Source organism: Pantoea graminicola (assembly GCF_048452665.1).
In the GTDB taxonomy this organism is placed as follows: Bacteria; Pseudomonadota; Gammaproteobacteria; order Enterobacterales; family Enterobacteriaceae; genus Pantoea.
Window position 1 is genome coordinate 680695 of the sequence record NZ_JBLWSJ010000001.1, and the last position, 115343, is coordinate 796037.

A 115343-nucleotide genomic window follows, 5' to 3' on the forward strand; every position below is an offset into this window, starting at 1 on the left:
CGCTCGGCACCCTCAGCACGCAGCACAGTGAAGACGACAGCTGGAACAGCAGCAACTACCGTCGCCTGTCACAGCAGAGCGACGCCGGGACACGCATCACCGCCGGTGGTGCGCTGGAACTGAGTGCCGGACAGGACATCCGCGCCACCGCTGCGGACGTCACGGCGGGCGGTGCACTGACCGCCCGTGCCGGACGCGATATCGTACTCAGCGCGGGCAACAGCCGCACCGATCTCACCGAACACAGTAAACAGACCAGCAAAGGACTGCTGTCGGGCAGCAGCCTGGAGACCCACGACGAGCTGCACAGCAGCGAGGCGCTCGGCACCACCCTGAGCGGCGACAGCGTCCGGCTTCAGGCGGGCCGCGACATTGGCGTGACCGGCAGCAACGTCGCCGGTACGCAGGATGTGGCGCTGACGGCGGGCCGCGATCTCAGCATCACGACTGCGACAGAAACGAATAATGAAGTGCATCAGCGCGAGGAGAAAAAATCGGGCCTGATGGGCACCGGCGGCATCGGTTTCACCGTGGGTCAGGCCATGCAGAAGAGCAGCACCGACGCCAGCGGCACGCTTAACCGGGGCAGCACGGTGGGCAGCAGCGACGGCAGCGTGACCCTCAGCGCCGGTAATCAGCTTACCGTGCACGGCAGCGACGTGATCGCCGGTCAGGATCTCTCCCTGAGCGGCAGCGACGTGACCGTCAGCGCAGCCGAAAACAGCCACACCGCGCTGACGAAGACCGAGCAGAAACAGAGCGGCCTGACGCTGGCGCTGTCCGGGACGGTGGGTGCGGCGCTGAACACGGCGGTGCAGACCGCCCGCACCGCCGATGAGAGCGATGATGGCCGGCTGAAGGCGCTGCAGGGCACCAAAGCGGCGCTGACGGCGGCGCAGGCCGCGCAGGCTTATCAGATGGACGGCGCGCAGACCGGTGCGGCGAACGCCAGAAACACTGCTTCGGGCTTCAAACCGGGTGATAAAGGTTATGACGAAGGCTCCACCAGCTCGGTCGGGATCAGCCTCTCGTACGGCAGCCAGTCGTCGAAAAGCGAGACCCGCTCCGAAAGCCGCGAGGCGCAGGGCAGTACGCTGGGTGCGGGCGGTAACCTGAACATCACCGCCACCGGCGCGCAGCCGGGCAGCGCGGGCGATATCCTCGTGCAGGGCAGTCAGCTGCAGGCGGGCGGCGACCTCGGGCTGACGGCGAAAAACGACATCAGCCTGCTCTCTGCGCAGAACAGCGAGCGCACCGACAGCACCAACAGCAGCAGGGGCGGCAGCGCCGGCATCGGGCTGACTGCCGGATCGGGCGGCTACGGCATCAGCGTGTCGGCCAGCGTCAACGCGGGTAAAGGCCGCGCAAACGGCAACGGGCTGACCCACACAGAGACCACACTCACGGCGGGCAACGGGCTGAGCCTGAACGCCGGGCGCGACACCACGCTTACGGGCGCTCAGGTGCGCGGCGAGAGCGTGAAGGTCGGCACCGGCCGCAACCTGACGCTGACCTCGGAGCAGGACAGCGACCGCTACGACAGCAAGCAGCAGAACGCCAGCGCGGGCGGCAGCTTTACCTTCGGCTCGATGACCGGGTCGGCGAACGTGAACGTGAGCCGGGATAAGATGCACAGCAACTGGCAGAGCGTGGCGGAGCAGACCGGGATTTTTGCCGGTCAGGGCGGCTTTGACGTGACCGCCGGTGAGCACACGCAGCTGAACGGTGCGGTTATCGCGAGTACGGCAGATGCCAGCCTGAACAGGCTCGACACCGGCACGCTGGGGTTCAGCGACATTGAGAACCACGCGGACTACAGAACCGAGCACCAGAGCGCGGGGATGAGCACCGGCGGCAGCATCGGCAGCCAGTTCGGGGGCAACATGGCGAACGGCCTGCTGGCGGGGCTGAACGGCAGCGGGAGCGCCTCGTCGGTGACGAAGGCGGCGGTGAGCGACGGCACGATTGTTATCCGTGATAAGGCGAAGCAGACGCAGGACGTGTCGGCGCTGAGCCGCGACGCAGAGGGGGCGAATCCGGGGCTGGATAAAATCTTCGATAAGGAGAAAGAGCAGCGGCGGATGGAGACGGCGCAGCTGCTGGCGGAAATCGGCAGCCAGGCGGGCGACATCGCGCGGACGCAGGGTGAGATAGCGGCGACAAAGGCCGCTACTGAGAAGATGAAAAACATCTCGCCGGACCAGAGGAAGGACGCCGAAGCGCAGTGGCGGAAGGCGAATCCGGGTCATGAACCCACCACGGCCGACATCACGGGTCAGGTGTACCAGACGCTGTACAACCGGGCGATGCCGGACAGCGGAATGGGAACCGGCGGGGCAGTACAGCAGGGTATCAGCGCGGCGACGGCGGCGATACAGGGGCTGGCGGGCGGGCTTGCCGGAGACAGTGGAGCTTCAGCTGTTGCAGGGGCTCAGGCAGGAAAAAATACTTCTGAGAACAACGACATGTTCAATCTACCGTCAGGGTTGAACAGTTATGGTAGTGCAGCCTCAACGCTTGGGACGTCAATGGAAGGTGCAGGAGCGACACCGAAAGAGATCAACGCGGCAATGAGTAAAAATGTTAAAGGTGATATGCCTGAAGGGGCAAATATAACCAAAGTTATCGTAAACGGTTATAAAGATGGTGTGTTGATTGCGGGTGCGTGGTATTTAGGCCCGGCGGCGTCGATAGGTAAGGTCGTGGGTGGTGCAGTAATCGCAGAAATAGCGAACGGGACATATCAGTGGTTTGATATAAACAGTGTCAAGAACCAGAGCTTGCCTGAAAACCAGCAAAAAACCTGGGATTACTGGGGCAGTGCTTCTGCGGCAGTAACGGGGGGATTGGCTCCGGGGCGCGGGGTATGGCAGAACGTGGGTATAGCCGCAGGTGGTACAATATTCACAGATGGAGCAGATGCGGTTGCCGTTAGTGGCTCAGTAGTCGGAGCTGCAGCCGGTGGCTTTTTTGGAAAATATGCTCCTATTGGAGTAGACAAAGTAATTGGTGGGAATAATATCCCTGACTTTATATATGATGTGATCGGATCTGGCGGCTCTGAAGTTATCAATGGTTTTACTAAAGAAGCATTAAAAACGCCGGTAGATAGCCAGGGTAAACAAGGGGCTGAGAAAAATGAAAAGTTACATTAAACTATTAATTTACTCATGTATTTTTTGCTGTGTTGTCTACTTTATTTTAACCGGAGGGGTGGCATTATTTATATACCTGACAAAGAATTATTTTTTCTACCCACTGGAAAAAATAAAAAGAACATTTTTTTTTGGTACAATATCAGGAGTAACCATAACAGTCGCTGCTTTTGTATTTAATAAAATTGGTGAGCATAAAACCCGTAAATCTCCCCCATCCAATCCTGATTGATCCTGATAAAATCCTGACCGGTATCACACTGAGTCGGGATTTTTACTTTATAACTAGTTTGTTACCTTAAGGCGGCTGCCACTCAATTATCCCTTCCGGGATCTCCAGTGGTCGCTTCTGCAACGTGGCAAGAATATAGTCCTGTATTAGGCCCACATTCAGTTCCAGTAGGTGATATTATCGGGGCTGAAGGAGGAGAATTTATTAGCAATGCTGTTAAGGATAGAGTTAATGAGAAGAAAAAATAAGCCGACAGTAGGCTTACTAATTTTAAGCATTTCATACATGGTTTTTTGCTGTTTGATCTTTTTCTCTCTGGCTCAGGTAATGGTAGAACTCATAATGACCGATAAGGTAAGTTTTGAGCGATCAGATATTGAGCATGTTGTGGTCGTAAGTGTTATTGCAGGAACAGCAGCGGCTCTTAGATCATGGATCTTCGCTAAAATAGATGAGCGAAAAGCCAGAAAATCCCACCTATCAGATTCAGAATAAACAAAAAAACTGGTCGAATTTGGTAATGCTTCCAATTAGTAGAACATATACTTTTCGATGAATGAGCCGATGACTTTTTCGTGGATTTCGATGGAGCGTGAGAAGCAAATCGTTTTGCGGGCCAGACGCTTAATCCGGGTGCGGAGTGCCAGGTTGTTACGCTCAATGCGTTGCGTAAAAATCTTGCCCGTCAGGTGCTTCTCCTTCGGGACTTCTCTGGCATAGCTTCCCCAGTTGTCACTGGTTATCATACCAATGCTGAACGGTGTTAACAGAGCCAATAGCTCCCTGCAGGTCTCATTTGTACGCGGACCGAAGGTGTAGGCCAGTACGCCGCCTGTTTTGGTGTTGTAAGCGTACCATAGCCAGTGTTGTAGGGCTTTACTGCCAACAAAGGCCCACTGCTCATCGAGTTCACAGATAAGCGCTACGTCGGCATGAGCGACCGGAGAAGAGGTAATCCGGCGGGGTGTCAGTTTTTTAAAGCCCGAATGACTGTGTTGATACCGATTTTTAGTGTTCTGGCGGTATCTCGGATACCTGACCCGTTATGAGTCATATCAATGATTTGCTCTTTGACTCCCGGTTTTCTGGCTTCATAGCGATAAGAAAGCTGGAATACACGGTGACAACACTGGCAGCGGAATCTCTCACGTTTAGTCGGGCTGAGTCCATGTCGGTAAACTTCATCTGAATTACAGCGGGGGCAGTGGACTGTTACGGTAGCCATGAAAACACCTCAAATAACGGCAGGATATCATAAGATCCAACCATTCAGAGGCATTACCAAAAAGTACTGGAACGCCGTATTACTTCTGGCTTTGCCATTCTGGGTATCCCTCTCACAGGGAATAAAAGAATAGGTATGCCAGCCTCATCTGATAATAATGGTGCTTTCATCAATGAGTTCACCCTGAAACCGGGACAAATGATTCGGGTCATCCACTACTGGACTGAGACTGGGTACTATCAGAACACTCAAAAATCTGCCACTGCTGAATTTATTCCTCAGGCCAACCATGACTACGAAATTGTGGTCAGAGGCTCTGAGTATGCAGGCGATAGCGTGTCCATCAAAAATCTCACCCCGGATGGCGCCGTAGTGGGCTGGGGCGACGTGAAGGAATGCCCGTCAAAGAGTATTTTCGATTAGTTTCCTCTTCCTTCATTCCTGAAGCCTGGTTGCTTCAGGAATGAATCTTCACTTTTACGGCATAGTCAGTAACCTGGTTATACAGGTAGCGATGGAAATGCGGTTGCCAGAACAGGCAGTCAGCTTCTTTATAGCACTTAAAAAAGATTTATAATATTGATTTTATTGGTTAAATTTCTGGCTTAAATCGATAACAGTAAAAACTTTCTGCACCTCAGAACTCTCCTAAAAACTGGTCCTGAAAGCAAAGTGACCAATTTCTTCCATTTATCTGATGTTGCAATTTCGGTCCATCTGTAAAACTTCATCCCAACAAACACGGCGCGTCGCGCACGCCGGTTAGACCTCCGTCAACGAGGATGCTTTACGGCAGGAATGCGCGGTAACACTTTTCAGGAGGAACTTCCTGTGAATAAATCAATGTTAGCGGGTATCGGTATTGGTGTGGCAGCAGCGCTGGGTGTTGCCGCCGTGGCAGGCATGAACGTGTTTGATCGCGGCCCGCAATACGCTCAGGTACTTTCTGCAACGCCTATCAAAGAGAGCATCAGGCAGCCACGCCAGGAGTGCCGTAATGTCACCCTGACGCATCGCCGGGCCGTACAGGACGAAAACCGTCTTGCCGGATCGGTGTTAGGTGCAGTGGCAGGGGGTGTGCTGGGTCACCAGTTTGGTGGCGGTCGCGGCAGGGATGTGGCGACGGTAGCGGGTGCGGTAGCGGGCGGTTATGCCGGTAATCAGGTCCAGGCCGGACTGCAGGATCGGGATACCTACACCACCACCGAACAGCGCTGCAAAACAGTTTATGATAAACAAGAGAAAAAACTGGGATATGACGTGACCTATAAAATAGGCGACCAGCAGGGCAAAATCCGTATGGAGAACGATCCCGGCACGCGTATTCCACTGGATCGCAACGGTCAGCTGATTCTTAACGGCGACCAGGCGTAATTGGGCAAAGCTTTGCCGCCTTCGCGGCCACACAGCACGACGTAATGAAAAAGGCGCATCTTCCGGATGCGCCTTTTTCATGGTGTTCCGCCCGCCCGGCGCTCAGTACCAGGCGGGCAGGGTGTCAGACCTGATGCTCAGCCAGTTGTGAAACAAAGCCCTGCACCCACTCCATCCGCAGCTTTCTTTCTGACAGTTCACGGGTGAAACGCAGTCGCGTCGGGCCATCCAGCTTCCACTGCTGCGGTTCCTTCTGCAGCAGGCCGATCAGCCAGGCCGGATCCACCTTGTTCTGCGGCGCAAAATCGAAATAACCGCCTTTGTCGCTGGCTTCGATCTTACGCAGCCCCACGGTTTGCGCCTGCAGGCGGATAATTGCCACATCCAGCAGGTTGCGCGCCGCGTCCGGCAGCAGGCCGAAGCGGTCGATCATCTCGACCTTCAGCTCCTGCAGCTCCTCTTCACTCTCCGCGCTGGCGATGCGTTTGTAGAGTGACAGGCGGGTGCTGACATCCGGGATAAAGCTCTCCGGCAGCAGCGCAGGCATGCGCAGCTCTACCTCGGTCTGATTGCTGGTGAGATCTTCCAGCGACGGCTCGCGTCCCGCTTTCAGCGCCTCAACCGCATTCTCCAGCAGCTCCATATAGAGCGTGAAGCCCAGCGTCTCCATCTGGCCGCTCTGCTCATCACCCAGCAGCTCGCCCGCGCCGCGAATCTCCAGGTCATGGGTCGCCAGCGCAAACCCGGCCCCCAGATCTTCCAGCGAGGCGATCGCCTCCAGACGTTTATGCGCATCGGCGGTCATCGCCTTCGGATGCGGCGTTAACAGCCAGGCATAGGCCTGATGATGCGAACGCCCGACGCGCCCGCGCAGCTGGTGCAGCTGAGCCAGACCAAAGTGGTCGGCGCGTTCGATGATGATGGTGTTGGCGGTCGGAATGTCGATCCCGGTTTCGATAATGGTGGTACAGACCAGCACGTTGAAACGCTGATGATGGAAATCGTTCATCACCCGCTCCAGCTCACGCTCACGCATCTGGCCGTGACCGATCGCCACCCGCGCTTCCGGCACCAGCTCGCTCAGGCGCTGCGCCGCTTTCTCAATATTTTCAACGTCGTTATAGAGGTAGTAAACCTGACCGCCACGCAGCACTTCACGCAGGATCGCCTCACGGATCACCAGGTCATCATATTCCCGGACAAAGGTTTTCACCGCCAAACGACGGGCAGGCGGCGTGGCGATAATGGAGAGATCGCGCATGCCGCTCATCGCCATATTCAGGGTACGCGGAATCGGCGTGGCGGTGAGCGTCAGAATATCCACATCGGCCCGCATTGCCTTAATCCGCTCTTTATGGCGGACCCCAAAACGGTGCTCCTCATCGACAATCAGCAGACCGAGATCGTGCCATTTCAGGTCACTCATCAGCAGCTTGTGGGTGCCGATCAGGATGTCGATCTTGCCCTCGCTGGCCTGTTCCAGCACCTGCGCCTGCTCTTTGGCGGTGCGGAAACGGGACAGCATCTCAATGCGAACCGGCCAGTTGGCAAAGCGATCGCGGAAGTTATCGTAATGCTGCTGAGCCAGCAGGGTGGTTGGCACCAGCACGGCCACCTGTTTATGGTTTTCGATCGCCAGAAATGCCGCGCGCATCGCCACTTCGGTTTTACCGAAACCGACGTCGCCGCATACCAGACGGTCCATCGCCAGCGGCTGGCACATATCGCTCAGTACCGCATTGATCGCCTGCGCCTGGTCTGGAGTCGTCTCAAACGGGAAACTTTCACAGAACAGCTGATACTGCTCACGGTCGTGCTTAAAGGCAAAGCCCGCTTTGGCGGCGCGCTGGGCGTAGATATCCAGCAGCTCAGCCGCGACATCGCGCACTTTCTCCGCCGCTTTCTGCCGTGCGCGTGACCAGGCGTCGCTGCCCAGCTTGTGCAGGGGCGCGTTATCGTCAGCCCCGCCCGCATAGCGGCTGATCAGGTGCAGCGAGGAAACCGGCACATAAAGTTTGGCGTCATTGGCGTAAGAGAGCATCAGGTATTCCGCCTCAATGCCGCCCGCCTCCAGCGTGGTCAGGCCGATGTAGCGTCCTACGCCGTGCTCCAGGTGCACCACCGGCTGGCCGGGGTGCAGTTCCGCCAGGTTGCGGATCAGAATGTCCGGATTGATGGTATGGCGGGTATCCTGACGGCGACGGCTGACACGCTCGCCCAGCAGATCGCTCTCGCAAATCAGCGCCCGGTTGCCCTGGGTGTCAATAAAACCGCGTTCGCTGGCCCCGATCATCAGCGTGAAACGATCGTCGCCGTTTTCATCAAAGCGATGCACTGGCTGAGGACGCAGCTTGATCCGTGCCAGCAGCTCCTGCAGGCTCTCACGGCGGCCTTCGCTCTCTACCGAGAAGACGACGGCGCCGCTGAAGGTTTCGATAAACTGACGCAGATGATCGAGCGGCGCTTTGGCCTGCGCCTGAATGGCCAGATCCGGCAGCGGGGTGTAGCCGAGGTTGGTATTGGCCGCCTTCGCCGGCAGCACCTCGCTGGTCATCTGAATGCGCGGCCAGGCTTTCAGCTCGCCCATTAACGCATCCGGGCGCAGCCACAGGGTCACCGGCTCCAGCAGCGGGCGCATCGGGTCGACGCGGCGATTCTCATAGCGCGCTTCGGCATCCTGCCAGAAGCGGCTGGCACTGCCTTCGAGATCGCCACAGTTCACAATCAGGGTGTTGTCGGGCAGGTAGCTGAACAGGCTGGGCAACGGCTGCTCGAAAAAGAGCGGCTGCCAGTATTCGATGCCTGCGGGCAGCGTGCCTTTACTGACCTGCTGATAGACATGCTCCGATTCGCGGCGCACATCGAACATTTCACGCCAGCGGCTGCGGAACAGCTCGATGGCCGCTTTGTCGCTGGGAAACTCATGCGCGGGCAGCAGGTTGATTTCGGCGACCGCCTCCAGCGTGCGCTGGGTGTCAACGTCAAACAGGCGCAGGCTGTCGATCTCATCATCAAAGAAGTCGATACGGTAGGGCTGATCGCTGCCCATCGGGAAGAGGTCGAGCAGGGCGCCGCGGGTGGCATATTCCCCGTGCTCCATCACCTGATCCACATGGCGATAGCCCGCCTGCTCCAGCTGGTCGCGCAGCCGATCGCGTGACAGTTTCTGCCCCTGCTTCATAACCAGCGCATGGCCATGCAGGAAACTGTGCGGGCAGACGCGCTGCATCAGCGTATTAACCGGCATGATCAGCATACCGTGCTGCATCACGGGCAGCTGGTAGAGGGTCGACAGACGGGCCGAGATAATATCCTGATGCGGAGAAAAACTGTCATACGGCAGCGTTTCCCAGTCGGCGAGGTAGGCTACCGGCAGATCAGTAAACTGGCGGATCTCATCCAGCAGTCGCAGCGCAGTCTGGGTATCGGGGGTAATCATCAGGACCGGACCGGCGTGGCGTTCGGTAATGCTGGCACACTCTACCGCATGTGCAGCGCCTGTGAGCTGGCCGAGCTGGCGGAGATCGCCGGATTTAACGGGCAGGGTATAACGAGTCTGTTCGGACATGGGATCTCGGGGTTGCTCCATTTTTCCAGGACGTAATCATTCCATATTATGTCAGGGGGATCACCTTTGCGGCACAATTTTCCTGCCGCACCGCGCTGAAGCCGGGCGTTCAGCCCTTACCGGGTGTCGGCGGTAACGAAGCGGATAAGAAGAGGATAGACGCAGACTGGAAAGGAAACAGAGAAAACCACCGTCGCCAGGCAGCGACGGGGTTAAACAGGCAGATTATTTTATGGATTGCTGTGTGTAATGCATGCGTGGCCGGTCGATATTGGCCCAGGATAACTCCTGCTCGGGATGATAGCTGAGATTGCCGTCGTCCCACTTTACGTAATACCCGACGGGGGCGTCCTGCAACTCAAAGACGTTGATGACCTCGCCTCTGATCTCGCCGGACTGATGTTTTACGATGCTGCCTCTGGAAAATGTCGACATGATCGTACCCCTCCCCATCCCGGTGATCGCTCACCCTTTTACGCTGTAACTGAGTGTAGTCTAGCCGCAGGGGCGGAGAATAATCCGCCAATAAGCGACGGCTTTATCGGCTATTCCGCTGCTTTGAAGTTGAAGGTGACGCATTCTGATGCAACTTTGCTGCCGACTCAGAGGGTTAGAGGTTTCATAAAGCCAGCCGCTCCTTTATCATCCCACTACCTATTTTCAGGCAACGGCTTACTGAATTCCATGTATCAACCTGTCGCGCTATTTATCGGTCTGCGTTACATGCGCGGACGAGCATCGGATCGCTTCGGTCGCTTTGTCTCCTGGCTCTCAACGATTGGCATTACGCTCGGCGTGCTGGCGATGGTGACCGTCCTCTCAGTGATGAACGGTTTTGAGCGTGAACTCGAAGGCAACATTCTTGGCCTGATGCCTCAGGCGCTGATCACCAGCGACAAAGGCAGCCTCAATCCGCAGCAGCAACCCGCCGCCTCGCTGAATCTGCAGGGCGTCAGCCGCACTGCACCGTTGACGACCGCCAGCGTGGTGCTGCAAAGTCCGCACAGCGTCGCCGTGGGCGTGATGCTGGGAATTAATCCTGATGAAAAAGATCCGCTGACGCCATTCCTGGTAAACACCCGGCAGAGCGTGCTGCAGCCCGGACAGTACAACGTGATCCTCGGCGAACAGCTCGCGTCGCAGCTGGGCGTAAAACGGGGCGATCAGCTGCGTCTGATGGTGCCGTCGGTCAGCCAGTTTACGCCGATGGGGCGCGTGCCGAGCCAGCGTCTGTTTACCGTGGCGGGCACCTACGCGGCGAACAGCGAAGTCGATGGTTATCAGATCCTGGTCAATCTTCAGGATGCGTCACGCGTGATGCGCTATCCGGCCGGAAACATCACCGGCTGGCGTCTCTGGCTCGACAAGCCGCTGTCGGTGGACAGCCTGAGTCAGCAGAGCCTGCCTGCGGGGCTGGTCTGGAAAGACTGGCGTGAGCGCAAAGGCGATCTCTTCCAGGCGGTGCGCATGGAGAAAAATATGATGGGCCTGCTGCTGAGCCTGATCATCGCGGTGGCGGCGTTTAACATCATCACGTCGCTGGGTCTGCTGATCATGGAGAAGCAGGGCGAAGTGGCGATCCTGCAGACGCAGGGCCTGACGCGCCGGCAGATTGTCGCTGTCTTTATGGTGCAGGGCGCCAGCGCCGGGATTATCGGCACGCTGCTCGGCGCACTGCTGGGCGTGCTGCTGGCCAGCCAGCTCAACAACCTGATGCCGGTGATTGGCCTGTTCCTCGATGGCGCCGCGCTGCCGGTGGATATTAACCTGTGGCAGGTGATTACCATCGCCCTCAGCGCGATGATCGTTGCGCTGTTGTCTACGCTCTATCCTTCGTGGCGCGCTGCCGCCGTTCAACCTGCTGAGGCTTTACGTTATGAGTAACTCTCCTTTGTTGCAGTGCCGCGACCTGTGCAAACGCTATCAGGAAGGCAGCGTGCAGACCGATGTGCTGCGCAATGTGGCTTTCAGCCTCCAGCCCGGCGAACTGACGGCGATCGTCGGCAGCTCCGGCTCCGGTAAAAGTACGCTGCTGCATCTGCTCGGCGGCCTGGATGCGCCGACCTCGGGCGATGTGGTGTTTGATGGTCAGTCACTGAATGCCATGTCCTCCTCGGCCAAAGCGGAGCTGCGCAACCGCGAGCTGGGCTTTATCTATCAGTTCCACCATCTGCTGCCGGACTTCAGCGCGCTGGAGAACGTGGCGATGCCGCTGCTGATTGGCAAAATTGCGAAAGCGGAAGCGCAGGCGCGGGCGCGGGAGATGCTGGCTGCGGTCGGGCTGGATCATCGCGCCGCCCACCGGCCGTCTGAACTGTCGGGCGGAGAGCGTCAGCGTGTCGCGATTGCCCGCGCGCTGGTGAATCGTCCGCGGCTGGTGATGGCGGATGAGCCTACCGGTAACCTGGATGCGCGCAACGCCGATGCCATCTTTGAACTGCTGGGCGAACTGAACGTCCGTCAGGGCACCGCGTTTCTGGTGGTGACCCACGATCTGATGCTGGCAAAACGGATGACGCGTCAGATGGAGATGCGTGACGGCCAGTTAAGCGACCAGCTCACTCTGGCAGGAGCGGTGTAATGGGTTCATCGTTATCCCTGTTGCTGGGCCTGCGCTTCAGCCGCGGGCGCCGCCGTGGCGGCATGGTGTCGCTGATTTCGGTCATCTCCACCGTGGGTATCGCGCTGGGCGTGGCGGTGCTGATTATCGGCCTGAGCGCCATGAATGGGTTTGAGCGCGAGCTGAACAACCGTATTCTGGCGGTCGTGCCGCACGGTGAAATAGAGGCGGTCAACCAGCCGTTCCGCCAGTGGCAATCCCTGATCGCACCGATAGAGAAGGTGCCCGGTATTGCGGCGGCCGCGCCCTATGTGAACTTCACCGGCCTGATTGAGAGCGGCGCCCGGCTGGAGGCGCTGCAGGTGAAGGGCGTCGATCCGGCTCAGGAGCCGCGCCTCAGCGCGCTGCCGCAGTTCGTGGCCGCTAACGCCTGGTCCTCTTTTGCCGCGGGTAAGCAGCAGATCATCCTTGGCGGTGGCATTGCGAAATCGCTGAATGTGAAGCAGGGCGACTGGATCACCATCATGATCCCCAACAACGATGGCGACAACAAACTGCTGCAGCCCAAACGCATCCGGTTGCAGGTCAGCGGCATCCTGCAACTCAGCGGTATGCTCGATCACAGCCTGGCGCTGGTACCGCTGGCGGACGCGCAGCACTATCTGGAGATGGGTGACAGCGTTTCCGGCATCGCCCTGAAAATGAGCGATCCGTTCCAGGCTGTTAAGCTGGTGCGGGATGCCGGGGAAGCGACCCGCTCTTACGTCTATATAAAGAGCTGGATTGGCACCTACGGCTACATGTACCGGGATATTCAGATGATCCGCGCCATCATGTATCTGGCGATGGTGCTGGTGATCGGCGTGGCCTGCTTTAACATCGTCTCTACGCTGGTCATGGCGGTGAAGGATAAGAGCAGTGACATCGCGGTGCTGCGCACGCTCGGCGCGAAAGACCGGCTGATCCGCGCCATCTTCATCTGGTACGGTCTGCTGGCGGGGCTGCTGGGCAGCGTCAGCGGTGTGATCGCGGGCGTGCTGGTGGCGCTGAATCTGACCTCGCTGGTGCGCGGGCTGGAGTCGTTGACCGGCCATCATCTGCTGGCAGGCGATATCTACTTTATCGATTTCCTGCCGTCGGAACTGCACTGGATTGATGTGTTCTCAGTACTGATCACCGCGATTCTGCTGAGTCTGTTAGCGAGCTGGTATCCGGCGAGGCGCGCCAGCCGCATCGACCCGGCTCGGGTATTAAGCGGTCAGTAATAAAAGGCGGCGCGAGTGATTTCGCGCCGTCTCTGTTTTAAGACCTTTGCTGTAGGGCCAGGCCCGCAGCAACCGTTACTATCGGGTGAAGTTACCCGGAAACTGTTTATAGCGGCTCGCCGCAGCCGCTACGCCAGGAGATTTTATGCGTACACCACGTCGCCGCCTGCGACTTGCCCGCCTGAAGAAAACCCGGAGAAAGGTGCATCAGCGCTTCCGTCAGCGCATTTTTGAGCGCGATCGTCAGGCCGAACTGGCCGCCCATCCTCTGCCGCATGTGGTCGTGCTGACCGGCGCGGGCATCTCTGCGGAGTCCGGCATCCGGACCTTCCGCGCCGCTGACGGCCTGTGGGAAGAGCATCACGTTGAAGATGTGGCGACACCCGAGGGCTTTCAGCGCGATCCGGCGCTGGTGCAGCGCTTCTACAACGCGCGCCGCCAGCAGCTTCAGCAGCCAGAGATCCAGCCCAACGCGGCGCATGTGGCCCTGGCGGAGCTGGAGCAGGTGTTAGGCGACAATTTCCTGCTGGTGACGCAGAACATCGATAACCTGCATGAACGGGCCGGCAACAGCCGGGTGCTGCATATGCACGGCGAGCTGTTAAAAGTGCGCTGCGTCTCCAGCGGTCAGGTGATCGAATGGACCGGGGATATTACCCCGGACGACCGCTGCACCTGCTGCCAGTTCCCCTCGGCGCTGCGGCCGCATGTGGTGTGGTTCGGTGAGATGCCGCTGGGTATGGAGGAGATTTATCAGGCGCTGGAGCAGGCCGATTACTTTATTGCGATTGGCACCTCAGGCCACGTCTACCCGGCGGCGGGATTCGTGCATGAGGCTAAACTCAAGGGCGCGCATACGGTTGAACTCAATCTTGAACCGAGCCAGGTCGGCAACGAGTTTGCCGAACGGCACTATGGCCTGGCGAGCGAAGTCGTCCCGGAGTTTGTTCACAAACTGCTGCGTGGTTGCTTCCGGTAAGCGGGGCGGGTGAGTGACGCTGACCCGGCGCAGAGCGTCTGTGCCGGATCGTAAAACCGCCCCTGAGACGCCACAACGCGGAGCTGAGCTGGGGCACGCGGCGCTTTTGCTCCGCGCCCCCTCTCAGCCTGCTGCTTTAGCGCCCGGCTTTCAGCTGCTGGAACAGCGTTTCGTACTGAACGCTGGCCTCACCCACGTCATCCTGCCATTCACCCTTTTTAATCACGTCGGCGGGGGGATAGAGCGAAGGATCGTTCGCCACGGTCGGTGGCAGCAGGGCTTTGGCGGCCAGGTTCGGCGTGGGATAACCGATGGTTTCCGCGACTCTGGCGGCGACGTCCGGGCGCAGCAGGAAGTTGATCAGCTTCAGCGCGCCGGCTCTGTTTTTCGCATTGGCCGGGATTGCCAGGTTATCCATCCAGAAGATGCCGCCCTCTTCAGGCCAGACTACCGCTAACGGCGTGCCCGCCTGACGCGCGACATAAGCCGACCCATTCCAGAGCATCCCCAGATTCACCTCACCTTCCATATAAGGATTCCCCGGATTATCGGAGTTGAAAGCCAGCACGTTGGGCATCAGTTTTTTCAGCTCCAGATACGCCGCTTTGATCTGCGCCGGGTCGCGGGTATTGCCGGAGTAGCCCAGCTTGCGCAGCGCCATCTGGAACACCTCGCGCGCATCGTCGGTCAGCAGCAGGCTCTGCTTATATTCCGGCTTCCAGAGGTCGGCCCAGCGGGTCACCTTGCTGGCATCGATCTCATCGGTGTTCACGCCGATCGCCGTGGCGCCCCAGATATAGGGGATCGAGTAGTCATTGTTGGGATCGAACGGCTTATTCAGCAGATCGGGATCGAGGTTACTGAAGTTACTGAGCTGGCTTTTATCGATCTTCTGCAGCATCCCTTCATTACGCATCTTTGCCACGAAATAGGTCGAGGGCACCACCAGATCGTATGCGCCATCCTTCCAGGTTTTCAGCTTGGCGTACATGCTCTCGTTGGATTCATAGGTGGAGTAGATCACCTTAATCCCGGTCTCTTTGGTGAACTGCTCCAGCAGCCCCGGCGGCACATACTCCGTCCAGTTATAGAAGTAGAGCGTGTTGCTGTCGTCGGCCTGAGCCACATTCATGCCCAGCAGCAGCGCACCTGCCGCCAGCCAGTGAGATCGCTTTTTCATCCTCTTTCCTCTTATCGATTTCTGTCGCGCAGTAACCACTGGCTGGCCGCAACCAGCAGCAACGACAGCAGCAGTAAAATGGTGGCCAGCGCATTCACCTCGGGTGAGACGCCAACCTTTACCATGGAGTAGATCTTCAGCGGTAAGATCTCAAACGTCGGGCCGGAGACGAACGACGAGACCACCACATCATCCATTGACAGGGTGAAGCTCAGCAGCCAGCCCGCCGCGACAGCGGGCATCGCCAGCGGCAGGAGGATCCTGCGCAGGATGGTCGTTTCGCTGGCACCGAGATCTTTGGCCGCCTCCAGCATCCGCACATCAAATCCTTTCAGTCGCGAGTAGACCGTAATCACCACAAACGGCAGGCAGAAATTGATATGGGAGATCAGCAGCGACCAGAAGCCCAGCGAAATGCCCAGCAGCATAAACAGCACCAGCAGGGAGATGGCCATCACAATGTCGGGCGACATCATCACCACAAACAGCATGCCGCTGACAAACGGCTTGCCGCGGAAACGGTAGCGATAGAGCGCCACGGCGGTCAGCGCACCGATCAGCGTGGCGCAGCTGGCAGAGAGCACGCCCATGATCAACGAATGCTGCGCCGCCTGAAGCAGGCTGTCGTTGTTCAGTAGCAGGCTGTACCACGTCGTCGTGAAACCCTGCCAGTTGATACCAAACCGGGACGCGTTAAACGAATTGGCGATCAGAATCATGATCGGTATGTAGAACCAGGCGTAAATCAGCGCCATAAAAGAGCCGCGTAACAGGCGAGCCATCATCCTAAATCCATCCTGTTATTCAGCAGTCGTGCGACGCGCCAGTAGATCAGCAGCAGCAACCCCATTATCAAAGTCATGACGACGCTGGTGGCAGCCCCCAGTGGCCAGTCCCGGATATTCAGGAACTGGCTCTTGATAATATTGCCAATCAGCAGGTTCCTGGCGCCGCCCATCAGGTCGGCAACATAGAACAGCCCCATCGCCGGGATAAACACCAGCAGGCAGCCCGCGATAATGCCGGGCATGGTCAGCGGCAGAATCACCCGGAAAAAGGTCTGCAGCTTACCGGCACCCAGGTCGCGCGCCGCTTCCAGCAGCGGCTTATCCAGCTTCTCCAGGCTGGAGTAGAGTGGCAGCACCATAAACGGCAGCAGGATATAGATCAGACCGAGGATCACCGCTTCCGGGGTATAGATGAGGCGAAACGGCTTGTCGATCACCCCCAGCGACAGCAGGCCATCGTTCAGCCAGCCACGGGTGCTGAGAAAGATTTTCAGGCCATAGATACGGATCAGCGAGTTGGTCCAGAACGGCACAATCAACAGGAACAGCATCAGCGGACGCAGGCGCGGCGGCAGTTTCGTCAGACACCAGGCGAAGGGATAGCCCAGCAGCAGGCAGCCGAGTGTGGCGATCAGCGCCATATTCAGAGAGTGCAGCAGCACCTCTGCATAGAGCGGATCGAGCAGGCGACCATAGTTGCTGAGCGTCGGCGTCGTGCTGACAAAACGGGCTTCATCACGCGTCAGAAAGCTGGTGATGAAGATCATCAGATCAGGGATAAAGACGAAGAGCGTCAGCCAGCCGACAATCAGCGCGATAACGCACTTCTGAAAACCATTACGCATCAGCTTCATAGGGCAGCACCACCTCCCAGCCTGGCACCCAGTTCACCACCATCTTCTGATTCAGCGAGTGGTCGAAGTCTGGATCGTCTTCATTAAAGAATTCGCTGACCGTAATCAGCTTGCCATTCTCCAGCGCGACCACGGACTCCAGCGTCATGCCTTTATAGTTTCGTTCGCGTACATAGCCAATCAGGCCATCTGCCGGGCGCTCATCATGGATCTCATCGACCCGCAGATCTTCCGGTCGCAGCATCACATGGAGCCGGTCACCGGCACTCACCGGGAAGGGACAGTGGATCTGGCATTCGCGCCCCTCGACCCGCGCACGCACCGCAGGCGCGTCATCGGCGGCGATAACTTCTGCATCAAACAGATTAATTTCGCCGATGAAGCGGGCGACAAACAGATTTTCAGGCTCTTCGTAGACTTCGCGTGGCGTACCATCCTGTACTACCTTGCCGTCACGCATCACCACGATACGGTCGGACATGGTCAGCGCCTCTTCCTGATCGTGCGTGACAAAGATGAAGGTGATGCCGAGCTTACGCTGCAGCGCCTTCAGCTCATTCTGCATCTGACGGCGCAGCTTGTAGTCCAGCGCCGAGAGTGACTCATCCAGCAGCAGCACTTTGGGCCGGTTGACCACGGCGCGGGCGATCGCCACCCGCTGCTGCTGGCCGCCAGAGAGCTGATGCGGACGCCGATCGGCGAAGCTCTCCAGCTGCACCATCGCCAGCGCCTCGTTAACCCGTTCGTTAATCTGCGCTGCCGGCGTTTTCTGCATCCGCAGGCCAAACGCCACGTTCTCAAACACCGTCATATGCGGAAACAGCGCATAGCTCTGAAACACGGTATTGACGTGACGATGCTCGGCGGGCGTGCTGGTAATCTCCTGGTCGTCGAGCAAAATCCGGCCACGGTCGGCATCTTCCAGACCGGCGATCAGGCGCAGGATCGTCGTTTTGCCGCAGCCCGACGGGCCGAGCAGGGTGATGAACTCACCGTGATGAATGGTCAGGTTAAAATCATCAATGATGGTTTTACCGTCGAAAGCTTTACTGATGCCAGAAAGCGTAACCAGCGCCTGCTGTGCGCGTGTTTGCGTCATTTTAGTCTCAGTCTGTTAGAGGTCGGACAGTTTCAGCGTAGCCGCATCATGCGGCCAGCCAGCAAAGAGGGCGGATGATACCTGAAAAATGCGGTAATGCCATGATTTGGCCGCCCGATCGGCGCTAATGGGGGCCGTTACAGGAAATAGTGCGGGATTGGCCGCAACATTCACCGGTGTGTCGCTTTTTTCAGGCTTATTGCTTTCCCAAAGGTTCCCGACCGCGCTAACCTGTCTGCGAATGATTTTACGCAACATTGCGTTCGGCGGGTCTGTGAATAATAGCGGACGGCACTTTTAAAGGATGGGATATGGAACAGTTACTTGAGCGCTTTTTGAGTTATGTGGCAGTTGAGACCCAGGCTAAGCCGCAGGCGCGCCAGGTGCCCAGCAGTGAAGGGCAGTGGACGCTGGCGCGTCAGCTGCAGGAGGAGCTGCTGGCGCTGGGCTTTGTCGATGTCACCTTAAGCGATCACTGCTGCGTCATGGGCACGCTGCCCGCCAACGTTGACTGGCCGACGCCGGTCATCGGTTTCATCTCCCACATGGATACCTCTCCCGATTTTACGGCGAAGCATGTGAATCCGCAGATCATCGAGAATTATCGCGGCGGCGATATTGCGCTGGGTAACGGCAATGAGATTCTGTCGCCGGTGATGTTCCCGGTGCTGCACAAGCTGATCGGCCACACGCTGATCACCACCGATGGTAAAACCCTGCTGGGCGCGGACGATAAAGCGGGTATTGCCGAGATCATGACGGCGATGGCGGAACTGGCCGCCAGCGACAGGCCGCACGGCGCTATTCGCGTGGCCTTTACGCCCGATGAGGAGATTGGCCGCGGCACCTCGCACTTTGACGTAGAAGCTTTTGCCGCAGACTGGGCCTACACCATCGACGGCAGCGATCTGGGCGAGTTCGAGTATGAAAACTTCAACGCCGCCTCGGCCACCGTGAAAATCGTCGGCAACAATGTGCATCCTGGTTCGGCTAAAGGGGTGATGGTGAATGCGCTGGATCTGGCTAACCAGTTCCACGCGGCGGTTCCGGCCAGCGAAAAACCGCAGTTCACCGACGGCTATCAGGGTTTCTATCATCTGCATCAGATCAAGGGCACGGTCGAACACGCCGAAATGCTCTACATCATCCGTGATTTTGAGACTGAACGTTTTGAGCAGCGTAAAGCAACGCTGCTGCAGATTGCTGCGGAGATTAACAGGAGCCTGCATGCGGACTGCTCAGTGACGGTCGACATCACCAACAGCTACCGTAATATGCGTGAAAAGGTTGAGCCGTTCCCGCACATCATCGAGCTGGCGTTGCAGGCGATGCGCGACTGCGGCATTGAGCCGGTAGTGAAGCCGATCCGCGGCGGAACCGATGGGTCGGCACTTTCATGGAAAGGCCTGCCGTGCCCGAACATCTTTACCGGTGGCTACAACTACCATGGTAAACATGAGTTTGCCTCACTGAATATCATGGCGAAATCGGTCGAGGTGATTGTGCGCCTGTCAGAGCTGGCGGCACAGAAGAAGGATTAAAAAAGCGCTCTGTCACCGTGACAGAGCGCCTGATTCAGCCGCCGCGCAGGGATGCGCCGCGCGGCTTATTCGTCGCCGAAGTACCAGTAACCAGCATTCACCAGACCAGCGATCTGCGCCAGCACAGCCGGATCGTCCAGCGCATCACCCAGATCGTCCAGCGTGATGCGACTGTGATGGGCCAGAACCGCCATCACCTCAGGACGCGAACACTCAACCTGCTCGCCGTTCACATAGACCGCCTCGCCAATCGTCAGCACTCGCAGGCCACCTAACCGGCTCAGGGCGTCACCCTGCTGCAGCGCATCGTAGATCTCGTCAGGCTGATAAGGTGGTTCCGGCGGCGCGACATCCAGTTCATGGCGTGACTGTGAAATAAATTCGCCGAACCAGCGTTCGAAATGTTCAGGCTGATTGACCACATCCAGCATCAGCTGACGCACCCCTTCAATTTCCTGCGGCAGGATCTGCGACGGGCAGTCACGCGCGGGTACGTCCGGATCGCTGAAGCGCAGGCTGCCCAGTTCATTGGCCAGCGCGTAGTCGGCGAATCCGCTGATCAGCTCGCGGCCGCTGGGGGCGCGGAAGCCGACAGAGTAGTTCAGCGCGTTCTCCAGCGAGTAGCCTTCATGCGGGAATCCTGGCGGAATATAGAGAATATCGCCCGGCTCCATCTCTTCATCGATGATGGCGTCAAAGGGTTCGACCTGCAGCAGATCCGGGTGCGGGCAGTGCTGCTTCAGCGGCACCTTTTCCCCGACGCGCCAGCGACGGCGGCCCATCCCCTGAATAATAAAGACATCATACTGATCGAAATGGGGGCCGACACCGCCGCCAGGCACGGCAAATGAGACCATCAGGTCGTCAACGCGCCAGTCGGGCAGGAAACGGAAAGGACGCATCAGCGCCGCCGAAGGCTCATGCCAGTGGTTAACCGCCTGAACCAGCAGCGACCAGTTGTTCTCGCCCAGGTGATCGTAGCTCTCAAACGGGCCGTGGCTGACCTGCCATTTACCGTCCTGATGGCTGACCAGGCGGCTGTCCACCTCGTTTTCCATCGCCAGTCCGGCCAGTTCATCCGGGGAAAGAGGATCCACAAAGTTTTTAAAACCACGCTTCAGCACTACCGAGCGTTTCTGCCAGTAGCGCTGAATAAAATCGGGCCAGTTAAGATCGAGCTGATAGTCCATACAAGGGTTCCGCTTAGGGCTGCAAATGCCAGCAAGTATAACAGCCCCGGACGGTTTCTACTCGCGGCGATGTTCGACTTCCTGGCGCTTAAAGATCACTTCCATCCGCGCGCCACCCAGCGCGCTGCTGGAGGCGATGACGTTACCCTCATACTGTTCGAGAATATCGCGCACCACCGCCAGGCCTAATCCCTGGCCGGGTCGCAGGGTGTCCACCCGCTGGCCACGGACAAACACCAGATCGCGCTTGCTTTCAGGGATGCCGGGGCCATCATCGTCGATGTAGAGATGCAGCACGTTTTCACTCTGGAACGCGCTGACCTCGATAAACTCCAGGCAATATTTGCAGGCGTTGTCGAGCACGTTGCCCAGCACTTCCATAAAGTCGTTCTGATCGCCCACGAAGGTCAGTTCCGGGGAGATATCGAGCGTAATCGCCACGCCTTTGCGCTGATAGACTTTGTTCAGGGCGGAACAGAGGCTGTCGAGCAGGCCGGAAACGGAGTGCAGGTCGCGCTGCAGCGGGTTGTGATCGGCCTGCATACTGGCGCGATGCAGATAGTAACCAACCTGCTGCGAGATGCGGCTGATCTGCTCCAGCATCACCGGCTCTGCCTGTTCCACCGTCAGCTCTTTCCCGTTGCGCAGCGACCGCAGGGTACTCTGCAACACGGCCAGCGGCGTTTTCAGGCTGTGGGTCAGGTCAGACAGGGTAGTGCGATAACGGGTGTAGCGCTGCCGCTCATTCGTCAGCAGCAGATTGAGGTTACGCACCAGGCTGCGCAGCTCCTGTGGCGGATTGTCCGCCAGGTTTTCGCGCTGGCTGGTCTCCAGTTCACGCACCTGCTGGGTCAGGGTGCCGATAGGCCGCAGGCTCCAGTGCGCCGCCAGCCACAGCAGCGGCACTATCAGGATCAGGTTCGCCGCCAGCACATAGCTGAACCACGACCAGACGACGTCCGAGTGCTGGAGCTCCTGTGGGATCGAGTCCACCACGACGATGGTGAGCGCAGGCAGATTGGTGGTGGCATCGTAACGGTTCACAGCAACCGAGTGCGTGAAGGTGTCGTTGCTGTCTGTATCCCAGTCATTAAGCCGCTGCTGCGCGTTCAGGTTATTACCCATCGCCATCATACTGGTATGGTTGCTGGTATCAATTTCGTAGAAGTCAGGCTTCAGCAACCACTCCCGGCGGATCTTTTTGCGGATATCCGGCACGTCGCGCTGCTGCCACAGCAGCTTGCCGTGCTCATCGTAGATAAACACCAGTGTCGGGAAGTTAAGCGTCATCCGTTCCGGCTGGGCGATGGTAAGCTTGTTGTCATGCCATTGCGCCAGCGTAAAGAACAGGTTGCTCTCGCCCCGCATCACACGATAGGTATTTTTGTCGAAACTCACCACATAGCCAATGACCGCGACCATGCCATAAGAGAGGGAGAGGAACAGAACGATAGCTGCGGAGGCCAGCAGAAAGCGGGCCCGCAGCGAAATCGGGCGATAGCGATTAAACCAGGACATGGTCAGAGATCAAAGCGGTAACCCTGGCCACGCACGGTGGCGATCACGTCGGTCGGGTGCAGCGCCAGGATCTTTTTGCGCAGACGGCCCATCAGCACGTCGATGGTGTGGCTCTCACGCAGTTCTGCATCCGGATAGAGCTGCAGCATCAGCGAATCTTTGCTGACAACTTTTCCTGCATTACGGATCAGCGTCTCGACAATGGTGTACTCAAAGGCGGTGAGTTTCACCGGCTCCTCATTAACCGTCAGTTCGCGACGGGAGAGATCCACCTGGAAGGGCGGCATATCAATGATCTGCGAGGCGTGCCCGCTGTTGCGGCGCATCAGTGCCTGCAGACGTGCGGCCACTTCTTCAATGTGGAACGGCTTGGTCACATAGTCATCCGCACCGGCTTCCAGCGCCTCGACTTTTGCCTGCCAGCCTTCACGGGCGGTCAGCACCAGGATCGGCTGACGCACGGCATCACTGCGCCAGCGGCGAATCAGCGACATGCCATCTTCATCCGGCAGCCCGAGGTCTACCAGCGCGATATCCGGCAGATGTTCCCGCAGAAAATAGTCGGCTTCTTTGGCGTCTTCGGCGGCATCGACCTGATGGCCCATGTCACGTAACTGGACGGCGAGATGATGGCGCAGCAGGGCATTGTCTTCAACAACCAGAACACGCATAGAAATTCCTTACACTCTGTTTGAGTCAACCTGCAGAAAGTATACGCGAAATGTATTAAACAAGATGTTAACGCAGACCGGAGAGAACCGGTCTGCGGCGGGCATTATTTCAGATCGTCAACCATCCGGATAGCACGGCCAAGATAGTTTGCCGGCGTCATCTGCTTCAGACGCACTTTCTCCTCTTCCGGCAGCGCCAGGCTGTCGATAAAGGCCTGCATACCGGCGGCATCCACGCGCTTGCCGCGCGTCAGCTCTTTCAGCTTTTCATACGGCTTTTCGATGCCGTAACGGCGCATTACGGTCTGGATCGGCTCAGCCAGGACTTCCCAGTTGTGATCCAGCTCGTCCAGCAGACGGTCGCGGTTCACCTCCAGCTTGGAGATGCCCTTCAGCGTGGCCTGATAGGCGATCAGTGCATAACCCACGCCCACGCCGAGGTTACGCAGCACGGTGGAGTCGGTCAGGTCACGCTGCCAGCGGGAAACCGGCAGTTTGCTGGCCAGGTGCTGCAGCACGGCGTTCGCCAGGCCCAGGTTGCCTTCGGAGTTTTCGAAGTCGATCGGGTTGACCTTGTGTGGCATGGTCGAGGAGCCAATCTCACCGGCGATGGTTTTCTGTTTGAAGTGGTTCAGTGCCACGTAGCCCCAGATATCACGATCGAAATCGATCAGGATGGTGTTGAAACGGGCGATGCAGTCAAACAGCTCGGCGATGTAGTCGTGCGGCTCGATCTGGGTGGTGTAGGGGTTCCAGGTCACGCCCAGCGAGGTGACAAATTCTTCGCTCAGCGTGTGCCAGTCCACTTCAGGATAGGCGGCAATGTGGGCGTTGTAGTTGCCGACCGCGCCGTTGATTTTACCCAGCACTTCGACCTGGTTCAGCTGACGCAGCTGACGCTCCATGCGGTAAGCGACGTTCGCCATCTCTTTACCCATGGTGGAAGGGGTCGCGGGCTGGCCGTGGGTACGGGAGAGCAGCGGAATATCGCGGTATTCGCTGGCCAGCCCTTTCACGGCACCAATCAGCTGCTGCCAGTAAGGCAGGATCACGTCACGGCGCGCCGTTTCCAGCATCAGCGCATGCGACAGGTTGTTGATATCTTCGGAGGTGCAGGCAAAGTGGATGAATTCCGAGACGGCGTGCAGGGCAGGGAAATCGGCGACTTTCTCTTTCAGGAAATACTCTACCGCCTTCACATCGTGGTTGGTGGTGCGCTCAATGGTTTTGATACGCGCGGCATCGTCTTCTGAGAAACCGGCGACAATCGCATCAAGGAAAGCGTTTGCGTCAGCGTCAAATGCAGGAACTTCCTTGATCTCTGCGGTCGCGGCCAGTTTTTGTAACCAGCGAACTTCAACCTCAACGCGGAATTTCAGCAAACCAAATTCGCTGAAAATCGCACGCAGCGGGCTGACTTTATCGCCGTAACGACCATCGACAGGTGAGACGGCGGTCAGAGAGGATAATTCCATCAGTGCAACTCCTGAATCATTTAGCAGTGTTTTGCCGCACCGACTTAGTAAGTCAGTGGCAGCCGGGATAAGAGGGTTTTCGCTTCACGCAGCAAACGCTGACGCGAGAACATCAGTTGCAGTCGGCCACCACCGACCTGCTGCCACAGTACCGCAGCACGGATACCGGCTAACAGGGTGGCGCGGACCTTGCTCTGAACCTGGGTATTCTGCAGAACCGCCGGAGAGCCGGTCACCTGGATACGCGGGCCCAGCGGGCTGATCACATCCACGTAGATGGCCGCCATCGCGCTGAGAATGGTATCCGACTCCAGTTCATAGTGGGCAAGCTGACGATCCAGCTGGCTGATACGCTGCGCCAGCGTGTTCATGGCGGACTGGCTGCCGCTGAGCTTGCGCTCCAGTACCATCATGCTCAGTGTGTAACGGGTCAGTTCAGCACCGGCACCCTGGCGACTGGTGCTGTTCAGCATCGCCATCAGGGTTTCGAGTCCGAGGCGCAGGTTAGCTTCACTGTTGCCAAACACCGCCAGCGTGGAGCCAGGATTGAGATCCAGCACGCTGCGCAGCGAGACGGTCAGCGCCTCCGGCTGGCAGTGTCCCTGCTGAGCCAGCTGCTGCACCAGATGCGCGGACTGACAGATCCCCGCCAGCGCCAGCGTGATGTCCCGATAATTTTTCGCCACGGTTACTCCTGTTTACGCGTCATCAATGCGGGCCAGGCCCGCTTACTCTGTCACAAGCGGCAGGCGCTGTTCGATAATACCGCCACCCAGGCAGATGTCGCCAAGATAAAATACTGCAGACTGGCCCGGCGTGACGGCGGCTACCGGCTCGTCGAAACGCACTTCAATCCGATCATCGCCCTGCGGAATAATCTCACAGGGAATGTCGGTCTGACGATAGCGGGTTTTCACGGTGCAGCGAAGCGGGGCGGTGATCGGCATACGATCGACCCAGTGCAGCTGCTGCGCAATCAGACCAACCGACATCAGGCGCGGATGATCGCCACCCTGGGCGACAATCAGGCGGTTTCGCGCTACATCCTTATCGACCACATACCACGGGTCATCTTTGCTCTCTTTCAGGCCGCCAATGCCCAGACCTTTACGCTGCCCCAGCGTATGGTACATCAGCCCCTGATGCTCGCCGACGATCTGGCCGTCGGTCGTTTCGATTTCGCCAGGCTGCGCCGGAAGATAGCGCGCCAGGAAGTCGCGGAACTTGCGCTCGCCGATAAAGCAGATGCCGGTCGAGTCTTTCTTCTTCGCGGTGATCAGATCCAGCTGCTCCGCGATGCGGCGCACTTCCGGTTTTTCCAGCTCACCCACCGGGAACAGGCTCTGGGCGATCTGCTGGTGGCTCAGCGTGTAGAGGAAGTAGCTCTGATCTTTGTTGCCATCCAGCCCGCGTAACAGCTGGCTCTGGCCCGCTACATCCTTGCGACGCACGTAGTGACCGGTCGCGATGAAATCGGCACCGAGATCTTCTGCGGCGAACTCCAGGAACGCTTTGAATTTGATCTCTTTGTTACAGAGAATATCGGGGTTAGGCGTGCGACCCGCCTTATACTCTTCGAGGAAGTGCTCAAAGACGTTATCCCAGTATTCCGCCGCAAAGTTAACCTTGTGCAGCTTAATCCCGAGCTTGTCACAGACCGCTTGCGCATCCGCCAGATCGTCCGCGGCGGTACAATACTCCTCGCCATCGTCCTCCTCCCAGTTCTTCATGAACAGGCCTTCAACCTGATAACCCTGCTGCTGCAGTAACCAGGCGGAAACGGAAGAATCGACGCCGCCGGACATACCGACGATCACTTTTTTCTGGCTGTTGTCAGACATGACACGCTCGCATTACGATAAAAAAACAGGCGGCGCATTCTATCATGCTGAAGTCAGGCGCGCACCCTCATGAAACGGCCACTGGAACGGGCTGACCAGATGTAACGGATAACGGATGCCCTGTTGCCACAGGCGCACGCTCTCCGCCACCAGCGGCGAACGCAGGTTAGAGGCAGTGAGAATCTGCGCTGGCGGCAGCCACCAGCAGCAATCGATGTCACTGTCATGCGGCTGAGCAGGCGCCTTTTCCGCCAGATCGACACCAAACAGAAAACGCACAAAAGGTGTACTGTCCGGGGCGATCCACTGATGGATCCCGATGAAATAGTGCATCTGCGCGGCGATGCCGGTCTCTTCATAGAGTTCGCGCGCGGCGGCCTCCTGCACCGTTTCATCGGCTTCGAGATGCCCGGCAGGCTGGTTCCAGGTGGCGCGACCGTTAATCGTCTCCTCCACCACCAGCAGTTCACCCTCAGCCTGAACCAGGCAGGCGACAGTAACATGAGGTTTAAACATCCTTTCTCCGCGTTTGTTAACCTGAGGTTATAAAAAAAGGGTTTTCAGCGCGGGCTGTCGCTGATGTCACGCCACGCGCCCGGTGCCAGATCGTCGAGCGTATAACTCCCCATGGCATAGCGGATCAACCGTAGCGTGGGAAAGCCAATATGGGCGGTCATCCGGCGAACCTGACGATTCCGGCCCTCATAAAGCGTGACCTTCAGCCACTGGGTCGGGATGCTTTTGCGCTCGCGAATCGGCGGCTGACGCGGCCAGATCCACGCCGGTTCGGCCACTTTTTCGATGCCAGCGGGAAGCGTCGGGCCATCTTTCAGATTAACCCCATCCCGCAGCGGCTGCAGATCCGCCTCATGTGGCTCGCCCTCTACCTGCACATAATAGACCTTACCCGTGCGTTTACCGGGCTGGGTCAGCGCGGCCTGCAGGGCGCCGTCATTGGTCAGGACCATCAATCCTTCGCTGTCGCGGTCGAGGCGACCGGCGGCATAGACCTCTGCGACGCTGACAAAATCCTTCAGCGTGCGGCGGCCCGCTTCATCGGTAAACTGCGGCAGAACGTCGAAGGGTTTGTTAAACAGAATGACACGGCGCGGGGCTGCGGGACGGGCAGGGGCACGCCGCGTATCACGCGTCGGGCGGCTGAATCGTTTATCCTGGTGAATTCGTTGAGAAGTTTTTCGCATGGGCTTTGCAGTCAGAAACATTCGGCGCATTATAACGTGAAATTGCGGTGATTGGCGTGGCGTAAATATTCAAGTAGTATTGACCCGCATCTTACAAATCATTAACAAACGCCCAGGAGAGGTTAATGGAAAGCAAAGTAGTTGTTCCGGCGGAAGGTCAAAAAATCACCCTGAATCAGGGCAAGCTGACAGTGCCACACAATCCGATCATTCCTTACATCGAGGGTGACGGTATCGGTGTTGACGTTTCCCCGGTAATGCTGAAAGTGGTCGACGCGGCGGTGAAGAAAGCCTACAACGGCGAGCGTAAGATCTCCTGGATGGAGATTTACACCGGTGAGAAATCAGTAGAACTCTACGGCCAGGACGTCTGGCTGCCACAGGAAACGCTGGATTTAATCAAAGAATATCGCGTGGCGATCAAAGGCCCACTGACGACCCCGGTCGGCGGCGGTATTCGTTCACTGAACGTGGCCCTGCGTCAGGAGCTTGACCTCTACGTCTGCCTGCGTCCGGTACGTTACTACAAAGGCACGCCAAGCCCGGTAAAACGTCCTGAAGAGACCGACATGGTGATCTTCCGTGAGAACTCCGAAGATATCTATGCGGGTATCGAGTGGAAAGCGGGCTCTGCTGAAGCGGACAAAGTGATCAAGTTCCTGCGCGAAGAGATGGGCGTTAAGAAAATCCGCTTCCCTGAGCAGTGTGGTATCGGCGTTAAGCCCTGCTCAGAAGAGGGCACCAAGCGTCTGGTGCGCGCAGCAGTGGAATACACCATCACCAACGATCGTGATTCACTGACGCTGGTTCATAAAGGCAACATCATGAAGTTCACCGAAGGCTCTTTCAAAGACTGGGGATACCAGTTAGTGAAAGAAGAGTTCGGCGGCGAACTGATCGACGGCGGCCCGTGGATGAAGTTCAAAAACCCGAACACCGGCAAAGAGATCATCGTTAAAGATGTGATCGCGGATGCGTTCCTGCAGCAGATCCTGCTGCGTCCGGCTGAATATGACGTTATCGCCTGTATGAACCTGAACGGTGACTACATCTCTGACGCCCTGGCTGCGCAGGTTGGCGGTATCGGTATCGCACCAGGCGCAAACATCGGTGATGAATGTGCGCTGTTCGAAGCAACCCACGGCACCGCACCGAAGTATGCCGGTCAGGATAAAGTGAACCCAGGTTCCGTGATCCTCTCCGCAGAGATGATGCTGCGTCATCTGGAGTGGTTCGAAGCGGCTGACCTGATTGTTAAAGGTGTTGAAGGCGCTATCGCTAACAAGACTGTGACTTACGATTTCGAACGCCTGATGGATGGCGCTAAACTGCTGAAATGTTCAGAGTTTGGTGACGCGATCATCGAAAATATGTAATAGTGTGTGCTAAGTCCACTCCGATTTGCTTCAAAGGGATCGGAGTGGGCTCCTTTCAGTTAAATCCTTTTGCAAAACTCCCCGAAAAAGAGCGTTTTAACCTGTCACCTGCAATCAACCTTTTTCCCTGTCGTCATTACAGGATTCGCCTGCGTCTGTTTTTTGATGACCTGACAGGTGCTGTGAATCCACGCTTACAGACGCTATAGCCGTCAGACAAAAATCTCTCTTTTCTTAACTGGCGCGACTGCCTGTCCAATAACACGCGCTGTTCTATTAATACGCCAGCCGCAGCGAGCCTGGGCAGGCTGTGACGGATCATGCCATTTTTGCTGTCTCGATCGGGCTGGCAGAGTTGGGACTGGCTCCCTGAATAGGTCGTTGTCTTTTAATTTGCGTATACCCATCGGCAGAGTCTGCAGAACAATCAGTTCACGCCGTAATGCCACTGGACACCATTAAGAACGTTCTGCGACTCATTCATAAGCACCATGAGCAGGAGGCTATCAGGCACTGGGTGATAGAGCAGCATGATGTCCCGCAGAGTGTCTTCAGGAGCTGATTTGTTTCACCAGTACGCGATCAGCCTTGCGCCTTAGCAGGTCATGCACTGCTGAGAAATCAATCACGCTGGCAGCCGACTATCTCTGACACTGCTGAGGAGAACGCACTTACACAAACAGGTAGGGACAATATCGTTGACCAGCTCTTATCGTAATCTTAAAAAGAAAAAATCGTATAAAAGCATCCCAATCCATTTTGATGTTTGGTGAAGCATTATGGATGCAATGCCGGAAGGGCCTGAAAATCCATCTCAGACTGTCTCATCCTGTGAATCAGGTAAATTCACCGTCACTCCCTTAATCAGAATCAGGTCTGGTTATCTAAAGTAACCGTTAACCCAGAGCCTGGCTGGATGAAGTGTATAAGCCACATGTCTTGTGATTTTTAGCATCAAAGATCAGAAATATTGCGGGTGTGGTCAGTTTAGGTCCTCAATGAGTAAAACACATCGCAAAAAAAAAGCCCCCGGATAAGGGGCCACCTTTAGTGACAAAGGAAAAGAAATGCCAGGATCAAGGATCGACAGTGATTATGTTCAAGGGTTTTATAATTTCAACCCATTCAACGGAATTAAAAAAAGTACGTAAAATGCGAAAAGCGGGCAGGTGAGAAAAAGTCTCTATTAATCAAAGCTTTTAAAGTTGTATTAAAAATGCTTTATTTATTTAAGTTTTAGTGCAATCGCACTATAAGCAAAAAACATCAGAGACTGCTATTTCCTTTTGTGTTAAATATTTTGTGATAAAGAAATTTTACATAGCGGAGCTTTCCATTTTATATGATTGGCTACAGGTGAAGGCAGACTCTCGCCATCGTTTCCAGAGGTCGCTTGCAGACTAAACGGGTATGGTTACTGTGAGAAGGCACGCTATATATCTGGTCTTTATCAGATGCACGCTGACATTTAAAGCATGTATCCTTTAACTCTTTGATATCGATGCAATAGAGTGGAGTAGTAACCTTGGGTGCGTCTGTTCTTCGGCATAAATCATCTGCGCCATCAGCACGGATTACACTCACAACTGGTGTGGAATAGGAAGCGTAAGCGCTGTTTATACTTACAAAGAATAATGCAGGCAGCATTAAATCTGATTTTTTAAATCGAAAAAAAATCGACATCTGTTATGCCCCCTTTATGCATGAGCGGTGGAATTTTTGAAAAAAGCGGCGATTTAAATCTGCACTGGCAGTCACTTGATATAATTTATATCAAGTGATAGAATTTTCAAATAACGTTCTTTTACGAACATAAGTCAATGATAATAAGGGATTTTATGGCAAGCGAGGAAGGTGGGGTTGTCAGGTATCGTCCCGAAAGGTCATATGCCGGAAGCAAGAAAACCCGAAAAGAGATTCTTAACGCTGCGACCGATGTATTTGGCGAGATGGGATTTGATGGTGCTACAACACGCATCATAGCGTCAAGAGCAGGTGTTACGACGCCCGTTCTTCAATATTATTTCGGCAGCAAGGAGGGAATATTCAATGAATGCACACAGGAGATAGTCGATTTTTGTCTGAACCGATACGATCCTATCATTGCCGACATTGAGCAGGCTGTTCTGGTGAATGATAAAGAGTCTGCTCATGATTCAGTTTGTGCACTGATGGAAAAAATTGTTGAAACTATTTTTTCTGAAATCAGTAGTCCTGGGACTGCTAATTTAATAACGAAGATCCAAACTACAAACACTCCGGACAGATCTCGTAAAATATTTTCTGTGCTGGAAAGTAAACTCCATAGCGCCGTGTTTCTGACAATAAGGTTACTTTCAGATCCTTCTGTAACCTATGAAGAAATAGCCTTGAGGACACACTATACATTGGGGCTTGCATTGCCATTCCAGTTCATGAGAAACGCTTTTCTGCCATTTGGGCAATACTATACGGCTGATGATGAAAAGCTAATAGTGTTAAAGGTTTCTGTTAGAACACATTGCAGTACTCTTTTAAATAGCTATAAATCTTAACTGCTTTCAATATAAATAAAATACCTCATAGGATATCTGATGGCTAGTGTCAGGATCATCGCTCAGGCTGCAGGTGTTTCTCCTGCTACGGTATCTAACTTTATTAATAATCGACCAGAAAAAATGCGAACAGAAACCTGGGTCAGAATAAAATCTGTAATCGAGGAAATGGGTTGCTCTCATCTTATTCCTCAGCAAAAATTTAAACAGAGTAAAAATATCATTGCGCTACTGCTGCCGTCAGCTGCCAGTGAAAGATATACGTTAATAATAAAAAGCTTAGAACAGGCCGCAGCTAAATTTGATTGCAGCGTCATATCAGGGAGTGGCTATGAGGAGTCAGTTCGAGAAACATTATTCATTGATGATATGCTTAAAATTGGCGTAACAATGCTCGTTGTGGTTAAAAGCAATGTTTTCAAAACACACTTTATAAAGGCTTCAGAGCGCGGTATGAAAGTGATTAGTTACGACAGCTATAATCCTAATCGCCTGTTAAGCGAGAATAAGTTTTTTGACCGCTTTAGCATGGACAATTATGAAGCTGCGAGGCTTGCAACCAAAACCTTAATCGAACGCAATCACAAAGATATCATTATGGTCACCGAAGACTATATCAATGAGGAGCTTAGTCAAAAAATACATGGGTTCTACTCTATGCAGGATGCAAGGGGTTCTAAAAGAAGCGATATAGTGAGATCGATTAAAGGCTCTTTGAACCATATTGAGTTAGATCAGTTTCAGGTTGGCAGGAATCTGGCTAATGTCCTTGTGAGAGAAAACGTTTTTCCGGATGGCATTGTTGCCACAAATGATATCTTAGCGTATGGAATTCTTTACCAGTTATATACTATCGGCTATATATTAAGGAAAAAGCTAGCCGTGATTGCTCTTGACAGTAGCGCTAATAATTATTTTCCTGAGAAGTTCTTGAGCACTGTATCACCACCGATAAAAAAAATAAGCGAGGACATCATTCTGAGATTAATTGGTGTAAACGAGCTGGATGATTTGAAAAAAGACTTTATTTATGCTCCGGTTTGCAACCTGAGCAGATCGCTTGGCATCAAAAAGGGCCAGTTTATTTTTTGAGTTGATGGCTTTTCTTCCACTGAACGGGTGGGATACCAAACTGATTTTTAAAAGAACGAGTAAAGGTTTGTTGACTATCCCACTTGTATAGCAAGGCAATATCCAACGTGCTCATATCAGAATTTCTCAGCTTAATCGCAGCTTCATCAAGCCTTCTTTTACGAATGTAACCTCCCAGAGAGACGCCATAATACTCTGTGAAACTCCGTTGTAAATACCATTTACTGTAACCCGCCTTTCTTGCAATTTCATCAATGCTAATTTTTTTTTCAAGGTTGCCATCGATCCATTCCAGCAAAGCTAAAAAAAAATTCTCATTATGCTTAAGGTACATAGGTTTATCCTGGTGTGAAATGTTATCGGTTGATAGGATTTGTCAGATAAAAGTATAGTAGCGACTGCTTTTTTTCAACTTCAAACGCAGGTGAACGTCTGAAATTTCTGCCTGTGTGATTTCCCGCAAAAAAATAACCTGCTGTTTACTAAACAGCAGGTCATAAGGATTATTTATAATAAGCGGCCTGTATCTGACTGGAGAATCAGGCATTGATTCCCGAAAAAGAGAAATGATGCAGTGTGCTGAAAAATAAAAGATTATATCCAAAAAGGGCGCTCATCTCTGTCATCAGGTTTACAGCATCCTGTTGATGTGCATTGTCGAGAGCGAATTCCCACAACATGGGCAAGCCAGAAAAATTAGAAAAAACAAATATTGTGTATATTCCAGCCAGCATTAATCCCCATGATGAAGTTTTCATATAATTGTGAAGGCTTCGAACAAGGTGCTGTCTGTTTTTTACCAGGAAGGGAACTGTGATGATTATTATTAGCGTGTCCAGCCACACCCAGATGTCGCTATCGCTAATCATTGGGTTTATTCTTTTGACAAAAAGGCAAAGAAATAAAGAAGAAAATAAAAGATATAAGCTCTGCATTTGCGTCTTTTTTCTGGCGTTCAAGCTATAGATGAAAAGTATAACTCCAGTTATGAATGTCTGAAGGAGTTTTGTCAGGCAAAATGAAGATATTACGTCATTCATCCAGAAAACATCAATACAGGTTGCGCCTATTGAGATAAGCGTAAGTTGCAAGAAGATATAGTATAAGGCAGTTCTTCTGATCATGGTCACAACCATTATTAATGCTCTCCATTTTTTTTATAGAGATTAGTTTATGCTGATTTATTTTTTTTGCTATTTATGCCCTTCAGGTTTACCGTGCGGGTTTGCGTCTGTCAGTCACGGCGTTCCTGAACCTGGCGTGCGGAAAGTCTCTTTAGTCTGACTGAGTCTAAAAATGCTTGCGATAAATCATTACTGAAAAATGGGGAGGTTTCTGGAATAACTGCCGACAAAGTTCATTCGAACGATGACTATAAACAGATTTCTGATAGTTAAACTCTGATGATTTGCTTTCATAGATTACCCACTATTGAGTATTGCATATGCAGTTGAAAGATGGCTGGATATGGATGCAAATACTTAATAATTCTTTCTGTTACAGGCTGATTTTTTTCTGCAGATTATTTAGCTGAAATTGCATAGACTCTTTTTGAATTATTGTAATGGAAAGGATTGTGAGCAAATGCAGGCGCTACTGATAGGGTGATTCTGTTGATTAGCCGATTATGAGGCAGGACGTTAAAAGCAGGTTTCCTGGTGTGTAAAGAGAACAAATGCATAATCCCGCTTCGGGTAGCCTGGTGTCATTGGACTCTTTCACCGTAATGCTGGTGATAACCCAATCCAGATTGCCGGGCTCGTTGACTCTCGCCATGATTAAGTAAAGCAGTCAATTAAGAGTCTTTCAGCGTGCTGATAGGCCACAGAAGCTTACCGTCAGCATATACCTTATTCCGAAGTGATCGCGGTAAGCGTGACAGCATCACTGGATGTGTCAGGCTCTCATCCGGATTAATAGCGTGTGTGACAGACCGCTGACAGAATAAGGAGAGCAGCCAGCCTGCCAGAATTCCACAGCTATCTGTCAGAGCACTTCTGCTGGCTTTCATAATTGAAGTGAAAGAGCGTCTGCTGTTGCAGTGACTGCAGCTGCGTCGGCAGTTACCTTCATTAAACGCTATGCCACGGCTACAGGTTCGCTGCTTCGCTGGCAATCAGCAAACAGTTCTGAGGAGAGAAGTCAGAGCTTTGAAGCTGTTCAGAGGTCAAAGTGATGAGCACTCCTTTGGTCGATATGGCCTGCCACCTTTCAGGCTGGCTCAATGACAGGTCATCGACGGCGATCCAAAATCTTCTTATGTCCGTTCCTCAGCCATGCTCATGTAATCGTTATTGCGGGTTGACCAAACACACTGGCATCTTTCGTCAAGGCTTTCAGCTGTTGCTGGCAGGCGCTGCCGCGCGTCTCTGTCTGCGCCGCTATAGCGTTACTGTAAATGCTCACGCTATGGAGGATGTATGGATACGAAATATACAAAAGACGCGATTCATCTCTGCCGCCTGCTGTTTGGCCAGGCTGTGCTGGAGATCCTGGCCGAGGATAAGCCACTTACGCGCAACGCGATTTCAGAAAACATTGAGAGGATGTTTGACGGCATCCCTTCAGAACCCGTTATGAAGCTGGCTATCAGCCTGCTGACAAAAAGCAGCGACTGACAATCTGCACTCTGCCAGGCACCGGTTGCCGACACCGGTGGCTATGCCGCGCCTGACATCCCTTGCTGGCACTATCACAGCCGGAATCCCATCCTGGCTCTTATCGGAGAGAATCCTTACTGTAAGGTGCCGCGCCGGTACTTAACAAAAAACTAACTATGGAACCAATCTGACACTGCGCTGACTAATTTGCTGACTATTACCGTTACGTTATCGTTTCCAGAGCGTTAACCGGGCGAGTCTCACCTTATTCAGCCGGAATGGCTTAGCCTGTGCGCAGAGGATGTCAGATATGCGGGTTTTAATTATTTGTCGGGATAACATTGGCGACACCTTACTGACCACGCCACTGATCAGTGCGCTGGCGCAGTCGGGTCAGTATCAGGTTGATGTGCTGACCAACCATTATGCCGCGCCCGTGTTAGCGCATAATCCCGATATCCGGCAGCTCTTCTGTTACACCAAACTGCATCATCGGGAGGCCGGGCAGGGGCGGCTCGCCTGTCTGCTGCAGCGGCTGACGCTGATACGAACTCTGAAAAAGCAGCGTTACGATGTGGTCATTCTGGCAAAAAGTCGCTGGGATCGGCATGGCCTGAAATGGGTGAAAATGGTGCGTCCCGGTCGGGTGATCGCGCTGGGCCAGCAACCGCACCCGCTGATTACCGATCTGTTACCGCCCGATCCGTCGCCTGCTCATATCAGTGAAATCCTGTTCCGCCTGGGCCGGCCGCTACAGCCGGACGCCACCACGCCTGGCCGGCTGACGCTGCGGCCTGATGCGGCCATCGCGGCCCGTCTGCGGGAGACCTATGATATCGATCCCGCCATCCCGATCTATGCGTTGCAGATCAGCGCCCGTAAGCCGAGTCAGCAGTGGGAAGTCACCCGCTTTGCCGGGCTGGCGGAGAAAATCGCCGCACGTCATCGCTGCCAGATTATGCTGCTCTGGTCACCCGGCAGCCGCGATAATCCGCGTCATCCCGGCGATGATGAGAAGGCGCGCGACATCATGGCGCGCTGTCCCCATCTTCCGGTCAAAGCGGTGCCGACCAGCAGTCTGTCGGAGCTGATTGCGGCAATGTCGTTGTGTCAGGGGCTGGTCAGCAGTGATGGCGGGGCAATGCATGTGGGCGCCGCGCTGGGATTACCGGTCGTTGCGCTGTTTGGTGACAGCGATCCGGCCTGCTGGCATCCGTGGCAGGTGGCGTATCAGGTGCTGCAACCCGCCTCGCGAGAGGTTAATGCGCTGACCAGTTGTGAGGTCTATGACGCATTCATCCACACCATTATTCAGGCGTCCGCGGCGGGCCAGACGCCCGAGCGGGCCGCTTCACACAGCAGGGCGACGGTCAGCGGATAGCCGGCTTTTGCGGCACCGGCTCTGAACCCGCGAGCCGGTGCGAAACGCCGCGCTTTATGCGCCGGAAAATAACGCGCTTCTTCATAGTGTTCTGAACTGACGCCAAAGGTGACAAAGAAGTCACTCATCAGAATCGCAAACTCCACCTCGTTCAGCGGGAGCTGCTGCAGATAGAATCCGGCCCGGTCAGCTCTGCGGAAGTGCCCCAGGGCGGTGGGCCGATTGTGATATTCGATCAGCGTGATGATGGCCAGAGAGAGTTCGCTCATTATCCCACCAGTTTCGCCACGGCCTGCCCGACCTCTTCGGGTTTGATTGCCGCCATCGGATGCTGCGATGCGATGTCAGCCGGACGATGAATAATGATGTGACGATCGCTGTCCTGGCAGGGGCCGGTGTAGCGTGGGTTGGCGGTGGCGAAGAGGCTGACGGTCGGCGTCTGTGCTGCCACCGCGATGTGCAGAGGCCCGGTATCGCCAGTGACCAGCAGATCCAGCGTGCGAATCAGGCCAATCAGCCCGCTCAGGTTGGTTTTTCCCGCCATCGGCGTGATGTTGCTGCGGCAGTGGGGAGGCAGGCCTTCGATAAATGTCCGCTCAAGGGGCTGCTCAGCGGCGGTTCCGGTCACGATAATCTCTGCATCGGGCCAGCGTGCAAGCAGTGCGGTGGCGAGCTGGCAGAAAGATTCCAGCGGCCAGCGGCGAATACCTTTAGAGGCCCCAAGCTGGAACCCGATGCGGCGATGACCCGGCGCGGCGGTGGCAGGAAGATCCAGTTCGGGCAGATGCATACGGGTCTGCCCGCTCTCTGCGCCCAGCGCCTCAATCAGTTTCAGCTTACGTTTAATCGTGTGGTCGTCGAAATAGCCGGAATAGTGATCGAGATATTTATTCAGCAGCGGCGACTCGCTGCCGTAATGGTCGCGCACGATTGCCTTACTGCCGCTGAGTACCGAACTCATAATATCGTAAGGAAAATGGGCGTGTAATATCACCGACAGATCGGGTTTATGACGACGCAATTTGAAAAACAGCGGCAGGTAGTTGGCAATTTTATTATCCCAGATATAAATCTTATCGAACCAGTTATAGCGGCTGACCAGATCCTTATTTTTCTCACTGGAAACCAGAACAAATTTGCTGGTGGGGAAACGATTTTTCAGGCTCCAGATAGCCGGCGTATTCATCAGGAAATCGCCCAGTGCAGTCGTGGAGTAGACCACCACCGTCTGCGGCGTCAGGGCCTGAAGACCCGGTGAGGGCTTTCTGCCGGACAAACGGGTATAGGCCGTTAACAGCCGATCGATCAGATAAATCTTTTTTTTCTTCACGCCTGAATTCTCTTCGCGGTGCCGTAACAGTAAACAAAAAGAGGTTGTGCGTGATTAGAGATTATTACGGCGATTTAAGTTCATTGCAGAAGACTATTTTTTTAGCTTCTAAAGGGATCGTTTAAAGTGTTCCCATAATTTAAGGGTTGTTTATTTCTGGTATATATACAGGATCGTGTAAAAAGAGTAAGGCGATTTCGAAAAGAACTTAGATAATTCTGACTTTTCAGGGGGAATTACCCTTTTTTAATTCCCGTCATAACTAATAGCAGGTTAATTATTAGTGAGAATATTTTAATCAGCAGACAGAAATATTATGGCGGTGATAAACCCCGGCAGGCCTGCCGGGGCAGGGGAATTACGATTGTGGCTGACCAACCGGGCCGGAACCCAGTGTGCCGCCAGGCGAAGACTGACCACTTGGCGCATGCGGACGGCCGTCGGCTTTAATCGCGTCACTTCGCTGCGAGCAGCCTGCAAGCGAGGCGAAGGTCGCTGCAACCAGCAGCAGGGCAGGAATCGTTTTCATAAGGTCACCTTGATGTTGTCAGAAAGAGCACAGAATGAACTTCACAACCGCTTTCCCCCGTCGCGGAACGCACCTCTTACAGAGATCGCTTCCCGGCAGGCGTGAAAGCCAAAAAAAACGGAAGCCGCAGCTCCCGTTCCGTTGACGTCAGGTCGTATTACTTGCGGCCCAGCAGGAAGCCGATGAACACGCCAACGCCAGCCGCAATGGCCAGACCGGCAGCAGGATTAGACTGAACCTGATCCTTGATGCACTCAGCCGCATCGCGTGCTGCATAGCTTGCCTGGTTGGTGTAACGGCGTGCTGCGCCTTTAACCTGATGCTCAGATGAACCGGTTGCTGCACCCCATTGTTCCTGAACTGCGCCAGCCGCTTCTTTTACTTTATCTTCGATTTTTCCTGACATTTATTGCTCCTTGGTTTTGAGTGAGACCTTAAAAGCGTAGCAAAGATAGTGAGTTCTGCTCTGACTGAGAGGATCATCAGCCTGAAAAATCATTTCTGACTGTGAATAACGACGCGTTTGCGGGCCACCCATTTCTGTCTGAACGGCGGATTCAGGCGGTACCGGGGCGCTGAAGGGGGAGAGAGTGAGGCAGTGATGATGGCGGAATCGGACCGGTGACGGACGAGGCTGACGAGTGGGGAACGGCGCGCAATGCCCCTTGCCCGCGCAGCAATAGCTGAACGGAACCGCCAGCGGCGCAGGGGGCGAACGGAACAGGTCACCTGCGCCCGCCGGATATGTCGCGCGGCGGGCGACAGAGCGTTACTGCAGCAGAACCCCCTGAATCAGACTGGCCTCAACAACGGTGACCTCATTGATCTTCAGCGCCTGCATATAACCTTCAACCAGCAGCAGATTGCTGACGTCAGTGGCCCGGTAGTCGCCCGAAAGTTCACTGTCGCCTTTCCAGACCTGCTGCTGCGACAGCTGCCTTAGCGCCGCCAGTGTATAGTGACGGGTTTTTCCCGGTAACTGGTTACGGATGGAGAAGCCATGAACGCCGCCGATGCCGATCACCCGCCGGCCCAGCAGATCCTGTCTGATCTGCGGACTGACATCATTCGCTGCATAAAACTCTACAAAGCGCAGCACCGAGGGGCGCCAGGAGCCGATTGGATTGGGCGACGGGGCAGCCGGTGTATTCTTCAGCACCGTCAGAATAAAATTTTTCAGCGTCACAGAGGCCAGTCTGCCCTGATAGATATCGGCAACGGGCTGGCCCGCCGCCTGACGCCATGCAGTCATCTGCATCGAGCCGCCGCCAATATCCCAGACCAGTAACTGCTCATCCCGGATACCGGGATCGCCCAGCGCCGCTTTAGCGGAGAGGAAACCGAGCTTTGCTTCCTGTTGCTGCGAGATGATGCTGATCGCCGCCCCGGTCTGGCGCTGCAGCTGCGCGATGACGGCTTCTCCGTTAGTGGCGTTACGGAATACGGCGGTAGCAACGCCGCTGATCCGATCGGGGTGAAAACGCTGTGCGCGGGCCAGAAGCGGGCGGATCGCCGTCACCCCATCCTGCACGATCGCCGGGCTGAGCTGATGATCAGGCGAATGGGCCAGGGCGTCGTTCCAGGCGACAGCGCGCTGATCCTGATAGAGCATTTTTTCGATACGTTGCTGGCAGACATTGACGCGTGCGACCGCGATTTTGGTGGTGCCGGAACCGATATCCAGAGCGGCGCGGACTTGCCGGCAGCCATCGGCTTCGGCAGCCGTGGCAAACAGCAGTGAGCAGAAGAGGATGACAGCAGACAGCGCAGCAGATCGCATAGCAACTCCAGGAGCAAAGAGACTCAGCGTGGCCGTGCTGCGATGCAGGCCGGATAGACGCTGACCAGAAAATGACGCAGATGATCGAAGCACCATTCGGCATCGTCAGCCTGCGGACAGTAGAACTGGATAGTGATCTTCTCATAGTCACGCTGACGCTGGCGCAGTGGTGACCAGCTCCAGTCCAGAACCGAACGGGCATAGTTAACCAGCGCGTCGGCGGGCATCTGATGCTGTTTCTCCTGTCCGGCCAGGTAGCGGTTAAACTCCGCCTCCAGCTGCAACGCCTCGTCGTGACCGTGTTGCGGCAAATCCGGCCGGAAGGCGACATCAATAAAGCCGCAGACCGCATCGGCCTGCTGCTGCCAGTCGCAGGCCAGCGTCATAAACAGCCCCTCCTGGAGGTTGATCTCCTCAACCAGTCGCCGGAGATTCACCGAACGGTTCAGCACCGCGATCTCCTCAAGACGGCCCGTTTCCAGCGTCAGATCAAAACCACAGGGATTTACAGAGCCATCCGCATTACGGGTGGCGGGGAAGGGGAAGTCAATATAACCGTTGTTATCGAGACGCTTTTCCATCGGGGAGACCTGCTGCTTGACGTTTCCTGACAATAAACGATCTGGCAGCAGGATTCATCCCTTATGGGCAGGTCCAGGTGATCTGGGTGTCCTGATAAGGATTGATCAGGCGGAACTGTTTGTCAGACAGACGCTGAGCATAATAGCCTTCGCGCGTAACGGCAGAGGGAACATATTTAAATCGATCCAGCGACTGCAGCGGGCCGCTCTCCACGCTGACGCTGTCGCGGCTGACGGTAAAGGCGTTGACCAGGTCAAAAATCACCGCGTCGGTCTGCCCCATCGGCTGACCATAAATCGTGGAAACCTCACCCGGACATTCCACCCCTTTCGGACCAGATGAACATCCAGTCAGCATCGCGATGAGGATTAATATGCTGAGTCGCATCATGATTTTCTACCTGCTTCAATCCCTGGGAGTCGGCTGGCGCAATAACACTCTCCTGCGCCCCTTATCGCTCAATTATAGCATTTTCCGTTGTGCTTCCTGTTTGTGATTTGTTTAATCGTTAAGCAGCAGGAATGTAAAGGGGTGACTTTGCCTGGTAATAAACGGTATTCTTAGCTTCTTTGCGCACCGCTTAGGCAAATCCAGGGATAAATGATGAAAGAAGAAGAAGCAAGTCTAATGATTATTCGCCAGGCGATTGATCAGTTAGAGGCTGACAAGAAGCAACAGGTGATGGCATGTTCTGCCGAGATTCGTGCAGCGATGCAGGCTTACGATGGCGAGAATGCCGGGCTGGCCCTGATGTTAGTGGCCGCCGAGGTGGCCGCTGAATAATCTTTATCCGGCCTGTGTGACAGCCTGTTACGCTGGCTGGCTATACTTTACCTTTTCTCAACTTTCAGCTTTTTCGCAGGCTGAGTCCAGCTTTATCTGGTCTTAATGATCGCTGCCCCGCCGCTCGCCCTTGTTTTCTGATGTGTTAAGCTAAAAATTCTCAGTAAAATCAGCGGAGACACAGCATGAAGGCAGCATTCATTGCCCTGGGCCTGCTGGCCTGTCACATCGCCCCCGCCCGGAGCGAAACCGAATTTCAGCTTAACTGCCCTGGCCGGGCGACCATGATCGTTTCACGCGCCGAATATGGCTTAACCACGCTGATGTGGCCGGACAACCATTTCCAGATTGCCGCCGGTCAGCAGCGCACAAAGCTGGAGGCGGGCGACCCGGTCGCGATTACCCGTTTTCGCAATGGTGACCAGTTGATTGTGAATCAGCGCAGTAAGGAGATCTTCTTCGTCTATCGCGACAGCGATAAACTTCTGCCCTGCAGCCGCAGCGAAAAACGTGATGTGGATGCGCTGAGCCTGGAGCGTTACGACGACCGTCAGCGTTCCGATTCTTAACCGGGAGCCTGTTATGCAACCTGAGATTACCGATAATGTCACCACGCAGGATCTGGATGAGGTCAGGCTGGGCCTCAAGGCGCATAACAGCCACTTCTTCGACGTTGATGAAATCCGCGCGATCGGCGTCTTTATCCGGGACGAGCAGGGCCGGAAGCTGGCCGGGCTGACCGGTTCCACCACCGGTAGCTGGCTGCGGATTGATATGCTCTGGGTCAGTGAAACGTTACGCGGTCAGGGGGTAGGCAGTCAGCTGATGCAGGCGGCGGAGCAGGAGGCGCAGCGGCGGGGATGCCGCTATGCGCAGGTGGATACCGCCAGTTTTCAGGCGCGCCCTTTTTATGAAAAGCTCGGCTACACCCTGCGGCTCACGCTGGGAAACTATATCCTGCATCATCAGCGTCACTATCTGACCAAAGAGCTGTGATCAGAACAGCGGCTGCTGGCGCAGATCCAGTGGATGCTGCTCGGCTTCATCGATCGCCGCCAGCCAGCTCTGCAGCGTGACCGTTTTCCAGGAGAGATGCCCGCGCGTGGTGCTCATCAGCACGACGTCAGGGCGCAGCGAGCGGTAGAACTCCAGCGTCTGACTCAGTTCAGCCGGATTGCTGTCCGGCACCAGTACGGTGATCCACTGATCATGTGAGCGCGTCACCGTATCGCCTGCAAACAGATAGGTCATGCCCAGCGGCGACGTATAGAGATAGCTGGCGCTGCCCGGCGTATGGCCGGGTGTCGGCAGCAGATGAAAATCCCCGAAGTGTGTCTCCGGCTGGGTGAAGGTGTCGTCCGGCTCTGCAAAACGGCTGATCGGGCCCAGCGACCGGCTGTGGCAGTAAAGCGCGCTGCTGAAGCGCTGCTGGATCACGGCTGTCCCCGGTGCCGACTCGTGCCAGTGGGTCAGATAGTGACGGATCACGCCGCCGCTATCGGCCAGCACCTCATGGTCGAGCAGGTTTTCGACCCGGCCAATCAGCAGGTTGCCGCGTGGGTGACGCAGCATAAAACCGTGCATCATCAGGTCGTTAACGGCATCTTCCACCGGAAACTCCGGGGTTGAGATCCACAAATCGTCATACAACGGCTTCAATGTCGATCTCCTGAAACGTACGCTATTCCCGCAGCACGGGATGCCCGGTAACCTGTAATTGCGCCCGCCCCTGACGGACGGCTAACTGCGCGCGTGCGCCCAGCGGCAGCGTCACGGTATCCGTGTCATGACCGAAATCCAGATTGGAGATGACCGGCAGACCAGTGGTGTCACGCAGCCGCTGCCAGACAGTGCTGAAGTCAAAGCCATTATCATAGTCTGACAGCGCCGTGCTGGTAAAACTGCCGGTGACGATCGCCCGCTGACGCGCCAGAATGCCGCTCTGCTCAAGCTGGATCAGCATACGTTCAATGCGGAACGGATGCTCATTCACATCTTCGATCACCAGAATGCCATTATCGAACTGCGGCATCCAGGGGGTGCCGATCAGGGAGCAGATCATCGCCAGATTGCCGCCCCACAGCGTGCCCTGCCATTCACCTTCATCCGGCGTTTCGCTTTGCCATTTCACCTCAAATGTCGGGGATGTCAATGCCTGCCAGAAGTGATGAAGAGTAAATTCGGATAAGGTCGCGGCACCGAAATTACCGGCCAGCATCGGGGCGCTGAAGGTGATCAGGCCCACCTGCGCCAGCAGCGCCAGCTGAACCGCGGTGAAGTCGCTGTGACCGCACAGCGCCAGCGGCTGATTCAGCAGACGGCGTTGCAGACCCGTGTAGTCAATCGAGGCCAGCAGCCGGCTGGCGCCATAACCCCCGCGCACGGCCAGCACCACGTCGGGCAGCCTCGCGAGGCTGACAAGCTGGTTAATATCTGCCAGTCTCTCCGCATCCGTACCGGCAAAGCGCTGAAAGCGGCGGGTAATCACCTGCTCGTTCTCAACCTGATGGCCGGCCGCGCGCAGTCGCGCGATGCCCTGCAGCGCCGCAGGCTGATTGTGGCAGTAACCGGAGGGGGAGATCAGACGGATTGAACGTGAAATCATCATACTTTCCTGCTGTTAGCACCTGATTTATCGCGATGATGACGAAAAGCGCCGCTGAAGTCACGGTACGCGCCGGATTTTACTGCATTTAGGATAAACGGTAATTTTGCTCACGCCCTGTCTGGGTATGATAGCATTCGCCACCACAGCGAAGAGACGAAAAATTGCTGAAAATCCGACACCTTATACTCTCAGCGTTACTCCTGACAGGCTGTTCCAGCGAGCCTCCGCATCAGATTGTTAAGCAGCGCAATACGCCGTTAACTCAGGCACCGCCGTCCAGCGTTAACGGAACCTGGGCCATGTTTACCGAAGATGCCGCCAGTCATTATGGCGTTGATGAAAAGTTGATCAGCGCCATTATCAGTGTCGAATCAGGTGGAAATCCGGGCGTTGTCAGCCGCTCCAACGCGGTAGGGCTGATGCAGATCAAAGCCTCCACCGCCGGGCGCGAGGTCTATCGCACGCTGGGCCGTCGCGGTCAGCCCTCCAATGCCGAGCTGCGCGATCCGGCAAAAAATATCGATATCGGCACCGCCTATATCCGTATCCTGCAGGACTCTGCGCTGTCGGGCATCCGCGATCCCCTGACGCTGCGCTACGCCACCATCGTCTCCTACGCCAATGGGGCCGGTGCGCTGCTGCGAACCTTTTCCCGCGATCGCGATCGGGCGATTGCGATGATCAATGCCATGTCCCCCGATGAGTTCTATCAGCATGTGCAGAACAAGCATCCGGCGGCGCAGGCACCGCGCTATCTGTGGAAAGTCACGACGGCGTACCGCACCATCTGAGCGGTCACAATCAGACCTGCGGCGTGAGCAGCAGTCGCGCCGTAGGATAGTCGACGATCAGCACGTTGATGTAACCGCCCAGCAGCGCCCCGCGGATGGCCTGGGCTTTTTCCCGTCCGCCCGCCAGCCCGACAACCTGTGGACAGCGTTTCACCTGCGCCAGCTCCATCCCGATCACCGGATCCTCTTCATCTTTCAGCACCGGCTGCCCGCAGGCGTCGAAATAGTGCAGGCAGATATCGCCCACCGCGCCGCGCGCCGCCAGCGTCTGCAACATTTCGCCGTCATAATAGTTGCCTGAATTTCGCAGCAGGGCCGAGGGCTCCAGATCGCCAATGCCGACAATTGCCAGATCGACCTGATCAAACTTACTCAGCACCTCAGCCACCTCTGCATTGGCCGACAGCCGCTGGCGATCGCTGACTGAATGCTCGATTGACTGCGACGGCAGCAGCCAGGCGGGGCAGTTGAGCAGCGCCGCCAGATTCTGCGTCAGGATCGTCGCCTGGACGTTGCCGTTTGCGCCAACGCCGCCCAGCAGCTGGATCACCCCTTTGCAGGCGCTGTTCAGCGGGTGCAGCGCATCCACCATCGCCCGGATTGTGCCGCTCCACGAGGAGATGCCAATCAGCTCGTCGTTGCGCAGCCGGGTTTCCAGATAGTGGGCGGCAGCCGACCCAATCGCCTGCTTGATCTGCAGGGAAGAGGCCTGATCCGGCACATCCACCACAATCGCCTGTGGCAGGTTGTAGGTCTGCTCAATCGCTTTTTCCAGCTCCGGGTAGACATTGGCCGGGGGCATCACGCTGATCTTGACCACCCCCTCTTTCACGCTGCGATTAAGCGTGCGTGAGACAAACGACTGCGAAAGGGTGAGCGACTGGGCAATCTCCGACTGCTTTAACCCTTCGACATAGTAAAGGGTGGCAATTTTTACCATCAGTCGCTGTTCGTCCTGTTTTGCCATCGGTTTTTCCCTCTATGACTCTGCCCGGTATTGTTAACCAGGATGATCAAAATCACAACGCAGGCTAATTTGTGATCGTTTTCGCTTTTTGACGATCGCGCATTGGACGCCGCCGCTGCGCAGGCGCATAGTCATTATGCATATAAAATCATAAATGAATATATATTCAAGCGAAGAAAATCAGCCCTTCGCTGCCTTAACTGCGCTGGCTGGGGCAACGGCCTGCTTAACCGCAACGATGCTGATGGCAGAGCAGGTTTCGCTGACGATAACCCGCTATTGGGTGTAACGGCATCTGGCAGAGGGGCATGACGGAATCGACACGATGACCGATCCTGCGGGATGCTGCAGGAGGCGATGGCAGTGAAATGAAAGCATTCAATGAGGAGGCAACAGCGGCAACATGCTGAGCGGAGCAGGTGGCAGAAGGCTCCGCAGCAGACCCGCCTGAAGACGAAGAGAAGAGGTAAGGTCACCAGGCCTGTTTTTCGCGACGGATTTTTTTTAACCATGCTGAATATATATTCACATCCGACTTAAAATTCAGAGGTAGTGTATGAATCCTTTCAATCTCCCGGTCGCGGAACTTGAGCGCCGGGCACGCGCCATCCGCCGCCGTATCATCCAGCTGAATGCGGGCAGCCCGGCGGGCGGCCATACCGGTGCCGATCTCTCTCAGGTTGAGATCCTCACCGCACTCTATTTCCGTATCCTGAACTGTGCAGCGGACCGTACCGATGATGACCAGCGCGATATCTACATCCAGTCAAAAGGGCATGCGGTTGGCGGCTATTACTGCGTACTGGCTGAAGCCGGTTACTTTCCCGCCGACTGGCTGGCCACTTATCAGCACGCCGACTCGGCTCTGCCAGGCCATCCCGTCCGGCAGAAAACGCCCGGCGTTGAACTGAACACCGGCGCGCTGGGACACGGCCTGCCAGTGGCGGTAGGCATCGCGATTGCGGCAAAAAAAGATAACAGTTCCCGTCGCATCTTTGTCGTCACCGGCGACGGTGAGCTGGCTGAGGGCAGCAACTGGGAAGCGGCGCTGGTGGCTGCCCATTACGGCCTCGACAACCTGATTATCATCAACGACAAAAACAAGCTGCAGCTGGCCGGGGCCACCCGCGACATCATGAATACCGACCCGCTGCCGGAAAAATGGCGCGCCTTCGGTCTGGACGTAACGGAGTGCAACGGCAACAACATGGCCGATGTGGTCAGTACCCTTGAAAACCTGCCGCAGAACGGTAAACCCCAGGTGATCGTCGCGCACACCGAAAAGGGATTTGGCATCTCCTTTATCCAGAGTAAAGCCGAATGGCATCACCGGGTGCCGAAAGGCGAAGAGATTGCACTGGCACTGGAGGAACTGAAAGATGAGTAATGCACAGCATTTAGCCAGCGTCATGGTTACCGCATTTATCGACGCCGTAAATCGGGGCGTGGATCTGGTGCCCGTGGTGGCGGACTCCACCTCAACCGCTAAAATCGCGCCCTTTATCAAAGCCTTTCCCGACCGGCTGGTTAACGTCGGCATCGCCGAGCAGACGCTGGTCGGCACCGCGGCGGGTCTGGCATTGGGCGGTAAGGTTGCGGTGACCTGTAACGCCGCGCCTTTTCTGGTTTCACGCGCCAATGAGCAGGTGAAAGTGGATGTCTGCTACAACAACACCAACGTCAAGCTGTTCGGGCTTAATGCCGGTGCCAGCTATGGCCCGCTGGCCAGTACTCACCACAGCCTTGATGATATCGCGGTAATGCGCGGCTTTGGCAACATTGAAATCTATGCGCCCTCCTGCCCGCTGGAGTGTCGTCAGATTATCGATTACGCCCTGGATCACGTTGGCCCGGTCTATATCCGTCTGGATGGGAAAGATCTGCCGCAGCTGCATGATGAAAACTACCGCTTCAGGCCGGGTGCCATCGACGAACTGCGCGAAGGTCGCGATATTGCGCTGGTGGCAATGGGCTCGACGGTTCACGAGGTGGTTCACGCCGCAGAGCAACTGGCTGAACAGGGGATTTCAGCGGGTGTGATCGCGGTTCCATCCATCCGACCCTGCGATACCCAACAGTTACGCAACCTGTTAAATCACTATCCAGCGGTGATCACCGTGGAAGAGCATAACGTCAATGGCGGCGTCGGCAGCCTGGTGGCCGAAGTGCTGGCAGAGGGCGGCTGCGGCATCCGGCTGTTACGGCTGGGCATCGCGGATGGCGAGTATGCAATTGCCGGCGATCGCGCCTCTACCCGCGCCCGTCATGGCATTGATGCCAGCAGCGTGGTGAATCATGCAGCGCGCATCTGCGCAGGAGAATAATCATGGCGGGACCTCTGATTCTGGCGATAGACGAAGGCACCACCAACGCCAAGGCGATTGCGGTTGATCGCGAGGGGCGTGTGGTGGCGCGGGGCAGCCAGAGTTTAACCCTGCAACATCCGCAGCCGGGGCTGGCTGAGCAGGATCCGCTGGCGATCTGGCAGGCGGTCAGGGAGGCGATGACCCAATGCCTGGCGGCCTGTGGCGGCGCGCCGGTGGGCGCGGTGGCGATCAGCAATCAGCGCGAATCGGTCCTGATCTGGCAGCGGCGCGATGGCCAGCCGCTGACGCCGCTGGTGAGCTGGCAGGATCGGCGCTCTGAGGCACGCTGTCGTGAGCTGCGTCAGGCCGGTAAAGCGCCGCGTATCACCGGTCTGACCGGGCTGGCGGTGGATCCGATGTTTCCGGCGGCCAAGCTGGGCGACATGCTGGCCGCCATCCCAGATGGTCCGGCGCGGGCGGCAGCCGGTGAACTCTGCATCGGCACGGTTGACTGCTGGCTGTGCTGGCAACTCAGCGCAGGCGAGGTTTTCGTCACCGATCACGCCAACGCCTCACGCACCCAGCTCTACAGCCTGCACCTGAACGACTGGGATGACGAACTGCTGGCGCTGTTTCATCTGCCGCGTGCTGCGCTGCCGCGTATTGTCGCGTCCGCCAGCGAACAGGGCGCAGTAGCGTTAACGGATATTCCGGGTCTGGCACCGGGAACACCGATACTGGCACGCATCGGCGACTCCCATGCCGCACTGCAGGCGCAGCGGCGGGGAGAGGCTGAAGTGGTCAAGGCCACTTACGGCACCGGATCCTCACTGATGATGTCGATGGCGACGCCGCTGCTGACGGAAAACGGCCTCAGCACTACGGTAGCCTGGCATGACGGCACGCTGCGCTACGCCTTCGAAGGCAACATCACCCATACCGGTTCCGGCGCGGCCTGGCTGGGCAGGCTGCTGGGCGTGCAGGACCCGCGTGAACTGACCGCGATGGCGCAACGCTGTGACGACAATCAGGGCATCTACTTTGTGCCGGCGCTGTCCGGGCTGGGCGCGCCCTGGTGGGATTTACAGGCGCGCGGTATGGTGTGCGGTCTGACAGATGCCGCCACACCAGCGGTGCTGGCGCGGGTGGCGCTGGAGTCCATCGTCTGGCAAATCGCCGACGTCTTTTTCGCTATGGAGCAGGCCAGCGGCCAGCATCTTCCTGCGCTCTGCGTGGATGGCAGCGCCACCGAAAATCAGTGGCTGATGCAGCTGCAGGCCGACGTGTTGCAGCGGCCGCTGCAGCGGGTGCCGACCGCCGAGGTTTCTGCGCTGGGGGCGGCGCTGCTGGCCGGTAAAGTGCTGGGGTGGTGGCAGCAGGGCAGTGATATGCAGGCGCTGCAGGGCGGCAATGTGATTATGCCGCGTGAGGCGTATGCGCAGCCGATGCAGGAGGCGTATAAGGGCTGGATCGACGCCGTTGCGCGCTGTCGTTATCAGCCGCATTGATCTCCATCCCGCCGGACGGTGGCAACATGCCCTCAGCCCCGGCAGCAGTGCGGGCAACCGTGGCGCTCCCGGGGGCCAGCGAGACGGCAGAGGTTCCGCCGGTGCGGGCACGCGGGGTGCCGCACCGTTCATGGCCTGCGTTGCCGCAGAGGGGGATCAGCGCGCCATTCTGCGCACGTCGCCCTCATCATTCTCCACCGCCACCAGATCCACCGGTGGCAGATTACCGCCGCTGAACTCCACCTGGCGAATCGGGAAGGCGAAGCGAATATCGCGTTCTTCCAGGGCTGCCATCAGCTGCAGGTTAATCTCCTGCTGTATATCCATATATTTGTTGTAATCGGCATCCAGCACGTAGTAGACCACTTCAAAGGTCAGCTTCGAGTCCTCGAAAGCCAGGAAGTGGGCGCGGTCAAAACGGGTAGTGTCCACGCCCTGAATAATCGATTTCACCAGCGGGCTGATCTCACGCACCCGCTCAGAAGGCGTCGCGTAGCTGATGCCAAACTTAAAGACGATGCGGCGCTGCTGCATACGCTTGTAGTTGTGGATCGTCTGCTGCAAAAGGATAGTGTTTGAGCAGACGATCTGTTCACCACTCAGGCTGCGCAGTCGGGTCGTTTTCAGCCCGATATGCTCAATCGACCCGGCAATGTCACCGAATACAATAAAGTCGCCATGCTCAAACGGCTTATCAAAGCCTATCGCCAGTGAGGCAAAGACATCGCTCAGCACGGTCTGAATCGCCAGCGCAATCGCGATACCGCCCACGCCCAGACTGGCGACCAGCGCGGTAATGTCGATACCCATATTCGACAGAATGGCGAGCAGCATCATGACCCAGACCACCACCCGCAGCAGGATCCCCAGGATCACTGTAGTGACCGGGTTACGCACATGCAGCGGATCGCGCAGCAGGCTCTTCAGCCAGAGCCGGATGCCGCCGTCAATCCATAACGCAAGCTGCACGATCAGCGCCAGGAACCAGCCATGCGAGATGGTTACGCTCCAGGAGGCGGGCAGATCGACGAACTTCAGGGCGATGAGCAGTGAAAAAATCAGCAGCAGGGTCTGGCTGGTGCTGCGCAGTATCTCCACCAGAATCGCAGTGGCGCGGACGTGACGATGTTCGCTGTAGAGAGCAATCCGGTTGGAGATAAAGCGAATCAGGGTACGCAGTACCCAGTAGATCACCAGGGTCGACACCACCACAATGGCGCTGTTAATCCAGAGGTCCTGATTGAAAAAGAGGGAGTGAAAACGACGTGATGCGAGCCAGTTTTCCATTGGGGAGAATCTCCTTGCTGGGTTCCGGTTTAAAAGAAACGAGCAAGAAGCATAGCCTGGATGCGCGCCGTTCGCGGGGCGCATCCCTGAAACGGTTACTGAAAACGGGTCGATTTATCGCGAGCCAGTCGCTCAAGCGCAAAGATAATCTGCTGTAGCTGCCGCTCCTGCGCGGGATTCAGCGTGTCAAAGCGGAAGCTCAGCCGGGGCGTGGTGCGGGTTTCATTTTTGCGGGTCACAACGCTGCGTTCGCCAATGTGCAGCAGCCTGACCGGCACTTCAAAATGGCCATACTCGCCCAGTTCAACCCGGAACTGGCTGAAGCTGTCGCCGTTCTGCAACGTTTCCGGCAGCGCCTCATCCACCAGCACGCCGATGCCGCCCAGCGACAGATCCTGCAATCGCAGCCGCGTTTTTGTGCCATCCGGCCAGACGGTATGGCACCAGAACTGCGGTTCAAGCGGGGCGGTCACGCGGAAAAATTCCCGGCGCTGAATCTGCCAGAGCAGCTCAGGCAGCGGCGCGCTGAAAGCGGGCAGGCCCTCGAACTCCACCTTTTGCAGCGCGGCAAGGCTGAACTCCACCTTCGCACCACAGGTTTCGGCGACGATGCTGAGATCTTCGCTGTGAAGAGCGTAATCGTTATCCAGATTGTTACTGCCGAGATCAAATACCAGGCGCGTTTCATCGGCCGCCAGCATCCGGCTGATGATCTGCCCTCGCGGAAAACTGACCAGAAGTGGCGTCTGCGCCCGAAGCAGATCTTTCATCACGCCCAGAACCGCCAGCGTGCCACGTTTGAGATATTGTTCCTGGTCGGTTTCTTTCACATCCTGCTCCACAAGAGGGTCACTGTTCTGCGCTGTTTTTCTGCCTCGTCACGGTTATCGGCGCAGGTAAAAAAAGCTTTAGCCAGGGCAGCCTGAAAAAAGGTGTGCAGAGACAGGCATATCCTGAAAAGCTGTCTATACTTATCGCAGTAAACCGCTTGATTAATCAGGCGTTCACGATTTAATCATAAAAAGGAAGGAGCAACAGATGGGTATTATTTCCTGGATCGTCTTTGGCTTAATCGCGGGTATTCTGGCGAAGTGGATTATGCCGGGTAAAGACGGTGGCGGTTTCATTCTGACGGTCGTTCTGGGTATCATCGGTGCCGTAGTGGGTGGCTGGATCAGTACACTGTTTGGCTTCGGCCGCGTTGACGGGTTTAACTTCGGCAGCTTTGTCGTGGCTGTGATCGGTGCCATCGTGGTGCTGTTTATCTACCGCAAAGTACGCAGTTAACCGGTACAGTTTCAATAAAAAAGGGGACGAAGCGATTCGTCCCCTTTTTTTATCTGTTACATGCTCATCAGAAGTCGTAACCCACGGTCGCCATCACGCTGCGTTCCGCACCCCGGTAGCAGTAGCCCGTGCCGTAGCAGCCCGCCACGTAGTTGCGGTCGGTCAGGTTATTGGCATTCACCTGCAGCCAGGCACCTTTCAGGCTGTTGTTCCAGACGCCCAGATCGGCCTTCACGGAGGCATCGAACAGCGTGACAGAAGGAACACGGGTGGTATTTTCGTTGTCCGCCCACTGTTTGCCGATGTAGCGCACACCCGCGCCGGCACTCAGGCCGTAATCAAACTGATAGTGACCCCAGAGCGCCGCCATGCTGTTGGGTGTTACGTAAGGCGTGTGACCGTCGTTGCCATCCACCGAATCTTTGTAGCGAAGATGATTCAGCGTGTAGCTCGCAACGGTGCTGAGGCGCGGCGTCAGCTGATTGTGCGCTTCCAGTTCAATCCCCTGCGAATGGACTTTGCCCGATGGCGAGTAGGTCGCCGTCTGCACATTCCGGTTTGCCACATCTTTCTGCGTCAGATCATAAACCGCTATGCTGTAGAGATCGCGGCTGCCCACCGGCTGATATTTCACCCCGGCTTCATACTGCTCAGCGGTGGTCGGCTTCAGCAGGTTATTGTTGGGATCGGTGAGGGCGGTCGGCGTGATCGACTGGCTCCAGCTGACATAAGGCGAAATGCCGTTGTCGAAGGCGTAGAGCAGTGCGGCGCGGCCGCTGACGTGATCATCCTGACGACGGGCGCTGCCGCTGTTGTTCGCCACGATACGGTCATAGCGGCCGGAGAGATCCAGATGCCAGCGATCCAGCTTCATCTCATCCTGCAGGTAGAGCCCGGTCTGATAGTAGCGACGGGTTTTACTGGTCCAGAGGTAGTCAGGCATCTCGCCCACCTGCTCGCCGGTCAGGGCATTCAGCTGCGAGGCTGAGCCGCTGGCGGCCATAATATCATTCTTATAACGGTGGTACTCGCCACCGAGGGAGACGCGATGCTCCAGCTCACCGGTGCTGAACTCTGCCGTCAGGCGGTTATCGGTAGACCAGGCGGCCAGCGAGGATCGTTCGCCGGAGTAGTAGCGGTTCAGCAGGTCGGGATTAGTGCGATCCCAGCCAATCTGATAGACCTGATCGAGATCGACATTCGAGTGGCTGTAGCTGCCGGTCGAGGCGAATGACCAGACGTCGTTGAAGCGGTGACCAAAATCGAAACTGTAGATCTGTTCGCGACGTTTAAACTGGTCGAGGTCGCTGTTGCCTTCATAAAAGTCGTTGTTGAGCTTGTAGCCGTTGTGTTCGTTGAGGCTGCCGTCGCCGGGAACGGAACCGTGATAGCCACCAGAGGGATCCTTCTGCAGGTAGGCTTTCAGGATCAGGTGGGTATCCTCATCCGGCTGCCACATCAGCTGCGGCATCAGCGCATATTTCTCTTCGCGCGTATGCGCGTACTGGGTATCGCCGTTGCGCGTAATACCGGTCAGCCGGAAGGCCCACTGATCGTTAATGGCGTTGGTGTAGTCAAACATCGTGCCGGTGGTGGCATTACTGCCGGCCTGCAGCTGGATGTGACCCTCTTCGCTGAACTGAGGACGTTTGGTCACCATATTGACCAGCCCGCCCGGCACGGTCTGCCCATAGAGTGCAGAAGAGGGACCTTTGATCACGTCGACACGCTCCAGGAAGGCGTTATCAACCTGCAGAACGTTGAAACTGCCGCCGTCGCTCATCAGCCGCATGCCATCAAGGAAGGTGTTATCGACATCGCCGCCGTGGAAACCGCGCAGTGCGATGGTGTCATAACGGGTGGCGGCACCGCCGAAATTGGTGAAGACCCCCGAACTGTAACCCAGCGCCTGATTCAGGGTCAGCGCGCCCTGATCCTGCATCTGCTGGCGGGTCACCACCGAGATGGACTGCGGCGTAGTGATCAGCGAACGGTCGTTTTTGGTGGCGCCCTCGCTGGTGGTCGCCAGATAACCCCGGGTAGGGGAGGCGGAATCTTCCAGCGGTTGCGCGGTCACCACCATATCGGCAGCAAAACTCAGAGCGGGCGTGGTCAGCGCCAGAGTGCAGAGGGGAACATAACCTTTCAGCGGCAATGACAGTTTCATCAACATTCCTTTCTTAGCAAAGCGGTCAGGCAGGTGGATAATATTCTTGATAGGCAATCTCATTATCATAATGAGAATTATTACCTTTTATAAATTAGCTGCAATTTTGCCTGCGGATGGAAAAAGTTCAAGTAAAATTCGCTGAAAGGGGGGAGAGGATACCTCCGGCAGGGCCAGAGGTATCCGGAGAGCATTAAGGTTGTGAGGCTGACGCCTGAGGAATATCGTGGGCGCTGTTACAGGTTTTCTCTTTCGGACAATATTTATCAAGCAGCTTCAGCGTAACGCCATTGGTCCAGCCGAAACCATCCTGCAGCGGATATTCGCCGCCACCGCCACCGCCGAGGTTTTTACCCTCGACGACATATTTTTCAACCAGCTTATGCTCCCGGTCATAGGTGTTCTGAACGTTCTGCAGGAAGCGGACGCCCACCTCTTTTGCCAGTTTCGGCTGGTTGTAGTGTTCCAGACCCTCGACGGCGACCCACTGCAGCGGTGCCCAGCCATTCGGCGCATCCCATTGCTGGCCGTTGTTGACGGTCGTAGTCACCAGACCGCCCGGCTTCAGCAGCTGTTTTTCCACCGCGCGGGCGGTGCTTTCAGCCTGCTTATCGCTGGCGACCTGCAGATAGAGCGGGAACAGCGTCGCAGCGGTCAGCTGCGGATGGACCTGCTTTTTCTGCCAGTCATAATCGGCATACCAGTTCTGTTTACTGTCCCAGAGATAGCGGTTGATAGCCGCCTGGCGCTTCTCTGCCCGGTCTGCGAACTGCTTCGCAAGATCGGTCTGCTTGTTCATCTGATAAGCTTTTGACAGCGTCTGCTCCAGATGGAACAGCAGGCTGTTGAGATCGACCGGCGCCAGCTGCGTGGTGCGGATGGTCGAGAGATTATGCGCGTCGGTAAACCAGCGTGAACTGAAATCCCAGCCCGAGGCCGCACCGGAGCGCAGCTCGCGATAGAGTTCCGCCTTATTGCGCTGAGGCGCTTTCTGCGCGGTGGCGATGTCATCCATCCAGGACTCGGTGCGCGGCACGTCACGCGCATCCCAGTAGCGGTTGAGCAGCGTGCCGTCTGCCAGCTTAATCACCCGCTTGCTGGCTGCACCCGCCGCGACGTTGTCGCTGTCCGCCATCCAGTAGTCATACTCTTTCTGCAACTGCGGCAGATAGCGGGTGTAGGCCTGGCCGTTATCGTGGGTTGCCAGCAGATCGACCATCAGGCTGAAGAACGGCGGTTGTGAACGGCTCAGGTAGTAGCTGCGGTTACCGTTGGGGATGTGGCCATAGCGGTCGAGCAGGGAGGCGAAGTTATCCGTCATATCCTGCACCTTATCCCAGTGGCCGCTTTCGGCCAGGCCCAGCATGGTGAAGTAGCTGTCCCAGTAATAAATTTCGCGGAAGCGTCCGCCCGGCACCACATAGGGTTTGGGCAGCGGCAGCAGCGAGTCATACTGACCGGCACTGCTGGCCGTGCGCGTCAGCACCGGCCACAGACCATCGATGTGCTCACGCAGATTCTGTCCGGCGGGCGGCACATATTTGTCGCCCGCGGCGGGCAGGGTAAAGTTGGCATCGACGAAGCGTTTGAGGTCGAAATTGCGCTGTTTTTTCTGCATCTGCCAGTCAGCCAGAATCGACGAGGGGTCGAACTTCGGCACCGCATCAGCAAAGGTTTTTTGATCCGGATAGAATTTCGCCTGCTGCACGGCATTGAACAGCGGGCCTAAGCGGACATCCGGCGGCTGCGGCTGATTGTTCAGCATGCGGCTGCTGTCATCGGCCTGAGCCGCGAAGGCGGGTACGCTCAGCAGCAACGTGAGCAGATAAGGTGCATAACGCTGACGCCGTTCGGCGGCGTTTACCTCAATTTTTATCATCGGTTTTTCTCCTTGTCCGAAATGCGGCCGCGCGTAACGCATTGACCACAGGACCAACTTTAGACCTTATCTGACCACTTCACCCTGAAGCGAGCCGGAAATGTGAAGCCACAGGAATTATTGACCGGCAAAAAAGCGCTTTTCCCCACCGGTTTTTTCTTGCTCTCACGCCGCTTTTCCTGGACGCTGAAAGAAAAAAGGAGAGCAGGATGGAGATCATCTGGTATCACCCGTCGCAGTCTGCCGCGGCCTGGATTAACGGTTTACAGCAGCGCCTGCCTCAGGCAACGGTTCGTGCCTGGCAGCCCGGCGACAATCGGCCAGCCGATTACGCGCTGGTCCGTTCCCCGCCCGCTGAGATGCTGCAGGGCCGCGCCACGCTGCGCGGGGTCTTTGCGCTGGGCGCGGGCGTGGACGAGATCCTGAAACAGCTGCAGCAGCATCCGGACATGCTGCCCGACAGCGTACCGCTTTACCGGCTGGAGGATACCGGGATGGCGCGACAGATGCAGGAGTACGCGGTTCACAGCGTGCTGACCTGGTTTCGTCGGTTTGACGACTACCGCCTCCAGCAGCAGCAGGCGTGCTGGCAGCCGCTGCCGCCTTACACGCGCGAAACGTTCACCGTCGGCATCCTCGGTGCGGGCGTGCTGGGGCAGAGCGTGGCAGAGAGCCTGAAACCCTGGGGATTCCCGCTGCGCGTCTGGAGTCGATCGCCTAAAACGATCGACGGAGTAACCAGCTTTGCCGGCCGCGAGATGCTGCCCGCGTTCCTGCGCGAGACGCGGGTGCTCATCAACCTGCTGCCGAGCACGCCGGAAACCGTGAACCTGGTCGATCACACCTTTTTGCAGCAGCTCCCGCATGGCGCCTTCTTCCTCAATATCGCGCGTGGTGCGCAGGTGGTGGAAGCCGACCTGCTGGCCGCGCTCGATAGTGGACAGCTGAAAGCGGCGGCGCTGGATGTCTTTCAGGTTGAACCTCTGCCCGAGGCGCATCCGCTCTGGTCCCATCCGCGCGTCACGATCACGCCCCATAATGCGGCGGTAACCTTGATCGACGAAGCTATCGACTTTATCGCCCGCGCAATTCTGCAGGATCAGGCAGGTGAGCAGCCAAAAGGCAGAGTGGACCGTCAGCGTGGCTATTAATCAATCGGCCCTGTCAGGGGCAATCAGCAGGAGAAGAGGATGTATCCGGTAGATCTGCATATGCACACCATCGCGAGTACGCATGCTTACAGCACGCTGCATGACTATGTGGCTCAGGCGAAGCAAACCGGCCTGAAACTGTTTGCCATTACCGATCACGGTCCGGACATGGCCGACGCACCGCATTACTGGCACTTTATTAATATGCGCATCTGGCCGCGGGTGATTGACGGCGTGGCAATCCTGCGGGGTATTGAGGCCAATATTAAAAATCAGCAGGGCGAGATCGACTGTTCCGGCCCGATGCTCGATGCGCTGGATTTGATCGTCGCCGGTTTTCACGAGCCGGTCTATGCACCGCGCGACAGAAAGCATCACACTGACGCCATGATCGCGGCGATGGCGGGCGGGCTGGTTCATATCATCAGCCATCCGGGCAATCCGAAGTTTCCGGTCGATATTCCGGCCATCGCCGAAGCCGCCGCCTGTTACGATGTGGCGCTGGAGCTGAATAACTCCTCCTTTACCCATTCGCGGCCGGGCAGCGAACCCAACTGCCGGGCTATTGCCGCCGCGGTACGCGATGCCGGTGGACGGCTGGCGTTTGGCTCCGATTCTCACACCGCCTTTACGCTCGGCCATTTCGACCACTGCCTGCGTATCGCCCGCGAGGTGGATTTTCCAGAGGATCGGGTGCTGAATGTCACGCCTCGTCGGCTGCTCGATTTTCTGGAAATGCGAAGCGGCAGACGGATTGCTGAACTGGCTGACTTTTAGCGCCAGGTTACGTCATCAATACGCTCGTCATGATGAAAATCCCCGCTTTAATCTGCGGGGATAAAAGGGCTAAGGCTACTGTTTTAAGCTAACTTTCTCTGGCCAAGCCAGCGACACAATGACAGACCGAAGCAGCTCGGCGTTGCGCAGTAGAAAACAACCTTCAATATCAGTAGACCCGTGATGAAAGTGTTTCAGCGTTTAAGGGCAAAAACAGCGGACCTGCTGATTTTATCGATGATGTCAAAAGAGGGGGGATCTCTTCGGATCGCGGGTTGTATGTTGAGAACCACTGCCGCCTCAGTCGTGCTGACGCTACTACTGCAAACGAATAATCTGTTTGTCTGAAATGTCCTGGCCTGACAATCTTCACCGGGATGAATAGCAAGAAGTTTACCCTGAAGAGTGTGAACCAAAACCCTACCGATCTGATGTGTCCGTTTTGCTGTTTATGCGAGCCAATACGGAATCATCAACTGAATCAAAGCGCGCCTTTGGCAACGTTGCCGCACTGGCCGAACGACATATGCAGGGTCAGCCCGCTAACATCAAAAGCGCGGCGAACTGCCCTTGGCCATACGAAGCCGTTTAACCTCACCACATCCACTGGGATCCAGCGAAAAAAACTATAGAGCTATATCTGCGGTCATACCGCTCAAACTCTGTCTGGCAGTGCTGAAGTTCAATCACTTAAAGCATTGCTTGAGGACAGAAAAACGGCTCTTGTAACTGTTCAGAAGAAGATAATGCGAGCTACTGCGGCGATCACCTCAGGTAGGAATATGTATCGCTGACTTATCAGGCAGAACTAAGGCCAACTGGAGAGGCGCTCAGGCTTCCTGAACTTAATGGTAAGGACTTTTTGGGATACGGGAGTTTTCCAGAATCACAGAAACAGTTTCGGCTGGAATGCTGTAAAGTTCATCAGTATGATTGTGAATGCCATCGCCAGTGAAGAAATGCGGAGAGGACAATATGGATGTTACTGATGAGGCTTTGTTGAGTTCTGGCTTTATCCCATCGGATTTAAAAAAGATAAAAAACAACGTTGAAACCTATGGTGGAACGCTGGAGAATGCCATCAGGGACCTGGACAGGCGTTTTATTCTTGCTGCATGGGTTGTATCCAGTTGCGTCGCTGTATTCATTTTTCTTGTGATATTCGCATCTGAGCAGAGTGTTTTCTCTGGTGCTATTGGTCTTTCTTGTGGAGCAGCGGTCGCAATTTTTATACAACCGCCTGTACTTGCTTATAAAGCCTGGCAGTTCTGCAGGGCGGACAAATCTTAATCAGCACTATTATCAGTAGCCAGAAGATCAAAAATGACTTTCGCTTTGACACCATATCCAGCGATTTTCATCGTTAGCTTGGGCTTGCTCATTGTGTCAACTTTACGGTAGTAATCACGCGGCAGCCAACGAAATAATCTCCAGGCTCCTGGTTTTCTTGCTAAGCCGAAGATACTATATACACTCGCTCCCAGGGTGGCCGTATTATAAAGAGCTAACCCATGTTTTGGGCTAAACCCCATAAACTGTGCTGTTTCCATTGCGCCATCAGCGAAAATTCCTTCCGATTTGGATTGTTCACCATAGCGAAGATGGCTTGCTTCTTTTGTTATACCGTTAATACCATCAACGAACAGAACTGCACATTATGACTTCGGCCTCTGATACGCGTTCAAAATGCGCTCTGCGTCGATGGAGCGGAATGTCTAAAATAATCTATTTAAAAAATTCCGGCTCCACCAATGACGAGCCGATCCTGAATCTGCTGAATAAGCTATTAGTTAAATGAAGACGATCTTTCGCTGGCTCTATGCCTGGGTGAGCCAATCCTTTTTTGGACTTATACCACCTGCTATCGGCCTGATCGGGGCCATCATCTTTATAAATTTCTTTCCTGCTTATGGTCTGCTGTTCGCTTTTATATGGATCATTTTCATCATTTATTTGTCTGCAAAGTATTTTCGGTTTTACTAGTTCAGTTAAGCGACAGTATAAAAAGTGGTGTCTGCTTTTCTGTTTGATGGTGCCGATAAATCTACGGGGCTGACGGGTCGGTGGTTCCATACCTCCCCTCTGGCCAGTCACTCCTCAGAATCAGTCGATGCTGAAGTCTCTGTTCTGAATTTTCTCATGCAAAACTGTCGGCTTGCGTTGAGGCCTTTTCAGACGCTCAGCTCATTTTCTGACAGAGATAGCCCGAAACAGGATCGCGTGCTCAGACTCCCGGCCTTCGCCGTTGTTAAGGGCGACGAAGCAGTCAGATGGCGGGTTTCTGGCTCCGATTCTCACACTGCCTTTACGCCCGGCCATTTCGACCACTGCCTGCGCATCGCCCGCGAGGTGGATTTTCCGGAGGATCGGGTGTTAAATGTCACGCCTCGTCGCCTGCTCGATTTTCTGGAAATGCGTAGCGGTAAACGCATTGCGGAACTGGCTGACTTTTCATTTACTTTGCCTCAAGGAAATCTGACTCATGAATGAGTTTTCCATTCTCTGCCGCATCATCGGCTCACTGTTTAACCGTCAGCCGCAGGATCCATTGCTGGTGCCGCTGTTCACGCTGCTGCGTGAAGGCAAACTGCAGTCGCAGTGGCCGCTGGAGCAGGATGAGCTGCTGACGCGTCTGCAGCAGAACAGCGATCCTCAGGCGCTGGCCGCCGACTACAATGCGCTGTTTATTGGCAGCGACTGCAACGTGCCGCCTTACGCCTCACAATGGCCGGAAGGCAAAACCGAGCCGGAAGTGCGTGCATTCTTAACCTCGCGCGGTATGCCTCTGAGCGATGCGCCTGCTGACCATTTTGGTGTGATGCTGCTGGCGGCGTCCTGGCTGGAAGACCAGTCCGCAGAGGATGAGAGCGCCGCGCAACTGGCGCTGTTCGAAGAGTATCTGCTGCCGTGGTGCGGCGCGTTCCTGGGCAAAGTGGAGGCACACGCCAGCACCGCCTTTTACCGTACGCTGGCGATGCTGAGCCGCGAAGCGATTCAGGCGATGTACAACGAACTGCTGGAAAGCCGCGAATCGGGCGACGACGCCTGATTTACCATTCTGCCGGGTGGGTGCCCGGCGGCGATCCGGCGGTAGCACAGAGCTGCGGCGTGCCGGGCAGTCGGGCAGCGGCCTTAAGCCTGACCCCGAACCCCCACGGCGTTAATTCATAACAGGGCAGGTTATCGTTCACCTGCGGCACAATGCCGGTGCCCGCGAGATGATCCGCGGGATGCTGCTGCAACAGCCAGGCGGTGCGCGCCAGCGACAGCCGTACCTGGCTGCCGTGTCCGGCTGTCAGACGTCGCCGTAATCCCTCCAGCACCGCCGCCGCCAGCAGATAGCCGGTGGCGTGATCCAGCGCCTGAACCGGCAGCGGCACCGGTTTGTCGCTCTGCTGCCACTGCATTCCCCGTTCGGCAATCCCGCAGCCCATCTGGACCAGACTGTCAAAGCCGCGACGATTGCGCCACGGGCCCTGCCATCCCCAGGCATTCAGACCCGCATCCACCAGGCCCGGTGAGAGTGACTGCAGCGTTTCTGCGTCAAATCCGAGCCGTTCCAGCGCATCGGCCCGATAGCCATGAACCAGCACGTCGGCTTTGCGCAGCAGGCGGATAAACTGCTCACGATCGGCAGGCTGGGTCAGATCGAGCACTGCCCGACGTTTGCCACAGCTCATCTCCTCATCCAGCGTCGGCTCCTGCCAGCCGGGCGGATCGATGCGCAGCACGCGGGCGCCCAGACTGGCAAGAAAGCGGGTCGCAACCGGCCCGGCTATTATCCGCGTCAGATCCAGAACTCTGATGCCCAGCAGTGGTCGGGCGCGGGGCAGCAGCCACGCAGGTGCCGGAGCCGGAAGGGTGCTCTGCCAGCTGAACAGCGGTTCACGCTGCACCGCCAGGCCCTGCGGATGTTGCTGCCAGGCAGCGGCGCTGCGCATCTCAGCCGCGCAGCCGCCTGCGTCAATGATCGCCTGCTCCAGTTCGCTGGCCTGCCACTGCCGGACCTGACGCGCCAGTGCCGGGCGATCGGCATGACGGCCCAGCACCCGCTCCATCGCCTGGCGATGATGCGCCGCGTTCGTGTGCAGACGGATCCAGCCATCCCGGCTCTGATAGTCGCCCGCAAAGAGGTCCCACAGGGCGGGTGCTGCGCGATTCAGTGGACAGAAGCTCTGCTGAAACCAGCGTGAAGCGAGCCGGACGTTCACGGTGACGGGCGGCAGGATCATGTCAGGGCCGGAGGCAGCCAGCAGGTCGGCGACGGCCTGCGTCGCGAGTCCGGTGCTGGTGGCCGCCAGCTCGCTGACGGCAAAGGCGGAAGAGAAAGTGGCGCGATCGGTAAAGACGGGAAGCGGCCTGATAGCGTCGTGGCCCCGCAATCCCTGCTGCATCTGCTGCCACAGCGAGCCAGCGAGCGATAAGTCCATGCTGAATTTCCTTACGGCGGTTTTATCTAAGCATAGCAGGCGGTATCAGCGCCGCCGCAGGCGGGGAAAGCGGGCGTGCATCCGCAGATTACGCAGGTTCAGAACTGCGATAGCGGTGCCCAGCACCACCAGAGAAGCGCCGATAATTTTGAAGCTGTTAAGGCTGTCGCCCAGTACCACAATTCCCATCAGCACGGAGAGCACCGGCGTCAGCAGCGAATAGGGCATGATCAGGTTGACGTTGTACTTCTTCAGCAGCATATACCACAGCGTATAGGCGACAATCGAAGACGCGATGGCGCTGTAGAGGATGGCGAACCAGCCGCGCCAGCCCGCATGTTGCAGGGCATAGAGCTGATGGGACTCCATCACCAGACTGGATCCGCCGACGATCGGTATCGCCAGAAACGCAATCCATCCGGTCATGGTCAGCGGTTTAATCGGCGGCGACTTCTTGACGATCAGATTACTCACCGCCCAGCCGGTGGCGCTGCACAGCAGCAGACAGAGCACCCACCATGAAGGAATGGTCGGGCTGCCGGATAGCACCACCACGCCGCTCAGCGAAATCATGATGCCCATCAGCTGCACCAGTTTCAGATTCTCTTTGAGCACCGCCATCGCCAGCAGCATCGCAATCGGCGTGCCCAGCTGCACGACAATCGCGCCGGTGCCGGCATCGGTATAGCGCAGGCCGACGAACAGCAGCGAGAAGTGCATAAAGCCGAACGTGAAGGCCAGCAGCAGCAGCCAGGGCAATTGCTGACGGGTAATGCGACAGAAGGGCACCAGCACTATCGCCACCACGACAAAACGCATAAACGTCAGAAACAGCGGCGGCAGCTCCAGCAGACCCCATTTCACCGCGACGTTATTAAAGGCCCAGATAGAGACCACCATCAGAATCAGAAAAAAATGCCGCACAGCCACGATAATATCCTTTCGATGTTTTTTGCATAGCCTGCTAATGATGGCACGAACTCCGGCAATCCAGCCAATCGCTGGCAGAAATTTTCTGCGACAGCCCCGCCGCCTGGTGAGACTTTTTATGGCATTGATGGCAGACTGATTTGAAACGACTTCTGAGAGGATCTGATTCGGTATGACCCCTGCATCCGCCTTACCCCTTGCGTTAATTCAGCTTGAAGTCCCGCCCGCAAACGTCGTCGCGCAGATTGGTGAACAGCCACGCTGGTTCATTGATGCACTGGATCTGCAGCCTGATGATTACCTGATTGTCCGGCCCCATCTGGGCGAGGCGTTGCCCGATTTTGATCAGATTTCCGGCGCGATCCTCAGCGGCTCCTGGGCGATGGTGACCGATCACGCCGACTGGAGTGAACGCAGCGCCGCCTGGGTACGGGCAGCGATCGACCATCGGTTGCCGCTGCTGGGCGTCTGTTACGGCCATCAGCTGATGGCCTATGCGCTGGGCGGTGTGGTGGCGGACAATCCTCAGGGCTGGGAGCGTGGCCTGTTACCGATTCGCTGCACGGAACAGGCGCAGCGCGATCCGCTTCTGCAGAGGCTGCCCGCCTCGTTCAGCGTCTGGCTGTCGCATCGTCAGTCGGTGATCACCGCGCCGCCTCACGCGCAGGTGCTGGCGTCGTCTGGGCGCGATGGCTGTCAGATCGTGCGCTATTCGCCGCAGGCGTTATCGGTGCAGTTTCATCCCGAATTTTCCCGGCCGATTATGAACGCCTGTCTGCCGCCGGACACGATCGAAGAGTGTGCCGGGCGCGACATTGAGGGCAAAGACTGGGCGCGTGAACTGCTGGTCTCATTCTGGCAACAGACGTGCCCGGCCGTCAGACAGGCTCAGGGCGCGTAGTGACGGGTACAGCGATAGACCCAGGCGGGCGGCACATTCTTCAGCACCCTCTGGCGCTCCCAGGTGAAGTAGCGTGAGAGATCCGGCTGGGTCAGCGAGGTGTACTGGAACTGCACAAAGACGCCGTCCGGCCCCAGCGCGTTGAATACCGCCCGCAGAATGGCTTCACGCAGGTCAGGCGGTAAGGATAACAGCGGCAGGCCGGAGAAGATCGCGTCATATTCGCCGTTCAGATATTCAGCCGAACAGGTGCGCACAGTCATGCGGGGGTCGTCGAGGGCATTCAGCCTGTCCGCCAGGGCGGTGCTGATCTCAAAGGCATCCAGGGTGGCGTCGGGGGCCATCTGCGCCAGTATCTGTCGCGTCAGCACCCCATCGCCCGCGCCGAGTTCGGCGATGCGTAATGTTTCAGACCACTGAACCGACGCGGTCATCGTCCGGCACAGGGTCTCTGATGAGGGCGTAATGCTGCCCATCTTGCGCGGGTTACGAATAAACTGATGCACGAAACTGGCCTTGGTGCGCATCAGGGTCATAGCTGAAGCCAGCATACTCATCTCCGTAATCTGTTCATCCTCACGTTGACCCCGCCACGCCGCACAAGTTTCTCGCGGCATCCGTCTGCAGGGAAAAGTCAGAATATTCCTGAGACACCCCGGAAACGCCTAATCCTTCGGAGCGGTCACAGTTTCGGCCTGAAAGACCTGACACTCTCTTGATGTTGCATCATGTTAATAACAAGTTTCACTATTGTTGCATCAGTCACCTTTCAGGAGAATGACCATGCGTTACGCCGCCCCCGGAGAACAGGGTTCTCTGATTACGCTACAAAAGAATTATGGCAACTTCATTAATGGTGAATTTGTCGCGCCGGTGAAGGGAAACTACTTTACCAATACTTCACCGGTGAATGGATCGGTGGCCGGTGAGTTCCCGCGTTCGGATGCGGCCGATGTGGATAACGCGGTGGCCGCGGCTGCAGCGGCCGCTGATGCCTGGGGTAAAACCTCGCCGCAACAACGCTCGCTGCTGCTGCTGAAAATTGCCGATCGGCTGGAGCAGCATCTGGAAACGATGGCGGTGTATGAAACCTGGGACAACGGTAAACCGGTGCGCGAAACGCTGGCGGCCGATATGCCACTGGCGGTGGATCATTTCCGCTATTTTGCGGGCTGTCTGCGGGCACAGGAGGGCAGTGCCGCCGAGATCGATGAGTTCACGGCGGCCTACCATTTTCATGAGCCGCTGGGCGTCGTCGCGCAGATTATCCCGTGGAACTTCCCGCTGTTAATGGCCGCCTGGAAGCTGGCACCGGCGCTGGGCGCAGGTAACTGCGTGGTGCTGAAACCGGCTGAACAGACGCCGCTGTCGATTACCGTCTTTGTGGATTTGATTAAAGATCTGCTGCCTCCGGGCGTACTGAACGTGGTGCACGGCTTTGGTAAAGAGGCGGGTGAGGCGCTGGCTTCACATCCCGGCATCGCCAAGGTTGCCTTTACCGGTTCTACCGCCACCGGCGGCCATATTCTGGAACTGGCGGCCAAAAGCCTGATCCCGTCGACCGTCGAACTGGGCGGTAAATCCCCTAACATCTTCTTTGAAGATATCATGCAGGCGGAAGAGAGCTTCATCGAGAAAGCCGCAGAGGGGGTAGTGCTGGGCTTCCTGAATCAGGGCGAAGTCTGTACCTGTCCGTCACGCGCGCTGGTGCAGGAGTCGATCTACGAACCCTTTATGGCGGCCGTGATGAAACGGGTAAAAACCATCAAACGGGGCGATCCGCTGGATACCGACACCATGGTCGGCGCGCAGGCGTCGCAGCAGCAGTTTGACAAAATCCTCTCCTATCTGGAGGTGGCGCGTCAGGAGGGAGCGGAAGTGCTGGCTGGCGGCGGCATCGAGAAGCTGGATGACGCGCTCAACAGCGGCTATTACATTCAGCCGACGCTGCTGAAAGGCAACAACAGTATGCGGGTGTTCCAGGAAGAGATCTTCGGACCGGTCATCGGCATCACCACCTTTAAAGATGAAGCGGAAGCGATCGCTATTGCCAACGACTCTATTTATGGTCTGGGTGCCGGCGTCTGGACCCGCGATATTAACCGCGCCTACCGGGTGGGCAGGGCGATCAAAGCGGGGCGCGTCTGGACCAACTGCTATCACCTCTATCCGGCCCATGCTGCCTTTGGTGGCTACAAGAAATCGGGCATCGGGCGTGAAACCCATAAAATGATGCTGGATCACTACCAGCAGACCAAAAACCTGCTGATCAGCTACAGCATCGAACCGCTGGGTTTCTTCTGATTCACAGGCGGAATCTGGCGGCGCCCCTGCGCGCAGCCACAACAGAACCACGCTTCGGCGTGGTTTTTTACGTTAAGAGGTGCTGAAGAGTCAGGAAATATCTGATGACCACGCAACAAAAATGCGCCGATAAAGAACAATTAATCAGTTAGTTAAAAAATTAAACCGACAGATTTACGGTTTCTTTTAGCCTGAAAGCCCTCTCATTTCGCATCCGACATTCTTATTTGCAGTGGTACTGATATAACCCTCTGATATGTATGGCAATATTTGAAAGCCATCCGCAGTTCTTTCCATCCCAGCCTTACGTCACCTCTGCGCCCACTGCGCCAGCAGTCCATCGAAGAGTACCAGATTTTACATGAGACTTTTTAATGGCCGCTTCGGTTCCGCGCTTTTTTTGCATAAAAACACTTCAGAATATCGGAAGTTTTTAGGAATCGTCTTAGTAGGTAGTTCAAAATCTGATAATATTTGCATTAACTCTATATATTAAATTTTTCTTATTAAAATACCGGGCGGCGTGTGCCGTTGAAATTCCGTAAATCTTCTGTAAACTTATCGATTAAATTTACAATATGAATGTGATTGCAGACTCACGGGCAGGATCTCTCTGGCTCGTGCGGTAGCTATGGATTCACGGATTTATTGTAAATGCATGTATTTAAAGCTATTTATTTAGTTATTCGAGATTTTCCATGCAGGTATATGCTCAACAATAACGCGCTTGCGATTAATGTTTTAATTAAAAGCGGGTGTTAAATAGCCAGGGATGGTATAAGGAAAACTTGGGTTTCCCCCGCCTTCCTGAATCAGACACAAAAAAAACGATCATATTTCTGATCGATTTTTCGCGCGACTGATTTCCTTCTCGCGCCGTTTTCATCCCCGATGCTGCTTTTTTATACTTAATATTATTTGATCAGTCGGCATTTTTGCTGACCGCAGCCTCCAGGCATTTTGATTCAGGGGTGGCTTTAAGGCTGGTACTAATGGCCTTCTTCACCCGTGATATTTCCCGATTTTCATCACTGACTCCCGGCCTCTGGCCTCTCTTCAAGGTATGAATGGAACACAACATGAAAAAAATGGTGAAGCTTCGTATTGCGTTAGGGCTGATGTTTGTTTTCTCTGTCGCTGGCTGTAAAGCGCCGCCGCAAATGACGGATGACACGCTGGTCACCAGCACCGTGGATGGCGTGGTACTCAGCCATCGCTATGCGGTCAAACCGCCCGCGCAGTTCACACCGGTCAATGAAACCTATCGCGCGCTCTATCCCGCCTCGGTCATGAACCATCCTGGTTATGGCGGCAAAGTGGTGGAGACCCTGAAAAGCGGTGAAAGCTATACGGTGATTGGTCAGGTGGAGAACAACTGGCTGGCGCTGGGTGAAGCGGCCGACACCGCAGCCGACGCGCAACCCGAAACCGCCACCCCGCCAGCGAAAGAGGGCGATAAACCTGCGGCACCGCAGGCTGCCGTCAGGCTGACAGGCTATGTGCCGTTCCGCGCGGTGGTGAAAAGCGAACTCTATGACCAGACCATCAAAGCCGATCAGCCAAAACGTCGCGTTCGCACCAGCAAGAAAAAAACCTGTGTTGCGGTTAACGGCGACAGCACCGCCTGCCAGAACAGCACTAACGGAACCTGGATCATTAACTAATTGCATCGGGCAGGGAGGGCTTCATGACGAGAAATATGTCACTACGGAGTGGGCTGATCGTGTTGCTGGTGTGGCTGCTGTCAGCCTGCAGCAGTAGCAGCAGTCAGCCGCCAGCGACCTACTACAACCTGACGGTGCGGGCGGAGAACCAGCTTAACGGCGGTGCGCCACTGAAAGTCCGGGTTATGCTGCTGAGTTCAGATGCCGGGTTCATGTCAGCCGATTTCTACTCCCTGCAAAACCCGTCTGCCGACGCACAGGGCGGCGCGCAGCTCAATACCCAACAGTTCTTCCTGACCTCAGACCAGCGCAGCAAAACGCTGCGTATCAGGAGCCTGCCCGAGGCGCGCTTTATCGGCATCATGGCTGAATACCAGATGCTGGATGGCAAAATCTGGCGACTCTCGCTGCCGGTTCCCGAAGGCGAGTCACCTTCATTCTGGGCGTTCTGGAAACGTAACGATGGCGAGCTGAATGCGCATATTGTGGCGGGAACGAATGGCCTTCGCGTGGAAAAACAGTGATGCCGATGAACAGAGCGGAAAAAGTCGTCTGGACGGAGGGGATGTTTCTGCGTCCTCACCATTTCCAGCAGTCAGAAAATTATCTCCTCAGCACCCTGCGGGAGTGGGGGCAGTCGCAGCGCGCCTACACCTGGGGTTTTTACGATCTTGAGTTTGATGAGGCGCTGCTGCGTCAGGGCAAACTGGCGCTGAGTGCCGCCAGCGGCTGTCTGCCGGATGGCACCTTCTTTGCCTTCAGCCAGCCACAGCATGGCCCGGCCCCGCTCGATCTGCCTGCGTCGGTTGATCGCAGCAAAGTGGTGCTGGCGATTCCGGCCCGGCGCAACGGCCGTGAGGCCGTGGCGTTTCAGGAGTCGCACGATTCGCTGGCGCGCTACCTGGCCTGGGAAACGGAGGTGGAAGATGACAACGTGCAGGCGGTGGGCAGTGCCACGGTGCAGTTTGGCAAACTTCGCCTGCGCCTGATGCTGGAGCAGGATCTGACCGCCGAGTGGACCGCGATGGGCGTGGCGCAGGTGATCGAAAAACGCAGCGACAACCATATCCGGCTCGACAGCGACTACATTCCGCCGATGCTGACCCTGAACAGCAGCCGTCCGCTGCAGAACATGTTCAACGATCTCCACGGGCTGATCCAGCAGCGCAGCCAGCAGCTGAGTCAGCGCGCGCCAGGCACCGGCCGTTTCAACAGCGCCGATATGGTCGATTTTATGCTGCTGGCGCTGCTTAACCGGCAGCTGGGCCTGCACAGTCATCTTCAGCATCTGCCGCTGCTGCATCCCGAAACACTCTTCAGCCACTGGCTGCAGCTGGCGGCAGAACTGAGTACCTGGACGCCAGCCCGTGCGCCTGAAGGGCTGCCGCTTTACGATCATGACGATCTGAATAGCTGTTTCAGCCGTCTGTCGCTGCTGCTGCGTCAGGGGCTCTCGCAGGTGATGGAAGAGAGTGCTATCCAGCTGCCGCTGACCCAGCGTTCACACGGGCTCAACGTGGCGACCGTGCCGGAAAGCAGCATGGTGCATGAGTTTGGCTTCGTGCTGGCGGTGAAAGCCAGCGTGCCCGCTGACACCCTCATCACCCATTTCCCTGCGCAGATGAAGGTCGCGCCGGTCAGCAAAATCCGCGATCTGGTACAGCTGCAACTGCCGGGTCTGGCGCTACGGTCGATGCCAGGCGCCCCGCCGCAGATCCCCTGGCATTCAGGATATAGCTATTTCGAACTGGATAAGAACAGCGAACTCTGGAAAGAGATGGAGCGCTCGGGCGCTTTTGCGCTGCATCTTGCCGGTGAGTTTCCGGGCCTGAGCATGGAGTTCTGGGCCATCCGTAGTCAGTCAGAATAATAAACCGAGCACGCAGCATGATGCAGGAACAACCCCAGTCACACAGCGATCTTGCGCCGGATACCAGCCACCAGAATGTGCTTGTCGCGGCGGCCAACCCTCTGATTAATGCCATTCCCCAGATCCGTCACTCGCTCTCCTATGAGGATCCGGCGGCACTACGTCAGCAACTGATCGATCAGATCCGTCGCTTCGAGCTGAGCTGCCAGCAGTCCGGCGTGGGCTATGAAGTGATCATCGGCGCACGTTACTGCCTCTGTACCGCACTCGACGAGGCGGCGGCGCTGACACCCTGGGGCAGCCGTGGCGTCTGGACCAGTAACGGTCTGCTGGTAACGTTTCACAACGAAACCTGGGGTGGCGAGAAGTTTTTCCAGCTGCTGGCCAGGCTGTCACAGAACCCCAGACGCCACATCCTGATGCTGGAGCTGATCTACTTCTGCCTGCTGCTGGGATTCGAAGGGCGCTACCGCGTCCTGGACAATGGCCGCTCCCAGCTGGAGACCATTAAGCAGCGTCTGCTGCAGATGATCAAAGGCGTGCGCGGCAGTTATGCGGCGGCGCTGTCACCGCATCCTACCGATCAGCCCGTGCTGCGCAAACTGTGGCGGCCGATGATCCCGCTCTGGGCCTGTGCGGCCGTAGCGGGGCTGGCAGCCTGCCTCTTCTATATCGTCCTGAACTGGCGCCTGGGCGATTACACCTCACCGGTGCTCGCCCGCATCTATCAGACGGTGCTGCCGGAGGTGAAGATTGGCAATCCTGCGCCGCCACCGCCTGCCACGCTGAACCTGCGGGCCTTCCTGAAACCGGAGATTGATGCCGGGCTGGTGGCCGTGCGCGACGAAGCGGATCGCAGTGTGGTGACGCTGAAAGGGGATGGCCTGTTTGCCTCCGCCGCTACCGAGGTTCGCGGCCGCTATACCGGAGTGATCCAGCGTATCGCGGCGGCGATGAACAACGTCAGCGGCCAGATTCAGGTGATTGGCTACAGCGACAACGTGCCGATCCGCAGCGCCCGCTTTGCCTCTAACTTTGAGCTTTCGCTGGCACGCGCCCGGTCGGTGCAGAGCCTGCTGCAGCAGCAGCTGGCACAGCCGTCACGGGTCAGGGCGGAAGGGCGCGGCGAAAGCAATCCGCTGGTACCGAACACCAGCGCAGAAAATCGCGCACGCAACCGTCGTGTGGAAATCACGCTGCTGGTGGCACCGGATGCAACGCAGGCTGAACTCAACGGCCCGGCAAGAGGGAACTGATCCATGCTGAATATTCTGTTTGCCGTGCTGACCAGCCGCCTGGCGTGGGGCTTTGTCGGCATTACTGCGCTCTCCTTTATTATCTGGGTGATTGGCCCGGTATTCTCGATCGTCGATTCGCGCCCGCTGGAGCCGGAGCAGAACCGCATGATCAGTATCGCGCTGCTCTATCTGGTGTGGGGGCTGGGGCAGGCGATCCCGCGACTCTATAACTTCTGGCTCAACCGCAAGCTGATGTCGAGCCTCGAAACCGGTAAGAGCGATGCGCCGGACGCCGATCGTCAGCGGCTGACCAGCGAAGAGCAGGTGCTGGCAGGGCGCTTCTCGGAGGCCACGGAGATGCTGAAAAAGGCGCACTTCCAGCGTCACAGCAGCAGAGGCCGTCCGTTCTGGGCGCAACGCTTTGGTCGGCAGTATCTCTATCAGCTGCCGTGGTACATGATCATCGGCGCGCCCGGTGCCGGTAAAACCACCGCGCTGGTTAACTCAGGGCTGCAGTTTCCGCTGGCGGATAAGTTCGGCAAATCGGCGCTGCGCGGCATCGGCGGCACCCGCAACTGCGACTGGTGGTTCACCAATGATGCCGTGCTGCTGGATACCGCCGGGCGCTACAGCACCCAGGAGAGTCAGCAGGAGCGGGATGCCAGCGAATGGCACCATTTCCTTGACCTGCTGCGCAAATATCGCGGACGTCAGCCGATCAACGGCGTGATCGTCACCCTGAGTGTCTCCGATCTGCTGAGCCAGTCACCCGAAGCGTTGCGCAACCAGGCGCTGGCGCTGCGTCAGCGCCTGATGGAGTTGCACGATCGTCTCGGCATCCGTTTCCCGGTCTATGTGCTGGTTACCAAGGCTGACCTGCTCAAAGGCTTTCGCAGCTACTTCGCCTCGCTGGATAAAGCCCAGCGTGAGCAGATCTGGGGCTTCACCTTCCCGTGGGCGCAGGCGTCAGCCGCTGACTTTGAGCTTAACAACCAGTTCCAGCAGGAGTATTCACTGCTGCAACAGCGGCTCGATGCCGGACTGGCCGATCGGCTGCTGATGGAGAGCGATCCCCAGGCCCGCGCCGAAAGTTACCTCTTCCCGCAGGAGTTCGCGGCGCTGCGGCCGCTGCTGGCCGAGGCGCTCGACACGCTGTTTGCCCGTTCCGATTTCGAAACGCAGTTTGCACCGCGCGGGATCTACTTTGCCAGCGGCACGCAGGAAGGTCTGCCGTTTGATCGGGTCATGGGCGAGCTGAACCGCGCGCTGAATCTGCCGGGTCAGCAGACGGGCGAATCGGGCAGCTGGGATCAGGTCAATAAAGAGTCCCCGATTCCACAAAACAAAGGGCAGAGCTTCTTCCTGAAAGGGGTGCTGGAGGATGTCATTTTCCAGGAGTCCGGGCTGGCTGGCAGTAACCGCTGGTGGGAGTTGCGCAATCGCGCGGGGCTGTGGTCAGGCTATCTTGCCCTGCTGCTGCTGTTACTGGTGGCGGGTGCGCTCTGGCTCACCAGTTACAGCAAGAACAAATCCTATCTGCAGGAGATGGCGGCCAAAACGCCGCAGGTGGAGCAACTGGGCGACCAGCTCCGGCAGCAGGTTAATGGCGATCTCTTTGCGCTGGTGCCTTATCTCAACACGCTGCTGCACCTGCCGGAGAGCGCCGATTTTTCGCTGGACTCACCGCCGCTGACGCGCCGGATGGGGCTGTATCGCGGCACGGAAGTCAGTGATGCGACCCGCGCCCTCTATGAGAAAGCCCTGAAGCAGCTCCTGCTGCCGCAGGTGGCGCAGAACATCACCCGCTGGCTGCGGGCCGATAACGGCAGCGATGCGGACTACAGCTATGAGGCGCTGAAAGCGTATCAGATGCTCTATCAGCCTAAGCACTACGATGGCAGATTCCTGCAGGCCTGGCTGATGCTCAATCTGTCGCGTGAGCTGCCGCAGAACGTGACCCAGCAGCAGGTGAAGCAGCTGGCGTGGCATCTGCAACAGCTGCTGGAGACGCAGATCCACGCCTCACCTTATGCGAAGGATGAGGCCCTGATTAAGCGCGAACAGGCGCTGATCAATCAGATGCCGCTGTCACAGCGCGTCTATGGCCGGCTGAAGCGCCTGTTGCAGCGCAGCGATACGCTGCAGACGGTCACGCTGGCGTCGCTGGGCGGGCCGCAGAGCGAGCTGGTCTTTTCGCGCAAAAGCGGTAAATCGGTGAATGACGGGGTGGCGGGTCTCTATACGCCGGAGGGGTACTGGCAGCATGTGGACAAACAGATAGCGCCGGTCACTCAGGCCCTTTACAAGGACGATCTCTGGGTGCTGGATGGTGCGGCACCTGCACAGAAAAGCGAGCAGACCGATCTGGCCGTGCGCCAGCTCTACGTACAGGACTACATCCGCCAGTGGGAGCAGTTCCTGAGCGATATTCAGCTTAACAGCAGCGCCGACCTCTCGCAGCGCATCAACACGGCACGTCTGCTCTCCGGCAATCACTCGCCGCTGCGCCAGCTGGTTATCAACCTCAGCCGCTTGCTGACGCTGAACCGGGCGCAGCCGGATGAGAAAACCGCTCAGGCTGCAAAGCCTCTGGACAACAGCGCCACCCGCACCCTTGAAGCCCTGTTTAGCTCGTCCGACGCCGCTGCCGCGCGTGGACAGGCCACCAGTCAGACCACGCCGGAGCAGGCGGTGGCCGTGCACTTTGCGCCGGTTATTGAGCTGGCCCAGCCGCTGCAGCAGGGCAGCAAGGTACTGGCGGTGGATGATTTCCTGCACCAGATCGATGATCTGTATCGCTATCTGACAGCGGTCCAGGATGCTGCAAACAGCGGGATGCCACCACCGGCCAGCGATGCCATCAGTCGTCTGCAGGCCAGCGCCGGTCGCCTGCCGGGTTCTCTGCAGAATATGGTTTCCAGCATGGCGGTGGGGGCCAGCAGCGATGCCCAGCGCCGCGACATGGATAACGTCCGTAAGCGCATCACCATGGAAGTGGGCAGTTTCTGCCGCCAGGCGATCGCGGGTCGCTATCCGCTGGTTCGCTCCGCGCGCAGCGAAGTGACACCGGACGATCTGGCCCGGATGTTTGCGCCGGGCAGCGGCATGATGGACAGTTTCTTTCGTGACAACCTGGCCAGCAAAGTGGATACCACCAATGCCGCGTGGCGCTTTACGCCGGGTATCGACGGTAAAAGCCTGCCGGGCGGCGAAGCGCTGCTGCGTCCTTTCCAGCAGGCACAGTCGATTCGGGATGCCTTCTTTGCCAACGGTGCCACCACGCCTGGCTTCCGCGTCACGCTGCGCACCGTCAGAATGGACAATGAGATCCTTAACCTGACGCTGGATGTCGACGGACAGATCCTGCGTTACAGCCACGGGCCGCAGGCGGTGCAGATGGTCAGCTGGCCCGGTCCGGGCGGCACCAGCCAGGTGCGGATGCAGCTTGGCCTCACCAACGGCACCACCTCCACGCTGGTCACCAGCGGTCCCTGGGCGCTCAATCGTTTCTTTGACCGTGCCCGCGTTACCGCCGCCGGAGGGCTGACACGCGACGCCACGTTCAGCGTGGATGGCCATCAGGTCACGCTGTCGTTTACCCCAGGCAGCATTCGTAATCCGTTCCAGCTTCCCGGCTTTAGCTGCCCCTGAAACAGGACCCGAACATGACTCATTACGCTGCACCCTGCTGGTACGGCAAACTGCCCAGCGCGGGTGACTTTGTTAAGCGCCGCTTTCCTGACGTGATCTATCGCCAGTGGTCCAGCTGGTTTCAGGTGGGTCTGCACCACTGGCAGAGCAATCAGGAGAGCGACAACGCGCCCTCGCGCCCGTTTCTCAACGCGCCGGTCTGGAATTTTGTGGTGCCCCCGATGCTGGGCAGCCAGCTGATCCAGATGGGCTGCCTGATCGCCGCACGGGACAGCGTCGGGCGCAACTATCCGCTCTGCGCGCTGCGCTACTTTACGCCTGCAGAATGGTCGCCCGCGCTGCTGGCCCGCTCCGGCGACTGGTATCAGCAGGTGGGGAATACCCTGCTGCGGGTGGTGCAGGGGGGCGGATCGCCGGAACAGCTCGACCAGGCGCTGCTCAGCATTCCTCAGCCGCAACCGCCGCAGGAGGCCAGCGAGTCGTCTGACATTCTCGACGTTATCGGACATGGCGATACCCCTTCGACCCTGAACTGGACGCTGCCGGGCGAGCATTTTGATCCGCAGTTCTACACCAGTTACTGGTGGACCAATCAGAGCGACGGTTTTCCGCTCTATACCCAGGTTCACAGCGGCAACTTCACTGCTCAGCTCTTTTCCCTGCTGTTCGATCCGGCCGGTGGGGCAAAACCCGGCCGGAACGGCCTTTATCCCCCGATGTTTGAATCCTGAGGCGACGAGCGTGACGATAAATACAGAAACTTTGCTGGCGCCGATCGGCGATGAAAATCCCGGTGGCGACAACCTGGAATATGATGCCGATTTTCAGGCGATGGAGCAGGCGAGCGCCGGTAAAGCCGAACAGCAGTTTGGTGACACGATCATTCCGGCAGAACCGGCAGACTGGAATAAAGTCGAGAAGCTGGCGATAGCCCTGCTGGGCCGCAGCAAAGATTTGCGGGTAATGCTGACGCTGACCCATGCCTGGACCGAACTGAAGGGATTGCCGGGCTATGCCCAGGGCCTGAAGCTGATTGAACAGGCGCTGCTGCTCTACTGGGAACCGCTGTGGCCCCGGCTGGAAGAGGCGGGCGAAGCGGATCCTTTCTTCCGCATCAATGCTCTGGCGTTGCTGGGCGACAAATCTGCCCTGAGCGCAGCGGTGCGCCAGAGCTGGCTGCTGCGCTATCCCTCTGACGGTATCACGCTGCGCGATGCCGCCGCCCTGTGCGACGGCAGCAAAACCGAAGTCACTGAGTATCCCGGTGGCCTGCCACGTCTGACCGACGAACTGGCGCGCGCGGATCAGCCCGGTATCGGTGCGGTGCTGCAGATCCATGAGCGGCTGCAGACCATCTGCGAAACCGTGGCCGAACGGCTGGGTGAGGCGGCGGTGCCGGAACTGGCGCTGCTGCGCCGACAGATTGCCCTGGTCGCCGAACGCTGCCAGGCCACCGACCTCAGCACATTACTGCCCGCAGCCGCGGCGGAACAGCCCGCAGAGACCGCTGCCGCGCCCGCACCGGCGGCGGCGCGTGCGGCCGCTGACTGGCGCAGCGTGCAGATCGGCTCCCGCGCCGATGCGCAGCTGATGCTGGAAAAAGTGAAGCTCTATTTTACCCGGCATGAGCCGAGTCATCCTGCACCGCTGATGATCGACCGCGTTCAGCGCCTGATCGAGCGCGATTTTATGGAGATTATCCGCGATCTCGCGCCGGATGGCGTACATCAGCTCGAAACGCTTTTCGGACGTCGCGACTAAGACGTCAACCTCTCACACAGCAGGACCTGCGCGCCTGCTGTGACACGTTATCCGCGCATCATTGATGGAGAAAACCATGGCAACAAGTAAATCCAGTGGGCAGAAGTTCATTGCCCGCAATCGCGCACCCCGCGTTCAGATTGAATATGACGTGGAAATTTATGGCGCGGAACGCAAAATCCAGCTGCCGTTTGTGATGGGCGTGCTGGCGGACCTGGTCGGGAAACCGCTGGAGCCGCAGCCCGGCATCGACGAGCGTAAGTTTCTGGAGATCGACATCGACAACTTCGATGAGCGCATGAAAGCGCTGAAGCCGCGCGCGGCATTCCAGGTCGACAACACCCTGAACGGCGAAGGCAAGCTGAACATCGATCTCACGTTTGACAGCATGGATGACTTTTCGCCGGATGCGGTGGCCCGCAACGTCGAGCCGCTGAACACGCTGCTGGAAGCACGCACCCAGCTGGCAAACCTGCTGACCTATATGGACGGCAAAAACGGGGCAGAGGAGCTGATTGGCAAGGTTCTGCAGGACCCGACGCTGCTGCAGGCGCTGACGCATCTGCCTAAGCAGAATAACGCCACTGACGATAAGGAGCCGCAGGCATGACGCAGAGTTCACAACAGTCGCAGTCGCAGGACGCGGTCAGCTTCAGCCAGGATGAGTTCAGCGCGCTGCTGAACAAAGAGTTCCGGCCAAAAAGCGATCAGGCGCGCGCGGCGGTCGAAAGCGCGGTGAAAACCCTGGCGCAGCAGGCGCTGGAGAACACCGTCACGGTGTCCAGCGATGCGTATCGCACCATCCAGGCGCTGATTGCCGAGATCGACGAAAAGCTCTCTCAGCAGGTCAATCAGATCATTCATCATCCGGAGTTTCAGTCGCTGGAGAGCGCCTGGCGTGGCCTGAGCTACCTGGTCAACAACACCGAAACCGACGAGATGCTGAAAATCCGCTTTATGAGCATCTCCAAGCAGGAACTGGGCCGCAGCCTGAAGCGCTACAAAGGTGCGAGCTGGGATCAAAGCCCGCTGTTCAAGAAGATTTATGAGCAGGAGTATGGTCAGTTCGGTGGCGAGCCGTTTGGCTGCCTGGTCGGCGATTACTACTTCGATCACAGCCCGCAGGATGTCGAGCTGCTGGGTGAGATGGCCCGCATCGGGTCGGCCGCGCACTGTCCGTTTATCACCGGCACGGCACCCGAAGTCATGCAGATGGAGTCCTGGCAGGAGCTGGCGAACCCGCGCGATCTGACCAAGATCTTCCAGAACACCGAGTACGCCGCCTGGCGCAGCCTGCGTGAGTCGGAAGATGCACGCTATCTGGGCCTGGTGATGCCGCGCTTCCTGGCGCGTCTGCCCTACGGGATCCGCACCAACCCGGTCGACAGCTTCGACTTTGAAGAGCAGACAGACGGCTCCGATCACAGTAACTATGCCTGGAGCAATGCGGCGTACGCGATGGCCGCCAACATTAACCGCTCATTCAAAGAGTATGGCTGGTGTACCGCTATCCGCGGCGTGGAGTCGGGCGGGGCTGTCGAAAATCTGCCGTGTCATACCTTCCCGAGCGATGACGGTGGCGTGGACATGAAGTGTCCGACCGAGATCGCCATCAGCGATCGCCGTGAAGCCGAGCTGGCGAAAAACGGCTTTATGCCGCTGGTGCATCGTAAGAACTCCGACTTCGCCGCCTTTATCGGTGCGCAGTCACTGCAGAAGCCGATGGAGTATCACGACGCCGATGCCACCGCCAATGCCCGTCTGGCCGCGCGCCTGCCTTACCTGTTCGCCTGCTGCCGCTTCGCGCACTACCTGAAGTGCATCGTGCGTGACAAGATCGGCTCCTTCCGCGAGCGCGATGAGATGGAACGCTGGCTGAACGACTGGGTGATGAATTACGTCGATGGCGACCCGGCTAACTCCTCGCAGGAGACCAAGTCACGCAAGCCGCTGGCGGCTGCCGAGGTGAATGTGGAAGAACAGGAGGATAACCCGGGCTATTACGCCGCGAAGTTCTTCCTGCGTCCGCACTACCAGCTGGAAGGGCTGACCGTTTCGCTGCGTCTGGTCTCCAAACTGCCTTCACTGAAAAATGATAATGCTTAAGGGCTGAACAGGATGCGTGGTGTCCGGGGCGACCGGGCATCACGCAGTCTCTGAATGGATGGCGAGGTGTGAAGCTCTGCACACTGTCATTTGCTGAGCTGTCACCCTGATCTGATTTTAATATTCTAAGCGGGTTTTTCTGTATTCAGCCTGGGTTGTTTCTGTGATGAGAAAGCTTGTAAATGCCGTTCTGTCTTTTCATTCAGGAACGGCGTGGCCACAGATTTAGGCGATGGCAGATAAACGTAAACAGATTAATGAATATTTTTACGTATTAGCCTGTTCGGCATAATAACAATGGCTATGCAGGCAGCAATAAAGAGCGCTTTACCAGCAAGTAAGCCTGAAGAGCAGGCGTTAACGCTTCCATAACGGGCAACCAGATAGATTGAGCTTACAAGATCAACAATGGCATAAAGAGAGATCAGCGATAACAGGATTATCAGGAAAACTGAGAAGACCTTTTTTATCTCTATTCCTTCCATGAATATTTAATGTGCCGGGCGGCTATATAATATTGATCATGGCGCTGTCCATAAAATGGGCACCTTACAAAGCGTAAAACAGTGCGTTATCCGGTTATTGATGTTTTCGCACTATAAATGCATATCTATTTTGTCCGGTTAATGACCGGCAATACGAATTCTGAAATATGGTTTATGACGATATTTCAGAAGCAAGGCAAAGGTAAAATATGGACTGTTTTATTCAGCCCCATGCTTTTCTTTTTGCCATATCCTTGCTTTTTTGAAAGCAATAATCGCAACCAATAAAGAGTGAAAGATAATGGCTATTGATATGTTTATGAAGGTTGACGGAGTCACCGGCGAATCGAAAGATTCAAACCACACCGGCTGGACTGATATCACCTCTTTCTCATGGGGTGCCTCTCAGCCAGGCAACATGTCTGTGGGCGGCGGCGGCGGTGCCGGTAAAGTTAACTTCAACGACCTGCACGTTAACGCGCTGATCGATAAATCCACCACGGCGCTGCTGAAGAACTGCGCCAGCGGTAAGCATCTGGCAAAAGTCGAACTCTCTATCTGCAAAGCAGGTGGTTCTCAGGTTGAGTACGCACGTATTACTCTGGAAGACGTGCTGGTGACCGCTGTGAACTATAACGGTTCCGACAACGGCGATACCCTGGGTATGACTTACTCCTTCCAGGCTTCTAAAGTGAAACAGCAGTACTGGGAGCAGAGTTCTTCCGGTGGCAAAGGCGCAGAGAGCAGCGCGGGCTGGGATATCAAAGGCAATAAAGAAGCGTAATATTGCTCGGCAGCCTCCCCTCAGGGGAGGCTTTGAAAGGAGTTTTGCTATGGCACATTTAAGACCTCAATTTTCAGCTGCCTGGAACCGCTTCTCAGAAGTTAATGTTTCCGTCGAGAAGGTTGGAGAAATATTGGGTGGAAAAGTAGAAGCAAATATCGCCGCCAGAATTTTCGAGAATGCCTGCCCAATCAGAATGAGCTATGTTCTTGATTACACTGGCCTTCCTGTTCCCGCAAACAGTCGTTATGCGACCGTAACGGGTAAAGACAAAAAGCGTTATATGTTTCGCGTCAACGATATGATGGACTTTTTAGTCAGCGCGTTTGGTCAGCCAGACCTGACAGTGAAGTCACCAAAACCCGGTTCATTTAACGGTAAACAGGGGATTATTGTTTTTCAGGGGAGTGGCTGGAGCAATGCCCGTGGGCACGTGACACTCTGGAACGGCAATATCTGCTCTGATACCTGTCACTTCCTGGGTGGCGCAGAAAATGGTAGTTTTGTTCCTGATGTTGCCTCCCTGTGGATTCTGAAATGAAAAAATTACTGATGTTACTGGCTCTGACGCTATCTCCTGCAGTGCTGGCGATAACGCCTCCGGCGCCAGACTCCTTTAAGCAACCGCAGATTTTCAGCAACTGGCTTCTGAACCGCTGTGCAGGTAAAGCTGCCACTGACAAAGTTTTCAGCGATGATGCCTTCAAAAGTGCGTCAGCCTGGTTAGAGGTAAGCAATCTCCCTGTTGAAGCCTTCAGTGATGGCGATAAATTAATCAATGCGTATTTGAAGATGGATCTGACCGGCTCAGTCAAAGGAAGCTTCAATATGATGAAATGCACATTACTTTCGCAAAGCCAGGATGCAAAAGTGCTTTACGAAAAATATAAAAATAAAAGTTAACATAAATGGTGAGTTTCTGATGAAATGTTATTATTTACTGCTATGCGTTTAAGCTACTTATGTTTCCTCTATCCATGCGATGAGTGATTGTTCAAGCGGGAATAACGCTCAGGAAGTTAACGAATGTGCAGAAAAAATAAAACAGAGTCAGAGCTGAATTTAAATAAAGAGTATTAAGCGGCGAAAATCCGAATTGAGCACCTTTATGAAGGCCATGATCAGGAGTCCAGCCAGTACCGAAGCGCCTTTGTTGATACTCAGCGCAACTGGCTCAAATACTGTGATAGTCAGTGCAGGCTTGAAGCCTATGCCGCTGAAGAGGGCAGCGATGCTTATGTGAGCGTCATGAATTTCTGTATTGATCGTCTCGATAAGGAACGCACTGCAATTCTGAAGCAACTGCCTTACTGATTACCCAGAAAGATTAATGTCTGTTTAAAATTCAAAAAAAAACCACTCTTATTCGTCTCTGATATGCTGTCTTTTCGGGTTCGGAATTATGCTGCACGCTTCTTTAAGTAAGAATTGGTTCCCGTCGCAGTCGGTTTTATTTATTAACCAGTAAATCTGTCAATTTAAGTAATGTATCCGGCATCACCAATTGAAATAAAATCAACCCCAAAATTAAACGCTCCCGCTCCCTATACCCCGCACTTTTCCCCGAAAGGTGCGCGGTATAGATGCCGAACCGCTAACCGCAGGAATCCGTTATGCGCTTTACGATAATAACGACCAAACCCGGCCAACAGCCGCCGCAGACTCATTGTGACTTCTTTCCGCCCGGCGGTACGATTGGACGCGGCGTGGATAACAATCTGGTGCTGCCGGACGATGACCGGACGCTCTCCCGCCTTCAGGCGATTGTGCACATCACCGCAAACGGTGAGTGCCGCCTGACTAACCGTGGCAATGTAACCCGCGTGCTGCTCAACGACATCCCGCTGGAGCGCGGCCGTCAGGTTGAGCTGCAGGATGGGGATATTCTGGGCATTGATGATTACCAGCTGCTGGTCAGTGACCTGAACAGTGCGTCGCAGCCACAGGCTGAAAGAACGGTTCCTCGTCCTGAGGCGATCCGGCCCGCAACGGTGGCTGATGAGCCACCCGTGGAAAAAGCCGCGACGGCCGCGATCCCGAGTGAAATCTGGGACAGCCTGGCGAAGGAGTTTTCGATCTCGGACGATCTCTCTAAGCGCAAACCGGTGCCTGAAAAGCCGGAGGGGAATCCCCTGACCGCACCGGCCTCGCCGGATCGCAATCCCGAAGATCCGCTGGCCCAGCTGATGAACGATGCGCCGCTGGACTATGGCCAGCAGCCGAAAAATCGCAGTCTGTTTGATGAAGGCGATGCGCTGTTTGCGCAGCAGGGCATTTTCGACGATCGGACGCCGAGCGCACTGTCGACTCAGCAGAAAACCGCACCGCAGCCCGATAAACCCGCCGCTGAACTGGACCCGTTAAGCCTGTTCGACGGTGAAAACAGCATGGATGCGCGCAACCACGACGATCCACTGGGCCTGATGATGGGCAACGCAGTGTCGCTGGCTCAGCCCGAGCCACCCGCAGCGAAACCGGCGACGCCTCAGCCAGCGGCGACGCCCGAACAGTCTGCCGTACGTTCAGCAGAGCAGCCGCCTGCCAGTCTGAATGAAGCAGAATCACCATTATTCAGCTTCAGTGAACCTCACAACCCGCAACCCGATGCGCACCGCCAGCCTCAGCGCGAGGCACCGGAGCCGCTGATGCCAATCGATGAAGAGCGCGCCGTCCAGACGGAGGCGCTCAATCCGCAGAACGACTACGGCGGCATTACGCTGCCCACACCCCAGGCGGTGCAGCGCACGCCAGCACCGACGCCAAAAGGGCGGCTGCGTATCGATCCGGTTGCGTCCGGCCACCAGCCTGCCGCTGCGGTGCCGCCGTCGGCGCCAAGCCAGACCAGTGGCGACGCCCTGAAGGGCGAACTGCTGAACGCGCTGCTGGAAGGCATGGGCCTGCGCGATCTGCAGCCGACCCCCCAGTTCGACCGCGAACAGATGCTGCAGTTTGGTCAGATGCTCAGCATGTTCTCGCAGGGCACGGTCGCGCTGCTCTCATCGCGTTCGATCCTGAAGCGTGGGGTCAAGGCCGACATGACGGTGATCCTCGACGACGCCAACAACCCGTTCAAACTGCTGCCGTCGGGCAAAACCGTCCTGATGCAGATGTTCGGCAGCCGGATGCCAGGTTTTATGCCGCCGCGTCAGGCAGTGCGTGATGCGCTGATCGATCTGCAGGCGCACCAGCTGGGGATGATCGCCGGAATCCGCGCCATTATCGCCTCAATGCTGCAATCCTTTAACCCGGAGCAGCTGGAGGAGGAGGCGCGTCAGGCAGGGTCGGTGTCCCGCATCGGGCTGCCGGGCAGCCGTAAAGCGGCGCTGTGGGAGCATTTTGTTCAGCGTTACGGCGAGACGGCGGGTGAGATCGAAGACGATTTCCACACCCTGTTTGGCGAAGCGTTTCTGCACGCCTATGACCTGGAAGTCAATCAATACAAAGACTCACAAACCCACACGGATGACGCATGAATATCACTATTGCCTCGACGTCGAATCAGGGCGATCGCGCCAGTAATCAGGATCAGATCGGTGATGTCATCGGTAAACGTTCCGCCTGCTTTGTGGTGTGCGATGGCGTGGCTGGCTTTCCCGGCGGGGAGATCGCTGCATCGATAGCCCGCAGCAGCCTTCTGCAGGCGTTTGACGGGGATGCGCATCTGGATGCGCAGTCGATTCGCCGTTACGTCAATCACGCGAATCACGCTATCCGGCAGCAGCAAAAGGTCAGCAGCGAACATAGCCGCATGGGCACCACGCTGGTCAGCCTGTTTATCGACCGCGACTACCATCTGGCCTGCTGGGCCCATGCCGGTGACAGCCGCCTCTACCTGTTCCGCCGCGGCTATCTCTATCTCGTGACCACCGACCACAGCCTCGTGCAGCAGATGAAGGATGCCGGACATCGCACCGACGGCATCAACAGTAATCTGCTCTATTTTGCGCTGGGAATGGGCGATGAGCAGCGCGACGCCAGCTACAGCGACGTGGTCGGCATCGAAGATGGCGACGCCTTTTTACTCTGCACGGATGGGTTCTGGCACGGCGTAACACTGGAGCAGATGCAGCAGTCGCTGCACATGGTGAATACGCCCGCAGAGTGGCTGACGCTGATGCAGCAGATCATTAAAAACGACCAGCCGGATGAGGGGCAGCAGGATAATTTCAGTGCGCTGGCCGTCTGGATTGGATCGCCTCAGGACACCACTTTACTGCACTCGCTCTCTGAAGCAGCGCAGTTTTTCCCTCTGCGAGATTGAGAACGCCAACATGAAATATGGATTAGTGGCTCTGGCTGCGTTGCTGCTCAGCACGCAGGTTTATGCTGAAAATTATCGCATCGTCCAGTCCCCGGCACAGAAACTGGATGTCTGGATCGATGATGTCAAAAACAACCAGCTCTCAAGCTGGTGCAACAGCACGGTCAATCTGCGCATCGTCACCCTGGGTGAAAAAGATGCCGGGGTGCTGAAGGCGTTTCTGCCCCGGGTAGCCGGACTGATGGCCTCACAGTGTAAACCGCTGCAGACGCTGCACTGGCAGCTGACGGACGAGCAGGGCGCTGAGATTGCCACAGGCAGTGCCGCCCGCCCTCAGCAGTGGAAAACCGTCGTGACGCCGCCCGCGCCGCAACAGCCAGCTTCCGCTGTGGCTGCTGACCCCTTACTCAACGCGGCTCAGGCCGATACCTCACCCTGGCTGCAGTTCAGCCTGCTGGATGGCTGCCATTTCCGCACCTGGTGGCGACATCCGGCGCAGGGCAGCGCGCTGTTTATCCCGGCGAAGCAGGGGCTGACCTGTGGCGCCGATGGCTGGCTCAGCGGCCACAGCAGCCTGACGCAGCAGGGCAACGGTGCGTCAGCCGCAACCGGCGTCACCTTCCTGCAGGGCTTCCCGGTTTCGGGACTGAGCAATCAGTTACCTACCGCCGAACTGCATATTACGACGGTTAATAGTGAGCGCATGGTGCTGGGCAACGAGAAGTCGCCGGATAGCTGGCTGGTTCTGCCGTTCAGCAACCGCTTCAACGGCTGGCAGGCGACACGGCAGGTGGTGGTGCAGATGCCGGTCAGCGAAGCGGCCGATCAGAGTGCGCTACAGGCGCGTCTGCAGGAAGTCCGCAAGGTCTGGTCACCGTGGCTCAGCGGCGATGCCACGCTGAGTGTGCAACTGGTGGAAAAACTGCATCCCGAACTGAAAGATCCCGCCGCCGCGGTCTATCGCACCGTTAACTGACGCAAAGGAGTCTGCATGCAATCTCTGCAAAATCATCTGGCCACTGCCACGATCGGCGAGACGCTCGCTGAGGTCACGCGTCAGATTCAGGCCACGCCGGCGGATGCCGATCTGCGGGCCGCCTTTGTGCAGCTGCTCTGCCTGGCGGGTAACTGGTCGCGCGCGCAGACGCAACTGCACTCCTGGCTGGCGTTAAGCCCGCAGGCTCAGCCAACGGTTAATCTGCTGCAGCAGGCGATCGCTGGCGAGCGGCAGCGGGAAGCGGTGCTGCGCGGTGAAGCGGAGCCGGTGCTGCCGGGCAGCGCCTGGGCGTGGTGTAACACGCTGCTGGCCGCCCTGCAGGCGGACGCGGCGGGCGAGGCTGCGCGGGGTCAGGCATTGCGGGCCGGGGCGTTCGACCTGGCCGCCGCCAGTCCCGGCACGATCACGCAGCAGGATCAGCCGACCGCCTTCAGCTGGCTGATGGATGGTGACAGCCGCTTCGGGCCGGTGTGTGAAGTCATTAATCAGGGGCGCTACTACTGGCTGCCGTTTGCCGCGATCCGTGAGATGCAGTTTCAGGCACCCGCCAGCGTGACCGATTTGGTCTGGCGGCATACGCGGATAGCGCTGATTGATGGCAGCGAACAGGTCTGCCAGATCCCGGCACGCTATCCACTGCGGGCAGAAACGGAGGAGCATTTCCTGCGGGCCAGCGCCACTGAGTGGCTGCCGCTGGGCGAAGAGAGCGATCAGTTCATCGGTCAGGGACAAAAAATGTGGCTCAGCGATAGCGCGGAGTTTTCACTGCTGAACCTGCAGAAGGCGGTGTTCGATGATGCCGGATCGGCCGATGAGTCATGATTCCGGCGCGCAGAACGATCGCTATGCGCAGCTGCATGGCGGCTTTCGCGCGCGCAAAAAGCGTGATGCGTTAACTGCCCGCGACAAGCTCCAATCCTCCCTGCTGGATCGCCTGACCGACAACGCGCCGGATAAAGAGCAGGAGGCGGACAACAGCATGTTGATCACCCACAGTACGCTGCGCCGTCACGTCCTGCGCGATCTGCAGTGGCTGTTTAACACCATCAACAACGAAGCGCAGCAGGATCTCAGCGGCTTTGACCATGTGCAGCGATCCGTCTGGAACTTCGGTGTGGCACCCCTGGCCGGGCAGAACGTCTCCGACCTCGAATGGCAGGATATGCAGCGCAAAATGACCAACGCCATTCTGCACTTCGAACCACGGATCCTGCCGCAGGGGCTGCAGGTGCGCTGCATCAGCGATCTCGGCTCTCTGAGCCTGCACAACGTGCTGTCGATTGAAATTAAAGGGCAGCTCTGGTGCGTGCCTTATCCACTGGCGTTTCTGTTTCGCACCCAGGTTGATCTGGAGAGCGGCCACTTCGAACTACAGGATGCAGGATAATCATGGACAGCAATCTGCTTGACTACTACAACCGCGAACTGGCCTACCTGCGCGAGATGGGGGCAGAGTTTGCCACGCGCTACCCCAAAGTTGCGGGGCGTCTTGGTATGCACGGGATCGAGGTGGCCGACCCCTACGTCGAACGCCTGATGGAGGGCTTCGCCTTCCTGACGTCGCGCGTGCAGCTGAAGATGGACGCGGAGTTTCCGCGCTTCTCACAGCGCCTGCTGGAGATGATCGCGCCTTCATATCTCTCGCCCACGCCGTCAATGGCGATTGCGCAGCTGACGCCGGACAGCCGCAAAGGGGATATCACCCAGGGCTTTCGCGTGCCGCGCGGCACCATGATGGAGAGCCAGAACCTGAAAAAGACCGGCGTCACCTGCAGTTACACCACTGCGCACGATGTGGTGCTGCATCCGCTGCGGATCAGCGAAGCCTCGCTCGGCGGTGTCCCTGGGGATCTCCCTTCTGGCGAACTCAAACTCACCGGCCTGGGCGCGGCCAGCGCGCTGCGCATCCGTATCAGCTGCGACGGGATTTCGGCGCTGAGCCAGCTTAACGTGAACGACCTGATGCTGTTCCTGAGCGGCCCGGACATCCAGGCGCTGAAGCTGCTGGAACTGCTGATGCAGCACCGGGTGGGCATCGTGCTGCAGTCGGTCGAAAAGCGCCCGCAGCGTCAGGTTCTGACGGATGAGGCGCTGCAGCAGGAGGGCTTTGCGCCGGAACAGGCGCTGCTGCCTGACGATCTGCGCAACTTCGACGGCTACCGTCTGTTGCAGGAGTACTTTGCATTTCCGGCCCGCTTCCAGTTTATCAGCCTGGGCGAGCTGGCACCGTTCCTGCGCCGCTGCGACAGCGCCACGGCATTCGACATCATCATCCTGCTCGACAAAGCCGACAGCGCCCTCGAAAGCGTGGTGGACAGCTCACATCTGGCGCTGCACTGCACGCCGGTCATCAATCTGTTTCCCAAAACCGCCGAGCGCCTGAAAGTCAGCGACAGTCAGCATGAATATCATCTGGTGGTCGATAACATCCGGCCACTGGATTATGAGGTGCATTCGGTTCAGCGGCTGTTCGCTACCGTCGAGGGTCAGCGTGAAGAGCAGGTCTTTCGCCCGTTCTGGAGCACCTTCAGCGGCGACGAGGGCGACTATGGCGCTTACTTCTCGCTGCGCCGTGAGCAGCGCACCCTCTCAGAGCAGGCACAGCGCTACGGCACCCGCACCGGCTACATCGGTTCAGAAGTCTTCCTGTCGCTGGTGGATGAGCATCATGCGCCGTGGCGCGACGGAGTGCGTTATCTCTCTGCTGAGGTGATGTGTACCAGCCGCGATCTGCCGCTGATGTTACAACAGGATCAGGGTAACTTCGTGATGCCGGACTCGATTCCGGTAGGGGAGCTGAAGCTGTGCAAAGGGCCGACGCCCCCGCGTCCGGCGCTGGCCGAGGGGCTCTCCGCGTGGCGGTTGATCAGCCATCTGCAGATGAACTATCTCAGCCTGATGGACAGCCGCGAAGGTGAGGGCGCGGCGGCGCTGCGCCAGCTGCTGAGCCTCTATGCGAACCTCGCCGACGCGCCGGTCGCCCGTCAGATCGATGGCATCCGCCACTGTACGCTCAGCGCGGTTAACCGCCGCGTGCCGGAACCTGGCCCGGTGGTGTTTGCGCGCGGCGTCAGTATCAGCCTGGAAGTCGATGAGCAGGCGTTTTCCGGTGCCAGCCCGTGGCTGCTCGGCAGCGTGCTGGAGCGGGTCTGCAGCCGTTTAGTGGCGCTGAACAGCTTCACCGAGTTCACGCTGAACAGCCAGCAGCGCGGCGAGGTGGGCTACTGGCCGCCGCGCATGGGCCGGAAAGCGCTGATATGAGACACGAAAAGGTCACTCCACTGCCACGGTTTACCCGCCTGCCGGAGGATTTCTGGCAGCAGCTGATGGCCGCGCCCTGGCGCTACGATCTGTTCCAGCTGCTGCGGCGGCTGGATGCGCAGGGCGGACAGCGCTATCCGCTGGGACGGGCACCGCTGCCGAAGTTTGAGGCCGTGCGTATCGGCCAGGCGCCCTCGCTGGCGTTTGCGCCCGCCGCCATCGCCAGCGCCGCGCCGCGTGACGAGGCGGGGCGTCACGACCTGTCGATCTACAGTTTTGGTCTGTTTGGCCCCAATGGCCCGCTGCCGACCCATCTGACCGAGTATGTCCACGAACGCATCGTGCATCATCAGGATCACAGCCTCTCGGCGTTCGCTGACCTGTTTCATCATCGCGCCACGCTGCTCTTCTACCGCGCCTGGGCGGATGCGCAGCCGACCGTGTCGCTGGATCGCCCCGACGACCGGCGCTTCCTGAACTACCTCGCCTGCCTGGCGGGGATAGGATTACCGGCCCAGCAGCAGGCCAGCTCGCTGAGCCTTCATGCCCGTCTGATGCTGGTGGGACATCTCAGCCGTCACGGTCATGATGCGGAAGGGCTGGTGCGTATTCTGCGCCACTACTTTGGTGTGCCGGTCAGGCTGACCCAGAACCTGCCGCACTGGCTGAAGCTGGATAGCCGCGATCAGGCCCGGCTGGGCGCAGGCCGCCACATGCCCCGTCTGGGCGTCTCGGCGTTTCTCGGCGTGGCGGTGCGCGATGTGCAGCATCGTTTTCGCCTGCACCTGGGGCCGCTCAGCGCCGCGCAGTATGCCCACTTTCTGCCGGATGCCCCCGGTGCGCAGGAGTTGCGCGACTGGGTGCGTCACTACCTCGGCATCGAAATGCAGTGGGATCTCAGCCTGATCCTTGCCGCTGACGACGTGCAGGGCGTGGCGCTGGGCGGCACCGCGCGACTCGGTTACACCAGCTGGCTGGGGCAGACGCCGCAGCCACAGGATCGTGAAGATTTTATGTTTGAGGTTGAGGCCGCCCTGCGCTGACTCAACCGCTTTGCCCTTACACAGCCTGCGTCTTTCATTGAAGAGAGCCCCCTATGTCAGAAATCAGCCGTGCCGTACTGTTCGGCAAACTGGATACGCTGTTATTTACCTCGCTGGAAAGCGCCACCGCCTTTTGCAAACTGCGCGGCAATCCGTATGTTGAACTGGTGCACTGGCTGCATCAGCTGATGCAGCAGCAGGATGGCGACTTACAGCAGGTCATCACACATTTTTCACTGGACGAAAAGGCGCTGACCCAGGATATCGTGGCCGCTCTCGATCGTCTGCCGCGCGGCGCCAGTGCGGTTTCCGACCTCTCCGAGCATATCGACAGCGCCGTCGAGCGGGCGTGGGTTTACGCCTCGCTGAAATATGGCGCAACCCGCATTCGCGGCGGCCATCTGCTGGTCGGCCTCCTCAAAACCTTCAACCTGGCCAGCGTACTGAAAGGCATCTCCGGCCAGTTCAGCCGCGTCAACGCCGATGCCCTGCTGGCGGACTTTGATGCGCTGCTCAGCAGCAGCAAAGAGGCGCAGCAGGCGCTGAGCGCCCCGGCAGAGAGCGCAGGCGTGCCGCCTGCCGCAGGCGGCAGCACCCTGGCGCAGTATGGACAGGATCTAACCGCCCGCGCCCGCGACGGCAAAATCGACCCGGTAGCCGGGCGTGATGACGAGATCCGCCAGATGGTGGATATCCTGATGCGCCGCCGCCAGAACAATCCGCTGCTGACGGGCGAGGCGGGCGTCGGTAAAACCGCGGTGGTCGAGGGCCTCGCGCTGCGTATCGCGGCGGGTGATGTGCCTGCGCCGCTGCGCGACGTGCAGCTCTGGCTGCTGGATATCGGCCTGCTGCAGGCCGGTGCCGGGATGAAAGGGGAGTTTGAGGCGCGGCTGCAGGCGCTGATCAATGAGGTTCAGTCCAGCCCGACGCCGATTGTGCTGTTTGTCGATGAGATCCACACCCTGGTCGGTGCGGGCGGTCAGCAGGGCACCGGCGATGCCGCCAACCTGCTGAAACCGGCCCTGGCGCGCGGCCAGCTGCGCACCATCGGCGCCACCACCTGGGCGGAATATAAAAAGTACATCGAAAAAGATCCGGCGCTGACCCGTCGCTTCCAGACCGTGCAGGTGCAGGAGCCGGATGAGGCCAGAGCGATCCTGATGCTGCGCAGCACCGTCAGCGCGCTGGAGAAGCATCACCAGGTGCTGCTGCTGGATGACGCGGTCACTGCGGCGGTAAAACTGTCGCATCGCTACATTCCGGCGCGCCAGCTGCCCGACAAAGCAGTGGCGTTGCTGGACACCGCCTGCGCCCGTGTCGCGGTCAGCCAGGGCGCACAGCCGGCGGCGCTGGAGGATTGCCTGCATCGTCTGGCCGCACTGGAGATTGAAGCGGAGATCGTCGCGCGCGAAATCCGGGTCGGACTGGGCGATGTGACCCGCCAGCAGGCGATGGCAGACGAGCGCCAGACCCTGGAGGCCGAACGGGATGCGCTGGAACAGCGCTGGCTGCAGGAGCGTGAGCTGGTTGAGACGCTGATCGCGCTGCGCGCCCGCTGCGTCACCGAAGATGACCCGGCTCTGCGCGAACAGCGCGACGCCACGCAGCAGCAGCTCACAGCGCTGCAGGGCGAGGCCCCGTTGCTGTTTGCCGCCGTCGATGCAGGCGTGGTGGCTGCCGTGGTGTCAGACTGGACCGGCATTCCGCTGGGCCGGATGGTGAAGAATGAGATCGACGCCGTGCTGAATCTGGCGGACACCCTGAACCAGCGCGTCATCGGACAGCGCCACGGTCTGGAGCTGATTGCGAAGCGGGTGCGCACCACGCGCGCGCGTCTGGATAATCCCGACAAGCCCGCAGGCGTCTTTATGCTGTGCGGCCCGTCCGGCGTGGGTAAAACCGAGACTGCGCTGGCGCTGGCGGAGTCGCTCTACGGCGGCGAGCAGAACATCATCACCATCAACATGAGTGAATTCCAGGAAGCACACACCGTGTCCACGCTGAAAGGCGCACCGCCGGGCTACGTCGGCTACGGGGAAGGTGGCGTCCTGACCGAAGCGGTGCGCCGTCGCCCCTACAGCGTGGTGCTGCTGGATGAGATTGAGAAAGCGCATCCCGATGTGCACGAGCTGTTCTTCCAGGTGTTCGACAAAGGCTGGATGGAGGATGGCGAGGGTCGCCACATTGATTTCCGCAACACCATTATCATTCTGACCTCGAACGTCGGCACGCAGTTGATCAGCGCCATGTGCGCCGATCCTGAACTGATGCCCGATCCCGATGCCCTCAGCACCGCGCTACGTAAGCCGCTGCTGGAGGTCTTCCCGCCTGCGCTGCTGGGCCGTCTGCTGGTGGTGCCCTATTACCCGCTCAGCGATGCGATGCTGGCGGAGATTGTCCGGCTGCAGCTGGCGCGCATCGTGCGGCGTCTGGCCGACAACCACGGCATTGAGGCGCAGATCGATGAGTCTGTGGTCAGCCAGATCGTCCGGCGCTGCACCGAGGTGGAGTCGGGCGGTCGCATGGTTGACGCCATCCTCACCAACACGCTGTTACCGCAGATGAGCCAGATACTGCTGAGCGCCCACGCCCGCGATGAACGCTATCGCCGCGTAGATGTGCGCTGTGAGCAGGGCGAATTTGTCTGCCAGTTTGCTGTTTAAAGCCGTTAGCTATCAGAGAGTTTTCGAATATGTCGGAACATGATCAACCCCTGAATGTCCCCAACGCCCTGCCGCTGGGTTACCGCTTCAATGAATTTGAAATCAAAGAGGTCATCGGCGGTGGCGGCTTTGGCATCGTCTATCGCGCCTGGGATCACCAGCTGGAACGCGATATCGCGATTAAAGAGTTTATGCCCGCCTCGCTGGCGGTGCGCAGCGATGACCTCAACCTGGTGCTGCGCAGTGAGCGTTTCAGCAAAACCTTTCACGCCGGACTGAACAGCTTTATTCAGGAGGCGCGACTGCTGGCGCGCTTCAATCACCCGAACCTGCTGCATGTGCTGCGTTTCTGGGTGCAGAACGACACCGCCTATATGGGCACCGTGTTCTACAGCGGCACCACGCTCTCCAGCTTCCGCGAGCGCAATCCGCAGTCGGTCAATGAAACCTGGATCCGTCGCCTGCTGCCGCCGCTGCTGGGGGCGATCAAAACCATCCATGAGGCGGGTTATCTGCATCGCGATATCTCGCTGGATAACATCCAGATCCAGAGCAGCGGCGAGCCGATCCTGCTGGATTTCGGGTCGGCCCGGAAAACCATCGGAAACCTGTCCGATGAGAGCGAGACCATGCTGCGTCCCGGTTATGCGCCGATTGAACAGTACAGCGACAACGACGAGAGCGAGCAGGGCGCATGGACCGATATCTACGCGCTGGGCGCGGTGCTGCATACCCTGATTACCGGGGCGCCGCCGCCGGTGAGCGTGGTTCGCAGCATCGAAGATAACTATCAGCCGCTGGTGCAGCGCCGTCTGGCGGGTTACTCCGCATCGCTGCTGAGCGCCGTAGATCGCGCGCTGGCGCTGAAACCGGAAGATCGTCCACAGAGCATCGATGATTTTGCGGCGCTGATGGCGCTGCCGGAACGCGAACCGGAACCGCTGCTGAGCGCCAGAATCAGCGGGCCGGGCACCATGCTGGTGCCTGTCGAAGAGCAGGTGGTCAGCAAACCCGACTCGCCGCTGAAAACATGGCTGGGACACCGGTTTGCGCTGCCGGGCCTGGTTGCCGCGGGTGTGCTGGTGGGCCTCTGTGCGGGGCTGCTGATGTCGGGCGGCCAGCAGGCGACGCCACCGGCGGAAACGGCGCAGAACAACGCGCCTGCCGCCACGACTACACCGGCCAGCCCTGCGGTTACCGCGCCGCCAACCCAGACGGACGAACCCACAGAGACGGTCGCCAGCACGCCGGTCCAGCGTGCCGAACCCGCCCCTACAGCTACACCGGAGCCGCAACCGGCACCGCCAGCCGCGCCGGTCGCGCAGGTCTATATCCGTCTGCAGCAGGGTGAGCGTGTTCAGGTGAACGGTCAGCCACAGGCGCTGGTGCCGGCGGTAAACGGCTTCGCCACGCTGCAACTGGCACCGGGTAGCTACACCTTCGCCATCAGCGGCCAGAACGGCACCCGCCAGCAGACGCTGACCATCAGCGAAGAAGGCGTCTGGTTGCTCGATCCACACAGTTAAAAGTCAGGGATTACTTATGTTCTCACGCATTACTGCACAGCTGCCGGCGGACGGCCTGCTGTTCCACACGCTCAGGGGCACCGAAACGCTTTCGCGTCCGTTTGTGCTCACCGCCGAGCTGCTCTCCACCGATGCGCGCATCGACCGCCACGCCCTGCTGGGCCAGCCGGTGACCTTCACGCTGCCGGCCGGCGGCCTGATGAACGCGCTGAACCCGCGCTACTTCAACGGTAAAATCACCCGTGTCGCGGTGCGCAGCCAGGAGCTGAGCGGCACCCGTTACGCGTGCTATGAGCTGACGGTGGAGCCGGACCTGTGGCCGATGCAGCGCGACCGCAACCTGCGCATCTTTCAGAGCCAGACGGTGCCGCAGATAGTGCAGACGCTGCTGAAGGAGTACGGCGTGAACGTCGAGACGCGCCTGGCGGGCAGCTACCGGGTGTGGGAGTACTGCGTGCAGTATCAGGAGAGCAGCCTGAATTTCATCAGCCGCCTGATGGAGCTGGAGGGGATGTACTACTTCTTCCGCCACGAGGCGGACAGGCATACGCTGGTGCTGTGCGACGCGCCGGACCAGCATCAGGCGTTTCCGGGCTACGGGACCATCCCCTACCACGTCACCCCGTCGGGCGGCGTAGTGACGGAAGAGGGCATCAGCCAGTGGTCGCTGGCGGAGAGCGTGACGCCGGGCATCTACAGCACCGACGACTACGACTTCCGCAAGCCGAACGCGTGGATGCTGCAGGCGCGGCAGAACCCGGCGTCGCCGGTGCCGGGGTCGGTGGACGTCTACGACTGGCCGGGCCATTTTGTCGACCACAGCCACGGCGAGTCCTACGCGCGCATCCGCCAGCAGGTATGGCAGGCGGAGCATCACCGCGTCAGCGGGTCGGGCACGGCCACCGGCATCGCGCCGGGCTTTACCTTCTCAATACTCAACGCGCCGCACTTCAGCGACAACGGCGAGTATCTGGTGACCTCGGCCACCTATGACTTCGCCGAGAACCCCTACGCCAGCGGCGACGGCGGGGCGAGCCGCCACAACATCGACTTCACGGTGCTGCCGTCATCGGTGACGTGGCGCACGCCGCCGGAGACGCCGTGGCCGAAGACGCACGGCCCGCAGACCGCGAAGGTGGTGGGGCCGAAAGGCGAGTCCATCTGGACCGACCGCTACGGGCGGGTGAAGGTGAAGTTTCACTGGGACCGGCTGGCGAAGGGCGATGACACCAGCTCCTGCTGGGTGCGCGTCTCCAGCGCCTGGGCGGGCCAGGGGTTCGGCGGGGTGCAGATCCCGCGCGTGAACGATGAAGTGGTGGTGGACTTCATCAACGGCGACCCGGATCGTCCGCTGATCATCGGCCGCGTGTACAACGAGGCGAGCATGCCGCCGTGGGCGCTGCCGGCGGCGGCGACGCAGATGGGGTTCCTGAGCCGGTCGAAGGATGGCACGGCGGACACCGCGAATGCGCTGAGGTTTGAGGATAAGGCGGGTGAAGAGCAGGTCTGGCTGCATGCTGAAAAGAACATGGACACGGAGGTGGAAAACAATGAAACCCTCAGTGTTGGCAGCAACCGGACCAAAACCATCGGTGGCAATGAAACCACCGAGGTGAAGAAAAACCGCACTGAAACGGTCAATCAGAATGAAACCATTACCGTTCATCAGAACCGTACTGAGACGGTGGATGGTAATGAAACCATCACCGTGCATAGCAATCGCACCGAAACGGTCGATCAGAATGAGAAAGTGCGGATTGGGCAGAATCAGTCGGTAACGATAAATGGCAATCAGACACTGAAAGTGGATCAGACGAAAACTGAAACGATTGCTCTGGCGTCAATGCTCAATGTTGGCCTGGCGCAGAACACGAATATCGGCGCAGCCTATGTGCTCAATGTCGGCGCTGGCTGGATGACTAATGTCGGCGCAATGCAGATGCACAATGTCGCTATGAAATATTCGCTGAATGCCGGGCGGGATATCGCACTTTCTGCCGGAACAAATGCAGAGTTCAGTGCTGAAGACAAAATCACCCTGGTATGTGGCGAATCGATGATTGTGCTCGAGCAGAACGGCACCATCACCATCAGCGCGAATAAAATCAAGCTGGTTGGTGAGAAGGTGATTGATATCGATGGCACACAGATAGACATCAACTGATTATGGAAAATTTTGCCAATCATAGCGCCTTTCCGGCGCTGCTGTTTGAGTCGCTGGATCAGCACGACCATGGTTTTAACGTGCTTGTGACACGTGTCAGCTACGATCTGAATATTATCACCGGCGAGCTGACTTTGTGTGAAGATCAGGGTGAACTGGCAGAGGAAGATCAATATTTCGATGAACCAGGCATCAGTAGTGTGCGTTTTGAAAGTGACCTGGCTCCTTATAAACCCCGGCTGGATGTGGTGATCAATGGCACTGCATGGGCACCTGAAGATAAACCTGCCCGGCATTTTACTGTGGGTGCACGTATTGGTGATTTTACCCGTCTGCTGAATGTTTATGGTCCGCGGGAATGGCGAAAAATGGTCGCCAGCTGGCAGCTTACGGACGCTAAGCCAGTGGCTCATGTTGATTTACGCTATGAATTCGCTCAGGGAGGTTATTACAGGCTGGAAGGTGGCGAAGAGATGGCTTCATCTGCTAACAGTGTTGGTATTGGCTGGTTATCAATAAAAGCTCAAAAAGCGCTCAAACTTCAATGCATTCCGGCTCCGCAGTTCGAACTGCTACCGCAGCCTGTAAAAAACATCGAAGACGAAAATCTGCCTGCTGGTTTTGGTTTCTATGGGCGGGGCTGGCATCCGCGCATTTCATTTGCCGGAACTTATGATGAAACGTGGAAGCAGCATCGCCATCCGTTTCTGCCAGCAGATTTTCAGTTCGATTACTGGTGCGGTGCGCATCCCTGGATGCAATTTCCATTGCCAAAACCCCTGACACAAATTCCGGTCACACTCAAAAATCTGATATCTCAACAGGAAAAAAGTGGACAGCAAATCGATTTTTCTGTGCCGGTAGAAACACTGTTTGCCTTTGTGACAACTGAGGAGGGCGCGGGAATTACTTATGATTTGCAACTCGATACGCTCGTTATTGATCTCCCGACGCGCAAGGTGCATTGCAGCTATCGTGCTGTATTTTCCGAACAACTTGCACCTGCAATGACTGAGCTACGTTTTATCGCGGTTAATGAGCGAAAACTAATGATACAGCGTGCGCAGCAACAGCTTACCGATAGTCAGGATGACAGTTTTATTCCATTACCCCCTTCGCTCCTGACGCTTATCAACGGGGTGCAACGCCATGGCTGATAATTACGCCGCACGAAAGGACGGTGTGTACAAAGTTGTCGGATTAGCGCCGGATCTCTGTTTTACCCCGGGTATTCAGCCTCCGGTTCCCTATCCTGTAACGGCTACACTCGCACCTTCAAAGAGCACCGTCGACAACGTGAAATTCAACGGCCATCCAGCGTTTGTCTATAAAATTAGCTATGTGCCTACTACGATTGGGGATGCTGCAGGTCGTAACAAAGGAGTGGTCAGTGGAACAGTTGAGGGAGATTGTTGGTCAATAGAGCATAGCCCAGATACGTATATTGGCGGTTTTCCCCTGAATCGTGTGCAGGATCTGTTTGCCATGAATGGCAAAGCTCTGGGTGGACGTGGCGGAAACCTGACCAAAAAAGAAACATGGGAGAGGCGTAAATCGCTGATTGAAAAAGGAAAAAATAGCAAAGATCCAAAAGTTGTGCAGGCAGCCTTGCGGCTTGAACAAAATAATACGGGTATGGAGAAAGCGAGGTTAGCAGACTACGTTTATGAACCTCGAGACCCCAGTAAGCCTATGCCCGATATACCGGAAGGATGGAAAGATATCAGTGACGATCCTAAGGCACTGGCTAAATACAACATTCATCCAGACGATTTGAGAGTACCAGCAGAGCCTGGATTCAGGTCACGCGTGTATGAGCCGGATGAAGCAACATTCGGCAAGGACATGTCCGCTTCTGTAGTTTTTCGGGGTACACGAATGAAAGAAGCTGTTGACTGGAAAAATAATGTGCAGCAAAGCATTGGTGCTGATTCAAGCTACTATAAGCAAGCGGTAAACATAGGTAAAGCGGTGAAACGTTCATCGGCCCCCATCGATTTAACTGGTCATTCTTTGGGGGGAGGGCTGGCATCTGCTGCTGCACGCTCAAGCGGAAAAACAGGATGGACGTTTAATGCTGCAGGACTAAAATCATCTACAGTGAAAAAGTACAGCGGAGAAAATCCATCATCGCAAAAACAAGAAAATATATCCGCTTATCGTGTGAAAGGCGAAATATTAACAAGGGTACAGGAACCTGGATTTTGGGGGGGAGCAGCAGTTATCGGTGGGCTAGGATTGACAGGATTTAAAAGTTTTGGGCCGTGGGGCGCTATTGCTGGTGGTGCTTTAGGAACAGGCTTAGTAATGTCCCCTGCTGCAGTTGGCATAAAGCATGAGCTTCAGGGTGGTCAAGGTAATGCAATAGACATGCATGGTATGGACCAGGTCAAACATTGTATAGAGATGGAGAAGCATGATGACGAAGCAATTCTGCTCGCTACATAAGGAGTTTGTATGTTTATTAACTTAATCAAGATTTCAATGAGCCGTATCTGGGTATTAATTTTTTTTGCCGCATCAGGATGTAATGCAATGAATAAACTCCCTCCGGAAAAATATTTTCACGGAACTCAGTTATCTATAGCACAAGCGATAGCAAGCGGAAACGTCTCAGAAGTTAGTAAGCTTGCACCAGATACAGACCTTAACAAACCGGGTCAACAGGACATGACTTTATTATTCTTCGCTGTGCAGAATGCTAAAGATAGAAGTCAGCATCAAATGGAAATAATTCGCGAATTAGTTAAGGCTGGGGCGGATCCTTTACAGGATGTACCGGATGTAGGGTATGTTGCAGAAGTATTAGCTACCTCTCCCTATCCGGCATATATGCAAGCTTTACTGGATGGCGGCATGAGTCCGAACACTAAAGTCAGGGGACGTCCAGTTTTTTATCGCGCAGCTTCGGACAATACTTTATCAACTCTTAAATTGATGGTTAAACGAGGGGCTAATATCAATCAGGATGATAGTTTGGGTAGGCCGGTCTTAATGCATGCGCTGGATGGAATGCAGCTGGATACTGTGGAATGGCTGCTTGAAAATGGTGCTAACCCGAATGCGGTCGAAAAAAATACTGGCTGGTCTTTTATGCGTCAGCTAGACGATACTATAAAAAATAATGGTAGCGATAAGGGTGCAGCACATAACAAATTGCTCGAAGTTCAAGAGATTGCGAAGAGGAAGGGCGGGCTTATGCATCAATAGGTTATTTAATTTTACTTGGTAAAGCTCTGGATTTTTATAACAAGGACGTTTTTAATATTTTAATGAGTGCCAAAAAATAAAATATTATTAGCAAGTCGACATTAAGTAAAAAATAGCATGTATATTTATTCATGTTGTTTTCGCAGGTTTGTAGTTATTTGTTAAAGTGGTGGGAAAGCTTCGCCAGAAGAGTACTTTTTTGGCTGGTATCTTTTAATCTAATAAGCTACTGTCAATTGAAATTACAATGAATTAAAAGCTCTAATTTTTAATACAGAGCTTAACCTTTCTGGCAAAGCAGGAATGACGTTACTTTTTTTTTCAAAATCATGGAATTTCTCTTAATGAGAACAAACTGTCATTTTTTTCTGTATCAGAATAAATGCCTTTATAAGTCTTCTGTTCAGATAGCGTTGTTTAGTTGCTCAGATAAAATGTCTATCTGCATATAAAATCTGGCTGGCTTTTAATTGCATGCCAGTTAAAATGATTTGAAGCCAGGTTGATGGTGTAAGTTAAATAAAATCAGAGGCATTTTAATTCATTGAGAAATGAAAGCAGGCTATAGTCCATCAAATTATAAATTTTGAATAAAAATTCTGGTATTCATTTGTAGCTTCAAATACTTCTTTGCAGAAGAATGAATTTTTTATGTTTTTACCATAAATGAGTCATTCGATGTCAGGGTGGTGAGTAATTTGAATATTATCAGGCTGTTAAGTTTATTTTTTGTTGCTTTTTTAGTGATTTTCCAGTTTTTTAGTCACAGGGCCGAAATCTTTCCTGAAAAGCATTTTTCAGGAAGCCAGTTGCAACTGGCAAAAGCAATTCAGAATGGTGACCCGGATAAGGTGGCTCAATTGTCAGAGCAAACTGATCTCAATAAGCCCGGCGAGAAAGGACTTACGCTTCTGTATTATGCCCTTAGCGAAGCTTCAAATAAAGATGTTAACAGACTTAATGTAATGAGTGCGTTAGTAAAACATGGCGCTAATCCTGTCCAATACGTTGTCGACATGGGATCTGTGGCAACGAATACAGCGGGATACGCAGACCCTGTGTTTTTTAAAGCCTTAATTAAAGGCGGGATGGATAAAAATGCGAGATTTGTAAGTACGCCGATAATATTTTATGCAACCAATGAAAGATCCTTCGCGACTCTTAAATATCTCGTAGAGATTGGTGCTGATGTCAATGCAAAAGATAGCTTAGGTCAAACGGCAATTTTTCAAGGTATGTATGGTCAACAATATGATCAGGTTGAATACCTTCTCAATCATGGCGCAGATGCAAATATTACTGATGTTAATAATGTAACTTTTAATCAGCTTTTGGATAAAACCATCAGTAATACCAATAAAGATAATAAGATGGCAATCGATAAGCTGAAAGATATAAAAGAATTAACCCACAAAAATTAACAGATATTTGGGTCGAATTTAAAAACAGCTTCAGATGGATGCCTGAGTGTGCAATGAATTCAGACTGATGAATCCGGCATGTTTATAATTAGTGGCAGGTTCAGATTGCATAACAGCCTGCTTAAACCGCTCTGCTCGCGATTTAACAGGCGCTAAGAAGTGCTGGCTGACGTGTCAGATGCATTGTGATAAATCCTGAGTTATTCACTTTCTGGCATGATAGCGAGATGGTGCGGTACTGGTATCAATCCTCGCACCTGAATAATGTGGGCATTATGATGATTGTTCTGGAATTTTAATTATTGCATGCCTGTATGTTACGATCTCACTCATTGATTTTATGTAAAAAATCCTTTTGACAATATCTGGCTACTTTATCTTTTTTTCTCGCCGCAATGAATAAATCCTTAAGCGGAACCTGGTGAAACTATTTACCTGAACTGCATCGCATGCCTTATCTGAATAAGCACGCTTAACATAAAAATCCTTCTTTAACCTGTATATTTTCGCACGGAGCTCCAATGGCAACCGGAAACACGATTGGTAAATTACAATATGCGCCTGCGCCACAAGGCCATGTGGCGGCGGGCAGTGCCAACCCGCCGAAAAAGAAAAGCTGGTGGAGCAGTTATGGCGACTGGGTCCATACCGGTCTGGACGTGTTAGGCGCAGTTCCAATTGTTGGCACGGTGGCTGACGGCGCGAACGCGGCAATTTACACCGCAGAAGGCGATTATGGTAACGCAGCACTTTCAGCTGCATCGGCGGCGGCTAACTTTGTACCCGGTGGTGGGGCAGCGTTTAAAGCCGGTAAGCTGGCAGCAAAGGCTGGTAAAGCAGTAGAAGCCGCGAAAGTGGGCAAGGGTATTGCAAAAGAAGGTGCTGAACTGGCAGAAAAAGCAGCCGTTATAGCCGAAATAACCGCCACTAAAGCTGAAGCTAAAGCCGCTAAAAAAGAAGCTGATGAAGTTATCAGCGCGAAGAAAGCGGGCAGCGGAAAAGGAGGCAGTGACAAAGGACATGCGCAGAAAAAGACTGAGCCGTGCAAAATTCCGGCAAGGCCTCTGCCGCAGGTCGAGATGGCGATTGGTAGTCCGGTTAACCCTGTACTGGGTATCAAACTGTTATTCGGTCCTGAAGATAATGATTTTTCTTTTCCAGCCTCGGTTCCCCTTAACTGGCAACGCTACTATTTTTCCGATGAAATCGGCAATGGCTGGCTGGGGCAAGGCTGGTCGTTACCGTTCTCACAGGAAGTCCGTAAGAAAGCGGGGCTGCTGATCCTGATCGATGAACAGGGCCGCGAAATAGAATTCCCTCTGCCCGAACCGGGCCGTCAGCCTCAGCTTCATCGCTATGAGCAACTCTATCTTTCTCAGCCGCAGGCTGATGAATTCCGTATTTCCTCTGCGGATGAAAGTCAGCACTGGCACTTTACACATAAAACTGAATCTGACCGCTGGCTGCTATCCGCCATCAGCGACCGTCACGGCAACCGCCTTAATATTCGTTACAACATCCTGCATCTGCCGGTGCAGATTGAAGACAGCGCCGGACGTCGATTCAATATCGCTTTTTCACGATTTGAGTCGGATGCAGGTATTCCCTTTTACCGTATCACCGGTGTCAGTGTCTGCCACCCCTCAGATCCTCTGAATGTTGAAGTGCTCTGTCACTACGATTATTCACCACAGGGTGATTTGGTCGCTGTGCGTAACGAACTCAACGAGGTGCTGCGTGAATTCCGTTACCGTAACCACATTATGGTGGCGCATCGTCGCACGGGCGAAATGGAGTGTTTTTATCACTATGACACCTATGCTCCTGAAGGAAAGGTACTGGCACATCGCGACAGCCTCGGCGGGGAATGGCGTTTTGAATATGGCAGTCAGACTACAACGGTCACTGATGTACTGGGACGCGTGACACGCTATGACTTTGACGACAATAAGGAACTGATTGGCTATCAGGATGCGATGGAAGGGCATATCCGTATCAGACGTAATGCCCGCGGTCAGATGACACAACTCACCGACCAGAGCGGCCGGATAACGCGCTACCGCTATGATGAACGCGGCAACTGTACGGCCATCATTGAGCCAGATGGTCAGACTACACGTTTTGATTATCACGAACGCTGGAACACGCCGGTTCGTGTGACCAACATGCTGGGCGGAACACGTGAATTTATCTACGACACAGCAGGAAACTTAATCCGTTTTTCGGATGAGATAGGACGCATTACAGAATACAACCATGATGACCGTGGCAATCTGGTCAGGGTACGTGATGCTGCGGCGGGCGTACAAACATTATGCTGGAACCAGGCCAACTTTCTTATCAGTCATACCGATTGCTCAGGGCGCACATCGACCTTTGACTATGACAAATATGGCTGGATGAAGCAGCAGACGGATGCGGCAGGAAATAATACCCGGTTCTATAACCGATGGAATGGCCTGCCCCAGCGTATTGTGCATGCCGATGGTGGAACGGAAAGCTTTGAGTTTGACCGCTGGAAACGGCTGATTGCCTGGCAGGATCCTCAGGGGCAGGTAACCCGCTGGGCGCTGGCGGCTGACGGCTTGCCGTTAACGCGGACGGATGCCTCTGGTCATAGCATTGGCTATGAGTACGATCTGGCCCGTCGTCTGACCGCACTGATCAATGAAAATGGCGCGCGCTATACATTCCGCTACGATGCCCGGGATAACAGGATAGAGGAGCAGGGCTTTGATGGTTGCAGGACACGTTATGAATATGATGACAGTGGCTGGCTGCTGACACGGATTGAAGAGGGCGATGGAAGTGGGCCGCTCATCCAGTCACGTTATGAGCGGGATGCTGCAGGCAGATTGCTGGAAAAGCTGGTGTCGCGCGGTGGAGATGCGACATGGCAACGTACCCGCTATCGTTACGATGCACTGGGACGCCTCACGGCAGGTGTCAACCACGGCGGACGCTCTGAACTCGAATGGGATGATGCCGGACAGTTGCTTACTGAACGGACGCTGGTTCGGGGGCACCGTTATGAACTGCGCCACAGCTATGACGAGCTGGGTAACCGGACGCACACCATTTTACCGGATGGCCGGGAACTGAAGCAGTTGTACTACGGCAGCGGACATCGGGTTCAGGTTAACCTGGGTAACCGGGTCATCAGCGAAAGTGAACGTGACGTTCTGCACCGGGAAGTGCGCCGCACCCAGGGCGCAATCACCAGCGAATATGTGCACGATGAGATGGGCCGGCTGATAAGCCAGCGCGCCAGCCGCGGGGCACAATCAGCGGTGGCACGCGAATATGTCTGGCGACGCGACGGCCAGCTGATGCAGATGACGGATAAATACACGGGCGATCATCGCTACGAATATGACGCCCTGGGACGTATGACGCGGGCGCGTGATGAGCGTTTTGCCTTTGATCCGGCGCATAATCTGCTGAGTGATTCTCAGGCGCAGCCCCTGCAGGACAACCGACTCAGGGTTTATGAAGACAAACGCTGGACCTACGATGGCTTTGGTAATGTGACGCGCAAGCAGAGTGGCCGTCACACAGATCAGCAGTTTGTCTGGAATGCTGAACATCAGCTGACCGAATCGGTGAGTACCCGCAACGGAACTGAACAGCGAACCACCTATGGCTATGATGCGTTTGGCCGCCGAAGCTGGAAACGCGATGCTTTTGGTATTACGCGCTTTGTCTGGGAAGGTAATCGCCTGCTGAGTGAAGAGAGAGGCTCACGTTGGCATATCTGGATTTACGAGGATGACAGCTTTGCTCCGCTGGCGCAGATCAGTCTGCAGCAGGGTGAAATGGAGCACGATGCACAGATCCACTGGTTTCATAATGATGTCTCAGGTCTGCCACGCGAGCTGACTGGTGCTGACGGCAGTGTAGTCTGGCGAGCCGTCTATCGTGCCTGGGGTAATACGCTGCGCACAGAGCAGGCAACAGTGGAGGGTGCAGAGCCGATTTATCAGCCGCTGCGCTATCAGGGCCAGTATTTCGATGCGGAAACAGGTTTGCACTATAACCGTTTTCGCTATTATGATCCGGATGCGGGCAGGTTTGTGAGTCAGGACCCAATAGGGCTTGCTGGTGGGGTTAACCTTTATCAGTATGCGCCGAATCCGCTGAGTTGGGTGGATCCGCTTGGGTTAACTAAATGTGCACCAAATAAGAAAACAACTTATGAAGGTGTTAGTCGTAGGGATGCATTCAGGCAGGCTAAACGTGATGCAGGAATACCTAAGAATCAGCAGCCTTACGAAGTTAGTAGAACTAAATTAGGTGACGGATATGGTGATTATATGAGAGACAAAAATGGGATCCCTATTGAAACTCGACAATACCATTTCAAAGACGGGAATGGTTCGACTGTGGTAATTCAGGAGCATAGTTTAGGACATGCTAAAGCAACACCTTTACATGGTGCTGAACCACATTTTAACGTAAGGCCAGTCGAACCAGTGACTGGGAAAATTTTAGATACCGGTAGTGTTCCTGGAACTCACGGTCATTATAATTTTCCATAAGGAGTTGATATGTGGTTTGAATGTGCTTTACATAAAGAAAAAATAACTCATATGTTTGGTGATGTTTTTGAATTAAAAGACGCCCAATTAAATGGATTCTACTTTCATGAAACATCATCCATCAGATTCTTGTTCAGCATTAAAGGCATCCCTCAAAAACACCCACAGAAATGGGATGGTAATGGATATAATGCGATGAATATTGTTCTGGGTTTTGATGGAGTAAAAAAATTTAATGCTAATTGCTCCAGGGTTAACATTATATGCAATCCGGATATTCATAGCTCTCAAGGTAAATCTACAATTAGCATAAAAAGTGAGGTGGGCTCTATCTTTTGTGAATCGGAGTTTCTGACAATAGAAAACATTAGCCCGTATACTGATATAAGATGGGATTGATTTGGCTTTCAATAGGAATGATATAATTTGATTATTTTGTATAAATATAATATTTAGCGAGGTTAGAGGCTCGCGCCAGCAAGTCTGGATTTACGAGGATGATAGCTTTGCTCCGCTGGCGCAGATCAGTCTGCAGCAGGGCGAGACAGAGCATGATGCACAGATCCATTGGTATCATAATGACGTCTCAGGTCTGCCACGCGAGTTGACTGGTGCTGACGGCAGTCTAATCTGGCGAGACGTCTATCGTGCCTAAGGTAATACGCTGCGCACAGAGCAGGCAGCAGTGGAGGGTGTAGAGCCGATTTATCTGTCGCTGCACTATCAGGGCCAGTATTTCGGTGCGGAAACAGGTTTGCACTATAGCCGTTTTCGCTATTATGATCCGGATGCGGGCAGGTTTGTGAGTCAGGATCCGATAGGGCTGGCGGGGGCTTAAATCTCTACGCGTATGCGCCTAATCCGCTGAACTGGCTTGATCCGCTGGGGTTGACAAAATGTAGTGCTGGTAAACCACCTTCGGCTTATTCCACCGCCTATGAAATGAAACTTTTTAAAACTTCCTATCCTGGTTTTTCACGTGGCCGACATTTTCAAGAGGCAAACGAATCGCTATTGAAAGCGATGGAGTCTGATAAAGACTTTGCACAAAATATGAAAGGGTAGGAATAAATCTGGAGCGTACGCCTACTGGGCTGGCACCAAGACAACCTCCGACAGGCTGGACATGGCACCATGAACTTGAAGACGGGTTAATGCGGTTGGTTCCTCGTTCCCAGCACACACCTGGTAGTGAGTTCTGGAAAATATTACATCCTGATGGTTACGGTAGGTACGCCGTGTGGGGGAAATAAAATGATTTTGACTGACGTTATAAATCAGCTGGATAACCTCGATAGCGACGATACAATTTATGCGAAAAAACCCTGGACACCTGACACTGAGGTTGTTATCGCAACTGAACCAGATGATGGTGGCCTGCCGGATCAAGCGGCAAAAATAAATGCAGAGTATTTTATAGAAATATTCTTCGCAAAAGAGTTTTTAGAAGGCTGGCTATCGAGCTTTGATCAGAAACCTTCAATAAAAGATCAGTGCTTACGATTGATCCAGTATGCTGAAAATGATGCCTAACCAATGATAATAGCCGGAAGCGATCCCCGTGATCCTTCCGGCTTTATTTTTAGCCGCTGACCTGAGCCAGCAATGCCAGCGCCTGCTGGCGGGTCTGCTCCATCTCGCGCCGCTGTCGTGCAAGCTGCGCCTGCTCGTGTCTCAGCCGGGTCTCCTCGCGGTTGTCGGGGATCAGCAGCAGACAGCCGTCCAGCACCTTCAGGCTGACGCCGGTTCCCACCTGCCACTGACTTAGGGCAGCAATGTGTTTAACTGCTGTGTGGCGAGTTGTCTATCACAGACCAGCAGTTTGTCTGGAATACTGAACATCAGCTGACCGAATCGGTGAGTACCCGCAACGGAACTGAACAGCGGACCACCTATGGCTATGATGCGTTTGGCCGCCGAAGCTGGAAACGCGATGCTTTTGGTATTACGCGCTTTGTCTGGGAAGGTAATCGCCTGCTGAGTGAAGAGAGAGGCTCACGTTGGCATATCTGGATTTACGAGGATGACAGCTTTGCTCCGCTGGCGCAGATCAGTCTGCAGCAGGATGAAACGGAGCACGATACACAGATCCACTGGTTTCATAATGATGTCTCAGGTCTGCCACGCGAGCTGACTGGTGCTGACGGCAGTGTAGTCTGGCGAGCCGTCTATCGTGCCTGGGGTAATACGCTGCGCACAGAGCAGGCAGCAGTGGAAGGTGCAGAGCCGATTTATCAGCCGCTGCGCTATCAGGGCCAGTATTTCGATGCGGAAACAGGTTTGCACTATAACCGTTTTCGCTATTATGATCCGGATGCGGGCAGGTTTGTGAGTCAGGATCCGATAGGGCTTGCTGGTGGGGTTAACCTTTATCAGTATGCGCCGAATCCGCTGAGTTGGGTGGATCCGCTTGGGTTAACTAAATGTGCACCAAATAAGAAAACAACTTATGAAGGTGTTAGTCGTAGGGATGCATTCAGGCAGGCTAAACGTGATGCAGGAATACCAATGCATAGCCAACCGCGAGTTGATCGCGTAGATTTACTTGACGGCTATAGTAAAAAAGTTCTTGACAAAAAAGGTATGCCAGTCCAGCTAAGACAGTATCATTTTGAAGCTAAAAATGGCAAAACTGTAGTTTTGCAAGAACATAGTTTGGGACATGAAAAAGCTACTCCTTTACATGGTGCTGAACCTCACTTCAATGTGAGACCAATTACAAACTTGAATACTGGTAGTATTCCTGGCACTCACGGACATTATAATTTTTGAGGAATACCTATGAATCTCTTTGAATTTATAAAAAGAAAAGAATTTTTAAATAAAATTTATCCTGAAGGCATAGTTAGTGACGTTTACCTTGGACAGATCATGCTTGATGTGCAAGGTCGGCTTTCATTAAATATTCATATTAAGCAGAAGCCGGCAATGGATGTAAGTAAATGGGGTGTATGGGGTGAAGATTATGATGTGATTGTAATTGAATTGAATGGTTCAGGTTGTAGTAATATTAATATTATTAATTGGAATTTGGCATCCTATGCTAAGCTTGACGTTTTGAATAAGGAAGGGAAAAGATACATGCATCAGAAAAAAAATGGCTGGGAGATCTCTCTCTCTTTTGATGACTTTATATTCCAAAAGTGTAGCGTATATATCGATGGCTAATGTTTATAGTATTTCATTCTGTAGCGATGTTATCAGCATAGCGAGGATGATCATTTTTAAAATATTTTTAATGTTAGATTTTAAAAATAATTTATTTTAGGGTGGCTGGTCACTCGAAAATAAAAATAAGGATACGCTCTTTTATTCTTATATGTTATGAGAGTTTAATTTTTGCGTGGATGTGATTTTTTTCAGCACTGATTTTAAATTGATTAGATTTGATAAAGCCCAGATCTCTTTACTTTCGGAGATTTGATGAGTGTTTATAAAGATAATCACTGAAATGACAGCTGTTGCGGCAATTGTAACAGCAATTGTAACAGCGACCGCCTGCTGAAGGAGAAACACGTCTAATGATATCATGTCTAGATCTGACCTAATGAAAGCTTCTCTCAACTGTTACAAATGAGTCTGCACAGATCGATATAGAGTACGAATCTCAGTTCATCTTATATCGTAGAGGCGTTTCAGGTCTTTCGCTTACAATTTTATCTGGCGCACAGAGCAGGCAGCAGTGGAGAATGCAGAGCCGATTTATCAGCCGCTGCGCTATCAGGGCCAGTATTTCGATGCGGAAACAGGTTTGCACTATAAACGTTTTCGCTATTATGATCCGGATGCGGGCAGGTTTGTGAGCCAGGACCCAATAGGGGTTGCTGGTGGGGTTAACCTTTATCAGTATGCGCCGAATCCGCTGAGCTGGGTGGATCCGCTAGGGTTATCAGCAGCTCATCGAAGACGAATTCAGGCACAAGGCTCCTCTCTTGAAAGTCTGTTTCATGGAGCCAGGAACATCCCCTTACTGCAGAGGATGCTAAAAAATGATGACTGAGTTGAAAGGTAAAGTAAATAAATGTGATATAGCACTCAGAAAAGATGCATTTTAAAAGGCAGAGAAGTTTTATAAGTACTGCCAGTAAATGCGGAGGTGGTGATGCTCCTGTGAGTAAAACATTTATGGTGAAGGACGCTCAGCACGAACGTGTAGATATTGAGATTATTTCTGGGAAAGCATTTTGTGGTAAATATTTTTAATAATTATCTTGAAGATGAGGATGTGTATTTAGCGCTTGAGTCTTTTTTAAAAGGTTTGTTATAAACTTTGAAAAACCTGTCGATTGCCCATGTTACAACACTAATTTTTCAAATGGAAAGCCGTTTATGGATGGCAATCCAATATTTTCAGCGCGAAAAAGTAATGGCGATATTATAAAGGTTGTTTAGACGAAAATGCTGATTCATTAAGCGAGTATGATAAAGAGGTGAATGGTACTCAAATTCATGTCATAGTTACTAATATTTCTTTTTTAAATTCTATTAAAGAGAAAATTGTTGGCTGGTATGGTAGTTAACTATAGAATTCAGGTTCGCATATGATCGCTGCCAGTGGGAGATGAATGCGTCTGATTAGCTATTTATAAAGATTTCCATAGTGGATGAAAAATTCTGCACCGATGGACAGGTGAGGAACACCTGTAGATTCAGGCGCAGAAGAACATGTATACGCATGTTAAAAATGATGCCAGCCACAGTGCTCTGAACAATCGGACAGTTTCGGTGGGTGCTAATAATGAGACTCGGGTAGAGGGCGATCACACTCTCGTGACTCAGGGAAACAGCAAGACGCTGACAACCGGCAACCGTACTGAACAGGCTTTTGCTTCTAACACAATTGCAGCCGGAGATACTTTACGGATTGAGTGTGGCCTAAGCGCAATAGAGTTAACTAAAGACGGCGCAATTAATTTCATTGGCAAAAACTTTAATCTCACCGTCGATAATAATGGTGTGATTAACACTAAGGGGGGGGAGTTACATTTAAATCCTGAAGGAGGAAGTGCTTCAATAATTGCGCCAGGTAGCGGACATAAAGATAAAATAAAAAATGAAATTGAAAGCTACTTCTCGTCGTCAACAAAAGATAATGAAGGATAAAAATGGCCACCTATACTCTAGGAAGCATTAATTCAATTGCCTGATATATTCAAAGGCAGAACAATGAATCTGTTTACGCTCAGCGAAAATAATGCGAGCGAATTTACCTTTGTGGTGTCTCGCAGCATCTGCTGTCCATGACGATACTGTGCAAAAAGTGGCTGCGAGAATTATTGATGAGATGAGTGTCACTGTTCCCGCTTTCGTAAATGTAACATCCCAACTGGTCGAGATAGATAATCTACCCGCTGTTGAGCGTTTTTATCATTTTGATAATGACGGTGTTGAGATCTGGCAAAAAAAATCCATTGTTTTACTTGATGATGAGGCCGGGGATAAGAGAATTGTCTGCTATATAGGAACGTGTCCTGTGCGTTTTAGCGATTATTATTCTAAGCAATATCAGGAAATCGTTGGCAGTATTGAGTTTAATTCTCTCGAATCTGGCCCTGAGCCGGAACCTGTAGCCGCTGATGCTTCGGGGACTTTCTTTTCTTTCGACAACGATACTAAAGTGCTTATCGCACATGAAACGGTGACATTACTCTATCAGAATGTTGATTTGAAAAGGGCACTGAATGGCAGTTATCTGTTCTTCGACTCAGCGGGTAGCCCGTTACATATCGCCGCCTTAAATAATGAAGAGCCATTACGCTATGCATTATGGACATCACCACATAGAAAAAAATCATCTTTAAGAGATATTCCTGGTGTGGCAAAAGCTTTTAAAGGACCCGCAGATCTCGCCAGCGAACAACAAATCCTTGCGTTTCTACAGAGACACAAGGATGTATAAATTATGGCTGAATACAATGCTGCCAGAGATTAGGACGAGATAGCCCATACGGCTTCCAAAGGCTGGATGATCGCTGGTTTAGTAGGTGGTGCAATTCTGGGTGCGGCAGCCGTTGTTGTGACTGGTGGAGCAGCTCTGGTTGCAGTCTCTGCGGCGCGGCCGGTGCCTGTGCAGCCGGAGGCGTGGGCGAAGTGCTTGGAAGCATGTCATGGGCTCCGCGTCATAATACGGGCAAACTGTTATCCGGCTCGCCGAATGTTTTCACCAACAGCAGAGCAGCGATACGTGCACATTTGTCCAAAGGCGACTGCGATGAGCATAGCGGCTCATCGCAACGGGTTGCTGAAGGATCAGATAAGGTTTTTATCAACAATTTTCCTGCCGCTCGCATTGGAGACCGTTTAACCTGCAGTGCGGAGATATCTGGCGGTTCCACCAATGTATTTATTGGTGGAGGTAAACTTCAGACTGACGATATCAACCCTGAAATCCCCGGCTGGGTAAACTGGGTAATGATGGGCATCGGTACTGCTGCCGTTGCGGTCCTGGCTTCACCTGCTATTGCGCTGCTAGGCTTAGCCGGCGCAATGGGCGGCGGTTACGCCGGTAATTGGGTCGGTGGCAGACTGTTCGGGGAAGGCTCTGACGGACAAAAATGGTCTATGCTGGCAGGCAGTTTCGTCGGTGGGGCGTTAGGTGGCAAGGGGGGCATGAAGTTTGATAGTTGGCGTGGAGGTCTGAAAAACAGTGAGACTAATGGTGTTCCTGTCAGCAAAGAGAAGTTTGATGAGATAATCGCTATCCCTAAGGGAGAAAAGCCGCTGCCGGAAACCTATTTGCCATCAAAATATATAGAGTCCCATACAAAAGAGTTTTCAGAAGGCGCATCAAGGATTTTTGCTAAACTTGATTATGAGAAATATGGCATCGGAAAACCGGATGAGTGGTCGTCAGAATTTGTAAGTTCTTCAAAAAACATGAATAAAATAATTACTGAATCTGATGGTGACTTTAACGTTATTTCAGAGATATTAGGTATTCCTGCGGAACAGTTAGAAAGTGGAAATCTCGTGCGTATTGATTTTATGCCTGGAGAAAAATACATCCAAAGATTCCAAGTGGCAATGAATGGGGCGCAAGGTATACGGATCCTTTATGGCTTCCTGGAGGAAAACTACCGAATGGTGATTGGGAAGCTGTCATATCGACTAAGGGAATGCAAAAGGGTGTCGATTACGAAGTGTTCGATTTTAAGACTGGAGAAATATATGAGTGACGGAACTTTAATCTTTGTCAGCAAGGGAAACTATGCAGTTTTGCAAACTAATGAAGGATTTGTAGTAAGTGTTTTATTTCCTAATTTTTATAAAAACTCTCATTTTGATGTGAGTAAAGATTTTCTGCTGGATATAGACTCTTTGATAAAAGCAAGGGATTTTGAAGCACTCGATCGGTTAGCTGATGATATCAGGAGGAATTACAATGCTTATAAGCCTAAAGAAGTGGCCCAGGTCAATATGACAGGGAAGGAACTGATAAAGTGAATCGCTCTGAATAAGTGTGCATTGTGATTATTTATTTGTGGTTTTCGCTGCTAAGTACTCATCTTTTCAATAGTATTCAGTTATTGATTGATGAAAGTCAATATCGCAACAGAAAATAATCATGTTATCTTTTTATTGAAGTGGCACAGGAGCGGATATCTGATTTTTCAATAATGTAGATTAGTATCATGACCAGGAAAAAATTATTAAAAAAACCCCTGGGATTTTATTCTTTATAGGGTTAATGACGAATGATATCTAATGAAGGTTATGTTCAGTGAAGGTAATTAAAAAGTTGATGTCGAAAGATTCTTCATTGTAAATCCATATATTTATTTCCGTTCTATCGATATTGAAATGTTAAAAAATCTTTCGGGAAAAAAAGGAAGATACAGGGCAGTACGTAATAAATGAAGTTAGCAAGGAAGATTTTGAATCAATATAGTTTTAAGGTTTTCTATTTGGTGAATACAAGGTCTGTCTTTGGCTTACTTTATACATTCTGTTTGTAATAAGGCAGGTCCAGTGACTTTTAATTCAAGATCTGCCTTTGCTCTTAAACAAGAAAAGTGCATGTTGGGTTTATAATGAACAAATAAGAATATACTGCTTTAGACTACATTAATGATGCTATTGATATCACTAATCAAAGAGCCTTAGATAAGCCTGATTTTACAGTTTTTCAGGTCGCTCTGAAACAACTTGTGTACTTAAAAAAGACACTAACGGGTGAAAAAAATGATAAAAGTGTCCTGCATAACCGCTGATAGCAGTAACGTGCTTTTTGGCATCTTAACTCCTGCTACAGGGTCGCGAAATACATCAGTCAATGGTCAGGATTTCATTATGTTTGCTTTTAACTGCCGGACACAGCGCCTCGCCTGCGTTGTCCGGCAGCGTCGTATTAAATAACGCCTATCTTTCCATGTTCTGTCATAGCGGAACAGCCGTTTCGCCACTTCCTCCATATCATCAATTTTTCTTTCGAATCTGAAAGTAAAAAAATCCACGCAATTGCGTGGATTTAAACGATTTTCGCTGACCTGACGAGATTCAATGAAACCTTATGAATCCAGCAAGCTTAACTCAGACGTTAAACAGGAAGTTCATCACATCGCCATCTTTGACAATGTACTCTTTCCCTTCTGAACGCATCTTGCCGGCTTCTTTCGCGCCCTGTTCGCCTTTAAAGGCGATAAAGTCTTCAAACGCGATGGTCTGGGCGCGGATAAAGCCCTTCTCGAAGTCGGTATGGATTTTACCGGCAGCCTGTGGTGCCGTCGCGCCGACCGGGATGGTCCATGCACGAACTTCTTTCACGCCTGCGGTGAAGTAGGTCTGCAGGTTCAGCAGGGCGTAACCGGCGCGGATCACGCGGTTCAGGCCTGGCTCTTCCAGTCCCAGCTCAGCCATAAACTCGTCCCGATCTTCATCTTCCAGCTCAGCGATGTCCGACTCAACCGCAGCGCACACCGGCACCACAACCGAACCTTCTGCTTCGGCGATAGCGCGAACCTGATCCAGATAGGGGTTGTTCTCGAAACCATCTTCATTGACGTTGGCAATGTACATGGTCGGCTTCAGCGTCAGGAAGCTCAGGTAGCGGATGGCGGCTTTCTCATCCGCATCCAGGTCCAGCGAACGCAGCATGCCCGCTTCAGAGAGGTGCGGCAGGCACTTCTCCAGCGCAGCCAGTTCGGCCTTCGCATCTTTATCGCCACCTTTGGCTTTCTTCTGCACGCGCTGAATCGCACGTTCACAGGTGTCGAGATCGGAGAGCGCCAGTTCGGTATTGATCACGTCAATATCTTCCGCCGGGTTCACTTTACCTGCGACGTGGATAATGTTGTCGTTCTCAAAGCAGCGAACGACATGGCCAATCGCTTCGGTTTCGCGGATGTTCGTCAGGAACTGGTTGCCCAGGCCTTCGCCTTTCGACGCGCCTTTCACCAGACCGGCGATATCGACAAATTCCATGGTAGTTGGTACCACGCGCTGCGGCTTCACGATCTCAGCGAGCTGATCGAGACGCAGGTCAGGCATTGGCACTACGCCCGTGTTTGGCTCAATGGTGCAGAAGGGGAAGTTAGCCGCTTCGATACCCGCTTTGGTCAGCGCGTTAAACAGAGTGGATTTACCGACGTTCGGCAGGCCCACGATACCGCATTTGAATCCCATGGTTTAATACCCTTTATGACTGGATGGACAGTGCGCCAGAGGGCGAACTGTCGGAGACGAATGGAAAATTTCGCGCATTATA

Annotated in this window: 100 protein-coding genes and 8 pseudogenes (1 of these 108 running past the window's edge); 69 read left to right on the plus strand and 39 right to left on the minus strand. The window is 55.3% G+C overall.

The window, feature by feature from the left end; translation table 11 throughout:
* Together ACNY69_RS03360 and ACNY69_RS03365 are read left to right on the plus strand one after the other, a co-directional pair.
* Positions 1-3155, plus strand: partial view of a hemagglutinin repeat-containing protein gene (locus tag ACNY69_RS03360; protein WP_418797304.1) — the 3' portion only. It extends 6940 nt beyond the left edge of the window; the window shows 3155 of its 10095 coding nt (coding positions 6941-10095); its start codon lies off the left edge, out of view; the stop codon is at positions 3153-3155.
* 463 nt (positions 3156-3618) lie between these two features.
* On the plus strand, positions 3619-3882 hold the full coding sequence (locus ACNY69_RS03365) for a hypothetical protein (protein WP_128086896.1): 264 nt from the start codon (positions 3619-3621) through the stop codon (positions 3880-3882).
* A 35-nt stretch (positions 3883-3917) separates the two neighbouring features.
* On the opposite strand, the gene ACNY69_RS03370 is transcribed toward ACNY69_RS03365, so the two are convergent.
* A protein-coding gene (locus ACNY69_RS03370; protein ID WP_140917190.1) for an IS1 family transposase occupies positions 3918-4612 on the minus strand; the annotation gives its coding sequence in 2 pieces (ribosomal slippage) (positions 3918-4369 and positions 4369-4612; 696 coding nt in all).
* Between the two features lie 135 nt (positions 4613-4747).
* On the opposite strand from ACNY69_RS03370, the gene ACNY69_RS03375 reads away from it, so the two are divergent.
* Both ACNY69_RS03375 and ACNY69_RS03380 read left to right on the plus strand, forming a co-directional pair.
* A complete protein-coding gene (locus ACNY69_RS03375) occupies positions 4748-5035 on the plus strand; it encodes a hypothetical protein (protein ID WP_293769530.1) in 288 nt (95 codons plus the stop codon).
* Between the two features lie 408 nt (positions 5036-5443).
* Positions 5444-5986, plus strand: a complete 543-nt coding sequence (locus ACNY69_RS03380; protein ID WP_111138716.1) for a glycine zipper 2TM domain-containing protein — start codon at positions 5444-5446, stop codon at positions 5984-5986.
* A gap of 124 nt (positions 5987-6110) precedes the next feature.
* Here ACNY69_RS03380 and mfd read toward each other — a convergent pair whose 3' ends face one another.
* Together mfd and ACNY69_RS03390 are read right to left on the minus strand one after the other, a co-directional pair.
* Positions 6111-9554, minus strand: coding sequence for a transcription-repair coupling factor (mfd, locus tag ACNY69_RS03385; protein ID WP_367396262.1), 3444 nt, complete (start codon positions 9552-9554; stop codon positions 6111-6113).
* A 225-nt stretch (positions 9555-9779) separates the two neighbouring features.
* Positions 9780-9989 carry a hypothetical protein gene (locus ACNY69_RS03390; protein WP_111138670.1) on the minus strand — a complete coding sequence of 70 codons (210 nt, stop codon included), beginning with the start codon at positions 9987-9989 and terminating at the stop codon, positions 9780-9782.
* Positions 9990-10238: 249 nt separating this feature from the next.
* On the opposite strand from ACNY69_RS03390, the gene lolC reads away from it, so the two are divergent.
* The 4 genes from lolC (at position 10239) to cobB (ending at position 14358) form a co-directional block, all read left to right on the plus strand.
* Positions 10239-11438, plus strand: coding sequence for a lipoprotein-releasing ABC transporter permease subunit LolC (lolC, locus tag ACNY69_RS03395; RefSeq protein ID WP_111138671.1), 1200 nt, complete (start codon positions 10239-10241; stop codon positions 11436-11438).
* On the plus strand, positions 11431-12135 hold the full coding sequence (gene lolD, locus ACNY69_RS03400; RefSeq protein ID WP_128085105.1) for a lipoprotein-releasing ABC transporter ATP-binding protein LolD: 705 nt from the start codon (positions 11431-11433) through the stop codon (positions 12133-12135). Before lolC ends, lolD begins: the two co-directional genes overlap by 8 nt.
* Entirely contained in the window at positions 12135-13379 is a 1245-nt protein-coding gene (gene lolE / locus ACNY69_RS03405) for a lipoprotein-releasing ABC transporter permease subunit LolE (RefSeq protein WP_418797306.1), read from the plus strand. The genes lolD and lolE overlap by 1 nt, the downstream gene beginning before the upstream one ends.
* Before the next feature lie 145 nt (positions 13380-13524).
* A complete protein-coding gene (cobB, locus tag ACNY69_RS03410) occupies positions 13525-14358 on the plus strand; it encodes a Sir2 family NAD+-dependent deacetylase (RefSeq protein ID WP_418797307.1) in 834 nt (277 codons plus the stop codon).
* Positions 14359-14494: 136 nt separating this feature from the next.
* On the opposite strand, the gene potD is transcribed toward cobB, so the two are convergent.
* The 5 genes from potD to ACNY69_RS03435 are packed head-to-tail and all read right to left on the minus strand — an operon-like array spanning position 14495 to position 18537.
* Positions 14495-15538 (minus strand): spermidine/putrescine ABC transporter substrate-binding protein PotD, encoded by a 1044-nt coding sequence (gene potD, locus ACNY69_RS03415; protein ID WP_418797308.1) that lies wholly within the window; start codon positions 15536-15538, stop codon positions 14495-14497.
* Between the two features lie 11 nt (positions 15539-15549).
* Positions 15550-16323, minus strand: coding sequence for a spermidine/putrescine ABC transporter permease PotC (gene potC / locus ACNY69_RS03420; RefSeq protein WP_418797309.1), 774 nt, complete (start codon positions 16321-16323; stop codon positions 15550-15552).
* Positions 16320-17171: a spermidine/putrescine ABC transporter permease PotB gene (potB, locus tag ACNY69_RS03425; RefSeq protein WP_111138717.1), complete on the minus strand. Its 852-nt coding sequence runs from the start codon at positions 17169-17171 to the stop codon at positions 16320-16322. Before potB ends, potC begins: the two co-directional genes overlap by 4 nt.
* Complete coding sequence (potA, locus tag ACNY69_RS03430) at positions 17164-18279, minus strand: spermidine/putrescine ABC transporter ATP-binding protein PotA (protein ID WP_111138677.1); 1116 nt, start codon at positions 18277-18279, stop codon at positions 17164-17166. The genes potB and potA overlap by 8 nt, the downstream gene beginning before the upstream one ends.
* A 15-nt stretch (positions 18280-18294) precedes the next feature.
* Complete coding sequence (locus ACNY69_RS03435; protein WP_146240819.1) at positions 18295-18537, minus strand: hypothetical protein; 243 nt, start codon at positions 18535-18537, stop codon at positions 18295-18297.
* A gap of 53 nt (positions 18538-18590) precedes the next feature.
* Here ACNY69_RS03435 and pepT point away from each other — a divergent pair, with 53 nt between their 5' ends.
* Positions 18591-19820 carry a peptidase T gene (gene pepT / locus ACNY69_RS03440; protein WP_111138678.1) on the plus strand — a complete coding sequence of 410 codons (1230 nt, stop codon included), beginning with the start codon at positions 18591-18593 and terminating at the stop codon, positions 19818-19820.
* Between the two features lie 65 nt (positions 19821-19885).
* Here pepT and ACNY69_RS03445 read toward each other — a convergent pair whose 3' ends face one another.
* From ACNY69_RS03445 to rluE, 8 genes are all read right to left on the minus strand, one after another.
* The gene (locus ACNY69_RS03445) at positions 19886-21010 is read right to left on the minus strand and encodes a ribosomal protein uL16 3-hydroxylase (protein ID WP_418797310.1); all 1125 of its coding nucleotides are present in this window, start codon (positions 21008-21010) and stop codon (positions 19886-19888) included.
* A 57-nt stretch (positions 21011-21067) separates the two neighbouring features.
* Entirely contained in the window at positions 21068-22528 is a 1461-nt protein-coding gene (phoQ, locus tag ACNY69_RS03450; RefSeq protein WP_111138680.1) for a two-component system sensor histidine kinase PhoQ, read from the minus strand.
* Between the two features lie 2 nt (positions 22529-22530).
* Positions 22531-23199, minus strand: coding sequence for a two-component system response regulator PhoP (gene phoP, locus ACNY69_RS03455; RefSeq protein ID WP_111138681.1), 669 nt, complete (start codon positions 23197-23199; stop codon positions 22531-22533).
* 104 nt (positions 23200-23303) lie between these two features.
* A complete protein-coding gene (gene purB, locus ACNY69_RS03460) occupies positions 23304-24674 on the minus strand; it encodes an adenylosuccinate lyase (protein WP_111138682.1) in 1371 nt (456 codons plus the stop codon).
* A gap of 44 nt (positions 24675-24718) precedes the next feature.
* Positions 24719-25360: a high frequency lysogenization protein HflD gene (hflD, locus tag ACNY69_RS03465; protein WP_111138683.1), complete on the minus strand. Its 642-nt coding sequence runs from the start codon at positions 25358-25360 to the stop codon at positions 24719-24721.
* A gap of 42 nt (positions 25361-25402) precedes the next feature.
* Positions 25403-26515: a tRNA 2-thiouridine(34) synthase MnmA gene (mnmA, locus tag ACNY69_RS03470; RefSeq protein WP_293769551.1), complete on the minus strand. Its 1113-nt coding sequence runs from the start codon at positions 26513-26515 to the stop codon at positions 25403-25405.
* A 42-nt stretch (positions 26516-26557) separates the two neighbouring features.
* Entirely contained in the window at positions 26558-27031 is a 474-nt protein-coding gene (locus ACNY69_RS03475; protein WP_418797312.1) for an NUDIX domain-containing protein, read from the minus strand.
* Positions 27032-27075: 44 nt separating this feature from the next.
* Positions 27076-27738 carry a 23S rRNA pseudouridine(2457) synthase RluE gene (gene rluE, locus ACNY69_RS03480; protein ID WP_111138686.1) on the minus strand — a complete coding sequence of 221 codons (663 nt, stop codon included), beginning with the start codon at positions 27736-27738 and terminating at the stop codon, positions 27076-27078.
* A 104-nt stretch (positions 27739-27842) separates the two neighbouring features.
* Here rluE and icd point away from each other — a divergent pair, with 104 nt between their 5' ends.
* The 3 genes from icd (at position 27843) to ACNY69_RS03495 (ending at position 32719) form a co-directional block, all read left to right on the plus strand.
* A complete protein-coding gene (gene icd, locus ACNY69_RS03485) occupies positions 27843-29093 on the plus strand; it encodes an NADP-dependent isocitrate dehydrogenase (protein WP_111138687.1) in 1251 nt (416 codons plus the stop codon).
* A 1838-nt stretch (positions 29094-30931) separates the two neighbouring features.
* The gene (locus ACNY69_RS03490) at positions 30932-31627 is read left to right on the plus strand and encodes a TetR/AcrR family transcriptional regulator (protein WP_418797313.1); all 696 of its coding nucleotides are present in this window, start codon (positions 30932-30934) and stop codon (positions 31625-31627) included.
* A gap of 39 nt (positions 31628-31666) precedes the next feature.
* Positions 31667-32719, plus strand: coding sequence for a substrate-binding domain-containing protein (locus tag ACNY69_RS03495; RefSeq protein WP_418797315.1), 1053 nt, complete (start codon positions 31667-31669; stop codon positions 32717-32719).
* Here ACNY69_RS03495 and ACNY69_RS03500 read toward each other — a convergent pair.
* Both ACNY69_RS03500 and ACNY69_RS03505 read right to left on the minus strand, forming a co-directional pair.
* A complete protein-coding gene (locus ACNY69_RS03500) occupies positions 32709-33053 on the minus strand; it encodes a helix-turn-helix domain-containing protein (RefSeq protein ID WP_111138690.1) in 345 nt (114 codons plus the stop codon). The genes ACNY69_RS03495 and ACNY69_RS03500 overlap by 11 nt on opposite strands.
* Positions 33054-33258: 205 nt before the next feature.
* The gene (locus ACNY69_RS03505) at positions 33259-33855 is read right to left on the minus strand and encodes a hypothetical protein (RefSeq protein ID WP_293769560.1); all 597 of its coding nucleotides are present in this window, start codon (positions 33853-33855) and stop codon (positions 33259-33261) included.
* A gap of 1284 nt (positions 33856-35139) precedes the next feature.
* On the opposite strand from ACNY69_RS03505, the gene ACNY69_RS03510 reads away from it, so the two are divergent.
* On the plus strand, positions 35140-35337 hold the full coding sequence (locus ACNY69_RS03510) for a hypothetical protein (protein WP_418797316.1): 198 nt from the start codon (positions 35140-35142) through the stop codon (positions 35335-35337).
* A gap of 292 nt (positions 35338-35629) precedes the next feature.
* The gene (locus ACNY69_RS03515) at positions 35630-36700 is read left to right on the plus strand and encodes a glycosyltransferase family 9 protein (protein ID WP_293769564.1); all 1071 of its coding nucleotides are present in this window, start codon (positions 35630-35632) and stop codon (positions 36698-36700) included.
* Here ACNY69_RS03515 and ACNY69_RS03520 read toward each other — a convergent pair.
* The 7 genes from ACNY69_RS03520 to ACNY69_RS03550 form a co-directional block, all read right to left on the minus strand.
* Entirely contained in the window at positions 36631-36969 is a 339-nt protein-coding gene (locus ACNY69_RS03520; protein WP_418797317.1) for a DUF1493 family protein, read from the minus strand. The genes ACNY69_RS03515 and ACNY69_RS03520 overlap by 70 nt on opposite strands.
* Entirely contained in the window at positions 36969-38030 is a 1062-nt protein-coding gene (locus tag ACNY69_RS03525; protein ID WP_418797318.1) for a glycosyltransferase family 9 protein, read from the minus strand. The genes ACNY69_RS03520 and ACNY69_RS03525 overlap by 1 nt, the downstream gene beginning before the upstream one ends.
* 358 nt (positions 38031-38388) lie before the next feature.
* Complete coding sequence (locus ACNY69_RS03530; RefSeq protein WP_167498249.1) at positions 38389-38559, minus strand: hypothetical protein; 171 nt, start codon at positions 38557-38559, stop codon at positions 38389-38391.
* A 157-nt stretch (positions 38560-38716) separates the two neighbouring features.
* Positions 38717-38965 (minus strand): ElaB/YgaM/YqjD family protein, encoded by a 249-nt coding sequence (locus tag ACNY69_RS03535; protein ID WP_111138696.1) that lies wholly within the window; start codon positions 38963-38965, stop codon positions 38717-38719.
* A 363-nt stretch (positions 38966-39328) separates the two neighbouring features.
* The gene (locus ACNY69_RS03540) at positions 39329-40339 is read right to left on the minus strand and encodes a Ppx/GppA phosphatase family protein (protein ID WP_418797319.1); all 1011 of its coding nucleotides are present in this window, start codon (positions 40337-40339) and stop codon (positions 39329-39331) included.
* Positions 40340-40362: 23 nt separating this feature from the next.
* The gene (locus tag ACNY69_RS03545) at positions 40363-40920 is read right to left on the minus strand and encodes a hypothetical protein (RefSeq protein WP_111138698.1); all 558 of its coding nucleotides are present in this window, start codon (positions 40918-40920) and stop codon (positions 40363-40365) included.
* 61 nt (positions 40921-40981) lie between these two features.
* The gene (locus ACNY69_RS03550) at positions 40982-41311 is read right to left on the minus strand and encodes a hypothetical protein (protein ID WP_418797320.1); all 330 of its coding nucleotides are present in this window, start codon (positions 41309-41311) and stop codon (positions 40982-40984) included.
* Positions 41312-41524: 213 nt separating this feature from the next.
* On the opposite strand from ACNY69_RS03550, the gene ACNY69_RS03555 reads away from it, so the two are divergent.
* The 3 genes from ACNY69_RS03555 (at position 41525) to ACNY69_RS03565 (ending at position 42700) form a co-directional block, all read left to right on the plus strand.
* Positions 41525-41704, plus strand: a complete 180-nt coding sequence (locus ACNY69_RS03555; protein WP_111138700.1) for a hypothetical protein — start codon at positions 41525-41527, stop codon at positions 41702-41704.
* Positions 41705-41889: 185 nt separating this feature from the next.
* The gene (locus tag ACNY69_RS03560) at positions 41890-42273 is read left to right on the plus strand and encodes a hypothetical protein (RefSeq protein WP_111138701.1); all 384 of its coding nucleotides are present in this window, start codon (positions 41890-41892) and stop codon (positions 42271-42273) included.
* Between the two features lie 13 nt (positions 42274-42286).
* Positions 42287-42700, plus strand: a complete 414-nt coding sequence (locus ACNY69_RS03565) for a GNAT family N-acetyltransferase (protein WP_367395392.1) — start codon at positions 42287-42289, stop codon at positions 42698-42700.
* Here the strand turns inward: ACNY69_RS03565 and ACNY69_RS03570 are convergent, their stop codons facing one another.
* Both ACNY69_RS03570 and ldcA read right to left on the minus strand, forming a co-directional pair.
* Complete coding sequence (locus tag ACNY69_RS03570; RefSeq protein ID WP_293769584.1) at positions 42701-43363, minus strand: MBL fold metallo-hydrolase; 663 nt, start codon at positions 43361-43363, stop codon at positions 42701-42703.
* Positions 43364-43385: 22 nt separating this feature from the next.
* A complete protein-coding gene (ldcA, locus tag ACNY69_RS03575; RefSeq protein ID WP_418797364.1) occupies positions 43386-44309 on the minus strand; it encodes a muramoyltetrapeptide carboxypeptidase in 924 nt (307 codons plus the stop codon).
* Between the two features lie 164 nt (positions 44310-44473).
* Between ldcA and emtA the strand changes: the two genes are divergently transcribed.
* Entirely contained in the window at positions 44474-45103 is a 630-nt protein-coding gene (gene emtA, locus ACNY69_RS03580) for a membrane-bound lytic murein transglycosylase EmtA (RefSeq protein ID WP_111138705.1), read from the plus strand.
* Positions 45104-45113: 10 nt separating this feature from the next.
* Here the strand turns inward: emtA and ACNY69_RS03585 are convergent, their stop codons facing one another.
* On the minus strand, positions 45114-46070 hold the full coding sequence (locus ACNY69_RS03585) for a sugar-binding transcriptional regulator (protein ID WP_111138706.1): 957 nt from the start codon (positions 46068-46070) through the stop codon (positions 45114-45116).
* 556 nt (positions 46071-46626) lie between these two features.
* Here ACNY69_RS03585 and ACNY69_RS03590 point away from each other — a divergent pair.
* Genes ACNY69_RS03590 through ACNY69_RS03600 form a run of 3 tightly spaced genes read left to right on the plus strand, consistent with a single transcriptional unit; the run spans position 46627 to position 49884 of the window.
* A complete protein-coding gene (locus tag ACNY69_RS03590) occupies positions 46627-47457 on the plus strand; it encodes a transketolase (RefSeq protein WP_111138707.1) in 831 nt (276 codons plus the stop codon).
* Complete coding sequence (locus tag ACNY69_RS03595) at positions 47450-48394, plus strand: transketolase family protein (RefSeq protein WP_111138708.1); 945 nt, start codon at positions 47450-47452, stop codon at positions 48392-48394. The genes ACNY69_RS03590 and ACNY69_RS03595 overlap by 8 nt, the downstream gene beginning before the upstream one ends.
* 2 nt (positions 48395-48396) lie before the next feature.
* Complete coding sequence (locus tag ACNY69_RS03600; protein ID WP_418797321.1) at positions 48397-49884, plus strand: FGGY family carbohydrate kinase; 1488 nt, start codon at positions 48397-48399, stop codon at positions 49882-49884.
* 156 nt (positions 49885-50040) lie between these two features.
* On the opposite strand, the gene ACNY69_RS03605 is transcribed toward ACNY69_RS03600, so the two are convergent.
* Both ACNY69_RS03605 and ACNY69_RS03610 read right to left on the minus strand, forming a co-directional pair.
* Complete coding sequence (locus tag ACNY69_RS03605) at positions 50041-51171, minus strand: mechanosensitive ion channel family protein (RefSeq protein WP_418797322.1); 1131 nt, start codon at positions 51169-51171, stop codon at positions 50041-50043.
* A gap of 95 nt (positions 51172-51266) precedes the next feature.
* A complete protein-coding gene (locus ACNY69_RS03610; protein ID WP_111138718.1) occupies positions 51267-52001 on the minus strand; it encodes a flagellar brake protein in 735 nt (244 codons plus the stop codon).
* Between the two features lie 208 nt (positions 52002-52209).
* Here ACNY69_RS03610 and ACNY69_RS03615 point away from each other — a divergent pair, with 208 nt between their 5' ends.
* Positions 52210-52458 carry a GlsB/YeaQ/YmgE family stress response membrane protein gene (locus ACNY69_RS03615; RefSeq protein WP_009090782.1) on the plus strand — a complete coding sequence of 83 codons (249 nt, stop codon included), beginning with the start codon at positions 52210-52212 and terminating at the stop codon, positions 52456-52458.
* A 67-nt stretch (positions 52459-52525) separates the two neighbouring features.
* On the opposite strand, the gene ACNY69_RS03620 is transcribed toward ACNY69_RS03615, so the two are convergent.
* Positions 52526-54625: a TonB-dependent siderophore receptor gene (locus tag ACNY69_RS03620; RefSeq protein ID WP_418797323.1), complete on the minus strand. Its 2100-nt coding sequence runs from the start codon at positions 54623-54625 to the stop codon at positions 52526-52528.
* A gap of 193 nt (positions 54626-54818) precedes the next feature.
* Positions 54819-56504 (minus strand): alpha,alpha-trehalase TreA, encoded by a 1686-nt coding sequence (treA, locus tag ACNY69_RS03625; RefSeq protein ID WP_418797324.1) that lies wholly within the window; start codon positions 56502-56504, stop codon positions 54819-54821.
* Between the two features lie 209 nt (positions 56505-56713).
* Here treA and ghrA point away from each other — a divergent pair, with 209 nt between their 5' ends.
* The 3 genes from ghrA (at position 56714) to ACNY69_RS03640 (ending at position 59722) form a co-directional block, all read left to right on the plus strand.
* Entirely contained in the window at positions 56714-57655 is a 942-nt protein-coding gene (gene ghrA / locus ACNY69_RS03630) for a glyoxylate/hydroxypyruvate reductase GhrA (RefSeq protein ID WP_418797325.1), read from the plus strand.
* 39 nt (positions 57656-57694) lie between these two features.
* A complete protein-coding gene (locus ACNY69_RS03635; RefSeq protein WP_293769616.1) occupies positions 57695-58432 on the plus strand; it encodes a phosphatase in 738 nt (245 codons plus the stop codon).
* 975 nt (positions 58433-59407) lie between these two features.
* Positions 59408-59722 carry a hypothetical protein gene (locus tag ACNY69_RS03640; RefSeq protein ID WP_418797326.1) on the plus strand — a complete coding sequence of 105 codons (315 nt, stop codon included), beginning with the start codon at positions 59408-59410 and terminating at the stop codon, positions 59720-59722.
* Here ACNY69_RS03640 and ACNY69_RS03645 read toward each other — a convergent pair.
* Positions 59719-60084: pseudogene (locus ACNY69_RS03645) on the minus strand (DUF4225 domain-containing protein); the annotation flags it as partial. The gene ACNY69_RS03640 and the pseudogene ACNY69_RS03645 sit on opposite strands and share 4 nt — an antisense overlap.
* Before the next feature lie 631 nt (positions 60085-60715).
* On the opposite strand from ACNY69_RS03645, the pseudogene ACNY69_RS03650 reads away from it, so the two are divergent.
* Both ACNY69_RS03650 and ACNY69_RS03655 read left to right on the plus strand, forming a co-directional pair.
* Positions 60716-60922 (plus strand): annotated as a pseudogene (locus tag ACNY69_RS03650) (hypothetical protein); the annotation flags it as partial.
* Positions 60915-61481, plus strand: coding sequence for a TorD/DmsD family molecular chaperone (locus ACNY69_RS03655; protein ID WP_293769632.1), 567 nt, complete (start codon positions 60915-60917; stop codon positions 61479-61481). The pseudogene ACNY69_RS03650 and the gene ACNY69_RS03655, both read left to right, overlap by 8 nt.
* Before the next feature lies 1 nt (position 61482).
* Here the strand turns inward: ACNY69_RS03655 and ACNY69_RS03660 are convergent, their stop codons facing one another.
* Positions 61483-62862 carry a CoA transferase gene (locus ACNY69_RS03660; protein WP_418797327.1) on the minus strand — a complete coding sequence of 460 codons (1380 nt, stop codon included), beginning with the start codon at positions 62860-62862 and terminating at the stop codon, positions 61483-61485.
* Between the two features lie 45 nt (positions 62863-62907).
* Positions 62908-63792: a DMT family transporter gene (locus ACNY69_RS03665; RefSeq protein ID WP_111141716.1), complete on the minus strand. Its 885-nt coding sequence runs from the start codon at positions 63790-63792 to the stop codon at positions 62908-62910.
* A 172-nt stretch (positions 63793-63964) separates the two neighbouring features.
* On the opposite strand from ACNY69_RS03665, the gene ACNY69_RS03670 reads away from it, so the two are divergent.
* A complete protein-coding gene (locus ACNY69_RS03670; RefSeq protein WP_418797329.1) occupies positions 63965-64693 on the plus strand; it encodes a glutamine amidotransferase in 729 nt (242 codons plus the stop codon).
* On the opposite strand, the gene ACNY69_RS03675 is transcribed toward ACNY69_RS03670, so the two are convergent.
* Positions 64681-65244: a class I SAM-dependent methyltransferase gene (locus ACNY69_RS03675; RefSeq protein ID WP_293769644.1), complete on the minus strand. Its 564-nt coding sequence runs from the start codon at positions 65242-65244 to the stop codon at positions 64681-64683. The two genes, ACNY69_RS03670 and ACNY69_RS03675, sit on opposite strands and share 13 nt — an antisense overlap.
* Positions 65245-65476: 232 nt before the next feature.
* Between ACNY69_RS03675 and exaC the strand changes: the two genes are divergently transcribed.
* From exaC to tssC, 10 genes are all read left to right on the plus strand, one after another.
* Positions 65477-66997: an acetaldehyde dehydrogenase ExaC gene (gene exaC, locus ACNY69_RS03680; protein WP_293769647.1), complete on the plus strand. Its 1521-nt coding sequence runs from the start codon at positions 65477-65479 to the stop codon at positions 66995-66997.
* Between the two features lie 1067 nt (positions 66998-68064).
* Complete coding sequence (locus tag ACNY69_RS03685) at positions 68065-68661, plus strand: SH3 domain-containing protein (protein ID WP_111140784.1); 597 nt, start codon at positions 68065-68067, stop codon at positions 68659-68661.
* A gap of 23 nt (positions 68662-68684) precedes the next feature.
* The gene (gene tssJ / locus ACNY69_RS03690) at positions 68685-69185 is read left to right on the plus strand and encodes a type VI secretion system lipoprotein TssJ (protein WP_111140783.1); all 501 of its coding nucleotides are present in this window, start codon (positions 68685-68687) and stop codon (positions 69183-69185) included.
* Between the two features lie 5 nt (positions 69186-69190).
* Positions 69191-70531, plus strand: a complete 1341-nt coding sequence (gene tssK, locus ACNY69_RS03695) for a type VI secretion system baseplate subunit TssK (RefSeq protein WP_111140786.1) — start codon at positions 69191-69193, stop codon at positions 70529-70531.
* A gap of 17 nt (positions 70532-70548) precedes the next feature.
* Positions 70549-71787, plus strand: coding sequence for a DotU family type VI secretion system protein (locus tag ACNY69_RS03700; protein WP_418797330.1), 1239 nt, complete (start codon positions 70549-70551; stop codon positions 71785-71787).
* A gap of 3 nt (positions 71788-71790) precedes the next feature.
* Positions 71791-75420 (plus strand): type VI secretion system membrane subunit TssM, encoded by a 3630-nt coding sequence (gene tssM, locus ACNY69_RS03705; protein ID WP_293769656.1) that lies wholly within the window; start codon positions 71791-71793, stop codon positions 75418-75420.
* 14 nt (positions 75421-75434) lie between these two features.
* On the plus strand, positions 75435-76151 hold the full coding sequence (tagF, locus tag ACNY69_RS03710) for a type VI secretion system-associated protein TagF (RefSeq protein WP_111140780.1): 717 nt from the start codon (positions 75435-75437) through the stop codon (positions 76149-76151).
* Between the two features lie 16 nt (positions 76152-76167).
* Positions 76168-77181 carry a type VI secretion system protein TssA gene (gene tssA, locus ACNY69_RS03715; protein WP_418797366.1) on the plus strand — a complete coding sequence of 338 codons (1014 nt, stop codon included), beginning with the start codon at positions 76168-76170 and terminating at the stop codon, positions 77179-77181.
* 76 nt (positions 77182-77257) lie between these two features.
* A complete protein-coding gene (tssB, locus tag ACNY69_RS03720; protein ID WP_111140779.1) occupies positions 77258-77791 on the plus strand; it encodes a type VI secretion system contractile sheath small subunit in 534 nt (177 codons plus the stop codon).
* Complete coding sequence (gene tssC, locus ACNY69_RS03725; RefSeq protein ID WP_111140778.1) at positions 77788-79287, plus strand: type VI secretion system contractile sheath large subunit; 1500 nt, start codon at positions 77788-77790, stop codon at positions 79285-79287. The genes tssB and tssC overlap by 4 nt, the downstream gene beginning before the upstream one ends.
* 254 nt (positions 79288-79541) lie before the next feature.
* Here the strand turns inward: tssC and ACNY69_RS03730 are convergent, their stop codons facing one another.
* Positions 79542-79772, minus strand: a complete 231-nt coding sequence (locus ACNY69_RS03730; RefSeq protein ID WP_418797331.1) for a hypothetical protein — start codon at positions 79770-79772, stop codon at positions 79542-79544.
* A gap of 301 nt (positions 79773-80073) precedes the next feature.
* Between ACNY69_RS03730 and ACNY69_RS03735 the strand changes: the two genes are divergently transcribed.
* The 23 genes and pseudogenes from ACNY69_RS03735 to ACNY69_RS03845 all read left to right on the plus strand — a co-directional run bounded on the left by ACNY69_RS03735 (position 80074) and on the right by ACNY69_RS03845 (position 107173).
* Positions 80074-80556, plus strand: coding sequence for an Hcp family type VI secretion system effector (locus tag ACNY69_RS03735; RefSeq protein ID WP_010246100.1), 483 nt, complete (start codon positions 80074-80076; stop codon positions 80554-80556).
* 49 nt (positions 80557-80605) lie between these two features.
* Positions 80606-81097 carry a type VI secretion system amidase effector protein Tae4 gene (locus ACNY69_RS03740; protein WP_418797332.1) on the plus strand — a complete coding sequence of 164 codons (492 nt, stop codon included), beginning with the start codon at positions 80606-80608 and terminating at the stop codon, positions 81095-81097.
* Positions 81094-81459: a T6SS amidase immunity protein Tai4 family protein gene (locus ACNY69_RS03745; protein WP_111140775.1), complete on the plus strand. Its 366-nt coding sequence runs from the start codon at positions 81094-81096 to the stop codon at positions 81457-81459. The genes ACNY69_RS03740 and ACNY69_RS03745 overlap by 4 nt, the downstream gene beginning before the upstream one ends.
* Before the next feature lie 192 nt (positions 81460-81651).
* The gene (locus ACNY69_RS03750) at positions 81652-81870 is read left to right on the plus strand and encodes a lysozyme inhibitor LprI family protein (RefSeq protein WP_418797367.1); all 219 of its coding nucleotides are present in this window, start codon (positions 81652-81654) and stop codon (positions 81868-81870) included.
* Between the two features lie 299 nt (positions 81871-82169).
* The gene (tagH, locus tag ACNY69_RS03755; protein ID WP_418797334.1) at positions 82170-84029 is read left to right on the plus strand and encodes a type VI secretion system-associated FHA domain protein TagH; all 1860 of its coding nucleotides are present in this window, start codon (positions 82170-82172) and stop codon (positions 84027-84029) included.
* Positions 84026-84817, plus strand: a complete 792-nt coding sequence (locus ACNY69_RS03760; protein ID WP_293769681.1) for a PP2C family protein-serine/threonine phosphatase — start codon at positions 84026-84028, stop codon at positions 84815-84817. Before tagH ends, ACNY69_RS03760 begins: the two co-directional genes overlap by 4 nt.
* Positions 84818-84827: 10 nt before the next feature.
* Positions 84828-85793 carry a hypothetical protein gene (locus ACNY69_RS03765; RefSeq protein WP_418797335.1) on the plus strand — a complete coding sequence of 322 codons (966 nt, stop codon included), beginning with the start codon at positions 84828-84830 and terminating at the stop codon, positions 85791-85793.
* Between the two features lie 15 nt (positions 85794-85808).
* Complete coding sequence (locus ACNY69_RS03770) at positions 85809-86636, plus strand: type VI secretion system accessory protein TagJ (RefSeq protein ID WP_418797336.1); 828 nt, start codon at positions 85809-85811, stop codon at positions 86634-86636.
* A complete protein-coding gene (tssE, locus tag ACNY69_RS03775) occupies positions 86626-87201 on the plus strand; it encodes a type VI secretion system baseplate subunit TssE (RefSeq protein WP_111140770.1) in 576 nt (191 codons plus the stop codon). Before ACNY69_RS03770 ends, tssE begins: the two co-directional genes overlap by 11 nt.
* A gap of 2 nt (positions 87202-87203) precedes the next feature.
* Positions 87204-89075, plus strand: a complete 1872-nt coding sequence (tssF, locus tag ACNY69_RS03780; protein WP_418797337.1) for a type VI secretion system baseplate subunit TssF — start codon at positions 87204-87206, stop codon at positions 89073-89075.
* On the plus strand, positions 89072-90118 hold the full coding sequence (gene tssG / locus ACNY69_RS03785; RefSeq protein ID WP_418797338.1) for a type VI secretion system baseplate subunit TssG: 1047 nt from the start codon (positions 89072-89074) through the stop codon (positions 90116-90118). The genes tssF and tssG overlap by 4 nt, the downstream gene beginning before the upstream one ends.
* A gap of 53 nt (positions 90119-90171) precedes the next feature.
* Positions 90172-92781, plus strand: a complete 2610-nt coding sequence (tssH, locus tag ACNY69_RS03790) for a type VI secretion system ATPase TssH (protein WP_418797340.1) — start codon at positions 90172-90174, stop codon at positions 92779-92781.
* Positions 92782-92810: 29 nt separating this feature from the next.
* Positions 92811-94307 (plus strand): serine/threonine protein kinase, encoded by a 1497-nt coding sequence (locus ACNY69_RS03795; RefSeq protein ID WP_418797341.1) that lies wholly within the window; start codon positions 92811-92813, stop codon positions 94305-94307.
* Positions 94308-94323: 16 nt separating this feature from the next.
* Positions 94324-96471, plus strand: a complete 2148-nt coding sequence (locus ACNY69_RS03800; protein ID WP_418797342.1) for a type VI secretion system Vgr family protein — start codon at positions 94324-94326, stop codon at positions 96469-96471.
* Between the two features lie 2 nt (positions 96472-96473).
* Positions 96474-97628: a DUF2169 family type VI secretion system accessory protein gene (locus tag ACNY69_RS03805; RefSeq protein WP_418797343.1), complete on the plus strand. Its 1155-nt coding sequence runs from the start codon at positions 96474-96476 to the stop codon at positions 97626-97628.
* Positions 97621-98919, plus strand: coding sequence for a DUF4150 domain-containing protein (locus ACNY69_RS03810; protein ID WP_418797344.1), 1299 nt, complete (start codon positions 97621-97623; stop codon positions 98917-98919). Before ACNY69_RS03805 ends, ACNY69_RS03810 begins: the two co-directional genes overlap by 8 nt.
* 9 nt (positions 98920-98928) lie before the next feature.
* Positions 98929-99681: an ankyrin repeat domain-containing protein gene (locus tag ACNY69_RS03815; protein ID WP_418797345.1), complete on the plus strand. Its 753-nt coding sequence runs from the start codon at positions 98929-98931 to the stop codon at positions 99679-99681.
* Between the two features lie 698 nt (positions 99682-100379).
* The gene (locus ACNY69_RS03820; protein ID WP_418797346.1) at positions 100380-101102 is read left to right on the plus strand and encodes an ankyrin repeat domain-containing protein; all 723 of its coding nucleotides are present in this window, start codon (positions 100380-100382) and stop codon (positions 101100-101102) included.
* Between the two features lie 521 nt (positions 101103-101623).
* Positions 101624-105640, plus strand: coding sequence for an RHS repeat-associated core domain-containing protein (locus ACNY69_RS03825; protein WP_418797347.1), 4017 nt, complete (start codon positions 101624-101626; stop codon positions 105638-105640).
* Positions 105641-105649: 9 nt separating this feature from the next.
* A complete protein-coding gene (locus tag ACNY69_RS03830) occupies positions 105650-106039 on the plus strand; it encodes an Imm50 family immunity protein (RefSeq protein WP_367395417.1) in 390 nt (129 codons plus the stop codon).
* Between the two features lie 43 nt (positions 106040-106082).
* Positions 106083-106546: pseudogene (locus ACNY69_RS03835) on the plus strand (RHS repeat-associated core domain-containing protein); the annotation flags it as partial.
* A 188-nt stretch (positions 106547-106734) separates the two neighbouring features.
* Complete coding sequence (locus tag ACNY69_RS03840) at positions 106735-106893, plus strand: HNH endonuclease (protein WP_418797368.1); 159 nt, start codon at positions 106735-106737, stop codon at positions 106891-106893.
* Position 106894: 1 nt separating this feature from the next.
* Positions 106895-107173, plus strand: coding sequence for a hypothetical protein (locus tag ACNY69_RS03845; protein WP_418797348.1), 279 nt, complete (start codon positions 106895-106897; stop codon positions 107171-107173).
* Between the two features lie 49 nt (positions 107174-107222).
* Here ACNY69_RS03845 and ACNY69_RS03850 read toward each other — a convergent pair.
* Positions 107223-107393: pseudogene (locus tag ACNY69_RS03850) on the minus strand (SymE family type I addiction module toxin); the annotation flags it as partial.
* A 56-nt stretch (positions 107394-107449) separates the two neighbouring features.
* Here ACNY69_RS03850 and ACNY69_RS03855 point away from each other — a divergent pair.
* The 8 genes and pseudogenes from ACNY69_RS03855 to ACNY69_RS03890 form a co-directional block, all read left to right on the plus strand.
* Positions 107450-108412 (plus strand): annotated as a pseudogene (locus ACNY69_RS03855) (RHS repeat-associated core domain-containing protein); the annotation flags it as partial.
* A 9-nt stretch (positions 108413-108421) separates the two neighbouring features.
* On the plus strand, positions 108422-108808 hold the full coding sequence (locus ACNY69_RS03860; protein ID WP_418797349.1) for a hypothetical protein: 387 nt from the start codon (positions 108422-108424) through the stop codon (positions 108806-108808).
* A gap of 526 nt (positions 108809-109334) precedes the next feature.
* Positions 109335-109535 (plus strand): annotated as a pseudogene (locus ACNY69_RS03865) (RHS repeat-associated core domain-containing protein); the annotation flags it as partial.
* Positions 109536-110287: 752 nt separating this feature from the next.
* Positions 110288-110743 (plus strand): bacteriophage T4 gp5 trimerisation domain-containing protein, encoded by a 456-nt coding sequence (locus tag ACNY69_RS03870; protein ID WP_418797369.1) that lies wholly within the window; start codon positions 110288-110290, stop codon positions 110741-110743.
* Positions 110744-110891: 148 nt separating this feature from the next.
* A complete protein-coding gene (locus ACNY69_RS03875; RefSeq protein WP_418797350.1) occupies positions 110892-111539 on the plus strand; it encodes a DUF1795 domain-containing protein in 648 nt (215 codons plus the stop codon).
* A 66-nt stretch (positions 111540-111605) separates the two neighbouring features.
* Positions 111606-112815: pseudogene (locus ACNY69_RS03880) on the plus strand (PAAR domain-containing protein).
* Positions 112808-113083 (plus strand): hypothetical protein, encoded by a 276-nt coding sequence (locus ACNY69_RS03885; RefSeq protein ID WP_367395422.1) that lies wholly within the window; start codon positions 112808-112810, stop codon positions 113081-113083. The pseudogene ACNY69_RS03880 and the gene ACNY69_RS03885 overlap by 8 nt, the downstream one beginning before the upstream one ends.
* A 617-nt stretch (positions 113084-113700) precedes the next feature.
* Positions 113701-113850 (plus strand): annotated as a pseudogene (locus ACNY69_RS03890) (immunity protein Tsi6 family protein); the annotation flags it as partial.
* 319 nt (positions 113851-114169) lie between these two features.
* Here the strand turns inward: ACNY69_RS03890 and ychF are convergent.
* A complete protein-coding gene (gene ychF, locus ACNY69_RS03895) occupies positions 114170-115261 on the minus strand; it encodes a redox-regulated ATPase YchF (RefSeq protein WP_111140260.1) in 1092 nt (363 codons plus the stop codon).
* Positions 115262-115343 lie beyond the last annotated feature (82 nt).

Coding starts and splice junctions, on each gene's coding strand:
- tssE (WP_111140770.1), top strand. CDS start 86,626: ATGAGTCATGATTCCGGCGCGCAGAACGATCGCTATGCGCAGCTGCAT.
- mfd (WP_367396262.1), bottom strand. CDS start 9,554: ATGTCCGAACAGACTCGTTATACCCTGCCCGTTAAATCCGGCGATCTC.
- ACNY69_RS03825 (WP_418797347.1), top strand. CDS start 101,624: ATGGCAACCGGAAACACGATTGGTAAATTACAATATGCGCCTGCGCCA.
- tssB (WP_111140779.1), top strand. CDS start 77,258: ATGGCAACAAGTAAATCCAGTGGGCAGAAGTTCATTGCCCGCAATCGC.
- tssG (WP_418797338.1), top strand. CDS start 89,072: ATGAGACACGAAAAGGTCACTCCACTGCCACGGTTTACCCGCCTGCCG.
- tssM (WP_293769656.1), top strand. CDS start 71,791: ATGCTGAATATTCTGTTTGCCGTGCTGACCAGCCGCCTGGCGTGGGGC.
- ACNY69_RS03365 (WP_128086896.1), top strand. CDS start 3,619: ATGAGAAGAAAAAATAAGCCGACAGTAGGCTTACTAATTTTAAGCATT.
- ACNY69_RS03730 (WP_418797331.1), bottom strand. CDS start 79,772: ATGGAAGGAATAGAGATAAAAAAGGTCTTCTCAGTTTTCCTGATAATC.
- rluE (WP_111138686.1), bottom strand. CDS start 27,738: ATGTTTCTGACTGCAAAGCCCATGCGAAAAACTTCTCAACGAATTCAC.
- icd (WP_111138687.1), top strand. CDS start 27,843: ATGGAAAGCAAAGTAGTTGTTCCGGCGGAAGGTCAAAAAATCACCCTG.
- ACNY69_RS03615 (WP_009090782.1), top strand. CDS start 52,210: ATGGGTATTATTTCCTGGATCGTCTTTGGCTTAATCGCGGGTATTCTG.
- potD (WP_418797308.1), bottom strand. CDS start 15,538: ATGAAAAAGCGATCTCACTGGCTGGCGGCAGGTGCGCTGCTGCTGGGC.
- ACNY69_RS03495 (WP_418797315.1), top strand. CDS start 31,667: ATGGCTAGTGTCAGGATCATCGCTCAGGCTGCAGGTGTTTCTCCTGCT.
- ACNY69_RS03830 (WP_367395417.1), top strand. CDS start 105,650: ATGTGGTTTGAATGTGCTTTACATAAAGAAAAAATAACTCATATGTTT.
- ACNY69_RS03490 (WP_418797313.1), top strand. CDS start 30,932: ATGGCAAGCGAGGAAGGTGGGGTTGTCAGGTATCGTCCCGAAAGGTCA.
- ACNY69_RS03675 (WP_293769644.1), bottom strand. CDS start 65,244: ATGCTGGCTTCAGCTATGACCCTGATGCGCACCAAGGCCAGTTTCGTG.
- ACNY69_RS03475 (WP_418797312.1), bottom strand. CDS start 27,031: ATGTTTAAACCTCATGTTACTGTCGCCTGCCTGGTTCAGGCTGAGGGT.
- ACNY69_RS03435 (WP_146240819.1), bottom strand. CDS start 18,537: ATGTTGCGTAAAATCATTCGCAGACAGGTTAGCGCGGTCGGGAACCTT.
- tssK (WP_111140786.1), top strand. CDS start 69,191: ATGAACAGAGCGGAAAAAGTCGTCTGGACGGAGGGGATGTTTCTGCGT.
- ychF (WP_111140260.1), bottom strand. CDS start 115,261: ATGGGATTCAAATGCGGTATCGTGGGCCTGCCGAACGTCGGTAAATCC.
- ACNY69_RS03500 (WP_111138690.1), bottom strand. CDS start 33,053: ATGTACCTTAAGCATAATGAGAATTTTTTTTTAGCTTTGCTGGAATGG.
- ACNY69_RS03795 (WP_418797341.1), top strand. CDS start 92,811: ATGTCGGAACATGATCAACCCCTGAATGTCCCCAACGCCCTGCCGCTG.
- ACNY69_RS03860 (WP_418797349.1), top strand. CDS start 108,422: ATGAATCTCTTTGAATTTATAAAAAGAAAAGAATTTTTAAATAAAATT.
- lolD (WP_128085105.1), top strand. CDS start 11,431: ATGAGTAACTCTCCTTTGTTGCAGTGCCGCGACCTGTGCAAACGCTAT.
- ldcA (WP_418797364.1), bottom strand. CDS start 44,309: ATGATTTCACGTTCAATCCGTCTGATCTCCCCCTCCGGTTACTGCCAC.
- lolC (WP_111138671.1), top strand. CDS start 10,239: ATGTATCAACCTGTCGCGCTATTTATCGGTCTGCGTTACATGCGCGGA.
- tssF (WP_418797337.1), top strand. CDS start 87,204: ATGGACAGCAATCTGCTTGACTACTACAACCGCGAACTGGCCTACCTG.
- ACNY69_RS03585 (WP_111138706.1), bottom strand. CDS start 46,070: ATGGCAAAACAGGACGAACAGCGACTGATGGTAAAAATTGCCACCCTT.
- ACNY69_RS03530 (WP_167498249.1), bottom strand. CDS start 38,559: ATGAAAACGATTCCTGCCCTGCTGCTGGTTGCAGCGACCTTCGCCTCG.
- tssJ (WP_111140783.1), top strand. CDS start 68,685: ATGACGAGAAATATGTCACTACGGAGTGGGCTGATCGTGTTGCTGGTG.
- ACNY69_RS03845 (WP_418797348.1), top strand. CDS start 106,895: ATGATTTTGACTGACGTTATAAATCAGCTGGATAACCTCGATAGCGAC.
- ACNY69_RS03545 (WP_111138698.1), bottom strand. CDS start 40,920: ATGGAAAAGCGTCTCGATAACAACGGTTATATTGACTTCCCCTTCCCC.
- tagH (WP_418797334.1), top strand. CDS start 82,170: ATGCGCTTTACGATAATAACGACCAAACCCGGCCAACAGCCGCCGCAG.
- ACNY69_RS03600 (WP_418797321.1), top strand. CDS start 48,397: ATGGCGGGACCTCTGATTCTGGCGATAGACGAAGGCACCACCAACGCC.
- ACNY69_RS03740 (WP_418797332.1), top strand. CDS start 80,606: ATGGCACATTTAAGACCTCAATTTTCAGCTGCCTGGAACCGCTTCTCA.
- potA (WP_111138677.1), bottom strand. CDS start 18,279: ATGACGCAAACACGCGCACAGCAGGCGCTGGTTACGCTTTCTGGCATC.
- ACNY69_RS03565 (WP_367395392.1), top strand. CDS start 42,287: ATGCAACCTGAGATTACCGATAATGTCACCACGCAGGATCTGGATGAG.
- ACNY69_RS03670 (WP_418797329.1), top strand. CDS start 63,965: ATGACCCCTGCATCCGCCTTACCCCTTGCGTTAATTCAGCTTGAAGTC.
- tssH (WP_418797340.1), top strand. CDS start 90,172: ATGTCAGAAATCAGCCGTGCCGTACTGTTCGGCAAACTGGATACGCTG.
- ACNY69_RS03555 (WP_111138700.1), top strand. CDS start 41,525: ATGAAAGAAGAAGAAGCAAGTCTAATGATTATTCGCCAGGCGATTGAT.
- ACNY69_RS03885 (WP_367395422.1), top strand. CDS start 112,808: ATGAGTGACGGAACTTTAATCTTTGTCAGCAAGGGAAACTATGCAGTT.
- potB (WP_111138717.1), bottom strand. CDS start 17,171: ATGCGTAATGGTTTTCAGAAGTGCGTTATCGCGCTGATTGTCGGCTGG.
- ACNY69_RS03505 (WP_293769560.1), bottom strand. CDS start 33,855: ATGGTTGTGACCATGATCAGAAGAACTGCCTTATACTATATCTTCTTG.
- ghrA (WP_418797325.1), top strand. CDS start 56,714: ATGGAGATCATCTGGTATCACCCGTCGCAGTCTGCCGCGGCCTGGATT.
- ACNY69_RS03815 (WP_418797345.1), top strand. CDS start 98,929: ATGTTTATTAACTTAATCAAGATTTCAATGAGCCGTATCTGGGTATTA.
- tssC (WP_111140778.1), top strand. CDS start 77,788: ATGACGCAGAGTTCACAACAGTCGCAGTCGCAGGACGCGGTCAGCTTC.
- ACNY69_RS03605 (WP_418797322.1), bottom strand. CDS start 51,171: ATGGAAAACTGGCTCGCATCACGTCGTTTTCACTCCCTCTTTTTCAAT.
- ACNY69_RS03685 (WP_111140784.1), top strand. CDS start 68,065: ATGGAACACAACATGAAAAAAATGGTGAAGCTTCGTATTGCGTTAGGG.
- ACNY69_RS03765 (WP_418797335.1), top strand. CDS start 84,828: ATGAAATATGGATTAGTGGCTCTGGCTGCGTTGCTGCTCAGCACGCAG.
- ACNY69_RS03745 (WP_111140775.1), top strand. CDS start 81,094: ATGAAAAAATTACTGATGTTACTGGCTCTGACGCTATCTCCTGCAGTG.
- ACNY69_RS03770 (WP_418797336.1), top strand. CDS start 85,809: ATGCAATCTCTGCAAAATCATCTGGCCACTGCCACGATCGGCGAGACG.
- ACNY69_RS03620 (WP_418797323.1), bottom strand. CDS start 54,625: ATGAAACTGTCATTGCCGCTGAAAGGTTATGTTCCCCTCTGCACTCTG.
- cobB (WP_418797307.1), top strand. CDS start 13,525: ATGCGTACACCACGTCGCCGCCTGCGACTTGCCCGCCTGAAGAAAACC.
- phoQ (WP_111138680.1), bottom strand. CDS start 22,528: ATGTCCTGGTTTAATCGCTATCGCCCGATTTCGCTGCGGGCCCGCTTT.
- ACNY69_RS03390 (WP_111138670.1), bottom strand. CDS start 9,989: ATGTCGACATTTTCCAGAGGCAGCATCGTAAAACATCAGTCCGGCGAG.
- ACNY69_RS03800 (WP_418797342.1), top strand. CDS start 94,324: ATGTTCTCACGCATTACTGCACAGCTGCCGGCGGACGGCCTGCTGTTC.
- ACNY69_RS03655 (WP_293769632.1), top strand. CDS start 60,915: ATGAATGAGTTTTCCATTCTCTGCCGCATCATCGGCTCACTGTTTAAC.
- ACNY69_RS03660 (WP_418797327.1), bottom strand. CDS start 62,862: ATGGACTTATCGCTCGCTGGCTCGCTGTGGCAGCAGATGCAGCAGGGA.
- purB (WP_111138682.1), bottom strand. CDS start 24,674: ATGGAATTATCCTCTCTGACCGCCGTCTCACCTGTCGATGGTCGTTAC.
- ACNY69_RS03640 (WP_418797326.1), top strand. CDS start 59,408: ATGGATGTTACTGATGAGGCTTTGTTGAGTTCTGGCTTTATCCCATCG.
- ACNY69_RS03375 (WP_293769530.1), top strand. CDS start 4,748: ATGCCAGCCTCATCTGATAATAATGGTGCTTTCATCAATGAGTTCACC.
- lolE (WP_418797306.1), top strand. CDS start 12,135: ATGGGTTCATCGTTATCCCTGTTGCTGGGCCTGCGCTTCAGCCGCGGG.
- ACNY69_RS03520 (WP_418797317.1), bottom strand. CDS start 36,969: ATGAGCGAACTCTCTCTGGCCATCATCACGCTGATCGAATATCACAAT.
- ACNY69_RS03550 (WP_418797320.1), bottom strand. CDS start 41,311: ATGATGCGACTCAGCATATTAATCCTCATCGCGATGCTGACTGGATGT.
- ACNY69_RS03760 (WP_293769681.1), top strand. CDS start 84,026: ATGAATATCACTATTGCCTCGACGTCGAATCAGGGCGATCGCGCCAGT.
- ACNY69_RS03535 (WP_111138696.1), bottom strand. CDS start 38,965: ATGTCAGGAAAAATCGAAGATAAAGTAAAAGAAGCGGCTGGCGCAGTT.
- phoP (WP_111138681.1), bottom strand. CDS start 23,199: ATGCGTGTTCTGGTTGTTGAAGACAATGCCCTGCTGCGCCATCATCTC.
- ACNY69_RS03700 (WP_418797330.1), top strand. CDS start 70,549: ATGATGCAGGAACAACCCCAGTCACACAGCGATCTTGCGCCGGATACC.
- ACNY69_RS03510 (WP_418797316.1), top strand. CDS start 35,140: ATGGATACGAAATATACAAAAGACGCGATTCATCTCTGCCGCCTGCTG.
- exaC (WP_293769647.1), top strand. CDS start 65,477: ATGCGTTACGCCGCCCCCGGAGAACAGGGTTCTCTGATTACGCTACAA.
- ACNY69_RS03595 (WP_111138708.1), top strand. CDS start 47,450: ATGAGTAATGCACAGCATTTAGCCAGCGTCATGGTTACCGCATTTATC.
- ACNY69_RS03445 (WP_418797310.1), bottom strand. CDS start 21,010: ATGGACTATCAGCTCGATCTTAACTGGCCCGATTTTATTCAGCGCTAC.
- ACNY69_RS03590 (WP_111138707.1), top strand. CDS start 46,627: ATGAATCCTTTCAATCTCCCGGTCGCGGAACTTGAGCGCCGGGCACGC.
- mnmA (WP_293769551.1), bottom strand. CDS start 26,515: ATGTCTGACAACAGCCAGAAAAAAGTGATCGTCGGTATGTCCGGCGGC.
- ACNY69_RS03810 (WP_418797344.1), top strand. CDS start 97,621: ATGGCTGATAATTACGCCGCACGAAAGGACGGTGTGTACAAAGTTGTC.
- ACNY69_RS03735 (WP_010246100.1), top strand. CDS start 80,074: ATGGCTATTGATATGTTTATGAAGGTTGACGGAGTCACCGGCGAATCG.
- potC (WP_418797309.1), bottom strand. CDS start 16,323: ATGATGGCTCGCCTGTTACGCGGCTCTTTTATGGCGCTGATTTACGCC.
- ACNY69_RS03515 (WP_293769564.1), top strand. CDS start 35,630: ATGCGGGTTTTAATTATTTGTCGGGATAACATTGGCGACACCTTACTG.
- ACNY69_RS03540 (WP_418797319.1), bottom strand. CDS start 40,339: ATGCGATCTGCTGCGCTGTCTGCTGTCATCCTCTTCTGCTCACTGCTG.
- tagF (WP_111140780.1), top strand. CDS start 75,435: ATGACTCATTACGCTGCACCCTGCTGGTACGGCAAACTGCCCAGCGCG.
- ACNY69_RS03635 (WP_293769616.1), top strand. CDS start 57,695: ATGTATCCGGTAGATCTGCATATGCACACCATCGCGAGTACGCATGCT.
- ACNY69_RS03560 (WP_111138701.1), top strand. CDS start 41,890: ATGAAGGCAGCATTCATTGCCCTGGGCCTGCTGGCCTGTCACATCGCC.
- pepT (WP_111138678.1), top strand. CDS start 18,591: ATGGAACAGTTACTTGAGCGCTTTTTGAGTTATGTGGCAGTTGAGACC.
- treA (WP_418797324.1), bottom strand. CDS start 56,504: ATGATAAAAATTGAGGTAAACGCCGCCGAACGGCGTCAGCGTTATGCA.
- ACNY69_RS03805 (WP_418797343.1), top strand. CDS start 96,474: ATGGAAAATTTTGCCAATCATAGCGCCTTTCCGGCGCTGCTGTTTGAG.